This is a genomic window from Klebsiella planticola ATCC 33531 (assembly GCF_000735435.1).
Taxonomy (GTDB): Bacteria; Pseudomonadota; Gammaproteobacteria; order Enterobacterales; family Enterobacteriaceae; genus Klebsiella; species Klebsiella planticola.
The window spans coordinates 1-92512 of sequence record NZ_JMPP01000009.1 but is presented as its reverse complement, the minus strand read 5'-3'; the positions used below and the strand labels follow the sequence as shown (position 1 = coordinate 92512).

At 55.2% G+C, this 92512-nt stretch carries 80 protein-coding genes and 1 riboswitch; of the genes, 45 read left to right on the top strand and 35 right to left on the bottom strand.

Going from position 1 to position 92512, the window contains the following annotated elements:
• A partial coding sequence (locus GRPL_RS22210; protein WP_032698403.1) for an acetyltransferase occupies nucleotides 1-443 on the bottom strand: 443 nt, incomplete at its 3' end.
• Nucleotides 444-598: 155 nt separating this feature from the next.
• On the opposite strand from GRPL_RS22210, the gene metA reads away from it, so the two are divergent.
• The 4 genes from metA to aceK all read left to right on the top strand — a co-directional run bounded on the left by metA (nucleotide 599) and on the right by aceK (nucleotide 6625).
• Nucleotides 599-1528, top strand: coding sequence for a homoserine O-acetyltransferase MetA (metA, locus tag GRPL_RS22215; RefSeq protein ID WP_032689974.1), 930 nt, complete (start codon nucleotides 599-601; stop codon nucleotides 1526-1528).
• A 260-nt stretch (nucleotides 1529-1788) separates the two neighbouring features.
• Nucleotides 1789-3390 (top strand): malate synthase A, encoded by a 1602-nt coding sequence (aceB, locus tag GRPL_RS22220; protein ID WP_032698401.1) that lies wholly within the window; start codon nucleotides 1789-1791, stop codon nucleotides 3388-3390.
• A 95-nt stretch (nucleotides 3391-3485) separates the two neighbouring features.
• Nucleotides 3486-4790 (top strand): isocitrate lyase, encoded by a 1305-nt coding sequence (gene aceA, locus GRPL_RS22225; protein WP_032689983.1) that lies wholly within the window; start codon nucleotides 3486-3488, stop codon nucleotides 4788-4790.
• Nucleotides 4791-4891: 101 nt separating this feature from the next.
• On the top strand, nucleotides 4892-6625 hold the full coding sequence (gene aceK / locus GRPL_RS22230; RefSeq protein ID WP_032698399.1) for a bifunctional isocitrate dehydrogenase kinase/phosphatase: 1734 nt from the start codon (nucleotides 4892-4894) through the stop codon (nucleotides 6623-6625).
• Between the two features lie 18 nt (nucleotides 6626-6643).
• On the opposite strand, the gene GRPL_RS22235 is transcribed toward aceK, so the two are convergent.
• Both GRPL_RS22235 and iclR read right to left on the bottom strand, forming a co-directional pair.
• Complete coding sequence (locus GRPL_RS22235) at nucleotides 6644-7048, bottom strand: ASCH domain-containing protein (protein WP_123198855.1); 405 nt, start codon at nucleotides 7046-7048, stop codon at nucleotides 6644-6646.
• A 9-nt stretch (nucleotides 7049-7057) separates the two neighbouring features.
• Complete coding sequence (iclR, locus tag GRPL_RS22240; protein ID WP_032689970.1) at nucleotides 7058-7885, bottom strand: glyoxylate bypass operon transcriptional repressor IclR; 828 nt, start codon at nucleotides 7883-7885, stop codon at nucleotides 7058-7060.
• 196 nt (nucleotides 7886-8081) lie between these two features.
• Here iclR and metH point away from each other — a divergent pair, with 196 nt between their 5' ends.
• Complete coding sequence (gene metH / locus GRPL_RS22245) at nucleotides 8082-11765, top strand: methionine synthase (protein ID WP_032698396.1); 3684 nt, start codon at nucleotides 8082-8084, stop codon at nucleotides 11763-11765.
• 221 nt (nucleotides 11766-11986) lie between these two features.
• A complete protein-coding gene (locus GRPL_RS22250; protein WP_032689968.1) occupies nucleotides 11987-13618 on the top strand; it encodes a Na/Pi cotransporter family protein in 1632 nt (543 codons plus the stop codon).
• A gap of 87 nt (nucleotides 13619-13705) precedes the next feature.
• On the opposite strand, the gene pepE is transcribed toward GRPL_RS22250, so the two are convergent.
• From pepE to GRPL_RS22295, 9 genes are all read right to left on the bottom strand, one after another.
• Nucleotides 13706-14395: a dipeptidase PepE gene (pepE, locus tag GRPL_RS22255; RefSeq protein WP_032689967.1), complete on the bottom strand. Its 690-nt coding sequence runs from the start codon at nucleotides 14393-14395 to the stop codon at nucleotides 13706-13708.
• Nucleotides 14396-14607: 212 nt separating this feature from the next.
• Nucleotides 14608-15420, bottom strand: a complete 813-nt coding sequence (locus tag GRPL_RS22260; RefSeq protein ID WP_032689965.1) for a shikimate 5-dehydrogenase — start codon at nucleotides 15418-15420, stop codon at nucleotides 14608-14610.
• Complete coding sequence (gene sorE, locus GRPL_RS22265) at nucleotides 15413-16642, bottom strand: L-sorbose 1-phosphate reductase (RefSeq protein ID WP_032689964.1); 1230 nt, start codon at nucleotides 16640-16642, stop codon at nucleotides 15413-15415. Before sorE ends, GRPL_RS22260 begins: the two co-directional genes overlap by 8 nt.
• 73 nt (nucleotides 16643-16715) lie before the next feature.
• Complete coding sequence (locus tag GRPL_RS22270; protein WP_032698395.1) at nucleotides 16716-17540, bottom strand: PTS system mannose/fructose/sorbose family transporter subunit IID; 825 nt, start codon at nucleotides 17538-17540, stop codon at nucleotides 16716-16718.
• A gap of 11 nt (nucleotides 17541-17551) precedes the next feature.
• Entirely contained in the window at nucleotides 17552-18349 is a 798-nt protein-coding gene (locus tag GRPL_RS22275; RefSeq protein WP_032689962.1) for a PTS mannose/fructose/sorbose transporter subunit IIC, read from the bottom strand.
• A 173-nt stretch (nucleotides 18350-18522) separates the two neighbouring features.
• A complete protein-coding gene (locus GRPL_RS22280; RefSeq protein ID WP_032689961.1) occupies nucleotides 18523-19017 on the bottom strand; it encodes a PTS sugar transporter subunit IIB in 495 nt (164 codons plus the stop codon).
• Nucleotides 19017-19424 (bottom strand): mannose/fructose/sorbose PTS transporter subunit IIA, encoded by a 408-nt coding sequence (locus GRPL_RS22285; RefSeq protein WP_032698394.1) that lies wholly within the window; start codon nucleotides 19422-19424, stop codon nucleotides 19017-19019. The genes GRPL_RS22280 and GRPL_RS22285 overlap by 1 nt, the downstream gene beginning before the upstream one ends.
• A gap of 9 nt (nucleotides 19425-19433) precedes the next feature.
• On the bottom strand, nucleotides 19434-20237 hold the full coding sequence (locus tag GRPL_RS22290) for an SDR family oxidoreductase (RefSeq protein WP_032689959.1): 804 nt from the start codon (nucleotides 20235-20237) through the stop codon (nucleotides 19434-19436).
• A 67-nt stretch (nucleotides 20238-20304) separates the two neighbouring features.
• A complete protein-coding gene (locus GRPL_RS22295) occupies nucleotides 20305-21258 on the bottom strand; it encodes a sugar-binding transcriptional regulator (protein WP_032698393.1) in 954 nt (317 codons plus the stop codon).
• A 343-nt stretch (nucleotides 21259-21601) separates the two neighbouring features.
• On the opposite strand from GRPL_RS22295, the gene rluF reads away from it, so the two are divergent.
• Nucleotides 21602-22480: a 23S rRNA pseudouridine(2604) synthase RluF gene (gene rluF, locus GRPL_RS22300; protein WP_032698392.1), complete on the top strand. Its 879-nt coding sequence runs from the start codon at nucleotides 21602-21604 to the stop codon at nucleotides 22478-22480.
• Here rluF and GRPL_RS22305 read toward each other — a convergent pair.
• The 3 genes from GRPL_RS22305 to lysC form a co-directional block, all read right to left on the bottom strand.
• Entirely contained in the window at nucleotides 22477-22749 is a 273-nt protein-coding gene (locus tag GRPL_RS22305) for a YjbD family protein (protein ID WP_004856415.1), read from the bottom strand. The genes rluF and GRPL_RS22305 overlap by 4 nt on opposite strands.
• A gap of 128 nt (nucleotides 22750-22877) precedes the next feature.
• Nucleotides 22878-23807, bottom strand: a complete 930-nt coding sequence (gene panS / locus GRPL_RS22310) for a ketopantoate/pantoate/pantothenate transporter PanS (RefSeq protein ID WP_004856416.1) — start codon at nucleotides 23805-23807, stop codon at nucleotides 22878-22880.
• Nucleotides 23808-24013: 206 nt separating this feature from the next.
• Entirely contained in the window at nucleotides 24014-25363 is a 1350-nt protein-coding gene (gene lysC / locus GRPL_RS22315; RefSeq protein ID WP_004856417.1) for a lysine-sensitive aspartokinase 3, read from the bottom strand.
• Between the two features lie 173 nt (nucleotides 25364-25536).
• A riboswitch (Lysine riboswitch) is annotated at nucleotides 25537-25769 on the bottom strand.
• Between the two features lie 349 nt (nucleotides 25770-26118).
• Here lysC and pgi point away from each other — a divergent pair.
• Nucleotides 26119-27768 carry a glucose-6-phosphate isomerase gene (gene pgi / locus GRPL_RS22320; protein WP_032689957.1) on the top strand — a complete coding sequence of 550 codons (1650 nt, stop codon included), beginning with the start codon at nucleotides 26119-26121 and terminating at the stop codon, nucleotides 27766-27768.
• 63 nt (nucleotides 27769-27831) lie between these two features.
• On the opposite strand, the gene GRPL_RS22325 is transcribed toward pgi, so the two are convergent.
• Entirely contained in the window at nucleotides 27832-28290 is a 459-nt protein-coding gene (locus tag GRPL_RS22325; RefSeq protein ID WP_032689956.1) for an acyltransferase, read from the bottom strand.
• 8 nt (nucleotides 28291-28298) lie between these two features.
• Entirely contained in the window at nucleotides 28299-28808 is a 510-nt protein-coding gene (locus tag GRPL_RS22330) for a GNAT family N-acetyltransferase (protein ID WP_032698391.1), read from the bottom strand.
• 146 nt (nucleotides 28809-28954) lie between these two features.
• Between GRPL_RS22330 and psiE the strand changes: the two genes are divergently transcribed.
• Nucleotides 28955-29365 (top strand): phosphate-starvation-inducible protein PsiE, encoded by a 411-nt coding sequence (psiE, locus tag GRPL_RS22335; protein ID WP_004856423.1) that lies wholly within the window; start codon nucleotides 28955-28957, stop codon nucleotides 29363-29365.
• A gap of 195 nt (nucleotides 29366-29560) precedes the next feature.
• Here psiE and malG read toward each other — a convergent pair whose 3' ends face one another.
• The 3 genes from malG to malE form a co-directional block, all read right to left on the bottom strand.
• Nucleotides 29561-30451, bottom strand: a complete 891-nt coding sequence (gene malG, locus GRPL_RS22340) for a maltose ABC transporter permease MalG (RefSeq protein ID WP_015585370.1) — start codon at nucleotides 30449-30451, stop codon at nucleotides 29561-29563.
• 14 nt (nucleotides 30452-30465) lie between these two features.
• Complete coding sequence (malF, locus tag GRPL_RS22345) at nucleotides 30466-32010, bottom strand: maltose ABC transporter permease MalF (RefSeq protein WP_032689954.1); 1545 nt, start codon at nucleotides 32008-32010, stop codon at nucleotides 30466-30468.
• A 116-nt stretch (nucleotides 32011-32126) separates the two neighbouring features.
• On the bottom strand, nucleotides 32127-33317 hold the full coding sequence (gene malE / locus GRPL_RS22350; RefSeq protein WP_032689953.1) for a maltose/maltodextrin ABC transporter substrate-binding protein MalE: 1191 nt from the start codon (nucleotides 33315-33317) through the stop codon (nucleotides 32127-32129).
• Nucleotides 33318-33686: 369 nt separating this feature from the next.
• Here malE and malK point away from each other — a divergent pair, with 369 nt between their 5' ends.
• The 5 genes from malK (at nucleotide 33687) to ubiA (ending at nucleotide 38834) form a co-directional block, all read left to right on the top strand.
• On the top strand, nucleotides 33687-34796 hold the full coding sequence (malK, locus tag GRPL_RS22355) for a maltose/maltodextrin ABC transporter ATP-binding protein MalK (protein ID WP_032689952.1): 1110 nt from the start codon (nucleotides 33687-33689) through the stop codon (nucleotides 34794-34796).
• Between the two features lie 100 nt (nucleotides 34797-34896).
• A complete protein-coding gene (locus GRPL_RS22360; RefSeq protein ID WP_004856433.1) occupies nucleotides 34897-36207 on the top strand; it encodes a maltoporin in 1311 nt (436 codons plus the stop codon).
• A gap of 107 nt (nucleotides 36208-36314) precedes the next feature.
• Entirely contained in the window at nucleotides 36315-37265 is a 951-nt protein-coding gene (gene malM / locus GRPL_RS22365) for a maltose operon protein MalM (protein WP_032698389.1), read from the top strand.
• A gap of 189 nt (nucleotides 37266-37454) precedes the next feature.
• The gene (gene ubiC / locus GRPL_RS22370; protein WP_004856438.1) at nucleotides 37455-37952 is read left to right on the top strand and encodes a chorismate lyase; all 498 of its coding nucleotides are present in this window, start codon (nucleotides 37455-37457) and stop codon (nucleotides 37950-37952) included.
• A gap of 12 nt (nucleotides 37953-37964) precedes the next feature.
• Nucleotides 37965-38834, top strand: coding sequence for a 4-hydroxybenzoate octaprenyltransferase (gene ubiA, locus GRPL_RS22375; RefSeq protein WP_032698388.1), 870 nt, complete (start codon nucleotides 37965-37967; stop codon nucleotides 38832-38834).
• A 68-nt stretch (nucleotides 38835-38902) separates the two neighbouring features.
• Here the strand turns inward: ubiA and plsB are convergent, their stop codons facing one another.
• Nucleotides 38903-41326, bottom strand: a complete 2424-nt coding sequence (gene plsB / locus GRPL_RS22380) for a glycerol-3-phosphate 1-O-acyltransferase PlsB (RefSeq protein WP_032698386.1) — start codon at nucleotides 41324-41326, stop codon at nucleotides 38903-38905.
• A 129-nt stretch (nucleotides 41327-41455) separates the two neighbouring features.
• On the opposite strand from plsB, the gene GRPL_RS22385 reads away from it, so the two are divergent.
• From GRPL_RS22385 to GRPL_RS22400, 4 genes are all read left to right on the top strand, one after another.
• Complete coding sequence (locus tag GRPL_RS22385) at nucleotides 41456-41824, top strand: diacylglycerol kinase (RefSeq protein WP_032689948.1); 369 nt, start codon at nucleotides 41456-41458, stop codon at nucleotides 41822-41824.
• Between the two features lie 219 nt (nucleotides 41825-42043).
• A complete protein-coding gene (gene lexA / locus GRPL_RS22390; protein WP_004856448.1) occupies nucleotides 42044-42652 on the top strand; it encodes a transcriptional repressor LexA in 609 nt (202 codons plus the stop codon).
• Nucleotides 42653-42720: 68 nt separating this feature from the next.
• Nucleotides 42721-44037: an MATE family efflux transporter DinF gene (gene dinF, locus GRPL_RS22395; RefSeq protein ID WP_032697091.1), complete on the top strand. Its 1317-nt coding sequence runs from the start codon at nucleotides 42721-42723 to the stop codon at nucleotides 44035-44037.
• 126 nt (nucleotides 44038-44163) lie between these two features.
• On the top strand, nucleotides 44164-44373 hold the full coding sequence (locus GRPL_RS22400; RefSeq protein WP_004856456.1) for a CsbD family protein: 210 nt from the start codon (nucleotides 44164-44166) through the stop codon (nucleotides 44371-44373).
• Nucleotides 44374-44464: 91 nt separating this feature from the next.
• Here GRPL_RS22400 and zur read toward each other — a convergent pair whose 3' ends face one another.
• Entirely contained in the window at nucleotides 44465-44980 is a 516-nt protein-coding gene (gene zur / locus GRPL_RS22405; RefSeq protein WP_032689946.1) for a zinc uptake transcriptional repressor Zur, read from the bottom strand.
• A 114-nt stretch (nucleotides 44981-45094) separates the two neighbouring features.
• Here zur and GRPL_RS22410 point away from each other — a divergent pair, with 114 nt between their 5' ends.
• The 3 genes from GRPL_RS22410 to pspG all read left to right on the top strand — a co-directional run bounded on the left by GRPL_RS22410 (nucleotide 45095) and on the right by pspG (nucleotide 47067).
• Entirely contained in the window at nucleotides 45095-45583 is a 489-nt protein-coding gene (locus GRPL_RS22410) for a cupin domain-containing protein (RefSeq protein ID WP_004856461.1), read from the top strand.
• Between the two features lie 102 nt (nucleotides 45584-45685).
• Complete coding sequence (dusA, locus tag GRPL_RS22415; RefSeq protein WP_032697092.1) at nucleotides 45686-46684, top strand: tRNA dihydrouridine(20/20a) synthase DusA; 999 nt, start codon at nucleotides 45686-45688, stop codon at nucleotides 46682-46684.
• 140 nt (nucleotides 46685-46824) lie between these two features.
• Entirely contained in the window at nucleotides 46825-47067 is a 243-nt protein-coding gene (gene pspG / locus GRPL_RS22420) for an envelope stress response protein PspG (protein WP_032689944.1), read from the top strand.
• A 230-nt stretch (nucleotides 47068-47297) separates the two neighbouring features.
• Here pspG and GRPL_RS22425 read toward each other — a convergent pair whose 3' ends face one another.
• Nucleotides 47298-48281 (bottom strand): quinone oxidoreductase, encoded by a 984-nt coding sequence (locus tag GRPL_RS22425; RefSeq protein WP_032698384.1) that lies wholly within the window; start codon nucleotides 48279-48281, stop codon nucleotides 47298-47300.
• Between the two features lie 88 nt (nucleotides 48282-48369).
• On the opposite strand from GRPL_RS22425, the gene dnaB reads away from it, so the two are divergent.
• From dnaB to GRPL_RS22455, 6 genes are all read left to right on the top strand, one after another.
• On the top strand, nucleotides 48370-49785 hold the full coding sequence (dnaB, locus tag GRPL_RS22430) for a replicative DNA helicase (RefSeq protein WP_004856470.1): 1416 nt from the start codon (nucleotides 48370-48372) through the stop codon (nucleotides 49783-49785).
• A 148-nt stretch (nucleotides 49786-49933) separates the two neighbouring features.
• Entirely contained in the window at nucleotides 49934-51013 is a 1080-nt protein-coding gene (gene alr / locus GRPL_RS22435; RefSeq protein ID WP_032689941.1) for an alanine racemase, read from the top strand.
• A 247-nt stretch (nucleotides 51014-51260) separates the two neighbouring features.
• Complete coding sequence (tyrB, locus tag GRPL_RS22440) at nucleotides 51261-52454, top strand: aromatic amino acid transaminase (protein ID WP_032689940.1); 1194 nt, start codon at nucleotides 51261-51263, stop codon at nucleotides 52452-52454.
• Between the two features lie 282 nt (nucleotides 52455-52736).
• Complete coding sequence (gene aphA / locus GRPL_RS22445) at nucleotides 52737-53447, top strand: acid phosphatase AphA (protein ID WP_032689939.1); 711 nt, start codon at nucleotides 52737-52739, stop codon at nucleotides 53445-53447.
• 145 nt (nucleotides 53448-53592) lie between these two features.
• Nucleotides 53593-54009 carry a secondary thiamine-phosphate synthase enzyme YjbQ gene (locus GRPL_RS22450; RefSeq protein WP_032698382.1) on the top strand — a complete coding sequence of 139 codons (417 nt, stop codon included), beginning with the start codon at nucleotides 53593-53595 and terminating at the stop codon, nucleotides 54007-54009.
• A 3-nt stretch (nucleotides 54010-54012) separates the two neighbouring features.
• Nucleotides 54013-54369 carry an MmcQ/YjbR family DNA-binding protein gene (locus GRPL_RS22455; protein WP_032689936.1) on the top strand — a complete coding sequence of 119 codons (357 nt, stop codon included), beginning with the start codon at nucleotides 54013-54015 and terminating at the stop codon, nucleotides 54367-54369.
• On the opposite strand, the gene uvrA is transcribed toward GRPL_RS22455, so the two are convergent.
• Nucleotides 54370-57195: an excinuclease ABC subunit UvrA gene (gene uvrA, locus GRPL_RS22460; RefSeq protein ID WP_032698380.1), complete on the bottom strand. Its 2826-nt coding sequence runs from the start codon at nucleotides 57193-57195 to the stop codon at nucleotides 54370-54372. It lies immediately after the preceding gene.
• Between the two features lie 246 nt (nucleotides 57196-57441).
• Here uvrA and ssb1 point away from each other — a divergent pair, with 246 nt between their 5' ends.
• Nucleotides 57442-57969 (top strand): single-stranded DNA-binding protein SSB1, encoded by a 528-nt coding sequence (ssb1, locus tag GRPL_RS22465; protein WP_004856483.1) that lies wholly within the window; start codon nucleotides 57442-57444, stop codon nucleotides 57967-57969.
• Between the two features lie 98 nt (nucleotides 57970-58067).
• On the opposite strand, the gene GRPL_RS22470 is transcribed toward ssb1, so the two are convergent.
• On the bottom strand, nucleotides 58068-59618 hold the full coding sequence (locus GRPL_RS22470) for an MltF family protein (protein ID WP_032697100.1): 1551 nt from the start codon (nucleotides 59616-59618) through the stop codon (nucleotides 58068-58070).
• A 677-nt stretch (nucleotides 59619-60295) separates the two neighbouring features.
• On the opposite strand from GRPL_RS22470, the gene GRPL_RS22475 reads away from it, so the two are divergent.
• Complete coding sequence (locus GRPL_RS22475) at nucleotides 60296-62557, top strand: TonB-dependent siderophore receptor (protein ID WP_032698379.1); 2262 nt, start codon at nucleotides 60296-60298, stop codon at nucleotides 62555-62557.
• Nucleotides 62558-62622: 65 nt separating this feature from the next.
• Here the strand turns inward: GRPL_RS22475 and GRPL_RS22480 are convergent, their stop codons facing one another.
• Complete coding sequence (locus tag GRPL_RS22480) at nucleotides 62623-62976, bottom strand: helix-turn-helix transcriptional regulator (RefSeq protein WP_032689930.1); 354 nt, start codon at nucleotides 62974-62976, stop codon at nucleotides 62623-62625.
• Nucleotides 62977-63573: 597 nt separating this feature from the next.
• On the opposite strand from GRPL_RS22480, the gene bamA reads away from it, so the two are divergent.
• Both bamA and iraM read left to right on the top strand, forming a co-directional pair.
• Nucleotides 63574-65997 carry an outer membrane protein assembly factor BamA gene (bamA, locus tag GRPL_RS22485; protein WP_032689929.1) on the top strand — a complete coding sequence of 808 codons (2424 nt, stop codon included), beginning with the start codon at nucleotides 63574-63576 and terminating at the stop codon, nucleotides 65995-65997.
• A gap of 292 nt (nucleotides 65998-66289) precedes the next feature.
• The gene (gene iraM / locus GRPL_RS26460; RefSeq protein ID WP_072000053.1) at nucleotides 66290-66640 is read left to right on the top strand and encodes an anti-adapter protein IraM; all 351 of its coding nucleotides are present in this window, start codon (nucleotides 66290-66292) and stop codon (nucleotides 66638-66640) included.
• A gap of 11 nt (nucleotides 66641-66651) precedes the next feature.
• On the opposite strand, the gene GRPL_RS28200 is transcribed toward iraM, so the two are convergent.
• Both GRPL_RS28200 and GRPL_RS22490 read right to left on the bottom strand, forming a co-directional pair.
• Nucleotides 66652-67134 (bottom strand): YqeJ family protein, encoded by a 483-nt coding sequence (locus GRPL_RS28200; protein ID WP_227502936.1) that lies wholly within the window; start codon nucleotides 67132-67134, stop codon nucleotides 66652-66654.
• 6 nt (nucleotides 67135-67140) lie between these two features.
• On the bottom strand, nucleotides 67141-67998 hold the full coding sequence (locus GRPL_RS22490) for a winged helix-turn-helix domain-containing protein (protein WP_032698377.1): 858 nt from the start codon (nucleotides 67996-67998) through the stop codon (nucleotides 67141-67143).
• A gap of 441 nt (nucleotides 67999-68439) precedes the next feature.
• Here GRPL_RS22490 and GRPL_RS22495 point away from each other — a divergent pair, with 441 nt between their 5' ends.
• The 6 genes from GRPL_RS22495 (at nucleotide 68440) to GRPL_RS22520 (ending at nucleotide 75360) form a co-directional block, all read left to right on the top strand.
• Nucleotides 68440-69015, top strand: coding sequence for a LuxR C-terminal-related transcriptional regulator (locus tag GRPL_RS22495; RefSeq protein WP_032697103.1), 576 nt, complete (start codon nucleotides 68440-68442; stop codon nucleotides 69013-69015).
• Nucleotides 69016-69191: 176 nt separating this feature from the next.
• On the top strand, nucleotides 69192-69776 hold the full coding sequence (ecpA, locus tag GRPL_RS22500) for a common pilus major fimbrillin subunit EcpA (RefSeq protein WP_032697105.1): 585 nt from the start codon (nucleotides 69192-69194) through the stop codon (nucleotides 69774-69776).
• A gap of 59 nt (nucleotides 69777-69835) precedes the next feature.
• Nucleotides 69836-70504 carry an EcpB family pilus assembly chaperone gene (locus GRPL_RS22505; RefSeq protein ID WP_032697106.1) on the top strand — a complete coding sequence of 223 codons (669 nt, stop codon included), beginning with the start codon at nucleotides 69836-69838 and terminating at the stop codon, nucleotides 70502-70504.
• 24 nt (nucleotides 70505-70528) lie between these two features.
• Entirely contained in the window at nucleotides 70529-73060 is a 2532-nt protein-coding gene (locus GRPL_RS22510) for a fimbrial biogenesis outer membrane usher protein (RefSeq protein WP_032698376.1), read from the top strand.
• Entirely contained in the window at nucleotides 73050-74693 is a 1644-nt protein-coding gene (gene ecpD / locus GRPL_RS22515) for a fimbrial adhesin EcpD (protein ID WP_032689925.1), read from the top strand. The genes GRPL_RS22510 and ecpD overlap by 11 nt, the downstream gene beginning before the upstream one ends.
• Complete coding sequence (locus tag GRPL_RS22520; protein ID WP_032697108.1) at nucleotides 74662-75360, top strand: fimbrial biogenesis chaperone; 699 nt, start codon at nucleotides 74662-74664, stop codon at nucleotides 75358-75360. Before ecpD ends, GRPL_RS22520 begins: the two co-directional genes overlap by 32 nt.
• 47 nt (nucleotides 75361-75407) lie before the next feature.
• Here GRPL_RS22520 and GRPL_RS22525 read toward each other — a convergent pair whose 3' ends face one another.
• Nucleotides 75408-75689 carry a YjcB family protein gene (locus GRPL_RS22525; RefSeq protein ID WP_004856511.1) on the bottom strand — a complete coding sequence of 94 codons (282 nt, stop codon included), beginning with the start codon at nucleotides 75687-75689 and terminating at the stop codon, nucleotides 75408-75410.
• A gap of 533 nt (nucleotides 75690-76222) precedes the next feature.
• Between GRPL_RS22525 and GRPL_RS22530 the strand changes: the two genes are divergently transcribed.
• On the top strand, nucleotides 76223-77806 hold the full coding sequence (locus GRPL_RS22530; RefSeq protein WP_032698375.1) for an EAL domain-containing protein: 1584 nt from the start codon (nucleotides 76223-76225) through the stop codon (nucleotides 77804-77806).
• Between the two features lie 4 nt (nucleotides 77807-77810).
• Here GRPL_RS22530 and soxS read toward each other — a convergent pair whose 3' ends face one another.
• A complete protein-coding gene (gene soxS / locus GRPL_RS22535; RefSeq protein WP_004856516.1) occupies nucleotides 77811-78140 on the bottom strand; it encodes a superoxide response transcriptional regulator SoxS in 330 nt (109 codons plus the stop codon).
• Between the two features lie 85 nt (nucleotides 78141-78225).
• Between soxS and soxR the strand changes: the two genes are divergently transcribed.
• From soxR to GRPL_RS22555, 4 genes are all read left to right on the top strand, one after another.
• Nucleotides 78226-78687, top strand: a complete 462-nt coding sequence (gene soxR, locus GRPL_RS22540) for a redox-sensitive transcriptional activator SoxR (RefSeq protein ID WP_004856518.1) — start codon at nucleotides 78226-78228, stop codon at nucleotides 78685-78687.
• 257 nt (nucleotides 78688-78944) lie between these two features.
• Complete coding sequence (locus tag GRPL_RS22545) at nucleotides 78945-79610, top strand: glutathione S-transferase family protein (RefSeq protein ID WP_032698374.1); 666 nt, start codon at nucleotides 78945-78947, stop codon at nucleotides 79608-79610.
• A gap of 390 nt (nucleotides 79611-80000) precedes the next feature.
• Nucleotides 80001-81350 carry an NCS2 family permease gene (locus tag GRPL_RS22550; RefSeq protein WP_032689921.1) on the top strand — a complete coding sequence of 450 codons (1350 nt, stop codon included), beginning with the start codon at nucleotides 80001-80003 and terminating at the stop codon, nucleotides 81348-81350.
• A gap of 149 nt (nucleotides 81351-81499) precedes the next feature.
• Nucleotides 81500-83146, top strand: a complete 1647-nt coding sequence (locus tag GRPL_RS22555; protein ID WP_004856523.1) for a Na+/H+ antiporter — start codon at nucleotides 81500-81502, stop codon at nucleotides 83144-83146.
• Between the two features lie 99 nt (nucleotides 83147-83245).
• On the opposite strand, the gene GRPL_RS22560 is transcribed toward GRPL_RS22555, so the two are convergent.
• Entirely contained in the window at nucleotides 83246-84127 is an 882-nt protein-coding gene (locus tag GRPL_RS22560) for a LysR family transcriptional regulator (protein ID WP_032689920.1), read from the bottom strand.
• 102 nt (nucleotides 84128-84229) lie between these two features.
• Between GRPL_RS22560 and GRPL_RS22565 the strand changes: the two genes are divergently transcribed.
• On the top strand, nucleotides 84230-84640 hold the full coding sequence (locus tag GRPL_RS22565) for a CidA/LrgA family protein (RefSeq protein WP_032689919.1): 411 nt from the start codon (nucleotides 84230-84232) through the stop codon (nucleotides 84638-84640).
• Complete coding sequence (locus GRPL_RS22570) at nucleotides 84633-85322, top strand: LrgB family protein (protein WP_032689918.1); 690 nt, start codon at nucleotides 84633-84635, stop codon at nucleotides 85320-85322. The genes GRPL_RS22565 and GRPL_RS22570 overlap by 8 nt, the downstream gene beginning before the upstream one ends.
• 33 nt (nucleotides 85323-85355) lie before the next feature.
• On the opposite strand, the gene actP is transcribed toward GRPL_RS22570, so the two are convergent.
• The 3 genes from actP to acs form a co-directional block, all read right to left on the bottom strand.
• On the bottom strand, nucleotides 85356-87005 hold the full coding sequence (gene actP / locus GRPL_RS22575; RefSeq protein WP_032689917.1) for a cation/acetate symporter ActP: 1650 nt from the start codon (nucleotides 87003-87005) through the stop codon (nucleotides 85356-85358).
• Nucleotides 87002-87316, bottom strand: a complete 315-nt coding sequence (locus GRPL_RS22580; protein WP_032689916.1) for a DUF485 domain-containing protein — start codon at nucleotides 87314-87316, stop codon at nucleotides 87002-87004. Before GRPL_RS22580 ends, actP begins: the two co-directional genes overlap by 4 nt.
• 183 nt (nucleotides 87317-87499) lie before the next feature.
• On the bottom strand, nucleotides 87500-89458 hold the full coding sequence (acs, locus tag GRPL_RS22585) for an acetate--CoA ligase (RefSeq protein WP_032698372.1): 1959 nt from the start codon (nucleotides 89456-89458) through the stop codon (nucleotides 87500-87502).
• Nucleotides 89459-89869: 411 nt separating this feature from the next.
• Here acs and gltP point away from each other — a divergent pair, with 411 nt between their 5' ends.
• The gene (gene gltP / locus GRPL_RS22590; protein WP_032689914.1) at nucleotides 89870-91183 is read left to right on the top strand and encodes a glutamate/aspartate:proton symporter GltP; all 1314 of its coding nucleotides are present in this window, start codon (nucleotides 89870-89872) and stop codon (nucleotides 91181-91183) included.
• A gap of 479 nt (nucleotides 91184-91662) precedes the next feature.
• Here the strand turns inward: gltP and GRPL_RS22595 are convergent, their stop codons facing one another.
• Nucleotides 91663-92346 carry a tetratricopeptide repeat protein gene (locus GRPL_RS22595; protein WP_032689910.1) on the bottom strand — a complete coding sequence of 228 codons (684 nt, stop codon included), beginning with the start codon at nucleotides 92344-92346 and terminating at the stop codon, nucleotides 91663-91665.
• Nucleotides 92347-92512 lie beyond the last annotated feature (166 nt).

Here is a 92512-nt window from a genome sequence, read left to right as displayed (position 1 = left end):
CAACGCGCGTCATAACGCAAATGCAGCAGCGGGTAGGGGCGGCCATGGTCATCATGAGCGGATCGCCCGCTAACCACAAACCCCATATTCGCGTAAAACCCTACCGCCTGCGCGTTCTGCTCATTCACATCGGTTGTGAGTCGGGGGATCAATTCCAGAGCATACATGACTAACTGGCGACCCACGCCCATACCGCGAAAGTCAGGATCAACAAAAAGGGCTTCCAGATGCCGTTCAGACAGCAGCATCAATGCGCAGGGCTTGTCCTCATTCGTGACCGCAACCCATAGCGGCGCCTGAGGAAAAAATGCGCACACCTGCCGCTCAATTTCCCTTCGGTCCTGCGCTGAAAGAAAATGATGCGTTGCATCGACGGAACGACGCCAGATTTCAATCAGTTGTTCGCTCTCATCACTGCGCGAACGTCGAATCACTATATTCATGATATTTCCTTGCGATTAACCGCTGTATTCTATCCTAGAGATGGTTGAAACTTTCTCACCTTCCGCTTGCAGACTCGACATTTTCATTATTCCTGGTTATTGTTAGCTGTCTGGATGTCTAAACGTTTATACGTATGCTATGAGGTAATCAAGTTATGCCGATTCGGGTGCAGGACGAGCTACCAGCCGTCAATTTCTTGCGTAGTGAGAACGTCTTTGTGATGACCACTACGCGTGCAACAACTCAGGAAATTCGTCCGCTGAAGGTACTTATCCTTAACCTGATGCCGAAAAAAATCGAGACGGAGAATCAGTTCCTGCGCCTGCTTTCGAACTCTCCGCTGCAGCTTGATATCCAGCTTCTACGTATCGATGCGCGTGAATCCCGCAATACGCCAAGTGAACACCTGAATAACTTCTACTGTAACTTCGACGATATTTGCGACCAGAACTTTGACGGCCTGATCGTCACCGGCGCCCCGCTGGGGCTGGTTGAATTTAACGATGTTGCCTACTGGCCGCAGATCAAGCAGGTGCTGGAGTGGGCGAAAGATCACGTCACCTCTACGCTTTTTGTCTGTTGGGCGGTACAGGCCGCACTCAATATTCTGTACGGCATTCCTAAGCAGACCCGCGCAGAAAAAATTTCCGGCGTCTATGAGCATCATATTCTGCATCCTCACGCGCTGCTGACCCGCGGTTTTGATGACTCTTTCCTTGCCCCACACTCTCGCTATGCGGATTTCCCGGCGGCGCTGATTCGCGACTACACCGATTTAGAGATCCTGGCAGAAACGGAAGAGGGTGATGCCTACCTGTTTGCCAGCAAAGATAAGCGAATCGCCTTTGTGACCGGCCACCCGGAATACGACGCCCACACCCTGGCCAGCGAATTTTTCCGCGATGTGGAAGCCGGCCTGAGTCCGGACATTCCGTATAATTATTTTCCGCAAAACGATCCGCAGAACAAACCGCGGGCCACCTGGCGCAGCCATGGAAATCTGCTGTTTGCAAACTGGCTTAACTATTACGTCTACCAGATCACTCCATACGATCTGCGGAATATGAATCCGACTTTGGATTAATCCTCCAGATAACGCGATCCTAAAGCGTTTCAGCATTTTGCCTCTGGCACCTTCGGGTGCCTTTTTTGTTTCCGAAATTCAACTCACGATAAAGAATAACTTTAACTTCAATGTTATCAATATGTTGATTGTATATTAAATTAAAAATGGAAATTGTTTTTGATTTTGTAATTTTATTGAGTAGTCTTAATTGTGTTGAGCGAAAACCAGACAATGATCGTTCACTCGCGCCAACTGGATCAACCAATAGGAGCTACAAAATGACGCAACAGGCGACAATAACTGACGAACTGGCCTTCAGCCGGCCTTATGGCGAGCAGGAAAAGCAGATTTTAACGCCTGAGGCGGTAGAGTTTCTGACGGAACTGGTGAGCCGCTTTACGCCTGAGCGCAATAAACTATTGGCGGCACGTATTCAGCAACAGCAGGCGATTGACGCAGGAAGACTGCCTGATTTTATTTCGGAAACGGATTCCATTAGAAATGGTGACTGGACGATTCGCGGTATTCCCGCCGATTTACAGGATCGTCGGGTGGAAATCACCGGACCGGTAGAGCGCAAAATGGTGATTAACGCCCTCAACGCCAATGTGAAAGTCTTTATGGCCGATTTTGAGGACTCGCTGGCCCCGGACTGGAACAAAGTCATTGATGGCCAGATTAATCTGCGCGATGCGGTGAATGGCACCATCAGCTACACCAATGAATCCGGCAAGATTTACCAGCTGAAGCCCAATCCCGCGGTACTGGTATGCCGCGTGCGCGGCCTGCATCTGCCGGAAAAGCATGTGACGTGGCGCGGCGAGTCGATTCCCGGCAGCCTGTTTGATTTCGCGCTCTATTTTTTTCACAACTACAAAAACCTGCTGGCAAAAGGCAGCGGTCCTTACTTCTACCTGCCGAAAACCCAGGCCTGGCAGGAAGCGGCATGGTGGGGCGATGTCTTTAGCTATACCGAAGACCGGTTTGGACTGCCGCGCGGCACGATTAAGGCCACGCTGTTAATTGAAACCCTGCCAGCGGTGTTCCAGATGGATGAGATTCTGCATGCGCTGCGGGACCATATCGTCGGTCTGAACTGCGGACGCTGGGATTACATTTTCAGCTATATCAAAACATTAAAAAATCATGGCGACCGCGTCTTACCCGACCGTCAGGTTGTCACGATGGATAAGCCGTTCCTCAGCGCCTATTCGCGTCTGTTGATTAAGACCTGCCATAAACGCGGCGCGTTCGCGATGGGGGGAATGGCGGCGTTTATCCCCAGCAAAGATGCCGACCGTAACCGACAGGTCCTCGCCAAAGTTACCGCAGATAAAGAGCTGGAAGCGAAAAATGGCCACGACGGCACCTGGATCGCGCATCCGGGGCTGGCGGATACCGCCATGGCCGTCTTCAACCAGGTCCTGGGCGAACGCCCTAACCAGCTGTTCGTCAGCCGGGAAGACGATGCGCCGATAACCGCCGACCAGCTGCTGGCGCCCTGTGAGGGCGAACGTACGGAGGCGGGGATGCGCGCCAATATTCGTGTTGCGGTGCAGTATATCGAAGCCTGGATCTCCGGTAATGGCTGCGTCCCGATTTACGGTCTGATGGAAGATGCGGCGACCGCCGAAATTTCGCGGACCTCCATCTGGCAATGGATTCACCATCAGAAAACCCTCAGTGACGGCACGCCGGTCACCAAGACGCTGTTTCGTCAGTGGTTAGCGGAAGAGCTGATGGTCATTCAGGAGGAGCTCGGCGAACACCGCTACAGCAGCGGACGTTTTGACGATGCCGCACGCCTGATGGAACAGATTACCACCTCAGAGGAGTTAATCGACTTCCTGACGCTGCCGGGCTACCGCCTGCTGGCGTAACCAGCGGGCAACTTGGTTTGTCTTTTTGGCCGCGGCCAAACTGCTTTCACCGATAACGCCTGGGAAGCCAGGAGAAAATAATGGAGCATCTGCACATGAAAACCCGTACCCAACAAATCGAAGAATTAAACAAAGAGTGGACACAACCGCGTTGGGAAGGCATTACCCGCCCCTATAGCGCTGAGGACGTGGTGAAATTGCGTGGCTCAGTCAATCCGGAATGCACGCTGGCGCAGCTTGGCGCGGCCAAAATGTGGCGGCTGCTGCATGGCGAAGCGAAAAAAGGCTACATCAACAGCCTCGGCGCGCTGACCGGCGGGCAGGCATTGCAGCAGGCGAAAGCCGGGATTGAGGCGATTTATCTCTCCGGCTGGCAGGTGGCGGCGGACGCCAACCTCGCCTCCAGCATGTACCCGGATCAATCGCTGTATCCTGCAAACTCGGTACCTGCGGTGGTCGATCGGATCAACAACACCTTCCGTCGCGCGGATCAGATCCAGTGGTCGGCGGGGATTGAACCGGGCGATCCGCGCTATACCGACTATTTTCTGCCGATCGTGGCGGATGCCGAAGCGGGTTTTGGCGGTGTGCTTAACGCGTTCGAGCTGATGAAATCGATGATTGAGGCCGGTGCAGCGGCCGTTCATTTTGAAGATCAGCTGGCTTCGGTGAAGAAGTGCGGCCATATGGGCGGCAAAGTGCTGGTGCCGACGCAGGAAGCCATTCAGAAACTGGTCGCGGCGCGTCTGGCCGCGGACGTGACGGGCGTACCGACGCTGGTGATTGCGCGAACGGATGCCGATGCTGCCGATCTGATTACGTCTGATTGCGATCCGTACGATCGCGAGTTTGTCACCGGCGAACGCACCAGCGAAGGATTTTTCCGTACTCATGCCGGTATCGAACAAGCGATCAGTCGCGGTCTGGCCTATGCGCCGTACGCGGACCTGGTGTGGTGTGAAACTTCGAAACCCGATCTGGAGCAGGCGCGCCGCTTTGCCGAGGCGATTCACGCGCGTTTCCCGGGCAAACTGCTGGCCTACAACTGTTCGCCGTCGTTCAACTGGAAGAAAAATCTTGATGACAACACCATCGCTCACTTCCAGCAGTCGCTGTCTGATATGGGTTACAAATACCAGTTCATCACGCTGGCGGGGATCCACAGCATGTGGTTCAACATGTTCGACCTGGCCCATGCCTATGCGCAGGGCGAAGGCATGAAACACTATGTTGAGAAAGTGCAGCAGCCAGAGTTTGCCGCGGCTAAAGATGGCTACACCTTTGTCTCTCATCAGCAGGAAGTGGGCACCGGCTACTTTGATAAAGTGACCACTATTATCCAGGGCGGGGCTTCCTCGGTAACGGCGTTGACCGGTTCAACGGAAGAAGAGCAGTTCTGATTGCTGCCCGGTGGCGCTGCGCTTACCGGGCCTACGAAAGCGGTAGGCCGGATAAGCGAACGCGCCATCCGGCATGAGCGGATGCCGGATGGGGAAAAGCGATGACGCGTGGCCTGGAATTATTGATTGCACAAACGATTTTACAGGGCTTCGACGCGCAGTACGGGCGTTTTCTGGAAGTGACTTCAGGCGCTCAGCAGCGGTTTGAACATGCCGACTGGCATGCGGTTCAGCAGGCCATGAAGCAGCGAATTCACCTTTATGATCATCACGTCGGGCTGGTGGTGGAACAGCTGCGCTGTATTACCGAAGGTAAAAGCACCGACGTGGATTTTTTACTGCGGGTGAAAGAGCAGTACACGCACCTGCTGCCGGATTACCCTCGCTTTGAGATTGCGGAGAGCTTTTTTAATTCTGTCTATTGCCGGTTGTTTGACCACCGCTCGCTGACACCCGAGCGGCTTTTTATTTTCAGTTCTCAGCCGGAGCGCAGCTTTCGTTCCCTGCCACGACCGCTGGCGAAAAACTTCTTTCCCGATCGCGGCTGGGAGACGCTGTTAAGCAAGGTTCTCACCGACTTACCCCTGCGTCTGCCGTGGCAAAACAAGGCGCGCGACATCGGCTACATTAGCGCCAGCCTGCAGGAGGCGCTGGGAAGCGAGATGTTATCCCGCTCCCACTTGCAGATCGCGAACGAACTCTTTTACCGCAATAAAGCCGCCTGGCTGGTGGGTAAGCTGGTTACGCCGGTGGCAACCCTGCCGTTTTTGCTGCCTGTCCATCGCAGCGAGGAGGGCGAACTGTTTATTGATACCTGTCTGACGACTCACGCCGAAGCCAGCATCGTGTTTGGCTTCGCCCGTTCTTATTTTATGGTCTACGCGCCGCTGCCCGGTGCGCTGGTGGAATGGCTGCGCGACATTCTGCCGGGTAAAACTACCGCCGAACTGTATATGGCGATTGGCTGTCAGAAGCATGCGAAGACGGAAAGCTATCGCGAATACCTGCACTATATTGCCCGCAGCGATGAGCAGTTTATTGAGGCGCCGGGCATCCGCGGCATGGTGATGCTGGTCTTTACTCTGCCGGGATTTGACCGGGTATTTAAGGTGATCAAAGACCGCTTTGCGCCGCAAAAGGAGATGACCGCGGCCCACGTCCGCGCCTGCTATCAGCTGGTAAAAGAACATGACCGCGTCGGGAGAATGGCCGATACCCAGGAATTTGAAAACTTCGTGCTGGAAAAACGGCAGATTGCCCCAGCGCTGATGGCATTACTGCAGACGGAAGCCGGCGCAAAAATCACCGATCTAGGCGATCGCATTGTCATCAGCCATCTCTATATCGAACGCCGGATGGTCCCGCTGAATATCTGGCTGGAGCAGGTGAGTGGCCAGGCGCTGCGCGATGCGGTGGAGGAGTATGGCAACGCGATTCGCCAGCTTGCCGCCGCCAATATTTTCCCCGGCGATATGCTGTTTAAAAATTTCGGCGTGACCCGCCATGGCCGGGTGGTGTTCTATGATTACGATGAAATTTGCTACATGACCGAAGTGAATTTCCGCGACATTCCGCCGCCGCGCTATCCGGAAGATGAGCTGGCGAGCGAACCGTGGTACAGCGTGTCGCCGGGAGATGTCTTCCCGGAAGAGTTTCGCCACTGGCTGTGCGCTGATCCGCGTATCGGGCCGCTGCTTGAAGAGATGCACGCCGATCTGCTGCGGGCAGACTACTGGCGAGAGCTGCAGACGCGCATTCGTCACGGCCATGTAGAGGATGTCTATGCCTATCGGCGCCGTCAGCGTTTTTGCGTGCGCTACGGCGCGTTGCAGTAGGCGGGGTAGGCGTGCTGTTCAGGCCGCCTCGATCACGGCAAACTCTTCGTACACCAGCTCCATATCCGGTGCCCAGTTGCCCTCTCGTTCAAAGAAGGCCCGATGTGCCGATTGCCAGTAAGCCAGGCTCAAATCGCCTTCGCCTTCCAGCGCGGCGAGCTCCGGGCTCATTTCGTTAAAACGGATGAGCCTGAGCGCCAGGGTACGTATCACACATACCGCTTTTCCTTTGCCGTCCAGCACAATGTGGTATGCCCCTGGCGTCACGGGCGGCTGCTCTTGCTGATAGCTGACAAGCGAGCCGCAGGTGCCTCGCTTTTTCCCCGCGACGACCAGGGCCGCCAGTTCGTCGGCCAGCTCAGGTGAATCGCCGAAAGACCAGCAGAAAGCAGAAGGGTATTTATCCTGCCAGTATGACTTCAGATCGCTCATTTATCGCATCCCGCCGTAGGCCAGCGTCACTTCTTTCGCCGCTTTAATCACCAGCGCCCCCAGTTCGGTGACGCGATCGTCGGTCATCCGGGAAATCGGCCCGGAAATAGAGATAGCGGCAAACGGTTCGCGGTGTTCGTCATAAATACAGGAGGCGACGCAGCGTAAACCGAGGGCATGTTCTTCATCATCAAATGAGTAGCCGCGCTTGCGCGTCTGGGCTAAATCCTCTTTCAGATGGACCGGGGAGACCAGCGTGGCGTGAGTATAAGCATGTAGCCCTTTGCGATGCAGCAGACCGGTGACCTGCTCTTCGCTGAGCTGTGACAGGAATGCTTTACCCGCGCCGGAGGCGTGCATCGGGAGCTTGCCGCCAATCGGCGCCGACATGCGCATCAGCTGCGTACACTGCACCTGATCAATAATAATCGCCTGGTGATCGCTTTGATCCAGCACCGCCAGATTGACGGTTTCACCGGAGTCTTCCATCAGCTGGCGCAGGATCGGGTGGACGATTGCCAGCAGGTTGCGGCTTTGCAGGAAGCTGCTGCCGACTACAAAGGCGTGTGCGCCCACGGACCAGTGGCCCAGCTCACCCACCTGGCGGACAAAGCCCAGCTGCTGCATGGTCGTCAGCAGACGATGGGTGGTGGAGTTGGGCAGCCCGGCCTGCTGGGCCAGTTCAGTCAGCGCCACGCTGCTGTGAGACTCAGCAATCCATTCAAGCAATTTTAATCCACGGGTGAGCGACTGAACCTGGCCGCCAGCCTGGGGGGCGGCGGGCGTCGCGGGTTTTCTGCCGCGCTTAGCGGGAACGGGAGTGGCCATCGCAGATTCCTTTTTTCTGTATCGTGGAAATAGTTTTCATTTTATTTTTCGGATTTGCAATCACAACCGGACTGATCGGAGGAGTGAAGCTGAACATGTCTCATATTGCCCGTCGTTCTCTTTTCCGCTCTGGTGCTTTATGCCAGTATGGTCCGTTGAGTTTTTTCGGTCTGGTTGAGCGTTGTCGGGAGCGAGTGTGAGCAGCAAAGTTGAACAACTGCATCAGCAGTTAAAAAAACGTATTTTGGTTCTGGATGGGGGCATGGGCACCATGATCCAGGGCTATCGTCTGAGTGAAGAGGACTTCCGCGGCGAACGCTTTGCCGACTGGCCATGCGATCTGAAAGGCAATAACGATCTGCTGGTGCTCAGTAAGCCGGATGTGATAACCGCTATCCATGACGCCTACTTTGAGGCGGGGGCGGATATCATTGAAACCAATACCTTTAACTCGACCACTATCGCGATGGCGGATTACCAGATGGAATCCCTGTCGGCGGAAATCAACTTTGTCGCGGCAAAGCTGGCGCGCGCCTGCGCCGATGAGTGGACTTCCCGCACGCCGGAAAAACCGCGCTACGTCGCGGGCGTGCTCGGCCCGACCAACCGCACCGCCTCTATTTCCCCTGATGTTAACGACCCAGCCTACCGCAATATTACCTTTGATGGGCTGGTGGAGGCTTACCGCGAGTCCACCAAAGCGCTGGTGGAAGGGGGCGTTGACCTGATTCTGATCGAGACCGTGTTCGATACCCTGAATGCCAAAGCGGCGATCTTCGCCGTGAAAGAGGAATTTGAGGCGCTGGGCGTTGAACTGCCGATCATGATCTCCGGTACCATCACCGACGCCTCCGGGCGTACGCTCTCCGGGCAAACCACCGAAGCCTTTTATAACTCCCTGCGTCATGCCGATGCGCTCACCTTCGGCCTGAACTGCGCGCTGGGGCCAGATGAGCTGCGCCAGTACGTGCAGGAGCTGTCGCGCATTGCCGAATGCTATGTCACTGCGCACCCTAATGCCGGGCTGCCGAACGCCTTTGGTGAATACGATCTGGACGCTGACACCATGGCGGCGCAGATTCGCGAATGGGCGGAGTCTGGCTTCCTGAACATCGTCGGCGGCTGCTGCGGCACTACGCCGGAACATATCGCCGCCATGACGCGCGCCGTTACGGGCCTCGCGCCGCGCGCGCTGCCGGAGATCCCGGTCGCCTGCCGTCTGGCCGGCCTGGAACCGCTGAATATCGGCGACGACAGCCTGTTTGTTAACGTCGGTGAGCGGACCAACGTGACCGGCTCAGCCAAATTCAAGCGCCTGATTAAAGAAGAAAAATATAACGAAGCGCTGGACGTTGCCCGCCAGCAGGTGGAAAGCGGCGCGCAGATTATCGATATCAACATGGATGAGGGGATGCTCGACGCGGAAGCGGCGATGGTGCGTTTCCTTAATCTGATCGCCGGCGAGCCCGACATTGCCCGGGTGCCGATTATGATCGACTCCTCGAAATGGGATGTCATCGAAAAGGGTCTGAAATGTATTCAGGGCAAAGGTATCGTCAACTCCATCTCAATGAAAGAGGGCGTAGAGGCCTTCGTTGAGCATGCGAAGAAGGTGCGTCGCTACGGTGCTGCCGTGGTGGTGATGGCCTTTGATGAAATGGGCCAGGCCGATACCCGGGCGCGGAAAATTGAAATTTGCCGCCGGGCATACAAGATTCTGACCGAAGAGGTGGGATTCCCGCCGGAAGATATTATTTTTGACCCCAATATCTTCGCTGTCGCCACCGGTATTGAAGAACACAACAACTATGCGCAGGACTTTATCGGCGCCTGTGAAGACATTAAACGCGAACTGCCCCACGCGCTGATTTCCGGCGGCGTCTCAAACGTCTCCTTCTCGTTCCGCGGCAACGATCCGGTTCGCGAAGCGATTCACGCCGTCTTCCTCTACTACGCCATCCGTAACGGCATGGATATGGGGATCGTTAACGCCGGTCAGCTGGCGATTTATGACGATCTGCCGGCTGAGCTGCGCGATGCCGTCGAAGACGTGATCCTTAACCGTCATGCTGACGGCACCGAGCGTCTGCTGGAGCTGGCGGAAAAATACCGCGGCAGCAAAACGGACGACTCCGCCAACGCCCAGCAGGCGGAATGGCGCAGCTGGGACGTGAAAAAACGGCTTGAATACTCGCTGGTAAAAGGCATTACCGAGTTTATCGAGCTGGATACCGAAGAGGCGCGCCAGCAGGCCGCTCGGCCGATAGAAGTGATCGAAGGCCCGCTGATGGACGGGATGAACGTGGTCGGCGACCTGTTCGGCGAAGGTAAAATGTTCCTGCCGCAGGTGGTGAAGTCGGCCCGGGTGATGAAACAGGCGGTCGCCTATCTGGAGCCGTATATTGAAGCCAGCAAGGAAAAGGGCTCCAGCAACGGCAAGATGGTCATTGCGACCGTGAAAGGCGACGTCCACGACATCGGTAAAAATATCGTTGGCGTGGTGCTGCAGTGCAATAACTACGAAATTATCGATCTTGGCGTGATGGTGCCGGCGGATAAAATCCTCAAAACCGCCCGCGAAGTGAATGCCGACCTGATTGGCCTCTCCGGGCTGATTACCCCGTCGCTGGACGAGATGGTTAACGTGGCGAAAGAGATGGAACGCCAGGGCTTTACCATTCCGCTGCTGATTGGCGGGGCCACGACGTCGAAGGCCCATACGGCGGTCAAAATCGAGCAGAACTACAGCGGCCCGACGGTCTATGTTCAGAACGCCTCGCGCACCGTGGGCGTGGTCTCGGCTCTGCTCTCCGACACACAGCACGATGATTTTGTTGCGCGCACGCGTCGCGAGTATGAAACCGTGCGTATCCAGCACGCTCGCAAGAAACCACGCACGCCGCCGGTGACCCTGGCTGCCGCTCGTGAGAACGATCTGGCCTTTGACTGGGCCAGCTACACGCCACCGGTTGCCCATCGTCTGGGCGTGCAGAGCGTGGAAGCCAGCATCGAAACCCTGCGCAACTACATCGACTGGACGCCATTCTTTATGACCTGGTCGCTGGCCGGGAAGTATCCACGCATTCTGGAAGACGAGGTGGTCGGCGAAGAGGCGAAGCGGTTGTTCCACGATGCTAACGAGATGCTGGATAAACTGAGCGCAGAGAAGACGCTGAATCCGCGCGGCGTGGTGGGGTTATTCCCGGCCAACCGGGTGGGGGATGACATTGAAATCTACCGCGATGAAACCCGTACCCATGTGCTGACGGTTAGCCACCATCTGCGTCAGCAGACGGAGAAAGTCGGCTTTGCCAACTACTGCCTTGCCGATTTTGTGGCGCCGAAGCTCAGCGGCAAAGCTGACTACCTCGGCGCATTTGCGGTGACCGGCGGGCTGGAAGAGGACGCGCTGGCGGAAGCGTTTGATGCGCAGCACGATGATTACAACAAGATTATGGTCAAAGCCATCGCCGACCGTCTGGCGGAAGCGTTTGCCGAATACCTGCATGAACGCGTGCGTAAGGTCTACTGGGGCTATGCGGCGAATGAGAACCTCAGTAACGAGGAGCTGATCCGCGAAAACTACCAGGGGATTCGTCCCGCGCCGGGTTACCCGGCCTGTCCGGAGCACACGGAAAAAGCGGTGATCTGGGAACTGCTGGATGTCGAGGCGCATACCGGTATGAAGCTGACCGAGTCGTTCGCCATGTGGCCGGGCGCATCGGTTTCCGGCTGGTACTTCAGCCATCCGGACAGCAAGTATTACGCGGTGGCGCAAATTCAGCGCGATCAGGTGGAAGATTATGCCCAGCGGAAAGGGATGACGCCTGCGGAAGTTGAACGCTGGCTGGCGCCAAACCTGGGATATGACGCGGACTAGAACGCGACCTGTCACAAATCCGTCATCTTAGCTTACAACTTACAGGGCGCCATCAGGGCGCCCTGTCTCTTTATTGTGGTTAAACCCTTATACTGGAGTATTGATCCACAACGGCCGGCATCGCCTGATATCGCTCCGGACGATATCGCCCGGATAAGCCCGGCGCGTTCAGGACGGGTTATCGGTATATATCCGTCGGGTAATAAGGAGAATAAGAATCCGTGTTAACTCTGCTGCATCTGCTGTCTGCTGTTGCCCTGCTGGTCTGGGGCACCCACATCGTTCGTACCGGCGTGATGCGCGTATTTGGCGCGCGCCTGCGTTCCGTCCTCAGTAGTAGCGTTGAGAAAAAACCGCTCGCCTTCTGCGCGGGGATTGGCGTCACGGCTCTGGTCCAGAGCAGTAATGCCACCACCATGCTGGTGACCTCATTTGTCGCTCAGGATCTGGTCGCGCTGACGCCTGCGCTGGTGATTGTGCTGGGGGCCGATGTGGGGACCGCATTGATGGCGAGGGTGCTGACCTTCGATCTGTCGTGGCTGTCGCCGCTGCTGATTTTTATCGGCGTGATTTTTTTCCTCGGACGCAAACAAACGCGTGCCGGCCAGCTCGGACGGGTGGGGATCGGCCTGGGGCTGATTCTGCTAGCGCTGGAACTGATTGTGCAGGCGGTTCATCCCATCACCCAGGCAAATGGCGTGCAGGTGATTTTCGCCTCGCTGACCGGCGACATTATGCTCGACGCGCTGATTGGCGCCATGTTTGCCATCATCAGCTACTCCAGCCTGGCGGCAGTGCTGTTAACGGCAACCCTGACTTCCACCGGGGTGATTTCGTTTCCGGTGGCGCTGTGCCTGGTGATTGGCGCCAACCTCGGTTCGGGGATTCTGGCGATGATCAACAACAGCGCCGCCAACGCTTCTGCGCGCCGCGTGGCGCTCGGCAGTCTGTTGTTCAAGCTGGTGGGGAGTCTGATTATTCTGCCGTTTGTGCATGTGCTGGCCAATGCGATGCACCGTATGCCGCTGCCGGAATCGGAACTGGTTATCTACTTCCACGTCTTCTACAACCTGATTCGCTGCGTGGCGATGGTGCCCTTTGCCGAGCCCATGGCCAGACTCTGCAAACGGATGATTCGTGAGGATCCCGAGCAGGACCTCCATCTCAAACCAAAACATCTGGATACCACGGCGCTGGATACGCCGGCGCTGGCGTTGGCGAATGCCGCACGCGAAACGTTGCGCATTGGCGACGCGATGGAGCAGATGCTCGAGGGGCTGCACAAGGTGATGCACGGCGAGCCGCGGGAGGAGAAAGAGTTGCGCAGGCTGGCGGACGATATCAACGTGCTCTACACCGCGATCAAGCTCTATCTGGCCCGCATGCCGAAAGATGAGCTGGCCGAAGAAGAGTCCCGCCGCTGGGCGGAGATCATCGAAATGGCGCTCAATCTGGAGCAGGCTTCCGATATCGTCGAGAGAATGGGCAGCGAAATCGCCGATAAATCGCTGGCGGCGCGCCGCGCCTTTTCGGTGGAAGGGCTGAAGGAGCTGGACGGGCTGTACGAGCAGCTGCTCAGCAACCTACAACTGGCGATGTCGGTCTTTTTCTCCAGCGATGTCCCGAGCGCCCGACGCCTGCGCCGCAACAAGCATCGTTTCCGCATCCTGAACCGCCGCTACTCGCACGCGCACGTCGACCGTCTGCACCAGCAAAACGTACAGAGTATCGAGACCAGCTCGCTGCATCTGGGGTTACTGGGGGATATGAAACGCCTGAACTCGTTGTTCTGCTCGGTGGCTTATAGCGTGATGGAGCAGCCGGATGAAGATGACGATCGGGATGAATACTAAGTCGTTTTCCTGCCGTCGGCGGATTAACCGGTCACGGGGGCGATATCCCGGCGACGACGCTGACGCCGCAAGCCGGGAACCGTCATCTTAAAAGCGGTGACCGGCCTGCAGAGGCACCGCTTCCTCACCGGCTTTAAACAGCAGCGTCGGGTTCGGGCCGCCGAGGGTGGCCTGCCCCTGTGTCACCTGAATCCAGTTGCCTTCCGGTAGGCCGACGATCGTCAGCTCCGGGGCCACGACCAGCAGTTCGCGAATACGCTGCTCACGGGTTTCGCCCTGATGTCCTTCCGGCAGCGCGTTGGTAAAGTGCGGGTTAATCTGCAGCGGGAACAGCCCCAGCGCGTCAAAACCCTGCGGATCGACAATCGGCATATCGTTGGTGGTGCGGATGGTCGGGCAGGCGAGATTTGCCCCCGCGCTCCAGCCGATGTACAGCGCGCCACGCTTCACAACCTCCACAACTGGCGCCAAAAGCCCGCGTCCACGGCACTCTTTCAGCAGCTGAAAAGTATTGCCGCCGCCGACAATCACCACTTCAGCGGCGGCAATCGCCGCCACCGGGTCGGCGACGCGGTGAATACCGGTGACGGAAACGCCAAGCGGGGCGAGCACCCCGGCGGCTTTGGCCGTGTAGTCGTCCCAGGTTTGCGTCACCCCGGCAAAGGGGATAAACACCGCGGAACGGCGTCCGTTTAGCTGTCCGGCAATCAGCGGCAGCGCATGTTCCAGCCATGCTTTGCCGGGTAGCGACGAGTTACTCAATAACAGCAGTTCCATCTTTTCTCCATTTAGCCAGGTTACAGAGTCGCAGGCGATCCTACCACCGGTTGCCCGCAGGCTCACTGATATGGCTCACGATGTTGCAAGGTGGCGGCGCGACACCGGGTCTCTTGCTGTTGTGACGAGTGAGAAGAGGGGAACGGTGAAGGGGAGGCAAAGAGTATGAAACCAGGAAACCGGGGTAAGAGCGCCCTCCCTGGCGCTCAGGCTTACCCCGCCCGCGCAAATGCCGCAGCCTCGTTGACGAGATCGGCATCCGGACGTACGCCGGTATAAAGCGCGAATTGTTCCACCGCCTGCAGCGCAATCACCTCCGCGCCGCTGATAATCTGCTTATCCAGCCTCTGCGCCAGACGAATCAGCGGTGTTTGCGACGGCAGGGCCACCACGTCGAACACGACCTGAGCCTGCCCAACCATCGACTGGCTGAATGCCAGGGTGTCGCTTTGCGTACCGCCTGCCATGCCGAGCGGTGTGACGTTGACCAGAATATCGGCCCTGATCCCTTCAGGCTGCGGCTGCCACTGAAAACCGTACTGTTTCGCCAGCGCCAGGCCGCTGTCGCGATTGCGGGCGGCGATAACCACATCGCGAAAGCCGGCGTCGCGAAAGGCGGCGATAACCGCTTTCCCCATGCCGCCGCTGCCCTGAATCATCACGCTGGCATGGGTATCCAGCTGGTGGCTGTCGATCAGGCTCTTTACCGCGATATAGTCGGTGTTGAGTCCGGTCAATCTGCCGTTGTCGTTAACGATGGTATTGACGGAATCAATTACCCTGGCCGAAGGATCGATGGCGTCAAGGAAGGGCATGCAGCTCTCTTTAAACGGCATCGAGACCGCGCAACCGCGAATCCCCAGCGCCCGTACCCCTCCCACCGCGGCGGCGATATCCTGCGTGGTAAAGGCTTTATAGATAAAATTCAGCCCCAGCTTCTCATACAGATAGTTGTGAAAACGGGTACCGAAGTTGCCTGGCCGGCCGGCCAGCGACATGCAGAGCTGAGTTTCGCGATTAATCATGAGCAATGTCCGGTGCGTGGGCCAGCAGGTACCGTTCCGCTTCGGCGGACCAGATCCCGTGATGACGCGCCATAATGGCCGCCAGTTCAGGGTCAGCAATGGCGCCAAGAGGGGTCAGGGGAAGCGATTTTTCGGTATACACCAGCTTTTTACCGCCGCCGACGGCCGGTAAATCGAGGGTAGTTTCACCCGCCGCATTGAGTCCGAGAATATGGGTCACCACTTTCGCCGCCTGGACTTTTTTCGCCTGCATCAGCGCCACGGCGGCCCGCATATCGTCAGTATTGCCGCCGGAAGTACCGACGTAATGCGTAAAGGCATAATGCACGTCGTAAAAGTTTATCGGAGCGCTGAACTGCTTATCCTGCGGGCCGGCAAAGAAGTTCAGACAGCCGTCGGGGGCCAGCAGCGAAGAGGCCATGGTAATCAGCTCCTCTTTCGGCACGAAGACGAAAATATCGTCAAAGCCGTGGCCGCCGCTCAGCGCCATCAGCGTCTCGCGTCCGGCATCGTGCCCGTCGAGGTAATGGATCAGCGTTTGTGGTTCTGACGGATAATGCTGGCGGGCATAGCTCAGCTTCGGTTTGTTGGTATCGGTCACCACCAACAGGGAAGGGTTGACCGGCCCATGCAAGGCGTAGTCGATCGCCAGCAGCCCCATGGGGCCGGTACCGCCGAGGATCAGCGTGCGGCCCTGAGGTCGGATCCCCATCACATGGTTATAGCTCCCTTCCTGCAGATGATAGTTGGCGTTGAATGCACCGATCACGCAGGAGAGCGGTTCGACCAGCGAGCCTTCAAACCAGGTATCGCCTTCCCAGGTGAGCAGACAATCTTGCGTCATGACCTCATCCGGGATCACCACGTGAGTCGCTTCGCCACCGATCCACGGGAAGGAGTAGCCGGGGCAATCGGGGCGATCCGGCAGCTGCAGGTTGGCCTGAATCACATAGCGCTGACCGGCCTGGAATTTATGCTGCCACTTTTTCCCGACCGCGAGGATTTCACCGCAGAATTCATGGCCGATAATGATCGGGTTCACCGCCACGTCGTCCGGCACCTTTTTATGGTTTTCCCCCTGGTTGGCCTCTTTCCAGGAAGAGAGGCACAGGCTATCGGTGACCACGCGGGCCAGGATCTCGTCATCCTGCATTTCCGGGAGTGCAAAGGTTTCCAGACGCAGGTCGCGTTTACCGTAAAGGCGTAGAGCTGTCGTTTTCATGTTTACCACCTCATCCCCTTTTACTACGGGGTTAGCTTATTGAAGTGGCCCCGGTGCGACCGGGGCCGAATAATCAGGACAAGAAGCCCAGCGCGTTACCGATAATCCCCAGACCAAACAGGGCAAAGATCAGCCATACCGGGTTAACTTTTTTATTGAGCAGACGCACCATCAGCAGCGTCAGGCCCAGCGCCAACAGGCCGGGACAAAGCTGGTCGAGGATGTTTTGTACGGTCATGGTGACGGTGGTGCCGTCGGCGCCTGGCGTTTGCGACACCACCAACGGCACGTGGATGGAGGTCCACCTGGTGACCAGCACGCCCATCACGAAGAGACCCAAAATAGAGGCCCCTTCGGTCAGTTTTTGCAGCAGGTTACCGCCCATATCGCTGACGATATTGACCCCCTTACGGAAACCGAGCTGCAGGCCGTACCATTTCATTGCCAGGCGTACTGCATTGAAAATAAAGAAAAAGAGAAGTGGCCCAAGAAGATTCCCGGAGAGCGCGAGCGACGCGCCGAGCGCCGCGGTAATCGGGCGCAACGTGCCCCAGACCAGCGGATCGCCGACCCCGGCCAGCGGCCCCATCAGGCCAACTTTGATGCCGTTAATCGCCCCATCGTCGATGGCCGCGCCGTTGGCTCGCGCTTCCTCCATCGCCGCCGTTACGCCCAGCACCGGGCCGCAGACGGCGGGGGTGGTATTGAAGAACACCAGATGGCGTTTTAGCGCCGCCACCTGATCCTCTTTTAGCGGATAGAGACGCTTGATCGCCGGGATCATGTCGTAGCAAAAGCCGAGACCATGAATGCGTTCAAAGTTGAAGGAGGCCTGCTGCAGGTTGGAGCGCAGAAAGATGTTAACCAGGTCGCCTTGGGTGAGTTTTTTCGGTTCCATAACGGGCTCCATCAGTCGTCAAGTTGGTCAAGGGCGGTGGAAGAGGCGGCGGCCTGCTGGGGCTCGGCCTTGCGCCATTGCGGGTTCAGCTGGATATAAATCAGCGCGATAATGACGCCCACGCCGCCGAAGGCCAGCAGGCTGAAATCGAGATAGCCTCCCGCCAGAAAACCGAGGAAAAAGAATGGCATCAGGTATTTGACGCCCATCATGCGCAGCACCATGGCGTAGCCCACCACCACAATAAAACCACCGGCGATTTGCAGGCCGCGGGTGACAAATTCCGGGATGGCGTTCAGCATGTTGCTGACCATGTCGGCGCTGACAAACAGCGAGACGACCAGTGCCGGAATTGCGACGCGGAGCGCCTGTACGCCCAGCGCCGAGATATGCAGCATGTCGATAGTGCGAAAACGCGCGTCCTCCGCCGCTTTGTCCGCTGCGTGTTGAAAGACCACCGTAATGGTGCGGGCGAAAACGGTGAGCACCTGCCCGGCTGCGGCCACCGGCAGCGCGATGGCGATCCCTGTGGCGATACTTTGATGGCCGACGATAACCAGAATCGCGGAGATAATGCTGGCCAGCGCCGAATCCGGCGATTGCGCGGCGCCGACGTTCATCCAGCCGAGTGCGATCAGTTCCAATGTACCGCCGAGCATAATCCCGGTTTTTAAATCACCGAGAATTAAGCCGATGACCGTGCAGGCAATTAACGGGCGGTGCGTCTGAAATTCATCCAGCACGCTGCCCATTCCGGCAATACAAGAAAAAATAAATATGGCGATTATTTGTAGGGTACTGATTTCCATAATATGTCACCTTGAGGGTATGCAAATCCCTGCCTGTTACGGCATTAACACGGTATTACGCTGACGGTCACGGTATGGGTTTTATATTTTTAAACCTGTCACTAAAAATTGTGCTAAGTCTATTTCCAGGGTGTGCCATTCAGAATAACGATGTGCAAAATACAGGCGCTGTTTTATTCTGTAACAGAGTGCTCGGCTATTTTGTCGAGGATATTGACGGACGGATCTGATGCCACCACACGTAAGTCCAGTTTTACGCCCAGTTTATCCAGTTCATGAAACGCATGAATATCCTGGTCGTCTAAAGATACCGCCTTGGTTAATTGTTTTTTACCCGGTCGCCAGGCCATGCCGCCGATATTTAAGGTGGCAATATTGACCCCCTGTCTGACCATCGTTAAAACATCCTGAGGGTTGGTGAATAAATAAAAAACGGTCTCGTGTTGATATTGCGGGTTGTGATAAACGGCGACCGCCTTTTCGAGGTTAACGACATTGACCTTCATGCCCGGAGGCGCGGCCTGGCGGAGTAAGGTCCGACGTACCTCATCGTTATAGACCTCGTCGTTGCAGATAATAATGCGCCCGGCGTTGGCCACTTTTGACCACACGGTGGTCACCTGGCCATGGATCAGGCGGTCATCAATGCGAGCAAGCGTAATGTTCATCAGAAATCCTCCTCAATGGTTTCCGGCTGTCGCCACACCACGCAGCACTGGCTGGCGATGGCGGTCAGGTGTGCGCACAGGGCGTCTGCGGTCAGGGTCTGCTGGTTATCCACCAGTTCCAGCGCCAGCGGTAAAGAGAGACCGCTGATGACCCGCAGTCGCGGGTTTTTCATCGCCAGCCCGGCGGCGGCATTCCATGGGCTGCCGCACTGTAAATCGACGGCGATCAGCCACTCACTATCATTGTGAGCACTTACTAACTCATCGAGCCGGGTGGCGATGTCGCTGGCGTTTTCGCCGGGCATAAATGCCACCGCGCTGGCCTTTACGTCACCATAGACCATGCGTACCGAATCCAGCATGGCGCAGGCCAGCTGACCGTGGGCGCAGAAAATAACATTCACCATATCGACTCCTTATCCGCGGGTTTTTCCGCCGGCGATGTTAGTGGTTACTCCGGTTATATAGCTTGCCCGCTCTGACAGCAGGTAGCAGACATAGTCGGCCACTTCGCTAAGACGACCGGAGCGACCAAGCGGAATCGCGTTTTTGCTATAGCCCGCGCGCAGCTGCTCGACGCTGATATTGCGCGTCCAGGCCAGCGCTTCTTCGTATTCCGGCGTGCGCAGCCCGGTTTTTTCGAGGATGCCTGGCGCAACGCCCACGACGCGAATACCGTGTTTCCCCAGCTCTTTGGACCATGAACGCGTGAAGCTATTCAGCGCAGCCTTGGTTGCGGCATAGCAGCTCTGACCTTCAGAGCCTTCCAGCCCGCTTTCCGACGAGACGTTAACAATGACGCCTGCGCGCTGTTTCACCATCTGCCGGGCCACCGCCTGCGACATCAGAAAGACCCCTTTTTGGTTGATGTTCACCATCTTTTCAAAAGCGGCCTCATTGAGTTCGTAGCGTCCTGCCGGGGCTTTCTCATCGACGAGGAGACGCGGAAAATTCACCCCGGCATTATTCACCAGGCCATCGATACGGCCGTATTGTTGAATAATCTGCTCGACGGTGTGATTCACTTCGCTGGCGCTGGAAATATCCGTGGGCCAGAACCTGTAACGGTCATTGTGGTGATGCTTGTCACCGCCGTGAATATCGCTCATCTGGACATTTGCGCCGAGATTTAATAACTCATCAACAATTGCCAGACCAATTCCCGAAGCGCCGCCGGTAACAATAATGATTTTATCTTGCAGATTTAGCCATGTTTGCATAATCGTTATCTCATTTTCAGGTAAAGGGATCCCACGCAGCGTGAGCTGCGGCAAAAGAAAACGTCTTTTATTTCAGTAACAGTTCTGCGGTTTCTCTATTCGTCACCAGGCAGTTAATATAACCCCCGCGTAATGCGCCAATGATTCCGGTATATTTTTCTTCGCCGATGGCGATACCCACGGAATAACGCACCTGTTTTAATCTGGCAATATCGATGGAGAGCGTTTTTTCATTCATATTGGTTTCAACGGCGATACCGTTGATATCATAAAAGCGTGAACAAATATCGCCGGCGACGTGCCGCGCGTTGAGATCATCGCTCTCTTCGCTACCATAAAACGCATGCCAGTTGGCGCCATCGCTAATCGCCGGGGAACCGATACCCACCAGCGCCACATCGAGATTCTCCCAGTAGGATGAAATCGTTTTAAAATGCTGGGACTGCATAATACCGTTGCGAATCAATGTGTTTTCCAGCAGCGCCGGGAAGTCAGCAAGATGCGATTCGGCTTTCAGCCTGGCGGCGGCGCCGTAGGTCAGCGTGTTCACATGATACCGGCTCTCCAGCTTGCCCGAGGGACCGCCGATAATCGGCACGCAAATCACCTGCCGCGACTGACTTGCCTGCGGTAGGGTTTCGACCAGCGCACGGACCGCACGCCCCCAGGAAAAGCCGATAATATCGCCAGGCTCAAGCAGGCGATCGACCAGCTGAGCGCCATGCTGCCCGATGGTGCTCAGCTGGTCCTCTTCCTGTGATGACTCGCAGGAAGCGACCACCGCCTCTTTGAGAGCGAACTTTTGCTTCAGCTGCTGTTCCAGCCACAGATTTTCGTTGTAGTCGTAGTTGATGGCGATGGTGACAATACCCTGCTCACGACCGCGTTTTAGCAGGCGGCTGATCGTGGTGCGGTAAATACCCAGCTCACGGGCAATCTGCGCCTGGGTCAGGTCCTGCTCATAATAGAGCTGGGCAACTTTAACTATTAAGCGGATATCATCGCTATTTTCGATCGCCATCTTTGGGCTCCTGCACATTTGTGCAAACGACACTCTTGCTCTCTTGATCTGATATAACCCCAACAATCGCCGGCGACAAAGCAATTTTCCGCTATATCATCACCATAAGGTGGCGGTTTGTTTTGCACATTTGATTACTGACCTGCCTGGAGATGGCACTTTTGTGCATGGTGAGCTAATGGTTTGATTCTGCTTATTTTCGCCGGGCAGAATTGCACGGCACGGGGTGGAACACTTTTGTGTCGAAAGGTGTGACGGATCACATTTAGCGGCGAGCCGTGGAGACGCGATTATTTTTGATTGTCCGCGGCCTGAGGTATATTTCGCTTTTACAGGAGAATTTATGCTGCCAGACTCATCAACCCGACTCAATAAATACATCAGTGAAAGCGGAATTTGCTCGCGTCGCGAAGCCGATCGCTACATTGAACAAGGCAATGTTTTTATCAATGGCAAGCGTGCGACCATTGGCGATCAGGTCAACCCTGGCGATGTCGTGAAGGTCAACGGTCAATTGATCGAGCCGCGCGAGGCCGAAGATCTGGTTTTCATCGCCCTGAATAAACCGGTCGGTATTGTCAGTACAACGGAAGACAGCGAGCGCGATAACATTGTGGACTTTGTTAACCACAGCAAGCGCGTCTTCCCGATTGGTCGACTGGACAAAGACTCTCAGGGGCTGATCTTTCTGACCAACCACGGCGATCTGGTGAATAAGATCCTGCGTGCTGGCAACGATCACGAAAAAGAGTATCTGGTGACGGTGGACAAGCCGGTGACCGACGAGTTTATCCGCGGTATGGGAGCCGGCGTACCGATTCTTGGCACGGTGACGAAGAAGTGCAAAGTCAGGAAGGAAGCGCCGTTCGTGTTCCGCATAACCCTGGTTCAGGGCCTGAACCGGCAGATTCGCCGGATGTGTGAGCACTTTGGCTATGAGGTCATGAAGCTTGAACGGACGCGAATTATGAACGTCGGGCTGTCGGGACTGCCGCTGGGCGAGTGGCGCGACCTGACGGATGATGAGCTGGTGGCGCTGTTTAAGCTGATTGAGAATTCGTCCTCTGAGGCCAAACCGAAGGCGAAAGCCAAACCGAAAACCGCCGGGATCAAACGTCCGGTAGTGAAGGTTGAAAAGAGCAATGAGAAAAACGAGAAAGGGCGCCCGGCGTCTAACGGAAAACGTTTTACTCAGCCGGGGCGGAAAAAGAAAGGGCGTTAACGCCTGCCGCGCGTCGGCGTGCTCGCCGACCATGAAAATGAAGCTTCGCTATCGGGTTTGTAGGCCTGCTTTTTCTTTAGCTGGCGGGCCTTTTTCGCTTCGGCTTCTCGCAGCACCATCAGCTTGTCGATGTACTCTTTCTTGACGGCGTTGGTCTCGGCGTTGGTCAGCGGACGGCCGTGCGCTATTCGGGCCCGGTCAAGCAGCGTTTTGAGTTCGCGTTGCTCGCGCTCTGTCATCTCTTTTTGCGTAATGCGGGGAAGTGCCATCGTGGTGCCCTCAGTCTGCCGGATAACCCAGTGTACGGTAATCGCGGGCCGACGGACAGCGGGTTAGTCTCGTTGAGGAGGGCACAAACGGGGAAAATACCCGGGCCGTTGGCCCGGGTGAGGGAATATTAGCGTTTGTTCACGTTTTTGGCGGTCGGTTTCCCGGACCAGTAACCCGCCAGCAGCGAACCGGACAGGTTGTGCCAGACTGAAAACAGCGCACCGGGCAGCGCGGCGAGCGGGCCGAAGTAGATTTTCCCCAGCGCGGCAGCCAGACCAGAGTTTTGCATCCCCACTTCAATCGCCAGCGTCCGACAGGTTGACTCGTCAAAGCCAAACAGCCGCCCGCCCCAGTAGCCACCGAGCAGGCCAATGGCGTTATGCAGGATCACCGCGACAATCACCACCAGGCCCACCGAGGCGATATGCGAGGCGGAACCGGCGACGACGGCGCTGATGATCGCCAGGATGCAGATCATTGAGAAGGCGGGCAGAAAAGGCTCAACCGCTTTCACCACTTTGGGCAGCGTATGGTGAATCACCAGCCCCAGCGCAATCGGGATCACCACGATCTGCAGGATGCTGAGCAGCATCCCCATGACGTCGACCTGAATGTGCGCATCCACATACAGCCGCGTCAGCAGCGGCGTGGCAACCACGCCGACCAGCGTAGAAACCGATGAGATGGTGACAGACAGCGCCACATCGCCTTTCGCGAGATAGATCATCACGTTCGATGCGGTCCCACTGGCGACGCTCCCGACCAGTACCATGCCGGCTGAAAGCTCGGGCGGCATATGGAACAGCAGCGCCAGCGCCCAGGCGGCGAGAGGCATCACCAGATAGTGAAGAAAAATACCTGCAGCCACCGGCGCCGGGCGCGACAGCACGCGCTTAAAGTCATCCAGTTTCAGATGTACTCCCATTCCGAACATGATTAGCATCAGCAGCGTGGTGACCCATGGCCCGACGGGGGTAAAGGTCGACGGAGTGTAATAAGCCAGAACAGAGAGCAGCAGCGCCCATAACGGGAACAGCCTCGTCAGAGTAGCGAGCATGTTGTTTTCCTTGCGATTAACGCCTCATTCTTCGGGCAACGCGTGCGCAGGCGGTGTCTGTTTCCCCGGGCACGTTGTCTGCTGTGCATCAGGGATCGTCGCACCGTCCAGTCGCCTGAACGATTGAGGGGGTGTTGTGTTGGTATAGTTATAAAAAAGCCGGGTTCGAGCCCGGCTATAGGTAATATTTATCGCGTGAAGAAATATTATTCAAACAAATTATGATGTAATTTCTGCACGACTTTCTCGGCATCTGCGCCAGGCACCAGGAAGCAGAGGTTATGGCTGGATGCGCCGTAGCAAATCATACGAATATTGAACGGCTCAAGGACGCCGAAAACTTCTTTGCCCACGCCACAGGCGCGCGACAACTCGTTACCGATTAACGCCACCAGCGCCAGATCCTGCTCCACTTCTACGCGGCACAGGGAGGAGAGCTCGGTCAGCAGCGCCTGCGTCAGCAGAGTATCGGTGGCGGAGGTCGAACCGGTGGTATCCATGGTCAACGCAATGCTGACTTCGGACGTGGTGATCAGATCCACGGAAATATTGTGGCGCGCGAGGATCCCGAACACTTCCGCCAGGAAGCCGCGAGAGTGCAGCATATTCAGGCTATGCAGCGTCAGCAGCGTCTGACGACGGCGCAGGGCCAGCGCCCGGAACAGCGGCGGATTTTCGGTTTTATTGCACACCAGCGTTCCGCCGGCGGTGGGTTCTTTGCTGGAGCCCACGAAGACCGGAATATCGCTACGCACGGCGGGCAACAGGGTGGCAGGATGAAGCACTTTGGCCCCAAAGGTGGCCATTTCTGCCGCTTCGGCAAAGGCGATGACATCAATGCGTTTTGCCGCCGGCGCGACGCGCGGGTCGGTGGTGTAGATACCCGGGACATCGGTCCAGATATCGACACGGCTGGCGTTCAGCGCTTCGCCCAGCAGAGCCGCGGTATAGTCGCTGCCGCCGCGACCCAGGGTTGTCGTACGCCCTTTCGCTTCGCTGCCGATAAAGCCCTGAGTGACCACCAGACCTTCAGCCAGGCGCGGAGTCAGCTGCAGCTGCGTCAGCTCGGCCAGTGCGGCAATGTCTGGCTCGGCGCGGCCGAAGCGATCGTTGGTGCGCATAATTTTACGCACATCGAACCACTGTGACGCGATACCGCGCTCGCGGAGAATTTCGACAAACAGCAGGGTGGACATCAGTTCACCATGGCTGACCAGCTCGTCGGTCAGCGCAGCGGAACTTGCCAGCGCAGCGGCTTCTGCCAGGGTGGTGATATTTTCCAGCAGACGCTCGATCTCTTCGCGAATCACGTTGGGATAGCGCAGACGCTCCAGGATATTGAATTGAATCTGGCGCAGTGACTCGAGCTTTTCAAAACGCTCAGCGGGTTCCAGCCCTTCAGCCAAAGCAACCAAAAGATTGGTCACACCCGCAGAGGCCGATAACACCACGACGCGCGTGTTCTCATCAAGTCGCGCAACATCAACGCTGCGATTCATGGCATCGAAATCGGCAACGCTGGTGCCGCCGAATTTGGCTACAACTAAATCTGTCATAACAACCTCGTGTCAGGGGGGGCCTGACTTATTAAAACGATTCCTGAGTGGGGCTGGCTGGACACCAACTTACAGTAATAAAATGTCTTAATAAGCCAGGCCAAATTATTCAGCCATGGCACAAGGGAAGAGCGAAAAACAGGGTGGGCGCAGAGCAATAAACAGCTACGATGTCACCCAGAAGTGCTCCACCTTGTAGACCCGCTCCCCAACGCCTTACGTCAGTTCCTGGGTATGAAACGCCCGACTGCGAACGTTTCTGGTGACAACCCAGGGGATTCAGCCCCTGTGGCCGGTGATGTGCGTACCAGACGCTTTATCACCTCGGCGTTGCTCCCCCTCACGTATTTTCGCCGGACTGGTTCCTCCAATACGGTTACCTGGGCAACGCACCTCTTCTGGCAATTACCGACGTCTTTCACTTTGCCTGGGGGCGCTGGTGATAATCCCCCTGCAATACCCTTTCGCTGTAGCGTGAAATGCGCGAGCAATACAAACCTGCGTAAATGCAGGCAGTGCAGTTATATAAAGGCTTCGGAGTAGGTATGTCAACGTTGCGGTTATGCGGATTTTTCATGCGGGGATGATTAACAGAAAAAAGCCTTATGATGGCTATACTAGTAGAGGCTTTTTGCCCCGAACTGACCCTGTTCCTGACGCGTGTCATAGGCATAACATAAAAATCATCACAATTTTTTGCCGCCGGCGCTACAATCGACCGCAGTCACAATTCTCAAATCAGAAGAGTATTGCTAATGAAAAACATCAACCCAACGCAGACCTCTGCCTGGCAGGCATTACAGAAACACTTTGATGAAATGAAAGACGTCACTATCAGCGAGCTTTTCGCGCAAGATAGCGACCGTTTTTCTAAGTTTTCCGCAACGTTCGACGATCTGATGCTGGTGGATTTTTCCAAAAACCGCATCACCGAAGAGACGCTGAGCAAACTGCAGGATCTGGCGAAAGAGACCGATCTGGCAGGGGCGATCAAGTCCATGTTCTCCGGTGAAAAGATCAACCGCACTGAAGATCGCGCTGTTCTGCACGTTGCTCTGCGCAACCGTAGCAATACTCCGATTATTGTTGATGGCAAAGATGTGATGCCGGAAGTTAATGCTGTTCTCGAAAAGATGAAGCATTTCTCTGAAGCGATCATCTCCGGTAGCTGGAAAGGCTATACCGGTAAAGCGATTACTGACGTAGTGAATATCGGTATCGGCGGTTCTGACCTCGGCCCGTTCATGGTGACCGAAGCGCTGCGTCCGTATAAAAACCACCTCAATATGCACTTTGTATCTAACGTCGATGGCACCCATATCGCCGAAGTGCTGAAAACGGTGAACCCGGAAACCACTCTGTTCCTGGTCGCGTCGAAAACCTTCACCACCCAGGAAACCATGACCAACGCCCACAGCGCGCGCGACTGGTTCCTGGCGACCGCGGGCGATGAGAAGCACGTGGCGAAACACTTCGCCGCACTCTCCACCAATGGCAAAGCGGTGGGCGAGTTCGGTATTGATACTGCCAATATGTTTGAGTTCTGGGACTGGGTTGGCGGCCGTTACTCCCTGTGGTCAGCCATCGGCCTGTCCATTATCCTGTCCGTGGGCTTCGACAACTTTGTTGAGCTGCTCTCCGGCGCGCATGCGATGGATAAACACTTCTCCACCACCGCGCCAGAGAAAAACCTGCCGGTGCTGCTGGCGCTGATCGGTATCTGGTACAACAACTTCTTCGGCGCTGAAACCGAAGCCATTCTGCCGTACGACCAGTACATGCACCGCTTTGCGGCCTACTTCCAGCAGGGCAACATGGAGTCTAACGGCAAATACGTTGACCGTAACGGCAACGCCGTAGATTACCAGACCGGCCCTATCATCTGGGGTGAGCCGGGTACCAACGGCCAGCACGCGTTCTATCAGCTGATCCACCAGGGCACCAAAATGGTACCGTGCGATTTTATCGCCCCGGCCATTACCCATAACCCGCTCTCCGATCACCATCCGAAGCTGCTGTCTAACTTCTTTGCACAGACCGAAGCGCTGGCGTTCGGTAAATCCCGTGAAGCGGTTGAGCAGGAATATCGTGATCAGGGTAAAGATCCGGCAACCCTGGATCACGTGGTGCCGTTCAAAGTGTTCGAAGGCAACCGCCCGACCAACTCCATCCTGCTGCGTGAAATCACCCCGTTCAGCCTGGGCGCGCTGATTGCCCTGTATGAACATAAGATCTTCACCCAGGGCGCGATCCTCAACATCTTCACCTTCGACCAGTGGGGCGTTGAGTTAGGTAAACAGCTGGCAAACCGCATTCTGCCAGAGCTGAAAGATGGCGAAGAAATCAGCAGCCACGACAGCTCGACGAACGGCCTGATTAACCGTTACAAAGCCTGGCGCGCATAATCACGCCCCCGGTCACGGAGCGTTAATCCGCCGCAATAATGCCGACCCCAGGGTCGGCATTTTTTATGGCAGACGGCGCAACAATTTCGCCGGATTACCCGCCCAGACGCCTTTTTCTGTTATCGATTTCGTGACCACGCTGCCCGCGCCAATCACCGCGCCATCGCAGATGCTGACCGCCAGAATGGCCGCGCCGCTGCCGATAGAAACATCGTTCCCAATCGTAATTCGCCCCCAGTTTTCCCGGTTGGCATCGGGACGCCCCTCGCGAAACATATCGTTGGCAAACATCACGCCGTGGCCGATAAAGCAACGCTCGCCGATCGTGACATACTCGCAAATAAAGGTATGGGACTGGATTTTACTGTCGGCGCCGATGCGCGTATTGCCCTGAATTTCGACGAATGGCCCGACGAAGACGTTATCGCCAAGCGTGCAGTCATAGAGGTTGGCAGGTTGATAAATCACCACGTTCTCACCGCTGGTGACGTTGCGGATGCCGGTTTCACGAAGAGTGTGCATAGCGCCTCTCAGATAGGTTTGGCCAGAATATGCAGCGTGCTCATCTGGGTAGCGGAGCGGAATACGCTGTCTTTCACATATTGCATACCTGAGCGCTCATAAAAACGCCTGGCGCCGGGATTGCTGGCGAGGACTTCTAACCACAGCCAGTCATCGCCCGCCGCCTTTGCTCGCGCTTCAACGGCGCTAAAAATCTGCTCACCGTAGCCATGTCCTGTTTCAGTTGGCAGTAAATAGAGCTTATGCAGCAACGTGCCGCGCGGACCATCGGGCGCCATCGGCTGATGGCAGCTGTATTTTGCGAAGCCGACAGGATGCCGGGCTTCGGCAATCAGCCAGCAGCTGCGCTCATCGCTGAGGCTGTGGTGAAGGGCGGGCAGGGAGTACTCCTGCTGGAGGAAGTGCGCCAGCTCGCTGGCGCTGTGCCAGAGGTGGGCGAAGTGGTGGCGATAGCTGGCGTTCCCCATTTCACTCAGCAGGGGAGCGTCTTCCCGTTGCGCCGTACGTATTGTCAGCATTGCTGTATCCTTTTTAACCCGCCAGTCTGGCAAGTGATTGTTACATTTGACGCAACAGACGCAAAAAGTTAACGAATAATATCGATCTGGATCACGTTTTTGCGTTATACAGATCGGCAGGAATAACGAATATAAGAGGTGTGCCTATGCCGTCGGTCTATCGTCCGTTGGTCAATTTTGTGGCGACCGCCATGCAGGCGGTTTTGAATCTGGCGCTGCTGTGCCTGGGGGTCATCCTGGTGGTTTTCCTCGGGAAAGAGACGTTCCATCTGGCGCATGTCCTGTTTACTCCGGAACCGGTCAGTAAGTACAAGCTGGTCGAAGGGCTGGTGGTCTATTTTCTCTATTTCGAATTTATCGCGCTGATTGTGAAGTACTTTGAGTCGGGCTTTCACTTTCCGCTGCGCTATTTTGTCTATATCGGTATTACGGCGATTGTGCGTCTGATTATTGTCGATCACGAATCGCCCATGGCGGTGCTTATCTATTCGGCAGCGATCCTGATTCTGGTGATTACGCTGTGGCTGTGTAACTCCAACCGCCTGAAACGCGAATAAAAAAAAGCGGCCTTCAGAGGCCGCTGACCAACAGTCACAAAACTTAATTTATGTAGGGTCCAGTTGAGGATAGCAGTGGCATTTGCCTTACTTTTTCAGCTGAGGGCGGTAGTTGCCGTACCCGGTTGGGGTTCGTGTACAGCAACTAAAGCACCATCCCTCCGCTGAAATTTGGGGCGGGTATAACGATGAAACTTAACCTTTCACCCCGCCTGCCGTCAGGCCGTTAACCAGCCAGCGCTGGGCCAGCAGGAAGACAACCGTAATCGGAATGGCGGAGAGCACCGCCGCGGCGGCAAAGTCGCCCCACAGATAGTTCTGCGGGTTGAGATACTGTTGCATACCGACGGCCAGGGTATAGCTGTTCACATCGCGCAGCAGCAGCGAGGCCACCGGTACTTCGGTAATCGCGGCAATGAACGACAGAATAAATACGACGGCCAGAATCGGTACCGACAGCGGCAGCAGGACCAGACGGAAGGCCTGCCACGGCGTCGCGCCATCCAGCGCCGCCGCTTCTTCCAGCGAGCCATCGATAGTTTCGAAGTAGCCCTTAATCGTCCAGACGTGCAGCGCAATTCCGCCCATATAGGCGAAGATGACGCCGCCGTGGGTGTTCAGGCCGACGAACGGTAAATACTGGCCGAGGCGGTCAAACAAGGCGTATAACGCCACCAGCGACAGCACCGCCGGGAACATCTGGAAAATCAACATCCCTTTCAGCAGGGTCGCTTTGCCCGGGAAGCGCATACGGGCGAAGGCATAGGCGCAGGTCGTGGACAGCGCCACGATACCGATGGCGGTGATCCCGGCCACTTTCACCGAGTTCCACAACCACAGCAGAACCGGGAAAGGTGGCGGGGTGACGCGGCCGTCAGCGTGTTCAACGCTGAAGCCCAGCGCCAGCCGCCAGTGCTCCCAGGAGATTTGGTCCGGGATCAGGCTACCGGTGGCGAAGTTACCCTCGCGCAGAGAGATAGCAATAACCATCAGCAACGGGAACATAATCGCCGCGATGAAAACCAGCAGCAGGAGGTGCGTGGTGAGTAAACGCAGCTTCTGAGATTTGGGTTGTACCATAGCCATGTTCAGAGCCCTCCTTAGTCGAATTTCATTCGTGTGGCTTTCAGGTTAACAATCGCCAGTACGCCCACCAGCAGGAAGATCAGGGTGGCGATAGCTGCCGCCAGACCGAAGTCCTGACCGCCGCCGCCTTCGAAGGCGATACGGTAGGTGTAGCTGACCAGCAGGTCGGTATAGCCGGCCGGCGTGGTGGTGCCGAGACGGTCCGGACCGCCGTTGGTTAACAGCTGAATCAAAACGAAGTTGTTAAAGTTGAAGGCGAAGCTGGCGATCATCAGCGGCGTCAGAGGCTTAATCAGCAGCGGCAGCGTAATCTTAAAGAAGTTCTGGAACGGACCGGCGCCGTCCATTGCCGATGCTTCGTACAGGTCGTCAGGGATAGCTTTCAGCAGGCCCATGCACAGAATCATCATGTACGGGTAGCCCAGCCAGGTGTTGACGATAACGATCATCGAACGCGCGGTGGTCGGGTCGCTGAACCAGGCCGGTTTGATGCCGAACAGCGCGCTGAGCATCATGTTGATTTCACCAAAGCTCTGGTTGAACAGCCCTTTGAAAATCAGAATCGAGATAAACGACGGTACGGCGTAAGGCAGAATCAGCAGAACACGGTAAATCGCTTTACCTTTCAAAGACTCCCACTGTACGAGGCAGGCGAGGATCATGCCTACGGCCACGGTCAGAATCACCGTCAGAACTGAGAAGACCACCGTCCAGACGAAGATAGCGAAGAACGGTTTCTGAATTCCTTCGTCGGTAAAGACGCGGGTGAAGTTATCCCAGCCGATCCCGACGGTGTAACCCGGGCTCAGCTTCTCAGCGCCCCAGCTACCGTCAGCGTTGATGGACTGGTAGAAACCGACGTCATTGTTCGGACGATATTTTACGCCGCTCTGATTGTTGGCCAGCGTGCCATCATTCGCCAGCGTGTACAGCGGCTGGGTACCGGAGAACTGGCGCAGTGAGCTCATGATCACTTTGCTGTCGTCAGGCAGGATGGCGGTCAATTGGTTCAGCGCGGTGCGGTTTTGGGTGATGATACGCAGGTTCGCGCGTTCGCCTTCCGGCAGCGCTTCACCTTCTTTTAAGGCCAGTTTCTGCTCGCCGCCGAGTTTAAAGGCATCGGAGACGTAATTTTTGCCGCTGTCGCCATCGGTCAGCGCCAGTTTCCACTCATCTCCCGCCGGGAACAGCGAGAAGTTGTAGGATTTACCGGCCTGGAAGGAGCGATCCATCAGCACTTCCTGAGCGCGCTCAAAGGTCAGCTGGTTGGTGCTGCTGTAGTTGGTGAAGGCGATGGCGATGGTGCAGACCAGCGGGAACAGGACGAACAGCCCCATCCCGGCGAGACCCGGGTAGACATAGCGCCAGGCATAAGCCTTGCGGTTGGTAAAGATATACAGGCCAGCTGAGCTTAAAATCAGCGTCAGGATGGCAAACAGGTACTCCCCCTGGGCGTACATCAAAACGACAAGGTAACCCACCAGCAGGCACAGCAAGCCAATCACAGACCATGTCAGCTGCGGGCTTTGCCACCAGTGTTTCTTTTTAACGACATCCATGGGGATCATCCTCTACAGCGGTGAAAACTTATTTGTCAGGCCGCGCTTACGCTCGCCTGACCTACGGCCCAGGCCGTAGTGGTAGGGCGGGTAGCTAAGCGCCACCCGCCATTTTCTTATTTAGTGATACGAGACTGTGCGTCTTTCAGCGCGGCATCGACGGTCTGACGACCGCTAGCTGCGTTGATAACCGCGGTACGTACGGCATACCAGAAGGCGGACATCTGCGGGATGTTCGGCATAATTTCGCCTTTCTGGGCGTTCGCCATGGTTGCAGCGATACGCGGATCTTTCTCCAGTTTTTCCTGGAAGGATTTCAGAGCAACGGCGCCCAGCGGTTTGTCCTTGTTCACTTCGTCCAGACCCTGGTCGGTCAGCAGGTAGTTTTCGAGGAACTCTTTCGCCAGTTCTTTGTTCGGGCTGGCGGCGTTGATACCGGCGCTCAGGACGCCGACAAACGGTTTAGACGCTTTGCCTTTGAAGGTTGGCAGCAGCGTGACGCCATAGTTGACCTTGCTCTTATCGATATTCGACCATGCCCACGGACCGTTGATGGTCATCGCGGTTTCGCCTTTGTTGAATGCGGCTTCAGCGATGGAGTAATCGGTATCGGCATTCATGTGTTTATTCTTGATGAGGTCAACCAGGAAGGTCAGACCGGCTTTTGCGCCAGCGCTGTCCACGCCCACGTTTTTGACGTCATACTTGCCGTTTTCAAATTTGAACGCATATCCGCCGTCAGCGGCAATCAGCGGCCAGGTGAAGTACGGTTCTTGCAGGTTGAACATCAGCGCACTCTTACCTTTCGCTTTCAGTTCTTTATCCAGCGCCGGGATCTCTTCCCAGGTTTTCGGCGGATTCGGTACCAGGTCTTTGTTGTAAATCAGCGACAGCGCTTCAACCGCGATAGGGTAGGCGATCAGTTTGCCGTTATAGCGTACGGCGTCCCAGGTAAACGGATAGAGTTTGTCCTGGAAAGCTTTGTCCGGGGAGATTTCAGCCAGCAGGCCAGATTGCGCATAGCCACCGAAACGGTCATGAGCCCAGAAGATGATGTCCGGGCCGTCGCCAGTCGCCGCGACCTGCGGGAATTTCTCTTCCAGCTTATCCGGGTGTTCTATGGAAACTTTAATGCCGGTATCTTTTTCAAACTTCTTACCCACTTCGGCGAGACCGTTATAGCCTTTGTCGCCGTTAATCCAGATGACCAGCTTACCTTCTTCAATTTTGGCGAGGGCAGAGGCGGAAAACATCATCGTAGTCAATGCAGACAACGCGAGGATGCGAGCGCCGGTTTTGATTTTCATATACCAGTCCTTTTTGGTGATGTGCTCGTGGATACACTTAGGTGGCTTAACGGTGATGAGTTTCCTTTTTTAACAACCCCTTTCCATCCTCCCTATGTCTACGCCCCACCCGTGGTTTGTGTGATCTGCATTGCAGAAATGCCCGTATTGGGGTCTGGAGCACATAAAAACGGGGCCATTTTTGCTACCTGCATCACGAAAATGGCTTTGCCACGCCATCCCCCGCAGCGAGGGGCAATCTCTCATCCTCCCGTCTCCTCCCCCATAAAAAAGGCGGGGGTGGAGGATTCACCAGGTTAATGAATGCCGCATAGTCAGCCCATCTTGAATGTGTCTTTTAGTGACAGGTTGTAACGAAGGGAGATGGGGATGGCGAGCGTACAGCTGCGAAATATAACGAAAGCCTGGGGTGACGTGGTGGTGTCGAAAGATATCAATCTCGACATCCAGGAAGGGGAGTTCGTGGTGTTTGTCGGGCCATCGGGCTGCGGCAAATCAACCCTGCTGCGTATGATTGCCGGGCTGGAAACCATAACCAGCGGTGATTTATTTATTGGTGACGCGCGAATGAACGATATCCCTCCGGCCGAACGCGGTATCGGGATGGTGTTCCAGTCTTATGCGCTTTACCCTCATCTGTCCGTTGCGGAAAACATGTCTTTCGGCCTCAAGCTGGCCGGTGCTAAAAAAGATTTAATTAACCAGCGCGTCACTCAGGTTGCGGAAGTTCTGCAGCTGGCGCATCTGCTGGAGCGTAAGCCGAAGGCATTATCCGGTGGACAGCGTCAGCGTGTGGCGATTGGCCGTACCCTGGTTGCTGAACCCCGCGTATTCCTGCTCGACGAACCACTTTCTAACCTCGATGCCGCGCTGCGCGTGCAGATGCGTATCGAAATCTCCCGTCTGCATAAGCGTCTTGGGCGCACGATGATCTACGTTACCCACGATCAGGTCGAAGCGATGACGCTGGCCGACAAAATTGTGGTGCTGGACGCCGGCCGCGTTGCGCAGGTCGGGAAACCGCTGGAACTGTATCACTACCCGGCCGATCGCTTTGTTGCGGGCTTTATTGGTTCGCCAAAGATGAACTTCCTGCCGGTAAAAGTGACTGCAACCGCCATTGAGCAGGTTCAGGTAGAACTGCCGAACCGCCAGCACGTCTGGCTGCCGGTGGACAGCGCCCGCGTTCAGGTTGGCGCCAATATGTCCTTAGGCATCCGCCCGGAACATCTGCTGCCCAGCGATATCGCCGACGTCACTCTGGAAGGGGTCGTTCAGGTGGTTGAGCAGCTTGGTCACGAAACACAAATTCATATCCAGATCCCCGCCATCCGTCAAAACCTGGTTTACCGCCAGAACGACGTGGTGTTGGTAGAAGAGGGAGCCACATTCGCTATCGGTTTGCCACCAGAGCGCTGCCATTTATTCCGTGAGGATGGTACGGCGTGTCGTCGGTTGCATAAAGAGCCGGGCGTGTAAGGCTTCCCATTAAAAAAAAACACGAACCCCATAGTGCGCTGCAACCAGGCATAACGACGGGCGAAGTGTTCAAAGAAAAGCAATGATCTCAGGAGATAGAATGATGATTACTCTGCGCAAACTTCCACTGGCGGTCGCCGTCGCGGCAGGCGTTATGTCTGCTCAGGCGCTGGCCGTTGATTTCCACGGTTATGCTCGTTCCGGTATCGGCTGGACCGGTAGCGGCGGTGAACAACAGTGCTTCCAGGCAACCGGTGCTCAAAGTAAATACCGTCTTGGTAACGAATGTGAAACCTATGCGGAATTAAAACTGGGTCAGGAAGTATGGAAAGAAGGTGATAAGAGCTTCTACTTCGATACTAACGTTGCCTACTCCGTATCGCAGCAAAATGACTGGGAATCCACCAGCCCGGCATTCCGTGAAGCCAACGTGCAGGGTAAAAACCTGATCGACTGGCTGCCAGGATCCACCATCTGGGCCGGTAAGCGCTTCTACCAGCGTCATGACGTCCACATGATCGACTTCTACTACTGGGATATCTCCGGTCCTGGTGCGGGTCTTGAAAACATCGATGTTGGCTTCGGTAAACTCTCTCTGGCTGCGACCCGTTCTTCTGAATCTGGCGGCTCTGCGACCTTCGCCGATCGTGATGCGCTGGGTAACCGCGTATATGACAACATCGTTCCGAACGACGTCTTCGACGTGCGTTTAGCACAGATGGAAATCAACCCGGGCGGTACTCTGGAACTGGGTGTTGACTACGGTCATACCAACGTTCCGGATAATTACTACCTGCAGCCAGACGCGTCTAAAGATGGCTGGATGTTCACCGCTGAACACACCCAGAGCATCCTGAAAGGCTACAACAAGTTTGTTCTGCAGTACGCCACCGACGCGATGACCTCTAACGGTAAAGGCGTTCCGCAGGGCGGCAGCATCAACAACGACGGTTCCATGTGGCGCGTGCTTGACCACGGTGCAGTCTCTCTGGCTGACGATTGGGACATGATGTACGTGGCGATGTACCAGGATATCAACCTGGACAACAACAACGGCACCAAATGGTGGACCGTCGGCGTACGTCCTATGTACAAATGGACGCCGATCATGAGCACCCTGCTGGAAGTCGGCTACGACAACGTGAAGTCGCAGAAAACTGGCGACAGCAACAACCAGTACAAAATTACCCTGGCGCAACAGTGGCAGGCGGGCGACAGCATCTGGTCCCGTCCGGCAATTCGTCTGTTCGCAACCTACGCCAAGTGGGATGAGAAATGGGGCTACGCGAACGGTGATTCCGGTGCGGGCTACACCTCCGGCGTTGCGTACAACGACACTTCTGCGAAGACCTTCAGCCGTGGCGATAGCGACGAGTGGACCTTCGGTGCCCAGATGGAAATCTGGTGGTAATCCAACCTGACGTGTGATGACCAAAAGAGGGGCGCAAGCCCCTCTATCTTCGGCTCAGCGGGCTATTGCCTGGCTACCGCTTGGCCATCGGAATTGAGGTGATAACAATGAAAATGAAGAAAAGTCTCGTTGCCCTCTGCCTGTCCGCCGGCCTGCTGGCCAGCGTACCCGCAGTCAGTTTTGCTGATGTGAATTTCGTGCCGCAGAATACTTCTGCCGCACCGACCATTCCTGCTTCCGCGTTACAACAGCTAACCTGGACGCCGGTCGACCAATCGAAAACGCAAACCACAAAGTTAGCGACGGCTGGCCAGTCGCTGAATATCCCCGGCATCGTCGGCCCCGTGGCGGCCTACAGCGTCCCGGCAAATATCGGTGAGCTGACCCTGACCCTGACCAGTGAAGTGAATAAGCAAACCAGCGTTTATGCGCCAAATGTGCTGATTCTTGACCAGAATATGACGCCATCGGCGTTTTTCCCAAGCAGCTACTTCACCTATCTGGAGCCGGGCGTGATGAGCTCGGATCGCCTGGAAGGGGTGATGCGCCTGACTCCGGCTTTAGGTCAGCAAAAAATCTATGTGCTGGTCTTTACTACCCCGCAGGATTTGCAGCAGACCACCAAATTAATCGATCCGGCGAAGGCCTACGCCAAAGGCACAGGTAATGCGGTGCCGGATATTCCGGACCCGATTGCCAAACATACCACCGAAGGTACCCTGGGTCTGAAGGTGAAAACTTCTTCCGGCTCCAGCGTGCTGGTTGGGCCGCTGTTTGGCTCCTCCGGCCCGGGCCCAGTGACCGTCGGTAATACCGCGGCTCCGGTCTACAACGCGCCAGCCGCCGCGCCGGCCGTTGCTCCAGCAGCGGCGCCAGCGCCGGCTGCGAAGAGCGAACCGATGCTTGACGATACGGAAACTTACTTTAACAACGGCATCAAGCAGGCGGTTGCGAAAGGTGATATCGATAAAGCCCTTAAACTGATGAACGAAGCTGAGCGCCTCGGCTCGAAATCTGCTCGTTCCACCTTTATCAGCAGTGTAAAAGGCAAGGGGTGATCGTCTCCCCACAATGCTGATGTTTAGGCACAGCCTTTAGGTGCGTCCGCCTGGACGCACCTTTTTTTATCGCGTGGCGGCTGCTGTTGCATGGCTGTTACGCCGATGATCGTATCTTGACGCTTTGCCCGCCCTGACTGGCTTATTCTGCGATACAATGCTGCTACGTTATGTAACGGAGAATCAGGCATGTCACATCCTGCGCTTACGCAACTGCGTGCGCTGCGCTATTTTGCCGCGATACCCCCGCTGGAACCGCACCTGCGCGACTGGCTGTTGCTGGAAGACTCAATGACTCAACGCTTTGAGCAACAAGGGAAAAAAGTCAGTGTTAATCGAGTCAACGAGGGTTTCGTCGGCCGGGAAGCGCTGGTGGGTGAAGAGGCGTTGCTGCCGGATGAAGCGCGTTACTGGCTGCGGGAAATCATACTTTGCGCCAATGGTGAACCCTGGCTCGCTGGCCGAACGGTCGTGCCTGAGTCGACGCTGTGCGGCCCGGAACTGGCCCTGCAGCAGTTGGGGCAGACGCCGCTGGGGCGTTATTTGTTCACGTCATCGACATTAACCCGCGATTTTATTGAAATTGGGCGCACAGCAGAGCTGTGGGGGCGTCGTTCTCGCCTGCGGCTGAGCGGTAAACCGCTGCTGCTGACAGAACTTTTTCTGCCTGCGTCGCCGCTGTATTAAGAGGAAAAGAAAATGGAGAGGAGTCTGGCGCAGAATAAGCTGTTGGCGTTTCATCGCCTGATGCGTACTGACAAACCCATTGGCGCGCTGCTGTTGCTGTGGCCGACGCTGTGGGCACTGTGGGTGGCGACGCCGGGGATTCCGCCGCTGTGGATTCTGGCCGTTTTTGTCGCCGGCGTCTGGCTGATGCGCGCCGCCGGTTGCGTGGTGAATGATTACGCCGACCGAAAGTTTGACGGCCATGTTAAACGCACCGCCCGCCGTCCGCTGCCCAGCGGCGATGTCTCGGAGAAAGAGGCCCGGATTCTGTTTGCCGTGCTGGTTGTGCTTTCGTTCCTGCTGGTGCTGACCTTAAACACCATGACCATCCTGCTGTCGGTGGCGGCGCTGGCGCTGGCGTGGGTGTATCCGTTTATGAAACGCTATACCCACTTGCCGCAGGTGGTGCTGGGCGCGGCGTTCGGCTGGTCGATTCCGATGGCCTTCTCGGCGGTGAGCGAAGCGTTGCCGTTAAGCTGCTGGCTGATGTTCCTCGCCAATATTTTGTGGGCGATGGCTTACGATACCCAGTACGCGATGGTCGACAGGGACGATGACGTCAAAATCGGGATTAAATCAACGGCGATCTTGTTCGGCGAACATGACCGTACCATTATCGGTATATTGCAGATTGGGGTGCTGGTACTGCTGGCCGCCATCGGCTGGCTGAACGGGCTGCACTGGGAATATTACTGGTCGCTGTTTATCGCCGCAGGGCTGTTTTTCTGGCAGCAGAAGCTGATTTTCCGTCGCGAACGGGACGACTGCTTTAAAGCGTTTTTAAATAATAACTACGTCGGACTGGTGGTGTTTCTCGGTCTGGCGATGAGCTATCTGCAGTAGTCTCTTCCTTTCCCCCGGCATGCGGCGCAAACGCCATAGCCGGGGGAGAGGAAAGCCTGTCTCAGTCGTTACGCTTCATCCTGCGTGACGCTTTCAATCGTCAAGCGCACATCCGACGTAATCAGATCGGCCAGCATCTGGTAGACCTTCAGCGTCTCTGCCGGCTCAGCATCGCCGGTGTCGCTGATATAGCCCTCATCGCGCAGCGTCAGCACTAACGTACTGAATACCGCTTTATCGAAGAACTCCGGCGCGTTGATACCGTGCAGCACCGACAGACGCTGCGCCACCGTGCGGCTCTCTTTCTCCAGAGAACTGCGGTTGATGGACGGGTTCGCGCTCAGCAGCCAGAAGGTAATGGCGTAGCGCTGGAGCGTCTCGCGCGCGCCTGCGGCCAGCAGCTGCAAGGAACGGGAGTGGGACGGATTGATGCTGATTGCCTCATCGCTCAGGACAATCAGCCCCTGACGCTGCATTTCCGCCGCCAGGGCATCGATGACGCCAGCCAGCTCTGCTTTTTCCCAGCGCAGGAATAGCTCGGCCTTCAGCAGCGGATAGAACATCTCAACGTGACGCAGCACTTCCGCGCGGGTGATACGACGATGCTGGGTAATGATCGCCGCCAGCAGCGACGGCAGCATCAGCATATGGGCGATGTTGTTGCGGTAGTAGGTCATCAGCACCGCCTGCTCGCGCGGCAGAATGATGATATCGCCGATGGTATCTTTCTCGACCTCGAACTTATTCATCTTCAGCGCGTGGTCAATCAGCTCGCTGGCGGAGGCCGTCGGCGTGGTCGCATCCGGGGAGTACGGTACGTTGCGCAGCAGATCGAGGTAGCACTCCAGCTGTTGCGTCAGCTGTTCGCGGGTCAACGAGCGCTGACGAGAGGCCAGCAGCGCGGTGCAGCACAGGTTCATGGCGTTGGCCGCGCCGGCGTTGTTGATGCGCACCATCAGGTCGGAAGCAATATTGTTGACCGTCGGCGTCAGCCACGATGGGCGAACCGCTTCGATCGGATCGATAGACTCACGCCATTCCGGAACATGCTGGTTCAGGTAAGTCATCAGCGGCAGAGGTTCGCCAAAGTTAACATAGCCCTGACCGAGGTTACGCAGCTTGCTCAGGCCGCGCAGCATCTGCGGCAGACTCTCTTTTTCTTTCGTCGCACCGCGCAGCTCTTTGGCGTAGGTGCCCACTTCCATCACGTGCTCGTAACCGATGTAGATAGGCACCAGCGTGATCGGTCGGGTCCCGCCGCGCAGCATGGCCTGGATGGTCATCGACAGGGTACCGGTTTTCGGATCCAGCAGACGGCCGGTACGCGAGCGGCCCCCTTCAACGAAGTACTCCACGGAGTAACCCCGGCTGAACAACTCGCCGAGATATTCGCGGAACACCGTTGAATAGAGCTTATTGCCCTTAAAGGTACGACGAATAAAGAATGCGCCACCGCGGCGGAAAATGGGGCCTGCTGGCCAGAAGTTCAGGTTGATACCGGCGGCAATATGCGGCGGCACCAGCCCCTGGTGATACAGCACGTAGGAGAGCAGCAGGTAGTCCATATGGCTACGATGGCACGGTACGTAGACAATCTCGTGCCCTTCATGGGCCAGCTGACGTACGCGCTCGGCGTTGTGGACGTTGATCCCCTGATAGAGACGGTTCCAGGTAAAACCGAGAACGCGGTCGGTCAGGCGAATCATCTCATAAGAGAAGTTCGCGGCGATCTCTTCCATCAGCGCGATGGCGTTTTGCTGCGCCTTCTCATGGGAGATTTTCTTGCTGCGCGCTTCATCTTCTACCGCGCGGGCGATGGCTTTGGATGCCAGCAGCTTATTGAACAGGTCCTGACGCGCCGGCAGACGTGGGCCGACGGCTGCCAGACGCTGGCGGGCGAAGTGCATACGCGCGACGCGGGCAAGCTTCTGGGCGATAATTTTATCGGTGCCGTGTTCGGTGGCCATTCTGCGCAGAGAAACCGGCGGCGAGAAACGGACAAAGCTGTCGCGTCCCAGCCACAGAACGGCGAAGAACTTCTGAATGCCATTCAGCATGCGCAGCGGCGGGTTAACTTCGCCTTTTTCGCGCCCAGGCGCACGCCCAAACATCACCGACACCGGCACCATTTGCACGTCCAGGTCAGGATGGTTGCGGTGCAGATCCAGGTAGTCGTGGAACAGCTTAATCGACTCTTCTTTCGGCGCGTAGTAGGTAAAGACGCGCGGGCCGCCGTGGATAAAGACGTAGCGCGGCAGCAGCGCGCCGTCGATTTCCAGCGGTTCAAGCGGATCGGGTAAATCGTGCTCCAGGCACTGAGCGCGCAGGGTCAGCAGGTCCGCCTTTGAATTATAAGGCAGGACGTACATGATAGGACGCGAGGTATCCAGCCCTAATTCCTGAGCAGGTTCTGCGGGAATAGACTTGCTTTTTACCAGCACCCGTAATGGTAAATTCAGTAAATTATAGTAAATTCGTTGCCAGCCGGACATAAACGATGTGAAGCCTCTGGTTAATCATGCAAATGCGCGGCAAGAATAACAGAAAGCGCGCAAAATTTCCGTTGCCACGCGGCAAACGCGTACACTCATTGACGTCATTTACATAAAAAGGTTCTTTTGATGGCCAATAATACCACTGGGTTAACCCGAATCATTAAAGCGGCAGGTTATTCCTGGAAAGGGTTCCGTGCGGCATGGATAAATGAGGCCGCATTTCGTCAAGAAGGCATCGCCGCCATTGTTGCTGTAGCGATAGCCTGCTGGCTGGACGTCGACGCCATCACGCGTGTGCTGCTGATAGGCTCGGTCCTGATAGTGATGATAGTCGAAATTCTTAATAGCGCGATTGAGGCGGTGGTGGACCGTATTGGCCCGGAACATCATGAGCTGTCCGGTCGGGCGAAAGATATGGGGTCTGCGGCGGTGCTGCTGGCCATTGCGATCGCGCTGATCACCTGGGCGCTCTTACTGTGGGCTCGCTATCACTGAGCGGCCACGTGGTGAGATATTCCGCTTTGCGATGTCTTCCCGGCGATCGGGCGAACCCGATGAGCTTTTGCCCGGCCGGCGACAATCACCCCTGGCGCCATGGGCTATCGGGGACGCAAAATGGAAAGAATCTCCTGATTTTTGTGTGAAATTTGATTCCAAAATCACCGTTAGCTGTATATACTCACAGCATAACTGTATATACACCCAGGGGGCGGGATGAAAGCGTTAACGACCAGGCAGCAAGAGGTGTTTGATCTCATTCGGGATCACATCAGCCAGACGGGCATGCCGCCGACGCGTGCGGAAATTGCTCAGCGCTTGGGGTTCCGTTCCCCAAACGCGGCGGAAGAACACCTGAAAGCGCTGGCGCGTAAGGGCGCGATCGAGATTATCTCCGGCGCCTCCCGGGGGATTCGCCTGCTGACGGAAGAAGAACCAGGTCTACCGTTGATTGGCCGCGTGGCGGCCGGTGAGCCGCTGCTGGCTCAGCAGCATATCGAAGGCCACTTCCAGGTCGATCCGGCGATGTTCAAGCCGAATGCCGACTTTTTGCTGCGGGTTAGCGGTATGTCAATGAAAGATATCGGTATTCTCGATGGCGATCTGCTGGCGGTCCATAAAACTCAGGATGTACGCAACGGCCAGGTTGTCGTGGCGCGTATTGACGAAGAGGTCACCGTTAAGCGTCTTAAAAAGCAGGGCAACATCGTCGAACTCCTGCCAGAAAACAGCGAATTTTCCCCTATCGTGGTGAATCTACGCGAGCAAAATTTCACTATTGAAGGGCTGGCCGTTGGCGTGATTCGCAACGGTGAGTGGCTGTAACACCTTCCCCACGCAGCATCGTCTGATGCATGATGCTGCGCTGTCTCCTCCCGGTCAGGCTCTTTCTCATGTTCTTTAACGCCGCTGATAAGGCCCTGTGGCGCCTGGCGCTACCCATGATTTTCTCCAACATCACCGTTCCGCTGCTGGGACTGGTGGATACCGCCGTGATTGGTCATCTCGACAGCCCGGTTTACCTCGGCGGTGTCGCGGTCGGCGCGACGGCCACCAGTTTTCTCTTTATGCTGCTGCTTTTCCTGCGGATGAGTACCACCGGACTGACGGCACAGGCCTTTGGCGCAAAAGATCCTCTCCGCCTGGCGCGGGCGCTGGTGCAGCCGCTGGGGCTGGCAACAGGTGCCGGCCTGCTGATTGTGCTTTTCCGAACCCCGCTTATCGATCTGGCGTTGCATATTGTTGGCGGCAATGAAGCGGTGCTGGAGCAGGCGCGGCGCTTTCTCGACATCCGCTGGCTGAGCGCGCCGGCATCGCTGGCAAACCTGGTGCTGCTCGGTTGGCTGTTGGGCGTGCAGTATGCCCGGGCGCCGGTGATTTTGCTGATTGTCGGCAACCTGCTGAATATCGTGCTCGATCTGTGGCTGGTGATGGGCCTGCATCTGAACGTGCAGGGTGCCGCGCTGGCGACGGTCACCGCCGAATATGTCACCTTTATCATCGGGCTGCTGATGGCAAGACGCGTGCTGGCGCTACGCGGTGTGTCATTTGCCCTGCTCAAGCGCGCGTGGCGCGGAGATATGCGCCGCTTGCTGGCGCTCAATCGCGATATCATGCTGCGCTCTCTGCTGCTTCAGCTCTGCTTTGGTGCGGTGACCGTTTTCGGCGCTCGTCTTGGCGGCGAGATCGTTGCCGTCAACGCGCTCCTGATGACCATGTTGACCTTTACCGCCTATGCCCTGGATGGTTTTGCTTATGCCGTGGAAGCGCACTCCGGGCAGGCTTACGGCGCGCGTGACGGTAGCCAGCTGCTTGAGGTCTGGCGAGCGGCCTGCCGTCAGTCGGGAATGGTGGCGCTGGCCTTTGCGGCGACCTATGCCGTGGCGGGACAGCAGATTGTCGCCCTGTTGACCTCGCTGCCCTCGCTTCAGCTGCTTGCCGATCGCTACCTGATCTGGCAGATCGTGCTGCCGGTGATTGGCGTGTGGTGTTATTTGCTGGATGGCATGTTCATCGGCGCGACGCGCGGGGCTGAGATGCGCAACAGCATGGCGGTGGCGGCGGCGGGGTTTGCCCTGACGCTGCTGACGCTACCGGTCCTCGGCAACCACGCGCTATGGCTGGCGCTGGCGGTTTTCCTCGCGCTGCGCGGTCTGTCGCTGGCGGTCATCTGGCGGCGACACTGGCGGCGTGGAACCTGGTTTTCGTAGTGATTTTTGATATGTAATTGGTTAAAGATTCCGAATAATAAATTCAACTCAGAATTCTTATCTATAATTAATACTATGTCCGGCACACAGCGGGCTGTTAACTCACCGAACGATGAGGATTGAATTATGAACAAAGACGAAATCGGCGGTAACTGGAAACAGTTGAAAGGTAAAGCGAAAGAGAAATGGGGCAAGCTGACCGATGACGATATGACCGTCATTGAGGGTAAGCGTGACCAGCTGGTCGGTAAAATCCAGGAGCGTTATGGATACGCCAAAGATCAGGCGGAGAAAGAAGTGTCTGACTGGGAACGAAAAAACGATCACCGCTGGTAGCGGTGAGTGTTAACGAATTAACCCTTTGTTATTGCCTGCCTGATGGTACACGGAGGTACCGGCAACCTCGATTCCCGCTGCGGCGATAGCCTCAGCGGGCTTTCTTTTTAATCTGAATGGTATGGTCGTGATGGCAGTGTCCCGGGGTGCTACAGGCTTCGACCTCGACACAACCTGCGCACAGGCCGTGCGCCTCAATCACATTGTGGCGTAGCGCAAAACCCATTCTCGCCGCCAGCGTATGCATAATGTCTTCAACGCCTTCGGCACACTCTTCCGTGACCACGCCGCAGCGGTCGCAGATAAACATGGCTGAGCTATGGGTCGGCTGATCGAAAAGATGGCACAGTACGTAGCTGTTGGTCGATTCCACCTTGTGCACGAACCCCTGTTCCAGCAGAAACTCCAGCGCCCGGTAGACCGTCGGCGGTTTTGCCTGCGGCTCTTTCTCACGCAGCAGGTCGAGCAGATCATACGCGCTAATCGCCCCTTGCTGGAGGCTCATCAAACGCAACACTTCCAGGCGCTGCGGAGTCAGGCGCACGCCGCGCTGTGCGCAGAGCTTTTCAGCATGCGCTAACATTTCTTGCGAAGTGGTCTTATTCATGAGCATCCTCTGGTTGCGTGAGTCTGAAGTTGTTACTTTATCACGATCCAGGCAAAACGCCGAGAACCGGCGGCTTGTGCTATACCTGATGCATCTCATTTTCGGGAGAAAACGATGAAAAGACCTGATTGCATTCGACATTGGCGCGAACTGGAAGGTCCAGATGATGCCACTTATCCCAATAACCCGGAGCGTTTTTCCATCGGCGCGCCGCTGGCACGGGGGTTAAGGCTCAACCGGCTGGGTATTCATCATGAACGTTTGCCCCCGGGCCGCCGCACCTCTTATCCCCACGCTGAAAGTGATGAGGAGGAGTTTATCTATGTGCTGGATGGCTACCCTGAAGTCTGGATTAACGGCTATCTGTGGAAGCTTGAGCCGGGCGACAGCGTCGGTTTTCCGGCCGGAACCGGAGTGTGTCACACTTTTTTGAATAATACCGACCAGGAAGTTCGCTTATTAGTGGTGGGGGAGTCGAACAAGAAATTTAACCGCATCTACTATCCGCTGAACCCGGAATATGCCGCCACGCGTCAGGATCGCTGGGTCGATCATCCGCCGCAATTTTTCGGCCCGCACGATGGTAAACCGCGCAGGCGCTAGTCTGTCCGGCAGAGGCACAGCACCCGTCGCGCTGCTATGCCTCTGTGATTTATCTTTGTGCTATAGTAGCGCCCCTTTTTACCCGGATGCCTGTTTATCGCCATGATGCCAGAATCAACATCTCACGCTTTTGCCGCCCATCGTTTTTCCATCGCGCCGATGCTCGACTGGACAGACCGGCACTGTCGCTATTTCCTGCGCCTGCTGTCGCGCCATACGCTGCTGTATACCGAAATGGTGACGACCGGAGCGATTATTCATGGCAAAGGCGACTATCTGGCCTATAGCGAAGAAGAGCATCCGCTGGCTCTGCAGCTGGGCGGCAGCGATCCTGCTGCGCTCGCCCAGTGTGCGAAACTGGCGGAGGCGCGCGGTTACGATGAGATCAACCTCAACGTCGGCTGTCCGTCCGACCGCGTGCAAAACGGGATGTTCGGCGCCTGCCTGATGGGCAATGCGCAGCTGGTAGCTGACTGTATCAAAGCGATGCGCGACGTGGTGTCCATCCCGGTAACGGTAAAAACCCGTATCGGCATCGATGACCAGGATAGCTATGAATTTCTGTGTGATTTCATCAATACCGTCTCCGGAAACGGTGAGTGCGAGATGTTTATCATCCACGCCCGCAAAGCCTGGCTCTCCGGCCTGAGCCCAAAAGAAAATCGTGAAATTCCCCCGCTGGATTATCCGCGCGTTTATCAGCTGAAACGCGACTTCCCACACCTGACGATGGCGATCAACGGCGGGATTAAGTCGCTGGAAGAGGCGAAATTGCATCTGCAGCATATGGACGGCGTGATGGTGGGGCGCGAGGCCTATCAGAACCCGGGGATCCTGACCTCGGTCGACAGGGAGATCTTTGCGGTGGAAGGGGCCGATAGCGACCCGGTCGCCGTGGTGCGCGCGATGTACCCGTATATCGAGCGTGAGCTGTCCAACGGCACCTATCTGGGCCATATCACGCGCCATATGCTGGGCCTGTTTCAGGGTATCCCAGGCGCGCGGCAGTGGCGTCGCTATCTGAGTGAAAATGCGCACAAGGCGGGGGCGGATATTAACGTGCTGGAACATGCGCTGAAGCTGGTTGCCGATAAGCGTTAATGTTGCGCTAAAATTTAGTCAAATACGCCACGCTCTGATTTAATCGTCAGGGCGTTTTTCTTTAAATTCAATGTATTAAGTTTGGCACGTTTCTTGTAATACCCGGAGAGTCATTCGATTATTTCTTTGGGGAGAAGACGATGCTGGAACTCTTATTTGTCATTGGATTTTTTGTCATGTTGCTGGTCACCGGCGTGTCGATTCTGGGGATTCTTGCCGCGATTGTCGTTGCGACGGTGCTGATGTTCGTCGGCGGGCTGTTTGCAATGATGATTAAGCTGCTGCCGTGGCTGCTGTTAGCCATTGCGGTCGTGTGGGTGATTCGGTCGATAAATACGCCAAAAACGACAGACTACCGCAGTAACAACCGCTGGCGTTATTAAGGGAGTGAGCGGTCGGTCACAACCTGAAGAATTTTGCATAGAACAGCGTAGGTTTTGCTTATTAAATCTGTCACTATTAGCGCGTTAACGAATTCATCGCGCTGTACCCTACATACAGCCGAACTAAAAAAAGTAAGGGCTTCCCAGGTGGAAGCCCTAAACTTTTCTGCTCTCCCGTCATACTTCAGGCTACAGAAGCGTTGGCAGCGTTAATCTTGCCTGGGCACCCGTTACGGCAGCAGCAGGCTTGAGCCTTCAGTGGCACGGCTCTCCAGCACTTCATGCGCGCGTCGGGCATCGGTCAGGGCATATTTCTGGCTCTCCGCCACGTCAACGTTAATCGCGCCGCTGGCAATCAACGAAAACAGCTCGCCGCTGGCTTCCGCCAGCTCCTGACGGTTGGTGATATAGCCTTGCAGTGAAGGGCGGGTGACGTACAGCGACCCTTTCTGGTTGAGGATCCCCAGGTTGACGCCGGTGACCGGGCCGGAAGAGTTACCGAAGCTGACCATCAGCCCCCGGCGCTGCAGGCAATCAAGCGACGCTTCCCAGGTATCTTTGCCCACGGAATCATAGACCACGTGGACTTTTTTCCCTTCGGTTATCTCTTTCAAGCGTTCAACGATATTCTCTTCGCGATAGTTGATGACCTGCCAGGCGCCGGCCTGCTTTGCCCGCTGCGCTTTTTGCGCGCTGCCGACGGTACCGATCAGCTTAGCGCCCAGCGCCTTCGCCCACTGGCAGGCAATCAGCCCGACGCCACCGGCCGCCGCATGAAACAGGAACGGTTCATCGGGCTTGATTTGGTAAGTTTTTCGCAGCAGGTAATAGACCGTCAGCCCTTTCAGGAACGATGCGGCAGCCTGTTCAAAGGAGATAGCGTCCGGCAAAAGAGCGGCCTTATCGGCAACCACGTTATGGACTGAACTGTAGGCGCCCAGCGCTGACTGAGCGTAGACGACGCGGTCGCCAGCTTTAATGTGCTGCACGCTGCGCCCGACTTTCGTCACCACGCCCGCGGCTTCGGTCCCCAGGCCGCTTGGCAGAGACGGCGGCGGGTAGAGGCCGCTGCGAATATAGGTGTCGATATAGTTAATGCCGATGGCCTTATTCTCTACCTGGATCTCGTTTTCTAGCGGATCCGCAGGGGTAAATTCTACGGCCTTGAGTACATCCGGCCCACCGTGTTGATGAAATTCTATTCGTGTTGCCATTATTATCTCCAGTTTCATTTGGGTGGGTCAAAACAGAGACCTGTGCTAATATTTCGACCCCATCTCTATCCCGGTATCTGTATTCAATATGGCAGGAAATAAACCCTTCAACAAACCGCAGACTGAACCCCGTGAGCGCGATCCGCAGGTCGCCGGGTTAAAAGTCCCGCCGCACTCGATTGAAGCGGAACAGTCGGTGTTGGGCGGTTTAATGCTGGACAACGAACGCTGGGACGACGTCGCCGAGCGCGTTGTGGCGGAAGATTTTTATACGCGTCCGCACCGCCATATCTTTGTGGAAATGGCCCGTCTGCAGGAGACGGGTAGCCCGATCGACCTGATCACGCTGGCGGAATCGCTGGAGCGTCAGGGGCAGCTGGACAGCGTTGGCGGATTCGCGTATCTGGCGGAACTCTCAAAAAATACGCCAAGTGCGGCGAACATCAGCGCCTATGCGGATATCGTACGTGAACGCGCCGTTGTCCGTGAGATGATCTCGGTGGCGAATGAAATCGCCGAGGCGGGTTTCGACCCGCAGGGGCGTACCAGCGAAGATCTGCTCGACCTGGCCGAATCCCGGGTATTCAAGATTGCGGAAAGCCGTGCCAACAAAGATGAAGGCCCGAAAAATATCGCCGACGTCCTCGATGCGACCGTTGCGCGTATCGAGCAGCTGTTCCAGCAGCCGCATGACGGCGTCACCGGGGTCAATACCGGCTATGACGATCTGAACAAAAAGACCGCCGGCCTGCAGCCGTCGGATCTGATTATTGTCGCCGCGCGTCCATCGATGGGTAAGACCACATTTGCAATGAACCTCGTCGAAAATGCGGCGATGTTGCAGGATAAGCCGGTGCTTATCTTCAGCCTTGAGATGCCATCAGAACAAATTATGATGCGTTCTCTGGCCTCGCTGTCGCGCGTCGACCAAACCCGTATCCGTACCGGCCAGCTGGACGATGAAGACTGGGCGCGCATTTCCGGCACCATGGGTATCCTGCTGGAAAAACGCAATATCTATATCGATGACTCCTCCGGCCTGACGCCGACGGAAGTGCGCTCCCGCGCGCGGCGTATCGCCCGCGAGCACGGCGGTATCGGTCTTATCATGATCGACTACCTGCAGCTGATGCGCGTACCGTCGCTTTCCGATAATCGTACGTTGGAAATTGCGGAAATTTCCCGTTCGTTAAAAGCGCTGGCGAAAGAGCTTCAGGTACCGGTGGTGGCGCTGTCGCAGCTTAACCGCTCGCTGGAACAACGTGCCGATAAGCGCCCGGTCAACTCCGACCTGCGTGAATCTGGCTCCATTGAGCAGGACGCCGACTTGATCATGTTTATCTATCGTGACGAGGTCTATCACGAGAACAGTGATTTAAAAGGCATCGCGGAAATTATTATTGGTAAACAGCGTAACGGACCCATCGGAACGGTACGTCTGACCTTTAACGGGCAGTGGTCGCGCTTTGATAATTATGCGGGGCCGCAGTACGACGACGAATAAATCCTCGTCATCCTTTGATTCACCGCTGCGTTGGCTGCTCGCGGTCACTTAGTGTACTCAGCTCCCGGGGATTCCCTGGCTTAGCGCCTTGCGGTGACTCAAATGATTGAGTGGATTCGGCTTATTTTATTTAAGGCAAGGAATGTAAATGCAAGCGGCAACTGTTGTGATTAACCGCCGCGCTCTGCGACACAACCTGCAACGTCTGCGTGAACTGGCGCCTGCCAGTAAACTGGTTGCAGTGGTGAAAGCGAACGCTTACGGACACGGTCTTCTCGAGACCGCGCGAACGCTCCCTGATGCCGATGCCTTTGGCGTCGCCCGTCTCGAAGAAGCCCTGCGCCTGCGCGCTGGCGGTATCACGAAACCGATCCTGCTGCTGGAGGGTTTCTTTGATGCGGCCGATCTGCCGGTTATTTCCGCGCAGCAACTGCATACGGCGGTACACAGCCCGGAGCAGCTGGAAGCGCTGGAGCAGGCTGAGCTGCCTGAGCCTGTCACCGTCTGGATGAAACTGGACACCGGAATGCATCGCCTGGGCGTGCTGCCGGAACAGGCGGACGCCTTCTGGCAGCGCCTGAGCCAGTGTAAAAACGTGCGCCAGCCGGTCAATATCGTCAGCCACTTCGCGCGGGCGGATGAGCCTGAATGCGGCGCCACCGAACGCCAGCTGGATATTTTTACCACCTTCAGTGAAGGCAAGCCTGGCCTGCGTTCCATCGCGGCATCGGGCGGAATTTTGCTGTGGCCGCAGTCGCATTTTGACTGGGTTCGCCCGGGCATCATCCTGTACGGCGTATCACCGCTGGATTACCCCTCCACCGGCGCAGATTTCGGTTGTCAGCCGGTGATGTCGCTGACGTCGAGCCTGATTGCCGTACGCGAACATAAAGCGGGCGAGCCGGTAGGCTATGGCGGTACCTGGGTCAGCGAGCGAGACACCCGGCTAGGCGTGGTGGCGATGGGCTACGGCGACGGCTATCCGCGCGCGGCGCCCAGCGGTACGCCGGTGCTGGTTAACGGCCGGGAAGTGCCGATTGTTGGTCGTGTCGCGATGGATATGATTTGCGTCGATCTTGGGCCTGAGGCGCAGGATAAATCCGGCGACCCGGTGGTGCTCTGGGGGGAAGACCTGCCCGTCGAGCGTATTGCCGCACTGACGAATGTGAGTGCTTACGAACTTATTACGCGGCTGACGTCGCGGGTCGCCATGCAGTACGTGGATTAAGCGCGGTTTTTCCGTTGCTGTGCGACAAGACAACCCCGGTGGCGCGATGCTTGCCGGGGCTATGGTGACACTGCCAGGCCCGGCGAAGGCGTTTACGCCGCGAGCCGGGATATTCCCTGAGGGCAAGCGGGACAGGTGCGATCTTCGCCGACTTTCCGCCAACTATCCGCCAACATCCTCTCGATCTTCTCCTGCTTCCGGTTTATTGTGTTACGACCTGCCTCTCGTAAACCCGGAGAAACATCACGTGTTTCAAAAAGTTGACGCCTACGCTGGCGATCCTATTCTCTCCTTGATGGAGCGTTTCAAAGAAGATCCGCGTAGTGACAAAGTAAACCTTAGCATCGGCCTCTATTACAACGAAGACGGGATTATCCCGCAGCTACAGGCGGTTGCTGAAGCGGAAGCGCGTCTTAACGCTCAGCCGCACGGCGCCTCGTTGTATCTCCCGATGGAAGGGCTGAACGCTTATCGCAACGCGATTGCCCCGCTGTTGTTCGGTGCAGAACACCCGGTGCTGGTGCAAAAGCGCGTCGCCTCTATTCAGACGCTGGGCGGTTCCGGCGCATTGAAAGTGGGCGCCGATTTTCTGAAACGCTACTTCCCGGGTTCTCGCGTTTGGGTCAGTGACCCGACCTGGGAGAACCACATCGCCATATTTGAAGGTGCTGGCTTCGAAGTAAGTACTTACCCTTGGTTTGATAACGAGACCAACGGCGTGCGTTTTGATGCGCTACTGGCGAAACTGCAGACGCTGCCTGAACGCGACATTGTGCTGCTGCATCCGTGCTGCCATAACCCGACGGGCGCCGATCTGAATCCTGCCCAGTGGGATCAAATCACCGAGGTACTGAAAGCGCGCAACCTGATTCCGTTCCTTGATATCGCCTATCAGGGCTTTGGGGCGGGAATGGATGATGATGCTTACGCGATTCGCGCGATCGCCCGCGCCGGCATACCGATGCTGGTCAGCAACTCCTTCTCGAAAATTTTCTCACTGTACGGTGAGCGCGTGGGCGGCCTGTCGATCGTTTGCGAAGACACCGAAACCGCAAACCGTGTGCTGGGGCAACTGAAGGCGACCGTCCGTCGCAATTACTCCAGCCCGCCGAACTTTGGCGCTCAGGTTGTCGCGACCGTATTGAATGATGCGGAGCTGAAAGCCAGCTGGCTGGCGGAAGTGGAAGAGATGCGTACGCGTATTCTGGCGATGCGTCAGGAGCTGGTGAACGTCCTGAAAGACGCGGTACCGGGCGTCAATTTTGACTACCTGCTCAAACAGCGTGGGATGTTCAGCTACACCGGCCTGAGTGCGGCGCAGGTTGATCGTCTGCGTGAAGAGTTTGGCGTGTATCTGATTTCCAGCGGCCGGATGTGCGTGGCGGGTCTTAATTCACGCAACGTCCAGCGCGTCGCGCAGGCGTTTTCTGCCGTGATCTAATTCCCTGCGAATATCATGTCCTTTCCCGTTTACGGGAAAGGACTATTCCCTTCCGAAGTGTGATCATTCTCTTTTTCTATGACATCTGAGCAGAAAATTCTTTTCATCGGCGAGGGCCGGAGTTAAGGTCATTGTCCAGTAATAAGCAGCCACATTATTGAAAATTATAACGATTCGACGACTTATACGCACCGTCATCCGCGCCGTATCGCGGCGGTTGCCCCAGGCGCCTTGCGGCCAGCAAAGCGGCAGTTGGCAGGATGACGCTTAAAAGGGATAACTATGCGCAAGATAACTTTGGCCTTTAGCGCCTTCTGTTTACTTTTCACGTTAAATCACTCAGCAATCGCCCTGGAGTCTTCTCCGTCACTAAATCCGGGTACCAACGTCGCCAGACTGGCTGAGCAGGCGCCTGTTCACTGGGTTTCCGTCGCACAGATTGAAAACAGCCTGTTGGGTCGTCAGCCGTTTGCCGTAGGTTTTGATATCGATGACACCGTGCTATTTTCCAGCCCGGGCTTCTGGCGCGGCCAAAAGACCTTCTCTCCCGGCAGCGATGCTTACCTGAAAAACCCGGAATTCTGGGAAAAAATGAATAACGGCTGGGACGAATTCAGCATGCCTAAAGAGGTGGCGCGTCAGCTGATTGCAATGCATGTGAAGCGCGGCGATAGCATTTATTTCGTCACCGGACGCAGCCAGACCAAAACGGAAACGGTCTCGAAAACGCTGCAGGATGATTTCCTGATCCCGGCGGCAAACATGAATCCGGTCATTTTTGCCGGTGATAAGCCGGGGCAGAATACGAAAGTCCAGTGGCTGAAAGAGAAGAATATTAAGGTCTTCTACGGTGATTCCGATAACGACATCTCTGCCGCGCATGATGCCGGGGCTCGCGGCATTCGCGTACTGCGCGCGTCAAACTCGTCATATAAACCTCTGCCGATGGCCGGAGCGCTGGGCGAAGAAGTGATCGTCAATTCCGAATACTAATTTCACCTTCTGTGGAAATGAGTCAGAAGCGAAAGCGGCAGCCTCCGGGCTGCCGCTTTTTTGTACGAAAAAGCGTGTGGGGAGGTTTTACCTTTTCGCTTATTGCTGCACACTTAGAAAGATTCATTCGCAACAGGGGTCGTTTATGTGGCATCAACAAACGCTGACGTTAGGCGCAAAATCTCGCGGTTTTCATCTGGTCACCGACGAGATCCTGGGACAGCTCCACGCGCTGTCGCGCGTCAAAGTCGGGATGTTGCATCTGCTGCTCCAGCACACTTCCGCTTCCCTGACGCTTAACGAAAACTGCGATCCAACCGTCCGTTACGATATGGAGCAGTATTTTCTCAACGCGGTGCCGGATAATGCGCCGTATGAACATGATTATGAAGGTCCAGATGATATGCCGTCGCATATCAAGTCGTCGATGCTTGGCGTCTCCCTGCTGCTGCCGGTGAAGGACGGGCGCGTCAGGCTGGGGACCTGGCAAGGAATCTGGTTAGGGGAACATCGTATTCACGGCGGTTCGCGGCATATCGTTGCGACGCTCACGGGGGAATAACAGATGACAATTTCGGAGTTATTGCTGTACTGCATGGCAAAACCGGGCGCAGAGCAAAGCGTGCACAGCGACTGGAAGGCCACGCAGATTAAAGTGGCGGACGTGCTCTTTGCATTGGTGAAAGAAGTGGAAGATAAGCGGCCAGCCGTGTCGCTGAAAGCCAGTCCGGAGCTTGCCGAACTGCTGCGGGAACAGCATGTGGATATCCGCCCCAGCAGACATCTGAATAAAGCCCACTGGAGTACGGTCTTTCTTGATGGATCCTTGCCGGATTCGCAGATTTACTACCTGGTGGATGCTTCCTACCAGCAGGCGGTACGGCTGCTGTCGGAACCGACCCGACAGCAGCTTTCCCGGTGATTAGCTCAGCAAGGGTTTGAGGAAGCGTGCGGTGTGCGAGGCTTCGCACTCTGCAACGGTCTCTGGCGTACCGGAGACGAGGATTTCACCGCCGCCGCTGCCGCCTTCCGGCCCAAGGTCAACGATCCAGTCCGCAGTTTTGATGACATCCAGGTTGTGCTCAATGACCACGATGGTGTTGCCCTGATCGCGCAGCTGGTGCAGAACGTCCAGCAGCTGCTGGATATCGGCGAAGTGCAGCCCCGTCGTCGGCTCATCGAGAATATAGAGCGTCTGGCCGGTACCGCGTTTTGACAGCTCGCGCGCCAGCTTCACGCGCTGGGCCTCACCGCCGGACAGCGTCGTAGCGGACTGGCCGAGACGAATATAGGTCAGGCCGACATCCATCAGCGTTTGTAGCTTACGCGCCAGCGCCGGCACGGCATCAAAGAACTCACGCGCTTCTTCAATGGTCATATCCAGCACTTCATGAATGGTCTTGCCTTTGTACTTAATCTCCAGCGTTTCGCGGTTATAGCGCTTGCCTTTGCACTGGTCGCACGGCACATAAATATCCGGCAAGAAGTGCATTTCGACTTTAATCACGCCATCACCCTGACAGGCTTCGCAGCGGCCGCCGCGGACGTTAAAGCTGAAGCGCCCTGGCGTATAGCCACGTGAGCGCGATTCCGGCACGCCGGCAAACAGTTCACGTACCGGTGTGAAAACGCCGGTATAGGTTGCCGGGTTTGAGCGCGGCGTACGGCCAATCGGGCTCTGGTCGATATCGATGACCTTATCGAAGTGTTCCAGCCCCTGCACATCGCGATATGGCGCAGGTTCGGCGATGGTGGCGCCGTTGAGCTGACGCTGGGCAATCGGGAACAGCGTATCGTTAATCAGCGTGGATTTACCTGAACCGGAGACCCCGGTGATACAGGTAAACAGGCCGACCGGCAGCGTCAGCGTCACATCCTTCAGGTTGTTGCCGCGCGCACCGGTGAGCCTGAGCACTTTTTCCGCGTCGGCAGGCACGCGCTGCTTCGGCACTTCAATCTTGCGTTTGCCGCTCATGTACTGCCCGGTCAGGGATTCAGGCACCGCCATGATCGCCTCCAGCGTCCCTTCAGCCACCACCTGGCCGCCGTGTACCCCGGCGCCTGGACCGATGTCGATCACGTGGTCGGCGGCGCGGATGGCGTCTTCATCATGCTCGACGACAATCACCGTATTGCCCAGATTGCGCAGATGAACCAGCGTGCCGAGCAGACGTTCGTTATCGCGCTGATGCAGGCCAATGGACGGCTCATCCAGCACGTACATCACGCCGACCAGTCCGGCACCAATCTGGCTTGCCAGACGAATACGCTGGGCTTCACCGCCGGAGAGGGTTTCTGCCGAACGGGAGAGCGTCAGGTAGTTCAGGCCGACGTTGACGAGGAATTTCAGGCGATCGCCAATCTCTTTCAGCACTTTTTCCGCAATTTGCGCCCGCTGGCCGGACAGCTTCAGATTGGTGAAGAAATCCATCGCGTGGCCAATGCTCATGTCAGAGATGGTTGGCAGCGGCGTATTTTCGACAAATACGTGGCGGGCTTCGCGGCGCAGACGGGTACCGTCACAGCTGGCGCACGGACGATTGCTGATAAACTTCGCCAGCTCTTCGCGCACCGCGCTGGATTCCGTCTCTTTGTAGCGGCGTTCCATATTATGCAGCACGCCTTCGAACGGGTGACGGCGCACTGAAGTATCGCCACGGTCGTTCATGTATTTGAATTCAATATTCTCTTTGCCTGAGCCGTACAAAATGACCTTCTGCACGTCGGCGTTCAGGGTGCCCCACGGCGCCTCGATATCGAACTGATAATGCTCCGCCAGCGACTTCAGCATCTGGAAGTAGTAGAAGTTGCGGCGATCCCAGCCGCGAATGGCGCCGCCCGCCAGCGACAGCTCCGCATTCTGGATAACCCTGTCGGGATCGAAGTACTGCTGAACGCCCAGACCGTCACAGGTCGGGCAGGCGCCTGCCGGGTTGTTGAACGAAAACAGGCGAGGCTCCAGCTCACGCATGCTGTAGCCGCAAATCGGACAGGCGAAATTGGCGGAGAACAGCAGCTCTTCCGCTTTTTCATCGTCCATATTGGCGACAACGGCGGTACCGCCGGAAAGATCCAGAGCGGTTTCAAAGGATTCGGCCAGGCGCTGGGACAGATCGTCACGCACCTTGAAGCGATCGATCACCACCTCAATGGTGTGTTTCTTTTGCAGTTCCAGCTTCGGCGGATCGGAAAGATCGCAGACCTCGCCGTCGATCCTCGCGCGGATATAGCCCTGGCTGGCCAGGTTCTCCAGCGTTTTGGTGTGCTCGCCTTTACGTTCTTTAATGATCGGCGCCAGCAGCATCAGGCGCTGACCTTCCGGTTGTGAGAGCACGTTGTCGACCATCTGGCTGACGGTCTGTGCGGCCAGAGGAACATCATGGTCCGGGCAGCGCGGCTCGCCGACGCGCGCGTACAGCAGGCGCAGATAGTCGTGAATTTCGGTAATGGTCCCAACCGTAGAGCGAGGGTTATGGGACGTTGATTTCTGTTCAATGGAAATCGCCGGCGACAGTCCTTCGATATGATCGACGTCCGGCTTCTCCATTAGCGACAGGAACTGGCGCGCATAGGCAGAGAGTGATTCAACGTAGCGACGTTGCCCTTCGGCATACAGTGTGTCGAAAGCCAATGAGGATTTGCCTGACCCTGACAGCCCGGTGACGACAATCAGTTTGTCGCGTGGGATGACGAGGTTGATGTTTTTGAGATTATGGGTGCGGGCGCCCCGAACTTCGATCTTATCCATTCACCTTTCCCGGTAGATACGCGGATTGCCTGGTTTGTTAGAAGGACAAACGGCAGAAACGGCTAATTATGACACAATTTAACCTGTTTGAATATACAGTATTGGAATGCATTTTCGCGTGGGGTATGCAAAAATGGCGTACCGCGAGAGTTATCTGGAACATACTTCCCAGCTATCAACATAGCGCCTGGAAATGGTACACTCGCGCGTTTACACTATTAAGAAACGCATTCAGGAGACACAAACATGGCCAGCAGAGGCGTAAACAAGGTGATTCTCGTCGGTAATCTGGGCCAGGACCCGGAAGTACGCTACATGCCGAGTGGTGGCGCAGTTGCCAACATTACGCTGGCTACTTCCGAATCCTGGCGTGATAAAGCGACCGGTGAGATGAAAGAGCAGACTGAATGGCACCGCGTTGTGCTGTTCGGCAAACTGGCGGAAGTGGCCGGCGAGTATCTGCGTAAAGGTTCTCAGGTCTACATTGAAGGCCAGCTGCGTACCCGTAAATGGACTGACCAGTCTGGTCAGGAAAAATACACCACCGAGATCGTGGTTAACGTTGGCGGCACGATGCAAATGCTCGGCGGTCGTCAGCAGGGCGCGGGCGCTCCGGCAGGCGGCGGTCAGCAGCAGGGCGGTTGGGGTCAGCCTCAGCAGCCGCAGGGCGGCAACCAGTTTAGCGGCGGCGCGCAGTCTCGCCCGCAGCAGCAGGCACCGGCAGCACCTTCTAACGAACCGCCGATGGATTTCGATGACGATATCCCGTTCTAAGATCATCCTTAGACACTGTCGTTAAAGCATAAGAAAAAGCCCCGTTTTCGGGGCTTTTTTATATCTGCTCTCTCCGCGTATCCAGCGATGATACTGCCTCACGGCGTAGCGGGAACGGCCTGTTCCCCGGCGGGCGTTGCCGCGCTGTTCGACTGGGTGGTGGCTTTTTGTTTGCGCGCCATTTCATCGACAATTAGCCGATAGGCAATGTAGTACTTATAGATATTGCTGACGTAGGTGACGGTCTCGGAACCGATCTTCTCAGCGGCCAGATACTCCACATTGCCAAACCAGATATCAGGGTTAAAACCGCGCTTGCTGGTTTCTGTCCGCAGGCGGGCGATACGGGCGGGCCCGGCGTTATAGGACGCGAAGGAAAAGAGCGCTTTGTCGAGCCGGGTCATCGGCTCATCGCCATAGTAATGGTCGATCATCCAGCGCATATATTTCACCCCGGCATGGATATTCGGATCCAGCTTGCTGATATCTCCGACCTTCAGCTCTTTACCCGTCCGCGGCATCACCTGCATAACGCCGATGGCGCCCACGTGGCTACGAACCGACTGATTGAGGCGTGATTCCTGATAACCCTGGGCCGCCATTAACAGCCAGTCAACGTCATACCGAGCGCCGTATTTACGGAAGATATCCACCATCGCCAGAAATTTTCGCCGTTCCTTCTGCGCGGCGGCATTTTTGACATACTTCGCGTTCTTCAGATAGCGCAACAGGATGGTATTTCCCAGCTTACTGCCCTGGCCGTTAGCCTTCACAAAGCGGTTTAGCGAGGCGAGAAGCTGCGGACTGTTCTTACGTACCGCCCAGCCGATGCTGGCATCTTTACGCAGGACAATATCCTGATGGACTTCAATTTTGGGGAAAACTTGTTTCCAGAATAGCGCCTTATGACGATCGACGACGGTCAACGGAATAAGGCCGGCGCTGAGCATTTCTATCAGGTCCTCATCTTCGAGTGATTCCGGAGCGGCTTCGATAATAACCGGCGGACGAGATTCTTTCGCAAAATGCGCATTCAGGGCGACCAGGCTTTGGTAATAGCTTGATGACTGGCGAACAAATACCTCTTTGCCAGAAAGTTGTTCCAGGTTGGCGACTTCCGGTGAACCAGGACCGGAGAGCAGAAGCTCCTGAACATTGGAATAGAGCGGTATCGTGAAGTCAGCCTGCTGCTGACGATCCTCGGTAACCGTAAGATTTGCGGCGACGATATCTCCTTTGCCGGCAACGAGTGCGCTGAAGAGCTGGTCGCGGGCCACCGGGACGAAAACTATCCGTACCTTCAGATGGCGATGTTTGAGCTTTTTCTCCTTCATCAACTGTTGATTAAGGTTGCGTTCGTACTCAATGAAGATGTCATGCGTTGCCCCGCGCTGGGTACCTTTGTCGATAAAGAAAAAGGTCTTGCTGTAGGTGGTTAAGACTCTGATGACGCGTCTGTCGAGCATACCGGGGAGATCGCCTTGCCAGGGCTTCTGCATCTCTTGCGTATTGAGTTCCAGCGCCTGTCGTTTTTCCTGAGGCGGAGGTTGCTTTTCCCCGACTGCCGCATAAACGGAACCGGCAAACAGCAGGGCAACAAGGCAGGCAAAGCTGGCGATAGCGGGTCGTTGAAATGAGAGGATGTTCATGGAGAGAAGCTCCGCAGGTGCATCCCTATATTTTAGTCAACTCTGGGGGGTTAGCCTGTTCGTTTGCCCGACTGCGCGGGGAAACATCGCCGGTTGTGTCAGAGGCGAGAGCCACTTTTTGTGCTGCCAAAAGAGAGGCTATCTGCCTCGATTCTGGCAGGCATATTGCCGGGCTAACCAGGCTCTCTGTTTTGGGGCATTCATTTTATTGTGATAAAGGAATGAGCGGCCACAAATGATTATGGAGATAATATGATTGAATAATGTTTTTTTTATGTTGTTGTAAGTGTTGGTATTAATTATTTGAGTGACTTGAGAATATTATTTGTTATTTATCCCGTTGTTTTATTTATTGTATTTTAATCTGTTTCCGCTATTTTACATTATCAACTTGATAATGAATCTCATTTCTAATAACGTGATAACGCACAATAATCATCTCTAAGGCTGATCGAAAAACGCTATCTAAGAATAGTGCTGACGCGTATTTTTCATTTTTGACAGGGTGAGACTTTATATTTTGGCCACAGGCTATTTATATCCCGTTCATTTTCCGGGAGGGCCTTGCTATGCCAAAACCAGGCACTAAGTTGTTCGCATGGAAATGATTGCCGCTGTTTATCTAAGGATGAAGGAGGCGCGCCCCGACAGCAAAAAAAGAAAACAGGGCATACTCCATGAAACGAAACTCACACTACTCGCTGGCCGCGCTGATTCATCTGGCTATCTGGGGCGCGGCGCTACCCGCGCAGGCCGCCGACATCAGCAAACCGGAAGAGGCAAAGGACGCCGATACCGCTGCGGCCAAAACCGAAGAGACGATGGTAGTGACCGCTGCCAGACAGACCTTACAGGCGCCGGGCGTATCAACGCTCACGGCTGACGAAATTCGCAAACATCCGCCGGCACGCGATATCTCAGAACTGATTCGCACTCAGCCGGGGGTGAACCTGACTGGCAACTCGACCAGCGGCCAGCGCGGGAATAACCGGCAAATTGATATCCGCGGTATGGGGCCAGAGAATACGCTGATCCTGATCGATGGAAAGCCGGTGACCAGTCGCAATTCGGTACGCTATGGCTGGCGCGGCGATCGCGATACGCGTGGCGACACCGGTTGGGTTCCTGCGGAGATGATCGACCACATTGATGTGATTCGCGGCCCTGCGGCGGCGCGCTATGGCAACGGCGCAATGGGTGGCGTCGTGAATATCATCACTAAGCCTGTGAATAACGAATGGCACGGCTCCTGGAATACCTACATGAACGCGCCGCAGCACCGAAAAGAGGGGGCGACGAAGCGGACGAACTTCAGCCTTGAGGGGCCGATGTCGGACAGCGTGAGTTTTAATTTATGGGGCAACCTGAGTAAAACCCAGGCTGATGCCCAGGATATTAACGCCGGCCACGAGGCGGAGCGGACCGGCAGCTATGCCGGATCTTATCCGGCCGGGCGTGAAGGGGTGGTGAACAAAGATATCCACGGTAAGCTGCGCTGGGAATTTGCTCCCATGCAGGCGCTGGAGTTTGAAACTGGCTATAGCCGCCAGGGCAACCTCTACGCTGGCGATACCCAGAACACCAATACCAGTACGCTCGTGAAAAGCATGTATGGTAAAGAGACCAACCGAATTTACCGTCAGACCTACGGCCTGACCTGGACCGGAGGCTGGGACAACGGTGTCACCAGCAACAGCTATGTGCAGTATGAACATACCCGTAACTCCCGTATGAATGAAGGTCTGGCCGGCGGGACCGAGGGCATCTTCTCCAGCAGCGAATTCTCGGATATCGATCTGGCGGACGTTCTGCTGCACAGCGAGGTCAATATCCCTTTCACGCTGGGCGTTGAGCAGAACCTGACGTTGGGCACCGAGTGGAATCAGCAGCGGATGAAAGATGGCGTGTCGACCACCCAGGCACTCTCTTACGGCTCGATTGACGGTATTTCGACCTCCGGCCGAACGCCTTACAGCAGCGCCGAAATTTTCTCGCTATTTACCGAAGATAATATCGCGCTAACCGATAGTACGATGCTGACGCCGGCCCTGCGTTTTGACCATCACAGCATCGTCGGTAATAACTGGAGTCCGTCGCTGAACCTGTCGCAGGGACTGAGCGACGACTGGACCCTGAAGCTAGGCATTGCCCGCGCCTATAAAGCGCCGAACCTCTATCAGCTCAACCCCAACTATATTCTCTACAGTAACGGCCAGGGGTGCTACGCCAGCAGTTCGGCCTGTTATCTGATGGGAAATAGCGACCTGAAGGCGGAAACCAGCGTTAACAAAGAGATTGGTCTGGAATACAAGCACGAAGGCTATCAGGCGGGGATAACCTGGTTCCGTAACGACTACCGCAATAAAATTGAGTCCGGGTATTCAGCTGTCGGTACGGCAAGCAATGGAACCACGAATATTTATCAGTGGGAGAACGTCCCCAAAGCGCTGGTGGAGGGGCTGGAAGGTTCGCTTAACCTGCCGGTGAGTGAAACGGTCAACTGGAGTAATAACCTGACCTGGATGTTGCAAAGTAAGAACAAGACGACCGGCGATCGCCTGTCGGTGATTCCACAGTTTACCCTTAACTCTACGCTCGGCTGGCAGGTCCGCGACGATCTCTCGTTGCAAAGCACCTTTACCTGGTACGGGCGGCAGAAACCTAAGCGTTTCAATTACAAAGGCGAGGCGGTATCCGGTAGTGAGCTGAACGAGGTGAGTCCGTACAGCATCGTCGGGCTGAGCGCGACCTGGGATGTGAACAAAAATCTGAGTCTGACCAGCGGCGTGGATAACCTCTTTGATATACGCCACTACCGTGCTGGAAATGCCCAAACGACCGGGAACGCGACCACCGGCGCCTATTTATACGGTGCCGGTGCGGAGACCTATAATGAGTCAGGGCGGACCTTCTATGTCAGCGTAAATACGCATTTCTGATCCTGTTCTGCCTGGCCGGGAACATAAGTCTGTTCCCGGCCTTTTATTTTTAACTCCAGCAAGGATTATCCGGATTGTTCATTAATACGCTGGCGAAACTGCGTGGGGGTGAGAGAATAATACCTCTTAAATGTCCGGTTAAATGCACTGATATCTTCATATCCGGCCATAATACAAATATCGACGATACGGAAAGCCGGTTGCATCTGTAATAAATCACGACATAGCGACATACGCTGTTGCCTGATATATTCCATCGGCGACATATTAAAATGATGACGGAACAGACGAAAGAGGTGCCACTCGGAATACCCGGAAAACACGCTGAGTGCATTGACCGTGAGTTTTTTCTCGAGGTTGTTTTTTATCCAGCGTACCAGTTCGTTGAGAACGGACTGCTGGATCTCATTTCTACGCATGATTCATGCTCATTCCAGGACCGGGCCTTTCCATCGTGTGGCGGGAGGGCTGCAGGCGGCCAGGTAAATGCCTCACCCTCCATGGTAAGGCGCCACTACTTTACTTTTGCGATATAACGCTTGATGTGCTTTGATGTTCCCATAAGCCTCTCATACTCTATTCTGCTATTTTGAGGAAAAGATGAAGAATTCATACAAATTAACGCCCGGAACCCTTGCGGGTATTACGGGTCGTTACTGCATAATTTATTCAATATCTCTTCATTTTAAGTTCGGTATTTCAGGGTAAATTGCCGGTGTTCCTGGTTTATCCCAGAGAGCATCATTCCTGACAAGATCATTCCCCCTTTCACCCCATTAGAAAGGGGGCTTTTTGTTTTATACCTTAAAGTCATTGTGCGCTTTCATTCGGTTGTCAGGTTGCTGCTCAGACTGACTTATTAGAACGAAGTTCCGTTAAATTTTATTTTTTTCTCCAGCCAATAACATCCATTTTTTCTCCATTGTTTCGCCATAATGAAGTGTAATTCTGCGCGTTGCTTACGCAAATCCCAGCAGAATTCTGCTATCGCCAAATATCTCTTAGACGAAACGTCCATGCTAAAGAAAACAAATATCATTGCCGGGTTATTAATTTCTCCCTTAACGCTTTATGCATCAACAACGTACAAAATTGATGATATTCGTTTTGAGGGGTTGCAGCGCGTTACCGTAGGGGCCGCGCTATTAAGCATGCCGATCCATACCGGAGAACAGGTGTCTAATGATGATATTAGCGAGTCGCTACGCGCTTTATATGCCAGCGGTAACTTTGAAAATGTCCAGATCCTGCGCGATGGAACGACGCTGGTGGTACAGCTTAAAGAGCGGCCGACCATCGCCAAATTAAGTTTTTCGGGGAATAAAGCGGTGAAAGATGACGCCCTGAAAGACAATCTGGCGGCCAGCGGCGTCGAAGAAGGGAGCGCGTTAGATCGTAATGCCCTCAGTGAAATAGAAAAAGGATTGCAGGATTTCTATTATAGCGTCGGGAAATACAGTGCGCAGGTCCATGCTGTGGTCACGCCGCTACCGCGAAACCGCGTCGATTTAAAGTTTGTTTTTCAGGAAGGGATCGCCGCGACGATTGCCCAGATTAATATTATCGGCAATAAAGCCTTCCGCGAGGAAACTCTGCTGGACCAACTGCAGCTGCGTGACCATGTTCCATGGTGGAACGTAATTGGCGACAAGAAATATCAGAAACAAAAAATGGAAGCCGACCTGGAAACCCTGCGTAGTTATTACCTCGATCGTGGCTATGCGCGCTTTACCATTAACTCCAGTCAGGTCAGCATCACGCCGGATAAAAAGTCGCTGTATCTGACGGTCAATCTCTCTGAAGGCGATCGCTATAAAGTCACCAGCACGCTGGTGAGCGGCGAGATGGCCGGGCATACGCAAGAGACAGAAGCGCTGGCGCAGTCTCTGTCGGGCAAATGGTACAGCGGAGCCGACATTACCGCCGTTGAAAACAGCATCAAAAAACGCTTTGGTAAATATGGCTATGCCTGGCCCCAGGTGAATACCCGTACGGAAATCGATGAGACCAACAAAAGTGTGACCCTGCATATCAATGTTGATGCCGGACGTCGGTATTCCGTGCGCCAGATCCGGTTTACCGGGAATGATACTTCGCGTGACGCCGTCTTGCGTCGTGAAATGCGGCAAATGGAGGGGGCGTGGCTCAACGACGAAAAAGTACAGCAAGGGAAAGAGCGGCTGGATCGTACGGGCTTTTTTGAAACGGTGGATAAAGAAATCACCCCGGTTGCCGGGAGCCAGGATCAGGTCGACGTGGTGTATAAAGTGAAAGAACGTAACACCGGTTCGTTTAACGTGGGCCTGGGATTCGGGACAGACAGCGGCATCAGCTATCAGCTTGGCGTCACTCAGGATAACTGGCTAGGCACCGGCAACAGCGTGAGTTTTAACGGCACCCGTAACAGCTACCAGTCCTATGTTGAACTGGGCGCAACCGACCCCTATTTTACCGTTGATGGCGTCAGCCTCGGCGGGAAAATTTTCTACAACAGCTACGATGCTGCCGATGCAGATGCCGGGAGCTATAACCAGCAAAGCTACGGGCTGGGGAGCAATCTTGGTTTCCCGATTAGTGAGAATAATTCGCTAAATGTGGGCATTGATTACGTCCATAACTACCTGACGAACATGGATCCGGAGCTGACGACGTGGAATTACCTTAATTCGCGAGGGATTTATCCGAACGTGGTCACCAAAGATGGCGACAGCGGGGCGACGTATAGCGCCAACGACGTTTTCGCCAGTCTCGGCTGGAGCTATAACAATCTCGACCGCGGGTTTTTCCCTCGTTCCGGGAATAAAAGCAGCCTGAGCGGTAAAGTGACCGTGCCGGGATCAGACAACAGCTATTACAAACTTACCCTGGATACCACGCAATATCTCCCTCTGAATGAAGGGAAAAGCTGGGTCTGGATGGAGCATCTGAAAGCAGGTTATGCCGGCGGCCTGAACGGGAATTCGGTTCCGTTTTACGATAACTTCTATGCCGGAGGGTCGTCGTCAGTGCGGGGATTCTCTTCCAATACGATTGGTCCAAAAGCGGCCTATTATCGCTGTAACGGGACTGAAAGCAGCTACAGTAACTGCCCGGTTGAAAGCTCTTCGGATGCGGTGGGCGGCAACGCCATGGCGGTACTGAATAGTGAATTTATTATTCCGACGCCGTTTATTAATGATAAATATGCCGACAGTTTACGCACCTCGCTGTTCGTCGATGCGGGGACGGTATGGAGTACATCATGGCAAAATAGCGCTCAGACGCAGGCCGCCGGGATCCCTGACTACGGCGATCCGCTGCATATTCGTATGTCGGCAGGGATTGCGGTGCAGTGGATGTCGCCGCTGGGGCCGCTGGTCTTTTCCTGGGCTGAACCATTTAAAAAATATGATGGCGATAAAGCGGAGCAGTTTCAGTTTAATATTGGCAAAACCTGGTAAATTATTCATCAATAACGCGATGGGTTGATGACAATCCGTCGCGTCCTCTTTAACTGTAGTCGGCACATCAATCATCCGCGGATTGTAAATTTATACCCGGCGTAATGTAGAATTATGTCGCTATATTTTCATGTCTACGTATTTTATATTACTCCGCTACTAACTGTTTATCAATTTACTGGCAGAATATCGTGATTTTACCTCACAATATCGAGGAGAGGGCTTGCGGATAATTATAATCTTTGCTATGACTAGCTATGTGGCTATTTCTCATAAAGCACAAGGACGCGACATGAAATGGATAATTCAGAACACAATTATTTGCCCACATTCCGGTGTAGCATTTTCAAGTATATCGAGATTGCGCTTTTTAAAATTTATTATATGGTATGAAGCCGATATTCTGTTACTTCCCGGAGAATCCATGAAACTGTATTCCTCGAAGGTATTAGTTAATGGAAAATATCATTATATTAAGGTCTACAATATGTCAACCTACAGCCATGAGCAATGGGAAATCCTAAGGGAAAGACCATCCTGCCCCTATGATTTCGGGGCCACGACGATAGAGGGTTGCTGTTATCAGCCACATTGTGCGATTAAACGTTGCCCTGGCAATTTCAAGCACCATGCGCTGTGTTAACGAAGTTGGCGCTAACCATTGGTATTTTCACAAATAAAATAGGGGGTATTTGTTGACATAAATACCCACGAGTCATGTTTTATCTTTAATATTTTGATAATGAATCGATCTTCTTTTCTGATCCCCGTAAAGAACGGCGGTAGAATCTCATCGAATTTATCAGGGAGCGCTGTGGAATTTGAGCGAATGTTCGTGTCGCTACTTCTGAAAATATAAATATTATTTTTATTTTTTACATAGGTTATATATTTTCTGATGCTGATGTCATCCTTTGTGTTTCTGGAATTACCGGTGAATGTAATTAACCCATCCCCATCGCTGGCAAAGAAAGTGACAGAGAAAGAATATTCCTCACCGTCATTAACTATTGAAAAAGCGGATGTGCAGTTAATGCTCTCATCGTCATCAAATGAACTGATGTAATAAAAGACAAGACTTATCGTGATAATAATGAAAGTATATGCAATGACTTTGTTTATTTTTCGTGTTTTCATATTGTGTTATTTTAAGTAATAAGATGAGGTACAGAATGATTTTTTATGAGATTTTATTGGGTATCGACAGGAGATCAGTGAGGTCCTGCTCGATGGGTAATGATTCGTTATATAAATAGTCCGTCCATTTGAGCAGGTGATATTATGCTGTTTAAGAAAATTAATATAGTACTCATCAAATCTTAGATCATCATTTCTGAAAACCTTGCAGCTATTGATCGTCGTGATCAGCGTATACGACGCGAAAGGTGAATCGTTCGTGGCTGACGGGTTAAGGTAGATAATATGCAACAGAATAATCAACAGACTGGTAATACCGGCGACAAGCCATCCTGTCTTTCTTTTTCTCACGGCCTCGATGATTCTCGTCGACAGGACGTCACCTTTGTCTTGCGCTGTCGGTGGGTCGGCGTGAAGTTGCTGGCTCCCTTCATGATGAGCGCCATTTCCTTCCGTCACAACTCTGTTCAGCTGATTTATTTCTGGAGTGGCAATATCATTATCCTTCTCCGCAGGGGCGCCGGGAGTATCAATCCGGATATTCGCTTCATCCGCAATCATGAAACCCCGTTTAGGGATCGTTTGAATCAGTGTTCCATTCACATTGAAGTAATTTAAAGACTTACGCAGCAAAGAGATATTTTGATGTAGAGTATTCGGCGTAACACTCATCCCCCTTTCTCCCCACGCATTTTGCAGTAGCTCTGCCTGAGTGACGATTCTTCCTTGATTTTTTATTAACAAATCAAAGCAAAGGCTTGCTGGTATTGCCAGGGCCATACGTTCATTACTTTTTATGGAATGGAGAGTATGCGCTTCTGAGTTAAATCGCAGCGTGTTCTCTATAACGTAAATAGTAGCCATATATGATTTCTTATTGTGAGAATAGTTACCACTGTGTCATTTATCTGGGATTTGATGCCGCGATACTAGCACCAAAGAGTAAACCTGACATTCACTCATAACTAAGAATACTCTTAATCCCCAGGTGAGGTTTTGCCTGAATTGCTTTTTATTTGTTAAATTTACTAATTATTCTTATGTTTATCAATGGTTTGAGTTTTAACAAATACTCAACAGATGTGATTTTTTTGCCCTTCATAACTTTATGAGTAATAAATTTTGCTTATTAAGCTTACTATTTGTGCATGAAATGTGGCGGTGTTACCGTAACAAAAATAATAGTGATGTTTTGTCACCTTTCATAAAAGAAAAGTAAAAAGCTGAGGCGAACTTCATTATAGGTGTTTGTCTCAGCCAACGGATGGGGGTCAACAGACTCAATGGAATGGAGGTTCTGTTATCATGGCGGTATTGATCGTAACAGATAATTATTTCTATATGCAGGGTCTGGTCAGCATGGCTGACGATGATTGCAACATTACCTGGGTCGATAACATTGACAGTGAGTATGCGTACCAGCAGTGCCAGGTACTGAGTGCCGAAGATTACGTCATTATCCATTTTGCACAGATAGATAAAATGCTTTGTTCATATCAGTATTATTTGATGAACAGTCCGGCGAAAGTGATCGTGGCTCCGGATGCCAAATTTGTCAGTGATGTTTCTGACATCAATAATATCTGTTTTCTGTCTGCTGACGCGAGTGTTAAAACGGTTGAAAACATCCTTAAGCTGAAGAGGTTTAAAGCCAGAAAAAGAAACCTCACGGTTCGTGAAGAGAAAATTATGTCATTAATGATTATTGGGAACTTAATTAATGATATTTCTAAAACTCTTGGTCTGAGTATCAAGACGGTGAGTTTACATAAAAGTAATACCAGTAATAAGGTCGGCTTGTTAAATAACAACAACATTACCATGCTTGCCTTAATGCGTTTTATCTTGCCGGCATCAGGGACCGACATGATCCTTATTTAATGTTGTATCACTGGCAGCATTATTGCGTTTTATTTTCGCGGAAATTTATTGAGTTTTATCGATTTTATTCAAGTTTTGCATTTAAGAACATCAGGTTCTTAAGGGTAATGGCTCCATAAATAACTATGGAACAGCACGGGCGATAAAAAGCCTATTATTTTTATCAGGTGATGAATATGAAATTGAAAATGTTAGCAGCAGCTCTTGTGACGACTTTCTGTGTGGGCGCTGTTCAGGCAGCAGACGTTACGGCTCAGGCCGTCGCAACCTGGTCGGCAACGGCAAAAAAAGACACCACCAGCAAACTGGTTGTGACCCCTCTGGGTAGCCTGGCTTTCCAGTATGCAGAAGGGATTAAAGGCTTTAACTCTCAGAAAGGTCTGTTTGATGTTGCAATTGAAGGGGATGCGACTGCGACAGCATTTAAACTGACCTCCCGTCTGATTACCAATACCCTGACCCAGCTGGATACCTCCGGTTCGACGCTGAATGTGGGTGTGGATTATAACGGCGTTGCCGTCGAAAAATCGGCTGATACCGTCATGATCGACACCGCGAATGGCGTTCTGGGCGGCAACCTTAGCGCACTGTCTAACGGTTATAACCAGGCTGGCCGCGCGACCGCACAGGATGGTTTCAACTTCTCTATCATCAGTGGCACCACCGATGGTACGGCTGCAGTGACCGATTACAGCACGCTGCCGGAAGGGATCTGGAGCGGTGACGTCAGCGTCCAGTTCGACGCGACATGGACCAGCTGATTTCTCTGTAGCACGAGCAGGGGGGATTCCCCCTGCTTTCTTCCACGGACCGAATTCATATGAAAAACCGCATTCTGGCTATCAGCCTGTATTTTTGCGCCATCATGCCGGCCCTGGCACTGGATGTTGGCGATATTTCTTCATTTATGAACAGCGACGCCAGCGTGCTCAGTAAAGAGATTAAAAACACCACCGAGAGTGGACGCTTAATCAATATCCATGTTGAACGCCTTTCCTCACCGCTTGAAGGCGGCAGCGTGATTCCGATGGACAGTCAGGATGAAGTGCTGCTGACACCAGCCAGCCTGCTACTGCCCGCGAAGAGTAGCGATGTCATTCGCTTTTTCTACAAAGGACCGGCGGATAATAAAGAGCGCTACTACCGCATCGTCTGGTTCGATCAGGCGTTGAGCGATGCGCAGCGCGATAGTGCCAGGCGCAGTGCGGTGGCTACCGCATCGGCCCGCATCGGCACCATCCTGGTCGTTGCCCCACGCAAGGCGGATTACCGCTATCAGTATGCCAATGGAACGCTGGTGAATACCGGCAATGCCACGCTACGTATCCTGGCTTACGGCCCCTGCCTGAAGCCCGCAGATGGCAAAGAATGCAAAGAAAACTATTACCTCATGCCCGGCAAAGAGCGCCGTTTCACCCGCGTGAATGTTGCCGATAAAAAAGGGCGGGTCGCACTCTGGCAGGGCGAGCAGTTTGTTCCCGTAAAATAACAATTGTGCTGACGGAATCAGGTTATGCCTTTACGACGGATTTCACCTGAGCTGAAAACGCTCCTTGCCTGTGGTATGGCCATTTTTACTCTTCCGCTTAGTGTGAATGCCGCTCCTCAGCAGGTGCAGCAAATTGGCGGCGTAGTGATTCCCCAGGCCTTCAGCCAGGCGCTACAGGATGGAATGAGTATCCCACTGTTTCTTCACCTGGAAGGCAGCGCGGGGACGCAGGATGACCAGCGGCTTGGCAGTGCGTTTATTTGGCTGGACGCCGGTACGCTTCGCGTCCGTCATATTCAGCTGGAAGAGCGCGGGGACAACGCCAGCGTGAGTGAACAAACCCGAAAAACGCTGACTGAACTGGCGAATGAACCTTTCAACAGCGATTTACACATCATGCTCACCCGCGATGCGCAGCTGCAGCTCAGTCTGCGGCAGCTGCTGCTGCAACTGGTCGTGAAACGAGAGGCGCTGGGAACCGTTCTGCGTTCGCGCAGCGAAGATATCGGCCAGTCCAGCGTTAACAGCATCAGCAGCAGTCTGAACTATAACCTCGGCGTGTATAACAACCAGATGCGTAACGCTGGCAACAGTACGTCCAGCTATCTGTCGTTGAACAGCGTCAGCTCACTGCGCGAGCACCATATTGTGTTGGACGGGTCGCTCTACGGCACCGGAACCAGCAATCAGGATAGCGAAATTTATAAGGCCATGTATGAGCGTGATTTCGCCGGGCATCGCTTTGCCGGCGGGATGCTGGATACGTGGAATTTACAGTCGCTTGGACCGATGACCGCCATTTCTGCCGGGAAAATCTACGGCGCATCCTGGGGAAACCAGGCCAGCTCAACGGTGTTTGATAATTCACAATCGGTCACGCCAATCGTGGCTTTCTTACCGGCAGCAGGTGAAGTGCATTTATCGCGCGACGGACGTCTGCTGAGCGTACAGAACTTCGTAATGGGTAACCACGAAGTGGACACCCGAGGCCTGCCATACGGCATTTATGATGTGGACGTTGAGGTGATCGTCAATGGCCGGGTGGTCAGCAAGCGCACTCAGCGGGTGAACAAACTTTTCAGTCGCGGGCGCGGAGCGGGTGCTCCGCTGGCCTGGCAGGTGTGGGGCGGCAGCTTTCATATGGATCGCTGGTCAGAGAGCGGCAAGAAGAGCAAACCGGCGAAAGAGAGCTGGCTGGCGGGGGCGTCGACATCCGGATCCGTGGGCACGTTCAGCTGGGCGGCAACCGGCTACGGTTATGATAGCAATGCCGTCGCCGAGACGCGTCTGACCGTACCGCTGACGGAGTCTGTCAACGTCAACCTGCAAAATATGCTGGCCAGCGATAGCTCCTGGAGCAGCATTGGCAGCATCAGCGCCACCTTACCCGGAGGTTTTAGCACCGTCTGGGTTAACCAGGAAAAAACCATTATTGGCGCCCGGTTACGGCGCAGCGATGCCGACAACCGGGCGATTGGCGGAACCCTTAATCTGAACCCGCTGTGGTCAAAGCTGGGGACCTTTAGCATTAGCTACAACGACGACCGTCGCTACAACAGCCATTACTACACGGCGGATTATTATCAGACTCTCTTTAGCGGGGCCTTCGGCTCGCTGGGCCTGCGTGCCGGTATTCAGCGCTTCAATAATGGTGGCGGTGGTAGCAGTAGCAGTACCGGGAAATATGTTGCGCTCGATTTCTCACTCCCCCTGGGGAACTGGTTCAGCGCCGGTATGACCCACCAGAACGGCTATACCATGGCAAACCTTTCCGCCCGTAAACAGTTTGATGAGGGCGTGGTACGTACTCTTGGGGCCAATATTTCGCGGGCGATCTCCGGTGATACCGGCGATGACAAAACGCTGAGCGGCGGAGGCTATGCCCAGTTCGATACCCGCTATGCCAATGGCACGCTCAATATTAACAGCGGCGCTGACGGCTATGTGAATACCAACCTGACCGCCAGCGGTAGCGTCGGCTGGCAGGGGCGGAATATTGCCGCCAGCGGGCGCACCGACGGTAACGCCGGCGTGATTTTTAACACCGATCTCGATGATGACGGCAAGCTGAGCGCCCGGGTCAACGGACGGGTCATCCAGCTGACCGGCAAACGCAACTATCTGCCGCTCTCGCCGTACAGCCGTTACGAAGTCGAGCTGCAAAACAGTAAGAACTCCCTCGACAGCTACGACATTGTCAGCAACCGCAAGAGCAGCCTGACGCTCTACCCGGGCAACGTGGCGGTTATCGAACCGGAAGTGAAACAGATGGTGACCGTTTCCGGGCGCATCCGCGCCGAAGATGGAACGCTGCTGGCCAATGCACACATCAATAACCATATTGGCCGCACCCGTACCGATAACACGGGAGGATTCGTGATGGACGTGGATAAAAAATACCCCACCATCGATTTCACCTACGGCAATAACCAAAGCTGTGAAGTCGGGCTTGAGATAAGTCAGGCGCGCGGGGCGGTGTGGGTCGGCGATGTCGTCTGCACGGGTCTGAAAACTTACGCCAGCGCGCAGCAGGCAGGAGAAGGTCATGAAAGCTAAGTGGTTCCCGTTGGTAAGCCTGTTTATTGTCGCACTGTGCGCGGTGCGGGCAGAGGCGGCGGTAACGAAAACAACCTGGCCGGACGCGGCAGCGGTGCAGTTTGTTTTCGTGGAAAACAACTCCGATGATAACTTTTTCGCCACTCCAGGCGGCGTGCTGGATCCGCGCATGACCGGCGCCAGTCGCTGGACCGGGCTGAAATATACCGGTAGCGGCACTATCTACCAGCAGAGTCTGGGCTATATCGATAACGGCTATAACACCGGGCTGAATGCCAACTGGAAGTTTGACATGTGGCTGGAAAACTCGCCGGTGTCGAACCCCCTGAGCGGGCTGCGCTGCATCAACTGGTACGCCGGTTGCGATATGGCGACCAGTCTGATTTTGCCCCAGGTCACGGATACAAACGGCTTTTACGGTGCGACGGTGACCTCCGGTGGCCAAAAATGGATGCACGGCATGATGTCGGACGCTTTCTACCAGTATCTGCAGCAGATGCCGGTTGGTGGCAGCATGTCGATGACGATCAATGCCTGCCAGACTTCCGTCTCCTACGATGCAAGCAGCGGGGCGCGCTGCAAAGATCAGGCCTCCGGCGCCTGGTACGTGCGTAAAGTGACCCATACTAAAGCGGCAAACTTAAAGCTGATTAACACCCATTCTCTGACCGAAGTCTTTATCAATAGCGATGGGATCCCGACGCTGGGGGAGGGCAGCTCGAACTGTCGCGCCCAGACGATTGGTACCCGTAGCGGTCTGAGCTGCAAGATGGTCAACTATGCGTTGCAGCATAATGGCCTGAGCAACACCTCGATTCATATTTTCCCGGCGATTAACAACACGTCGCTGACGTCGGCGGTGAATATCTATGATATGCAGTTCAGCCTCGATGGTAACAGCTGGAAACCGGTCAGCGGCAATGCCTACTACTATACGTTTAACGAGATGAAATCCTCGGATTCGGTCTACATCTTCTTTTCCAGTAACTTCTTTAAGCAGATGGTGGCGCTGGGCATCAGCGATATTAATACCAAGGATCTGTTTAACTTCCGCTTCCAGAACACCACCTCGCCGGAGTCCGGCTGGTATGAATTTTCTACCTCCAACTCGCTGATTATCAAACCGCGTGATTTCAGTATCAGCATTATTTCCGATGAGTACAGCAGTTCACCGTCGCGCGAAGGGTATGTCGGTGCCGGACAGCCGTCACTGGATTTTGGCTATATCGTCACCACCAGCGGAAAAACCGCCGCCGATGAAGTCCTGATCAAAGTGACCGGCCCGTCGCAGTCGATCGCCGGGCGTTCATATTGCTTGTTCAGTTCGCCAGACGGGGTGACAAAAGTGCCTTTCCCGGCGCTGCTGACGTTTACCACCCAGACCGGAACGAGCAAAAATTATGACGCCGGCTGCGATGACAACTGGCGCGATATGACGGATGCGCTGTGGCTGACGACGCCGTGGACAGATGCTTCCGGCGATATTGGCGTGATGAACAAGACGACGGTGAAATTTTCCATACCGATGAACGACAATATTTCGTTGAGAACGGTAGATGACGATGGCTGGTTTGGTGAAGTGAGTGCTTCAGGAGAGATTCATGTTCAGGCGACATGGCGCAATATTAATTAATCTGCTCCAGGCCGTCGCGTGGTTGCTGCTTCTGGGTCTGCCAATGGCGGGCCGGGCGATTTCCGTCGGCAATTTAACTTTTTCGCTGGGTGCTGAAGAGAACTTTGTCGCCAAACGGGTACTGAATAACAACCCGAGCGCGCGGCTCTATCAGATTTCCGTCGTCGGGATAGACCGGCCGGGAGGTCACGAGGTCCGTTCGCGTCCGGCAGACGGCGAACTGCTCTTTGCCCCGCGTCAGCTCACCTTGCAGGCCGGGCAAGGGGAATACTTTAAATTTTATTATCATGGCCCGCAGGATAATCGTGAACGTTATTACCGGGTTTCGTTTCGCGAAATTCCCACCCGAAACCGCATTGGCCGTACTGCGGCCGGCGGGTCAATCGGTATTGATCCGGTGGTCGTGATGGAAACGATTCTGGTGGTACGCCCGCGGCAGGTGCAGTTCAAATGGGCCTTCGATCGGCAGGCGGGAAGCGTCAGCAACAGCGGCAATACCTGGTTTAAACTGCTGATCAAGCCGGGATGCGATGCAACGGAAGAAGAGGGCGAGGCCTGGTACTTACGGCCAGGAGATGTGGTTCGCCAGGCGGCGCTGCGCCAGCCTGGGAATAAATACATTATCTATAATGATAAATTTATTAAAATATCAAAGGATTGCGAGTAGTGTTTGCCGGTAAATAAAAAAGCCTCCCGTAGGAAGCTTTTTTATTATCAGGTCATGACCATTGGCCATTGTGGTGGCGTCTGACTCATGACTTCGATCATGACGTCTTTGATATTGCCCCAGATTTTCGCGATATCCAGCAGCGTGATCCCCAACAAGCCGGTGGCGAACCAGCAGGCCGCCACCAGGCCGATGCAGCTACAAATAACGGCTAAACCGGCATAATCACTTTTGCGTAGCTGAATGTTCATCGAACTGGCCAAAAACATCAGAACCGCGCTCACCAGCGGCCAGCGCAAAAGTATGACACTGGTAGTTATGGAAGCCATCAACCTCATCCTCAAAGAAAATCGGGTGCCTTTGACAACCTGGCGAGACTGACGATGACGTGGCGCTCTGGCTATCTACGGGCAATCAGGAGAATAATGAAACAATGTTCTTGTTTCATCAAGTTGTGTGAACTATATCACATTTGCTGTTTTATTCACCAGCCCCAAATGCGCGTTTTTGGCGGTTTTTAAAGCCGCATGTTTATTGTGGATAATGAAGGCGGGGGCATCTTCCCACCACCTCAAACGGGCAAACTGCTCTTCCCGGCGTCTGATTGCTTTTTTTGAGCTCGTTATCTGCGGCTTTTATTACTTATTCTTGCCGATCGTACGGATAAACCGAATTAGATAACGACTCTGTTTTTAGAATACCGAGAGTGTTTCTCGATTTTCTGCGAAATTAGTATTATTCATCATTATTGAGGATGGGGTTTTTACATCAAACGACCGGTTGCTGAAAATAGTCTCTGTTGTATAACAACGAGTGTGATCTTTTACCGTGATAAGGCATATCGCATGGATAAAAAACGGAAATGAATCGTCGCACATTGCGCAACGCGTTGAGAATATTGGGAGTGACGCTGGTGGTTCTGCTCCCCGTCGTGCTGGCACTGTGGTTTGCGCAAATCAGAGCCAAAGCCGAAACCTCCGATCGGCTCCGCGCATTTTCACAGCTGGCGCTGCAGAAAACGGAAATGGTGGTTTATGAAGCCGATCGGGCGCGTGAAAAGGCCTTGCAGTTTAAAGGGGAAATGTGCTCTGCCGGACATCAGCAATATATGTTGTCGATTGTTCGCAGCCTGCTTTATGTTGACGATTTAATTTATGCCGACGGTCCCCGTTTGTTTTGCTCGACTGCGGTCCGCCCCGATAGCGCATGGCGTATTCCGCCGGCGAATTATACCAAAAAGCCGGATATCGCTATCTACTATTACCGCGATACGCCTTTCTATCCCGGCTTTGCGATGAACTATATGCAGCGAGGGCACTACATTGCGGTGATTAATCCACTCTCCTACAGTTCGTTAATATCGAGTGATAAAGATTTATCCTACGGTTTGTACGATACAAAAACGAATCAGTTTTTTTCCACCAGTAGAAATGCCGACCCCGCGGTACTGCATGGCCTGATTCGTCAGGAAGATGCCTTTTTTCGCCAGGGTAACCGGGTGTACACCGTGGCTCATTCCGCCATCCGCCCGATCGCCGTGATTATGTCTACCTCGTACGCCAGTTATTACCAGAGCTTTTATGATCAGGTGACGCTCACCCTCCCGCTGGGGGGGATTTGCAGCATGTTGATCTTACTGGTGTGGTTGCGCACCCGGCAGCAATACCATTCACCGCGCAATATGTTGCAACGCGCGCTCAATCGGCGTCAGCTGTGTCTGCATTATCAGCCGATTATTGATATCGAAAATAACCGCTGCGTCGGAGCCGAAGCGCTGCTGCGTTGGCCGGGATTTGACGGGCCGGTGATGACGCCGGCGGAGTTTATTCCACTGGCGGAAAATGAAGGGATGATTGCGCAGGTCACCGATTACGTGGTGGATGAGTTATTTTCCGAACTCGGGGAATTTTTGGCCGGGCATCCGCATCTGTATATTGCGATTAACCTGTCGGCCACCGATTTCCACTCTTCGCGGCTCATTGCCCAAATCGGTGAAAAGGCGCGGAGCTCCGCGGTGAATATCGATCAAATTAAAATTGAAGTCACCGAGCGCGGATTTATTGACGTGCAGAAAACGATGCCGGTCATCCAGGCATTCCGCGCAGCCGGATATGAAATTGCTATTGATGACTTCGGTACCGGCTATTCCAATCTGCATAATCTCCACTCGCTTAACGTGGATATCCTGAAGATCGATAAATCGTTTATCGATACGCTCACTACCAATAGCACCAGCTACACGATCGCCGAGCATATTATTGAAATCGCCCGCAGCCTGGGCTTAAAGACCGTTGCCGAAGGCGTCGAAACGGCGGACCAGGTTAACTGGCTGCGAAAACGCGGGGTCCGGTATTGTCAGGGCTGGTACTTTGCGAAAGCGATGCCGCCACAGGAGTTCAGGCAGTGGCTGGCCAACGCGCCCAGGCTGCTCAGCCCTTGCATGTGAACGCTCAGGCGGAAATTTGATGACGATAATCGCTGGGGGTGCGGTCGAACTCCCGGCGAAATACCCGTGAGAACGTCTGCTGCGACACGTAGCCCAGATCCATCGCAATATCAAAGATGGGTCGCTGGGTGGTCCGCAGCGCCTCTGCGGCCAGCAACAGCCGGCGCTGGCGGATGTAATCGCCCAGCGTTTGATGCATCACGGCGCGGAACATCCGCTGGAGGTACCATTTTGAGTACCCGGATTTTCTGGCGACTACATCAATGTTAAGTGGTTGATCGATATGTTCATCAATCCATTCAATAAGCGTTTGGATAATATCCTGATGGGACATAAAGCGGCCTCTCTCAATTCTCGATTCGTCGTTTTGTCTGCGGGCGAGTATAATTCCTCAAGTTAACTTGAGGTAAAGCGCTTTTATGGAAAAGAAATCCCCCCGTATTAAAATGCTGTTGACCCCCGGCGAGGTGGCAAAGCGTACCGGCGTTGCCGTCTCTGCCCTGCATTTCTATGAAAGCAAAGGGTTAATTCACAGCCAGCGTAATGCCGGTAATCAGCGGCGCTATCGCCGCGATGTGCTGCGCGCGGTGGCGATCATCAAGATTGCCCAGCGAATCGGCATTCCGCTGTCGACCATTGGTGATGCGTTCGGCGTGTTGCCGGAAGGGCATAACCTCAGCGCGAAGGAGTGGAAACAGCTCTCATCGCAGTGGCGGGAGGAGCTTGATCGGCGTATTCATACCCTGACCGCACTGCGCGACCAGCTGGATGGTTGTATCGGCTGCGGCTGTCTGTCGCGACGCGACTGCCCGCTGCGCAACCCGGGAGATAAGCTGGGTGAAGAGGGGACCGGCGCGCGACTGCTGGAGGATGACGTATAAAACTAAAGCGCCACAACAGGGCGCTTTAGTTGTTTTCCGGTCTTTGTCTTTAACACTATCCTGGTCGTTCGCAGGAGGGTTTCCCCCGACGTCGGCTCACCTCGGTATTGCGCAAGATGTTGCTGGAGGTTCCGGTTTGCGCCGACAACTTAATTGTGGCACAGCCCGGCTTTTTCACCCGTTTATTTCGGCGAAATTTTTCCGCCAATCGCCGTCAGTTCCTATAGTTAATTCGAACGAATTACGGGAGAACCTCCATGCTGACGGTACATCATCTCAATCAATCACGATCCCAGCGCGTGCTGTGGGCGCTTGAAGAACTCCAGTTGCCTTATCGCATTGTCAGCTACCAGCGGGAAAAAAATATGCTGGCGCCGCCGGCGTTAAAGCAGATCCACCCGCTGGGGAAATCTCCGGTGGTGGAAGATAACGGCCACGTGCTGGCGGAATCGGGCGCCATCCTCGAGTACCTGCAGGAAACCTACGATAGCGACCACCGGTTCAGACCGCAGGCGATAGCGGATAAGCTGCAATACCGTTTCTGGCTGCACTATGCCGAGGGCTCACTGATGCCGCTGATGGTGATGAAACTGGTGTTTGCCAGTCTCGGTAAACCGCCGATTCCGCTCGGGATGCGAACGCTGGGCAATGCCCTGGGTAAAGGGGTACAGAAGGCCTGGCTGGACCGGCAAATCGCCACGCACGCTCGCTATATTGAGGATCATCTCTCCCGTCAGCCGTGGTTTGCCGGCGCGCAGCTCAGCATGGCCGATATCCAGATGAGCTTTCCGGTCATGGCGCTGCTGGCGCGCGGTGGCATCAAGGATGTACCGCGGATCGCACAGTGGGTGCAGCGAATAGAGCAGCGTCCGGCCTGGCAGAAAGCGATTGAACGCGGCGGCCCGTTCACCCTGCCGGAGTGAGGCGGTGATTTTTGTGATGGCCGCGGTGAATTGCTATCAACGCAATACAAAAATGTTACCGGATTGCGCATAGACGACAACGTTTGCGCATCGACTGGTTATTTCATGAACGCCATAAGCAAAATTTAGCGAATTAACACAAACTTCAGTTGAAAAGGCCCGTCTAAAGGCTGGATAATCGTTTGCCTTTGTATTTTGCTCGCTATTTATCCCTGTTCTGGGGGGAGCAAATTCATTCTGACCACCGTATTGTATGCGCGGAGTTAAACGTTTGCTTTTTTGCAGCCCCCCTGGCGCTGCGAGGTAGCACAAGGAGATCGCGTTTAGCTGGCAGTGGATGGTCCACCACGCATACGGACGAACGATTAAAATTTTCAGGGGAAGTTTTCTATGTCTACGCCTTCAGCGCGTACCGGCGGTTCATTAGACGCCTGGTTTAAAATTTCAGCTCGTGGCAGCTCCGTTCGTCAGGAGATTGTTGCCGGTTTAACCACCTTCCTGGCAATGGTGTACTCGGTCATTGTTGTCCCGGGCATGTTGGGTAAAGCCGGGTTCCCTCCGGCAGCCGTGTTCGTCTCGACTTGTCTGGTCGCCGGCGTAGGCTCTCTGGTGATGGGGCTGTGGGCAAACCTGCCGCTGGCCATCGGCTGTGCGATTTCGCTGACCGCGTTCACCGCCTTCAGCCTGGTGCTGGGGCAGCACATCAGTATTCCGGTTGCGCTGGGCGCCGTGTTCCTGATGGGCGTGCTGTTTACCGTTATCTCTGCCACCGGTATTCGTAGCTGGATCCTGCGCAATTTACCGCAGGGCGTTGCGCACGGCACCGGGATAGGTATCGGCCTGTTTCTGCTGCTGATCGCCGCCAACGGCGTGGGCCTGGTGATTAAAAACCCGCTGGACGGTTTGCCGGTCGCGCTGGGTCACTTCAACAGCTTCCCGGTGATTATGTCGCTGGTGGGGCTGGCGGTGATTATTGGCCTCGAAAAAATGAAAGTGCCGGGCGGTATTCTGCTGACCATTATCGGCATTTCGATCGTCGGGCTGATTTTTGACCCGAGCGTTCATTTCTCCGGTATTTTCGCGATGCCGTCGCTGAGCGACGACAAAGGCAACTCGCTGATTGGCAGCCTCGATATCATCGGCGCGCTAAACCCGGTGGTTCTGCCAAGCGTCCTGGCGCTGGTGATGACGGCGGTATTTGATGCCACCGGCACGATTCGCGCCGTGGCGGGGCAGGCAAACCTGCTGGATAAAGACGGGCAGATTATCAACGGCGGTAAAGCCTTGACCACCGACTCCCTGAGCAGCGTCTTCTCCGGCGTGGTCGGGGCGGCGCCGGCGGCGGTGTATATCGAATCTGCGGCAGGTACTGCGGCGGGCGGTAAAACCGGCCTCACCGCGGTGACCGTTGGCGTGCTGTTCCTGCTGATTCTGTTCCTCTCTCCGCTCTCTTATCTGGTACCTGCGTATGCCACGGCGCCAGCGCTGATGTATGTTGGTCTGCTGATGCTGAGCAACGTGGCGAAAATCGACTTTAATGATTTCGTCGATGCAATGGCCGGGCTTATCACGGCGGTCTTTATCGTGCTGACCTGTAACATCGTCACCGGCATCATGATTGGCTTTGCCGCCCTGGTCATTGGCCGTCTGGTGTCCGGCGAGTGGCGCAAGCTGAACCTGGGGACCGTCATCATCGCGGCCGCGCTGGTTATCTTCTACGCCGGTGGTTGGGCCATTTAAGCTTTTCCTGCCAATAGCGGGCGGCTCAGGCCGCCCGTTTTATTTTTAAGCCACATCCTGTTTCCTTTTGCGTTAATCTGAGTAGCGTATTATCCAGAGACATGACGCCTCCGGTGTAAAAAAAAGAAAACGCAGCAAACAGGGAACACATGGAAATATTCTTCACCATACTCATTATGACCCTCGTGGTCTCTCTCTCCGGGGTGGTTACACGCGTACTGCCCTTTCAGGTTCCACTACCACTGATGCAAATCGCCATTGGCGCGCTGTTGGCGTGGCCGACGTTTGGTTTGCATGTTGAATTCGACCCCGAGCTGTTCCTGGTCTTGTTTATCCCGCCGCTGCTTTTTGCCGACGGCTGGAAGACGCCGACCCGCGAATTTATTGAGCACGGACGAGAAATCCTCGGGCTGGCGCTGGCGCTGGTGCTGGTCACGGTGGTGGGTATTGGCTTCCTCATCTACTGGATCGTGCCGGGTATTCCGCTGATTCCCGCCTTTGCGCTGGCGGCGGTGCTGTCACCGACCGATGCCGTGGCGCTGTCAGGCATCGTGGGCGAAGGGCGCATTCCGAAAAAAATTATGGGGATTTTGCAGGGCGAGGCGCTGATGAACGATGCCTCCGGCCTGGTTTCGCTGAAGTTTGCCGTCGCCGTGGCGATGGGCACGATGGTCTTTACCGTCGGCGGTGCCACGGTCGAGTTCCTCAAAGTCGCCATCGGCGGTATCCTGGCCGGGTTTGTGGTGAGCTGGCTGTATGGCCGTTCGATGCGCTTCCTCAGCCGCTGGGGCGGCGACGAGCCGGCGACGCAGATTGTTCTGCTGTTCCTGCTGCCGTTTGCCTCCTACCTGATCGCGGAACATATCGGTGTTTCCGGGATTCTGGCGGCGGTGGCGGCGGGGATGACCATCACCCGTTCCGGCGTGATGCGCACCGCGCCGCTGGCCATGCGTCTGCGTGCGAACAGTACCTGGGCGATGCTGGAATTTGTCTTTAACGGCATGGTCTTTCTGCTGTTGGGTCTGCAGCTGCCGGACATTCTGTCGACGTCGCTGGTGGCGGCGGAAGCGGATCCTAATGTTGAAACCTGGATGTTGTTTACCGACATTATCCTGATCTACGCCGCGCTGATGCTGGTACGTTTTGGCTGGCTGTGGACGATGCGCAAGTTAAGCCAGCGTTTCCTGAAGAGGAAACCGATGGAGTTTGGCTCGTGGACCACCCGTGAACTGCTGATCTCCTCCGTTGCCGGGGTACGCGGGGCGATAACCCTCGCCGGTGTGCTGTCGATTCCACTGCTGCTGCCTGACGGCAACGTCTTCCCGGCCCGCTATGAGCTGATCTTTTTGGCCGCCGGGGTGATTCTGTTCTCGCTGTTTGTCGGGGTGATCGCGCTGCCAATTTTGCTACGTCACATTGAGTCGAGCGACCATGTTCAGCAGCGTAAAGAAGAGCGGCTGGCGCGCGCGGCGACGGCAGATGTGGCGATTGTCGCGATTCAGAAAATGGAGGAGCGTCTGGCCGCCGACACCAAAGAGAATATTGATAACCAGCTGCTGACCGAGGTCAGTTCGCGGGTGATTGGTAATCTGCGCCGCCGCGTCGACGGACGCAACGATGTGGAAACCTCCATACTCGAAGAGCAGCTTGAGCGTCGGTTCCGTCTGGCGGCGCTGCGTTCAGAACGCGGAGAGCTGTATCATCTTCGTGCGACCCGGCAGATCAGCAATGAAACGCTGCAGAAGCTGCTCCACGACCTTGACCTGCTGGAAGCGCTGCTCATCGAAGATCAGTAGCACCGCACCGCTTCCCCGGCGGCGCTACGCTGGCCGGGCGATGAATTCAGAATGACTGTTTTTGTCGCCCGGACAGGCGCAACGCGCCGCCTCCGGGACTTACTCCAGCCAGAACGCCTTACTGCATTCCAGCCACGCCTGCGCGCTGTGCGACAGATAAACGCCTTCCCGCCAGATCATCCCCAGCTCCCAGTGCAGCTCACTCTGCAGCGGTATCCAGCAAAAATTCTGCGCGTCGAGACGTTCGCAGATCGGCTGCGGCAGTATGGCCACGCCGATTCCCGCCTGCACCATGGCCGCGAGGAAATCCCACTGGCCGCTGCGCACCGCGATGCGGGGCTTCACATCATGACAGGTAAACAGCGCCATCAGCTGCCGGCTCAGCGCGAAATCTTCGTTATAAATGACCAGCGGATGGGCCGCGAGGGCTTCCGGCGAGAGCGACTGAACGCTTTCCCACTCCTCGGTTCTCGGCGTCAGCACGCACAGCGGATGGTTGAACAGCGGCAGCGTGCTCAGGCCGCTGTCCTCATCTACCGGCAGCGCCGTCATGGCGAGATCCAGCTCGCCGTTGCTCACCGCCTGCTGAACCGTCAGCCCACCGAACTCGGCAATTTTCAGCTCCACGCCCGGGTAGCGCTGGCGAAACAGGCCGATCGGTTCTGCCATCAGCATCCCGACCATCGGCGGGATCCCCAGTCTCAGGACCCCTTTGTGCAGGTGGTTAATATCGCTCAGCTCCGATTCCAGCTGATGAAACTCGCCCAGAATCGCCTGCCCACGCTCAAAAACAACCCGACCGGTATCGGTCAACAGGAGCCGGCGGCCATCGCGAATCAACAGGGTGCAGTTCAGCTCATCTTCCAGATTTTTGAGCATTTTGCTGATCGTGGGCTGTGTGACGAACAGTTTTTCCGCAGCGCGCGTAAAACTCTGCTGACGCACCACTTCGACAAAATAGCGCAGCGTTCGGATATCCATAATTATTCCCAGAGACTATACCTGTGATGATTTTAATTCATTTCTGTCCGCTCAGGCGGCTCTCTATACTGCATACCTTGCTTCTTTTCAGGAATTTCGCTCATGGCCTTCGCGCCAGCTCGTGTGACCCCCTTCGTTGTACAGCGCCTCCAGGTCCCGGTTCAGGTGCTGATTTATGCCGGATTGTTCGTCTGTGCTGAATATTTGGTTAACTGGCTGCATCTGCCGCTGCCGGCGAACCTGGTTGGTATGTTGATGCTGCTGGCGCTGATTATCTGTCGGGTTATCCCGCTGAACTGGGTGCGGGCCGGCGCGCGCTGGCTGTTGGCGGAAATGCTGCTGTTTTTCGTCCCGGCGGTGGTGGCGGTGGTGAATTATACCCAGCTGCTGATGGTCGACGGCTGGCGCATTTTTCTGGTGATTGCGCTGAGTACCCTGATGGTGCTGGGGGCGACGGCATGGGTGGTGGATAAAGTGTATCGTTATGAAGTCAGCCGGATGAAGCATGAGTGATTTTCAACTGAGCGTCCTGTGCCTGGTTGTGACGCTGGCACTCTATTTCGCCAATAAGCGCCTGTATCGCCGCTTCCACAGGCTGCCGCTGATGCCGCTGGTGTTTACCCCGATACTGCTGGTGCTGATTCTGGTGTTTGGCCACATTTCATATCAGAACTATATGGGCGAGGCCCACTGGTTGTTATGGCTGTTGGGGCCTGCAACCATCGCGTTTGCCGTCCCGGTATATGACAACCTCGCGGTCATTAAACGGCACTGGATGTCGCTGACCGCAGGGGTGACGACGGCAGTGGTTGTCGCCGTGACCAGCTCGGTGTGGCTGGCGCGACTGTTTACGCTGCCGGATGAGATTCAGCGTAGTCTGGCGGTGCGTTCGGTCACGACGCCGTTTGCGCTGGCCGCGGCAAAACCGATCGGCGGCCAGCCGGAGCTGGTGGCGCTGTTTGTGGTGATCACCGGCGTGTTTGGCATGGCGGTGGGTGATGCGCTGTTTATGCGGCTCGCCATTCGCGAAGGGATGGCAAAAGGCGCTGGATTTGGCGCCGCCTCGCACGGCGCAGGCACCGCCCGTTCATATGAGCTGGGGCCGCAGGAAGGGGTGGTGGCCAGTCTGGTGATGATGTTGTCTGGCGTGGTAATGGTACTGGCAGCGCCGCTGGTGCGCCTGCTGATGTTTTAATGTTCCCCGGCCGGGCGGCCGGGGAGAGTCAGGTTAGTGCGCCTGGCCGCGTTCGATACCGATCCCGGTTTGCGAACGAATAAACTGGGCGCGGAACTGCTCACGCTCGCGCATCCCTTCCGCCGAATTGTCGGTGGCGGAGAAGAGCCAGATACCGATAAAGGCGATAGCGATAGAGAACAGCGCCGGATATTCATACGGGAATATCGCCTTTTCATGGCCGAGGATTTGCACCCAAATCGTCGGGCCAAGGATCATCAGAATCACGGCGGTCAGCAGCCCAAGCCAGCCGCCTACCATGGCTCCGCGAGTGGTCAGCTTCGACCAGTACATCGACAGCAGTATGATCGGGAAGTTACAGCTGGCGGCGATGGAGAAGGCCAGACCCACCATGAAGGCGATATTCTGATTTTCAAACAAAATCCCCAGCAGAATCGCCACCACGCCCAGCACCAGAACGGTGATTTTCGACACCCGCAGCTCATCGCGCTCGCTGGCGCCCTTGCGGAAGACGTTAGCATACAGGTCGTGAGAAACCGCCGAGGCGCCGGCCAGCGTCAAGCCGGCGACCACCGCCAGAATAGTGGCGAAGGCGACCGCTGAAATAAAGCCGAGGAACAGGTTGCCGCCCACCGCATCGGCCAGGTGTACCGCCGCCATATTATTGCCGCCAATCAGCACGCCCGCGGAATCTTTGAACGCAGGATTCGCGCCCACCAGCATGATCGCGCCGAAGCCGATGATAAAGGTCAGGATATAGAAATAGCCCATAAACCCGGTGGCGTAGAACACGCTCTTGCGCGCTTCTTTCGCATCGCTCACGGTGAAGAAACGCATCAGAATGTGCGGCAGACCGGCGGTTCCGAACATCAGACCGAGACCGAGCGATAGCGCCGATATCGGGTCTTTCACCAGCCCGCCCGGGCTCATAATCGCTGCGCCTTTCGGATGCACCGCCATGGCTTCACTGAACAGGTTGTTGAAGCTGAAGCCGACGTGCTTCATAACCATAAAGGCCATAAAGCTGGCGCCGCACAGCAGCAGGACGGCCTTGATAATCTGCACCCAGGTGGTGGCGAGCATACCGCCGAAGAGGACGTAGAGCACCATCAGCACGCCGACCAGCACCACCGCGACGTGGTAGTTCAGGCCGAACAGCAGCTGAATCAGCTTGCCTGCGCCGACCATCTGAGCAATCAGATACAGCGCCACCACCACCAGCGAACCGCAGGCGGAGAGGGTACGAATCGGCCCTTGCTTAAGGCGATAAGAGGCGACGTCAGCGAAGGTGTAGCGCCCGAGGTTACGCAGGCGTTCGGCGATCAGGAACAGAATAATCGGCCAGCCGACCAGGAAACCGAGGGAGTAAATCAGTCCGTCGTAGCCGGAGGTGTAGACCAGCGCAGAAATACCGAGGAAGGAGGCGGCCGACATAAAGTCGCCGGCAATCGCCAGCCCGTTCTGAAAGCCGGTAATATTTCCGCCCGCGGTATAGTAATCGCTGCGTGAGCGAACGCGTTTTGACGCCCAGTAGGTGATATACAGCGTCAGGGCGACAAAGATCAGGAACATGATGATCGCCTGCCAGTTGGTCGGCTGGCGCTGTACCGCGCCGGAGATGGCGTCAGCGGCACTCGCGGAAAAAGGGAGCGTGGCGGCAATCGCCGTCAGGACTTTCTTCATGATGAGTGCACCTCGTTGATAACGCTTTTCGTCAGACGGTCAAATTCTCCGTTAGCCCGCCAGACATAAATCCCGGTCAGGACAAAAGAGATAACGATAACGCCGATGCCGATCGGGATTCCTCGGGTGACGCTGGTGCCGGCATGCAGCGGCGTGCCCAGCCAGCCAGGGGCGAAAGCGATGAGTAGAATAAAGCCCACGTAGATCACTAACATAATCAGTGACAGGATGGCGGCAAACCTTTGCCGGGTTGCAACTAACTCCCTGAAATGCGCACTATCTTCTATCCGCTGACAAATTTGCTCATTCATCACAGCGTCTCCAGAGGTACCCTTTTCGTCATCCGCGCGCTGACCGTCGGCAGCACTTATCCGCCCGGCAACATACTGTCGGGAAGAGAGGGTGCTTCCTGCTGTCCTGCTACGTGGAATCCTTAGGGCGTATGATTTATGTCCTCTCCCCTGACGGGGAGAGGGTGTAGGGAATGAGTCCGTTTACGACGGCATCGCAATGGCCTGCTTCTCTTCGAGCAGTTTTTCCACGACGCCAGGATCCGCCAGTGTTGACGTATCGCCGAGGTTGCTGGTATCGCCCGCGGCAATCTTGCGCAGAATACGGCGCATGATCTTGCCCGAGCGGGTTTTCGGTAAGGAATCGGTCCAGTGGAGCACGTCCGGCGTGGCCAGCGGGCCAATCTCTTTGCGTACCCAGTTGCGTACCTCCGCATACAGCTCCGGCGTCGGCTCTTCACCGTGATTGAGCGTGACGTAAGCGTAAATCGCCTGACCTTTGATGTTATGCGGAATACCGACCACGGCCGCTTCGGCGATTTTCGGATGCGACACCAGCGCCGATTCGATTTCTGCGGTCCCCAGGCGGTGGCCAGATACGTTCAGAACGTCGTCCACGCGGCCGGTGATCCAGAAGTAACCATCTTCATCACGACGAGCGCCGTCGCCGCTGAAATACATATTTTTGAAGGTGGAGAAGTAGGTCTGTTCAAAGCGCTCGTGGTCGCCGAACAGGGTTCGCGCCTGTCCCGGCCAGGAGTCGGCGATGGCCAGGTTACCTTCGGTCGCGCCCTCCAGCGGGGTGCCTTCATTGTCGACCAGCACCGGCTGCACGCCGAAGAACGGACGCGTGGCGGAGCCGGCTTTCAGCTCAATGGCGCCCGGCAGCGGAGTAATCATGAAGCCGCCGGTTTCAGTTTGCCACCAGGTATCCATCACCGGGCATTTCTCGTTGCCAATCTTCTTCCAGTACCACTCCCAGGCTTCCGGGTTAATCGGCTCGCCGACCGAGCCCAGAATACGCAGGGAAGAGCGGTCGGTGCCTTCGATGGCCTTATCGCCTTCCGCCATCAGCGCGCGGATCGCCGTCGGCGCGGTGTAGAGAATATTGACCTTGTGCTTATCGACGACCTGACACATTCGCGCCGGCGTCGGCCAGTTCGGCACGCCTTCAAACATCAGCGTGGTGGCGCCACAGGCCAGCGGGCCGTACAGCAGATAGCTGTGGCCGGTCACCCAGCCCACGTCAGCGGTACACCAGTAGATGTCGCCAGGATGGTAGTCGAAGACATATTTGAAGGTGGTGGCGGCATAGACCAGGTAGCCGCCGGTGGTGTGCAGCACCCCTTTGGGCTTACCGGTTGAACCGGAGGTATAGAGGATGAACAGCGGGTCTTCCGCATTCATCTCTTCCGGCTGATGCTGGTCGCTGGCTTGCGCAATCAGGTCGCTCCACCACAGGTCGCGACCTTCCTGCCAGTCGATTTTGCCGCCGGTACGTTTGAGCACCACCACGTGCTCGATGCTTTTCACGTTCGGATTTTTTAACGCGTCGTCAACGTTCTTCTTCAGCGGAATCGCACGTCCGGCGCGCAACCCTTCATCGGAAGTAATGACCAGACGAGAATTCGAGTCAATGATACGTCCGGCAACCGCTTCGGGAGAAAAACCGCCGAAGATCACCGAGTGAATAGCGCCGATACGGGCGCAGGCCAGCATGGCAACGGCGGCTTCCGGCACCATTGGCATATAGATAGCGACGACATCGCCCTTTTTAATGCCGAGGTCGAGCAGGACGTTAGCAAAGCGGCAGACGTCGTGATGGAGCTCGCGATAAGTGATGTGTTTGCTCTGGCTGGCGTCGTCGCCTTCCCAGATAATCGCGGTCTGGTCGCCGTGTTCGGCGAGGTGGCGATCGAGGCAGTTAGCGGCAAGATTCAGCGTGCCGTCTTCATACCATTTAATAGAGACGTTGCCCGGTGCGAATGAGGTGTTCTTCACGCGCGTATAGGGCCGCATCCAGTCAAGGATTTTGCCTTGCTCACCCCAGAACGCATCCGGGTCGGTGACAGATTGGTGATACTGCGCCTTGTACTGTTCCGGGTTAATCAGGCAGCTGTCCGCAATGTTAGCGGGAATAGAGTGCTTATGTATTTGGCTCATGGCTTTTTTTCTCCTGTAGGTTGTTAAATATATGTCAAGTAAACGTTAAGAGTAGGGGCTTTCGCGGCTTTGTTTGCTATTTGGGGGACAGATCACGCATTGATTCAACTGAATGAAAATCAATCAAATGAAACTTTGAAGTGAAATAATTTCAGAAATGTATTTATAGAAATGGAAGCTATGAAATTTTTTTTATAACAGATACTTATGCATCAGAAGTGGGGAAAGTTAGCGAATTTATGCAGAAACCCAGAGAAAAGCCCTGTTCTTAAACGCTTGCGTAGCATGCCGTGCAGATGATACTGATACCGCGCGTTAAAAAACCCCATAGAGCAACGCAACACAATTCATATCCCTTTCAGTGGGCATCATGACTTCCGGGAATGGTGCCTCTCATTGAGGAAGTCAGTAGTGAAGAAAAAAACAAAAGTCAGCCTGGCCTGGCAGATTTTGCTGGCCCTGGTGCTGGGTATTCTGCTGGGCAGCTATCTGCATTACCATGCCGACGGTCGTGATTGGTTAATTGCGAATTTCCTGACGCCGGCAGGCGATATCTTTATCCACCTGATCAAGATGATCGTCGTTCCGATTGTTATCTCGACGCTGATTGTCGGGATTGCGGGCGTTGGCGACGCGAAGCAACTGGGCCGTATCGGCGCGAAAACCATTATCTATTTTGAAGTGATCACCACCGTGGCGATCGTGCTGGGGATTACCCTGGCCAACGTCTTCCAGCCGGGTAGCGGTATTGATATGTCGCAGCTGGCCGCGGTGGATATTTCGAAATATCAAAGCACAACGGCAGAGGTGCAAAGCCACGCTCACGGCCTGATGGGAACGATACTGTCGCTGGTGCCGACCAACATTGTCGCGTCGATGGCGAAAGGCGATATGTTGCCGATTATCTTCTTCTCGGTACTGTTCGGTCTGGGACTCTCTTCGCTGCCGGCGACCCATCGTGAACCGCTGGTGACCGTTTTCCGCTCCATTTCCGAAACCATGTTCAAAGTGACCCACATGGTGATGCGCTATGCGCCGGTCGGGGTGTTTGCGCTGATTTCGGTGACCGTTGCCACCTTTGGCTTCGCCTCGCTGTGGCCGCTGGCCAAACTGGTTATCCTGGTCTACTTCGCGATTCTGTTCTTCGCGCTGGTGGTGCTGGGGATCGTGGCGCGGGTATGCGGATTAAGTATCTGGATTCTGATCCGTATCCTGAAAGACGAGCTGATTCTGGCCTACTCTACCGCCAGCTCCGAGAGCGTATTGCCGCGTATTATTGAGAAGATGGAAGCCTATGGCGCGCCGGCTTCTATTACCAGCTTTGTCGTGCCGACCGGCTACTCGTTTAACCTCGATGGCTCAACGCTGTATCAGAGCATCGCGGCGATCTTTATTGCCCAGCTGTACGGTATTGACCTGTCGCTGTGGCAGGAGATAACCCTGGTGCTGACGCTGATGGTAACTTCGAAAGGGATTGCCGGCGTGCCGGGCGTCTCCTTCGTGGTGCTGCTGGCGACGCTGGGGAGCGTAGGGATTCCGCTGGAAGGGCTGGCCTTTATTGCTGGCGTTGACCGTATCCTCGATATGGCGCGTACCGCGCTGAACGTGGTGGGGAATGCGCTGGCGGTACTGGTGATTGCCAAGTGGGAGCACAAGTTTGACCGCAAAAAAGCGCTGGCCTATGAGCGTGAAGTGCTGGGCAAATTTGATAAAACGGCGCAGTAAAATGCAAAACCCGGCGCTATCGCGTCGGGCTCAGATTGTAGACAAAGAGTCAGCGTCTTAAATTGCCCGGCGGCGCTGCGCTTGCGCGGGCCGACTGAAATTGTGCAAGCGTTGAGATTGCGGGTTTCGTAGGCCGGGTCAGGCGTCAGCCGCCACCCGGCAAAACGCGGGCTCAATGTGCGGGCAGGTTTGTCAGACCGTCTTAAAACCCGGCGCTATCGCGTCGGGCTCAGATTGTAGACAAAGAGTCAGCGTCTTAAATTGCCCGGCGGCGCTGCGCTTGCGCGGGCCTACTGAAATTGTGCAAGCGTTGAGATTGCGGGTTTCGTAGGCCGGGTCAGCCGCCACCCGGCGAAACGCGGGCTTAATGTTCAGGCAGGTTTGTCAGGCCGTCTTAAAACCTGGCGCTATCGCGTCGGGCTCAGATTGTAGACAAAGAGTAAGCATCTTAAAGCCCGGCGCTATCGCCGTGCTTTTTCTTATCTTTTACTTATCCTGTCGAACTCTTCGCAGCCGGTATCAAACCCCTCCTGACAGCTGACATTGAGCCAGTGCAGCGCTTTCTGCTGGTTGGGTTCGATAAAGCCTTGTTCTCCCTGCAGGAACATCATCCCGGCCCAGTATTCGGCATAACCGGTACGGGACAGCGAGGAGCTGCGTTTAAAATAGTCCGTTGCCCTGGCGTCATCCTCTGTCATCTGGACGCCGCTGGCGTAAATCAAACCTAACAGCATCTGGGCGTCGACGGCGGAGTCGCTTTCCGGATCCTGGGCGGCATCCTGTAGCAGGGTGATGGCATGTGAATAGTCCGTCGGCCCGGCCTGATGGTTGACCAACACGCGGGCCAGGATAATTTCTCCTGCCTTGCTGCCAACCTGTACCGCCTTCTCAGCCAGGTCTCTGGCCTGTTTATAATCGGCCTGCTGCGGGTTGCGAATTTTCAGCTGGGCCAGCAGCGCCAGCGCATCCCCGTCACCGTTATCGGCCGATTTCTGCGCCCAGTATTCGGCCTGCTGATAATCACCGTAACTGACGTAGGTATCGGCAAGATAGTACTGCGCCCGCGGATCGCCGGCTTCCGCCTGTTGTTGGTACTGGCTGCCGGGATCGGTAGCGCCCGCGGCAAGAGAGAACAGCATCAGAAGTAAAGAGAGGTATTTCATTTTTTATTATCGGTCAGGAACACAGCGCGCAGTATAAAGGGAGGCGAAAAAGAAGAAAATGGCGGCGGTTGCCAGGTTCGATAAAAGTGGGCTGCGTCAGCTATCCCGCAACCCGGATGGTGAAAATCCCCCCGGCCAGCGTCATGTAGCCGGGGGGCCTTCTGTC

Bases quoted from the DNA above. Each gene is read 5' to 3' on its own strand.
- GRPL_RS22550 (WP_032689921.1), top strand. From the start codon at position 80,001: ATGTCTACGCCTTCAGCGCGTACCGGCGGTTCATTAGACGCCTGGTTT.
- dusA (WP_032697092.1), top strand. From the start codon at position 45,686: ATGATGCCAGAATCAACATCTCACGCTTTTGCCGCCCATCGTTTTTCC.
- psiE (WP_004856423.1), top strand. From the start codon at position 28,955: ATGCCGTCGGTCTATCGTCCGTTGGTCAATTTTGTGGCGACCGCCATG.
- aceB (WP_032698401.1), top strand. From the start codon at position 1,789: ATGACGCAACAGGCGACAATAACTGACGAACTGGCCTTCAGCCGGCCT.
- bamA (WP_032689929.1), top strand. From the start codon at position 63,574: ATGCTAAAGAAAACAAATATCATTGCCGGGTTATTAATTTCTCCCTTA.
- aceA (WP_032689983.1), top strand. From the start codon at position 3,486: ATGAAAACCCGTACCCAACAAATCGAAGAATTAAACAAAGAGTGGACA.
- GRPL_RS22520 (WP_032697108.1), top strand. From the start codon at position 74,662: ATGTTCAGGCGACATGGCGCAATATTAATTAATCTGCTCCAGGCCGTC.
- GRPL_RS22555 (WP_004856523.1), top strand. From the start codon at position 81,500: ATGGAAATATTCTTCACCATACTCATTATGACCCTCGTGGTCTCTCTC.
- GRPL_RS22290 (WP_032689959.1), bottom strand. From the start codon at position 20,237: ATGCAAACATGGCTAAATCTGCAAGATAAAATCATTATTGTTACCGGC.
- GRPL_RS22425 (WP_032698384.1), bottom strand. From the start codon at position 48,281: ATGGCAACACGAATAGAATTTCATCAACACGGTGGGCCGGATGTACTC.
- pspG (WP_032689944.1), top strand. From the start codon at position 46,825: ATGCTGGAACTCTTATTTGTCATTGGATTTTTTGTCATGTTGCTGGTC.
- lysC (WP_004856417.1), bottom strand. From the start codon at position 25,363: ATGACAGATTTAGTTGTAGCCAAATTCGGCGGCACCAGCGTTGCCGAT.
- GRPL_RS22570 (WP_032689918.1), top strand. From the start codon at position 84,633: ATGAGTGATTTTCAACTGAGCGTCCTGTGCCTGGTTGTGACGCTGGCA.
- ubiA (WP_032698388.1), top strand. From the start codon at position 37,965: ATGGAGAGGAGTCTGGCGCAGAATAAGCTGTTGGCGTTTCATCGCCTG.
- GRPL_RS22400 (WP_004856456.1), top strand. From the start codon at position 44,164: ATGAACAAAGACGAAATCGGCGGTAACTGGAAACAGTTGAAAGGTAAA.
- GRPL_RS22505 (WP_032697106.1), top strand. From the start codon at position 69,836: ATGAAAAACCGCATTCTGGCTATCAGCCTGTATTTTTGCGCCATCATG.
- GRPL_RS22450 (WP_032698382.1), top strand. From the start codon at position 53,593: ATGTGGCATCAACAAACGCTGACGTTAGGCGCAAAATCTCGCGGTTTT.
- GRPL_RS22595 (WP_032689910.1), bottom strand. From the start codon at position 92,346: ATGAAATACCTCTCTTTACTTCTGATGCTGTTCTCTCTTGCCGCGGGC.
- zur (WP_032689946.1), bottom strand. From the start codon at position 44,980: ATGAATAAGACCACTTCGCAAGAAATGTTAGCGCATGCTGAAAAGCTC.
- GRPL_RS22330 (WP_032698391.1), bottom strand. From the start codon at position 28,808: ATGCTGACAATACGTACGGCGCAACGGGAAGACGCTCCCCTGCTGAGT.
- GRPL_RS22530 (WP_032698375.1), top strand. From the start codon at position 76,223: ATGAATCGTCGCACATTGCGCAACGCGTTGAGAATATTGGGAGTGACG.
- soxS (WP_004856516.1), bottom strand. From the start codon at position 78,140: ATGTCCCATCAGGATATTATCCAAACGCTTATTGAATGGATTGATGAA.
- plsB (WP_032698386.1), bottom strand. From the start codon at position 41,326: ATGTCCGGCTGGCAACGAATTTACTATAATTTACTGAATTTACCATTA.
- GRPL_RS28200 (WP_227502936.1), bottom strand. From the start codon at position 67,134: ATGAAAACACGAAAAATAAACAAAGTCATTGCATATACTTTCATTATT.
- GRPL_RS22560 (WP_032689920.1), bottom strand. From the start codon at position 84,127: ATGGATATCCGAACGCTGCGCTATTTTGTCGAAGTGGTGCGTCAGCAG.
- GRPL_RS22260 (WP_032689965.1), bottom strand. From the start codon at position 15,420: ATGATTAATCGCGAAACTCAGCTCTGCATGTCGCTGGCCGGCCGGCCA.
- GRPL_RS22545 (WP_032698374.1), top strand. From the start codon at position 78,945: ATGCTGACGGTACATCATCTCAATCAATCACGATCCCAGCGCGTGCTG.
- malM (WP_032698389.1), top strand. From the start codon at position 36,315: ATGAAAATGAAGAAAAGTCTCGTTGCCCTCTGCCTGTCCGCCGGCCTG.
- GRPL_RS22495 (WP_032697103.1), top strand. From the start codon at position 68,440: ATGGCGGTATTGATCGTAACAGATAATTATTTCTATATGCAGGGTCTG.
- aceK (WP_032698399.1), top strand. From the start codon at position 4,892: ATGACGCGTGGCCTGGAATTATTGATTGCACAAACGATTTTACAGGGC.
- GRPL_RS22360 (WP_004856433.1), top strand. From the start codon at position 34,897: ATGATGATTACTCTGCGCAAACTTCCACTGGCGGTCGCCGTCGCGGCA.
- GRPL_RS22490 (WP_032698377.1), bottom strand. From the start codon at position 67,998: ATGGCTACTATTTACGTTATAGAGAACACGCTGCGATTTAACTCAGAA.
- GRPL_RS22510 (WP_032698376.1), top strand. From the start codon at position 70,529: ATGCCTTTACGACGGATTTCACCTGAGCTGAAAACGCTCCTTGCCTGT.
- dinF (WP_032697091.1), top strand. From the start codon at position 42,721: ATGTTCTTTAACGCCGCTGATAAGGCCCTGTGGCGCCTGGCGCTACCC.
- alr (WP_032689941.1), top strand. From the start codon at position 49,934: ATGCAAGCGGCAACTGTTGTGATTAACCGCCGCGCTCTGCGACACAAC.
- actP (WP_032689917.1), bottom strand. From the start codon at position 87,005: ATGAAGAAAGTCCTGACGGCGATTGCCGCCACGCTCCCTTTTTCCGCG.
- GRPL_RS22305 (WP_004856415.1), bottom strand. From the start codon at position 22,749: ATGGCACTTCCCCGCATTACGCAAAAAGAGATGACAGAGCGCGAGCAA.
- panS (WP_004856416.1), bottom strand. From the start codon at position 23,807: ATGCTCGCTACTCTGACGAGGCTGTTCCCGTTATGGGCGCTGCTGCTC.
- malG (WP_015585370.1), bottom strand. From the start codon at position 30,451: ATGGCTATGGTACAACCCAAATCTCAGAAGCTGCGTTTACTCACCACG.
- pepE (WP_032689967.1), bottom strand. From the start codon at position 14,395: ATGGAACTGCTGTTATTGAGTAACTCGTCGCTACCCGGCAAAGCATGG.
- GRPL_RS22525 (WP_004856511.1), bottom strand. From the start codon at position 75,689: ATGGCTTCCATAACTACCAGTGTCATACTTTTGCGCTGGCCGCTGGTG.
- GRPL_RS22285 (WP_032698394.1), bottom strand. From the start codon at position 19,424: ATGGTGAATGTTATTTTCTGCGCCCACGGTCAGCTGGCCTGCGCCATG.
- GRPL_RS22480 (WP_032689930.1), bottom strand. From the start codon at position 62,976: ATGCGTAGAAATGAGATCCAGCAGTCCGTTCTCAACGAACTGGTACGC.
- ssb1 (WP_004856483.1), top strand. From the start codon at position 57,442: ATGGCCAGCAGAGGCGTAAACAAGGTGATTCTCGTCGGTAATCTGGGC.
- GRPL_RS22410 (WP_004856461.1), top strand. From the start codon at position 45,095: ATGAAAAGACCTGATTGCATTCGACATTGGCGCGAACTGGAAGGTCCA.
- ubiC (WP_004856438.1), top strand. From the start codon at position 37,455: ATGTCACATCCTGCGCTTACGCAACTGCGTGCGCTGCGCTATTTTGCC.
- metA (WP_032689974.1), top strand. From the start codon at position 599: ATGCCGATTCGGGTGCAGGACGAGCTACCAGCCGTCAATTTCTTGCGT.
- malK (WP_032689952.1), top strand. From the start codon at position 33,687: ATGGCGAGCGTACAGCTGCGAAATATAACGAAAGCCTGGGGTGACGTG.
- GRPL_RS22475 (WP_032698379.1), top strand. From the start codon at position 60,296: ATGAAACGAAACTCACACTACTCGCTGGCCGCGCTGATTCATCTGGCT.
- GRPL_RS22270 (WP_032698395.1), bottom strand. From the start codon at position 17,540: ATGGAACCGAAAAAACTCACCCAAGGCGACCTGGTTAACATCTTTCTG.
- pgi (WP_032689957.1), top strand. From the start codon at position 26,119: ATGAAAAACATCAACCCAACGCAGACCTCTGCCTGGCAGGCATTACAG.
- acs (WP_032698372.1), bottom strand. From the start codon at position 89,458: ATGAGCCAAATACATAAGCACTCTATTCCCGCTAACATTGCGGACAGC.
- sorE (WP_032689964.1), bottom strand. From the start codon at position 16,642: ATGAAAACGACAGCTCTACGCCTTTACGGTAAACGCGACCTGCGTCTG.
- GRPL_RS22385 (WP_032689948.1), top strand. From the start codon at position 41,456: ATGGCCAATAATACCACTGGGTTAACCCGAATCATTAAAGCGGCAGGT.
- iclR (WP_032689970.1), bottom strand. From the start codon at position 7,885: ATGGCCACTCCCGTTCCCGCTAAGCGCGGCAGAAAACCCGCGACGCCC.
- GRPL_RS22325 (WP_032689956.1), bottom strand. From the start codon at position 28,290: ATGCACACTCTTCGTGAAACCGGCATCCGCAACGTCACCAGCGGTGAG.
- ecpA (WP_032697105.1), top strand. From the start codon at position 69,192: ATGAAATTGAAAATGTTAGCAGCAGCTCTTGTGACGACTTTCTGTGTG.
- soxR (WP_004856518.1), top strand. From the start codon at position 78,226: ATGGAAAAGAAATCCCCCCGTATTAAAATGCTGTTGACCCCCGGCGAG.
- GRPL_RS22275 (WP_032689962.1), bottom strand. From the start codon at position 18,349: ATGGAAATCAGTACCCTACAAATAATCGCCATATTTATTTTTTCTTGT.
- malF (WP_032689954.1), bottom strand. From the start codon at position 32,010: ATGGATGTCGTTAAAAAGAAACACTGGTGGCAAAGCCCGCAGCTGACA.
- ecpD (WP_032689925.1), top strand. From the start codon at position 73,050: ATGAAAGCTAAGTGGTTCCCGTTGGTAAGCCTGTTTATTGTCGCACTG.
- GRPL_RS22470 (WP_032697100.1), bottom strand. From the start codon at position 59,618: ATGAACATCCTCTCATTTCAACGACCCGCTATCGCCAGCTTTGCCTGC.
- GRPL_RS22295 (WP_032698393.1), bottom strand. From the start codon at position 21,258: ATGGCGATCGAAAATAGCGATGATATCCGCTTAATAGTTAAAGTTGCC.
- GRPL_RS22280 (WP_032689961.1), bottom strand. From the start codon at position 19,017: ATGAACATTACGCTTGCTCGCATTGATGACCGCCTGATCCATGGCCAG.
- aphA (WP_032689939.1), top strand. From the start codon at position 52,737: ATGCGCAAGATAACTTTGGCCTTTAGCGCCTTCTGTTTACTTTTCACG.
- rluF (WP_032698392.1), top strand. From the start codon at position 21,602: ATGCTGCCAGACTCATCAACCCGACTCAATAAATACATCAGTGAAAGC.
- iraM (WP_072000053.1), top strand. From the start codon at position 66,290: ATGAAATGGATAATTCAGAACACAATTATTTGCCCACATTCCGGTGTA.
- uvrA (WP_032698380.1), bottom strand. From the start codon at position 57,195: ATGGATAAGATCGAAGTTCGGGGCGCCCGCACCCATAATCTCAAAAAC.
- GRPL_RS22565 (WP_032689919.1), top strand. From the start codon at position 84,230: ATGGCCTTCGCGCCAGCTCGTGTGACCCCCTTCGTTGTACAGCGCCTC.
- GRPL_RS22455 (WP_032689936.1), top strand. From the start codon at position 54,013: ATGACAATTTCGGAGTTATTGCTGTACTGCATGGCAAAACCGGGCGCA.
- dnaB (WP_004856470.1), top strand. From the start codon at position 48,370: ATGGCAGGAAATAAACCCTTCAACAAACCGCAGACTGAACCCCGTGAG.
- lexA (WP_004856448.1), top strand. From the start codon at position 42,044: ATGAAAGCGTTAACGACCAGGCAGCAAGAGGTGTTTGATCTCATTCGG.
- malE (WP_032689953.1), bottom strand. From the start codon at position 33,317: ATGAAAATCAAAACCGGCGCTCGCATCCTCGCGTTGTCTGCATTGACT.
- GRPL_RS22580 (WP_032689916.1), bottom strand. From the start codon at position 87,316: ATGAATGAGCAAATTTGTCAGCGGATAGAAGATAGTGCGCATTTCAGG.